105 protein-coding genes, 2 tRNA genes, 1 pseudogene and 1 other annotated feature (2 of these 109 only partly in view) are annotated in these 115,343 nt (G+C 53.6%); of the genes and pseudogenes, 54 read left to right on the top strand and 54 right to left on the bottom strand.

Annotation, left to right across the window (positions count from 1 at the left end):
* The 6 genes in view from P2R09_RS11735 to pspA are tightly spaced (at most 54 nt apart) and all read right to left on the bottom strand, a layout consistent with a single transcriptional unit that may run on beyond the window.
* On the bottom strand, window positions 1–623 hold the 5' portion of the coding sequence (locus P2R09_RS11735) for a YcjF family protein (RefSeq protein WP_275769878.1). 439 nt of this gene lie to the left of the window's left edge; the window shows 623 of its 1,062 coding nt (coding positions 1–623); it begins with the start codon at window positions 621–623; the stop codon falls past the left edge of the window.
* Window positions 620–2,017, bottom strand: a complete 1,398-nt coding sequence (locus tag P2R09_RS11730; RefSeq protein WP_008925258.1) for a YcjX family protein — start codon at window positions 2,015–2,017, stop codon at window positions 620–622. Before P2R09_RS11730 ends, P2R09_RS11735 begins: the two co-directional genes overlap by 4 nt.
* Entirely contained in the window at window positions 1,998–2,246 is a 249-nt protein-coding gene (pspD, locus tag P2R09_RS11725) for a phage shock protein PspD (protein WP_003853796.1), read from the bottom strand. Before pspD ends, P2R09_RS11730 begins: the two co-directional genes overlap by 20 nt.
* 54 nt (window positions 2,247–2,300) lie before the next feature.
* On the bottom strand, window positions 2,301–2,651 hold the full coding sequence (gene pspC / locus P2R09_RS11720) for an envelope stress response membrane protein PspC (protein ID WP_275769873.1): 351 nt from the start codon (window positions 2,649–2,651) through the stop codon (window positions 2,301–2,303).
* On the bottom strand, window positions 2,648–2,875 hold the full coding sequence (gene pspB / locus P2R09_RS11715; RefSeq protein ID WP_003853799.1) for an envelope stress response membrane protein PspB: 228 nt from the start codon (window positions 2,873–2,875) through the stop codon (window positions 2,648–2,650). Before pspB ends, pspC begins: the two co-directional genes overlap by 4 nt.
* Window positions 2,876–2,910: 35 nt before the next feature.
* Entirely contained in the window at window positions 2,911–3,576 is a 666-nt protein-coding gene (pspA, locus tag P2R09_RS11710; RefSeq protein WP_008925259.1) for a phage shock protein PspA, read from the bottom strand.
* A gap of 163 nt (window positions 3,577–3,739) precedes the next feature.
* Between pspA and pspF the strand changes: the two genes are divergently transcribed.
* Window positions 3,740–4,741 (top strand): phage shock protein operon transcriptional activator, encoded by a 1,002-nt coding sequence (gene pspF, locus P2R09_RS11705; RefSeq protein WP_275770686.1) that lies wholly within the window; start codon window positions 3,740–3,742, stop codon window positions 4,739–4,741.
* A gap of 106 nt (window positions 4,742–4,847) precedes the next feature.
* Here the strand turns inward: pspF and P2R09_RS11700 are convergent, their stop codons facing one another.
* On the bottom strand, window positions 4,848–6,083 hold the full coding sequence (locus tag P2R09_RS11700) for an MFS transporter (RefSeq protein WP_275769869.1): 1,236 nt from the start codon (window positions 6,081–6,083) through the stop codon (window positions 4,848–4,850).
* A gap of 495 nt (window positions 6,084–6,578) precedes the next feature.
* Between P2R09_RS11700 and sapA the strand changes: the two genes are divergently transcribed.
* The 7 genes from sapA to P2R09_RS11665 all read left to right on the top strand — a co-directional run bounded on the left by sapA (window position 6,579) and on the right by P2R09_RS11665 (window position 14,104).
* On the top strand, window positions 6,579–8,204 hold the full coding sequence (sapA, locus tag P2R09_RS11695) for an ABC transporter substrate-binding protein SapA (RefSeq protein WP_003853805.1): 1,626 nt from the start codon (window positions 6,579–6,581) through the stop codon (window positions 8,202–8,204).
* Window positions 8,201–9,166: a putrescine export ABC transporter permease SapB gene (gene sapB / locus P2R09_RS11690; RefSeq protein WP_003853807.1), complete on the top strand. Its 966-nt coding sequence runs from the start codon at window positions 8,201–8,203 to the stop codon at window positions 9,164–9,166. The genes sapA and sapB overlap by 4 nt, the downstream gene beginning before the upstream one ends.
* Complete coding sequence (sapC, locus tag P2R09_RS11685) at window positions 9,153–10,043, top strand: putrescine export ABC transporter permease SapC (protein ID WP_078804454.1); 891 nt, start codon at window positions 9,153–9,155, stop codon at window positions 10,041–10,043. The genes sapB and sapC overlap by 14 nt, the downstream gene beginning before the upstream one ends.
* Window positions 10,044–11,039, top strand: coding sequence for a putrescine export ABC transporter ATP-binding protein SapD (sapD, locus tag P2R09_RS11680; protein ID WP_003853811.1), 996 nt, complete (start codon window positions 10,044–10,046; stop codon window positions 11,037–11,039).
* A 1-nt stretch (window position 11,040) separates the two neighbouring features.
* The gene (sapF, locus tag P2R09_RS11675) at window positions 11,041–11,844 is read left to right on the top strand and encodes a putrescine export ABC transporter ATP-binding protein SapF (protein ID WP_275769866.1); all 804 of its coding nucleotides are present in this window, start codon (window positions 11,041–11,043) and stop codon (window positions 11,842–11,844) included.
* A gap of 141 nt (window positions 11,845–11,985) precedes the next feature.
* On the top strand, window positions 11,986–12,774 hold the full coding sequence (gene fabI, locus P2R09_RS11670; protein ID WP_003853816.1) for an enoyl-ACP reductase FabI: 789 nt from the start codon (window positions 11,986–11,988) through the stop codon (window positions 12,772–12,774).
* A 217-nt stretch (window positions 12,775–12,991) separates the two neighbouring features.
* Window positions 12,992–14,104 carry an oxidoreductase gene (locus P2R09_RS11665; protein WP_275769864.1) on the top strand — a complete coding sequence of 371 codons (1,113 nt, stop codon included), beginning with the start codon at window positions 12,992–12,994 and terminating at the stop codon, window positions 14,102–14,104.
* A 5-nt stretch (window positions 14,105–14,109) separates the two neighbouring features.
* On the opposite strand, the gene P2R09_RS11660 is transcribed toward P2R09_RS11665, so the two are convergent.
* From P2R09_RS11660 to P2R09_RS11645, 4 genes are all read right to left on the bottom strand, one after another.
* The gene (locus P2R09_RS11660; RefSeq protein ID WP_275770684.1) at window positions 14,110–15,006 is read right to left on the bottom strand and encodes a LysR family transcriptional regulator; all 897 of its coding nucleotides are present in this window, start codon (window positions 15,004–15,006) and stop codon (window positions 14,110–14,112) included.
* A gap of 187 nt (window positions 15,007–15,193) precedes the next feature.
* Window positions 15,194–15,922, bottom strand: a complete 729-nt coding sequence (locus P2R09_RS11655; RefSeq protein ID WP_275769862.1) for a YoaK family protein — start codon at window positions 15,920–15,922, stop codon at window positions 15,194–15,196.
* Between the two features lie 153 nt (window positions 15,923–16,075).
* Complete coding sequence (locus P2R09_RS11650; protein WP_275769860.1) at window positions 16,076–17,620, bottom strand: methyl-accepting chemotaxis protein; 1,545 nt, start codon at window positions 17,618–17,620, stop codon at window positions 16,076–16,078.
* Between the two features lie 183 nt (window positions 17,621–17,803).
* Window positions 17,804–19,390, bottom strand: a complete 1,587-nt coding sequence (locus tag P2R09_RS11645; RefSeq protein ID WP_275769858.1) for a PTS transporter subunit EIIC — start codon at window positions 19,388–19,390, stop codon at window positions 17,804–17,806.
* A 260-nt stretch (window positions 19,391–19,650) separates the two neighbouring features.
* Here P2R09_RS11645 and P2R09_RS11640 point away from each other — a divergent pair, with 260 nt between their 5' ends.
* The 5 genes from P2R09_RS11640 to pdeR all read left to right on the top strand — a co-directional run bounded on the left by P2R09_RS11640 (window position 19,651) and on the right by pdeR (window position 28,700).
* Window positions 19,651–21,954, top strand: a complete 2,304-nt coding sequence (locus P2R09_RS11640; RefSeq protein ID WP_275769856.1) for an FdhF/YdeP family oxidoreductase — start codon at window positions 19,651–19,653, stop codon at window positions 21,952–21,954.
* A 112-nt stretch (window positions 21,955–22,066) separates the two neighbouring features.
* The gene (locus P2R09_RS11635) at window positions 22,067–24,001 is read left to right on the top strand and encodes an exoribonuclease II (RefSeq protein WP_275769854.1); all 1,935 of its coding nucleotides are present in this window, start codon (window positions 22,067–22,069) and stop codon (window positions 23,999–24,001) included.
* Between the two features lie 201 nt (window positions 24,002–24,202).
* Window positions 24,203–26,272, top strand: a complete 2,070-nt coding sequence (locus tag P2R09_RS11630) for a carbon starvation CstA family protein (RefSeq protein ID WP_008925270.1) — start codon at window positions 24,203–24,205, stop codon at window positions 26,270–26,272.
* Window positions 26,265–26,555 (top strand): CstA-like transporter-associated (seleno)protein, encoded by a 291-nt coding sequence (locus P2R09_RS11625; protein WP_275769851.1) that lies wholly within the window; start codon window positions 26,265–26,267, stop codon window positions 26,553–26,555. The genes P2R09_RS11630 and P2R09_RS11625 overlap by 8 nt, the downstream gene beginning before the upstream one ends.
* A 159-nt stretch (window positions 26,556–26,714) precedes the next feature.
* Entirely contained in the window at window positions 26,715–28,700 is a 1,986-nt protein-coding gene (gene pdeR / locus P2R09_RS11620; RefSeq protein WP_275769849.1) for a cyclic di-GMP phosphodiesterase, read from the top strand.
* 12 nt (window positions 28,701–28,712) lie between these two features.
* Here the strand turns inward: pdeR and P2R09_RS11615 are convergent, their stop codons facing one another.
* The 3 genes from P2R09_RS11615 to araD all read right to left on the bottom strand — a co-directional run bounded on the left by P2R09_RS11615 (window position 28,713) and on the right by araD (window position 31,623).
* Complete coding sequence (locus P2R09_RS11615) at window positions 28,713–29,579, bottom strand: crotonase/enoyl-CoA hydratase family protein (RefSeq protein WP_003853843.1); 867 nt, start codon at window positions 29,577–29,579, stop codon at window positions 28,713–28,715.
* Window positions 29,580–29,724: 145 nt separating this feature from the next.
* Window positions 29,725–30,708 carry a 2-keto-3-deoxygluconate transporter gene (gene kdgT, locus P2R09_RS11610; protein WP_003853844.1) on the bottom strand — a complete coding sequence of 328 codons (984 nt, stop codon included), beginning with the start codon at window positions 30,706–30,708 and terminating at the stop codon, window positions 29,725–29,727.
* 216 nt (window positions 30,709–30,924) lie between these two features.
* Window positions 30,925–31,623, bottom strand: coding sequence for an L-ribulose-5-phosphate 4-epimerase (gene araD / locus P2R09_RS11605; protein ID WP_039660139.1), 699 nt, complete (start codon window positions 31,621–31,623; stop codon window positions 30,925–30,927).
* 349 nt (window positions 31,624–31,972) lie between these two features.
* On the opposite strand from araD, the gene osmB reads away from it, so the two are divergent.
* Entirely contained in the window at window positions 31,973–32,188 is a 216-nt protein-coding gene (gene osmB / locus P2R09_RS11600; RefSeq protein WP_003853848.1) for an osmotically-inducible lipoprotein OsmB, read from the top strand.
* Window positions 32,189–32,269: 81 nt separating this feature from the next.
* On the opposite strand, the gene yciH is transcribed toward osmB, so the two are convergent.
* From yciH to pgpB, 5 genes are all read right to left on the bottom strand, one after another.
* On the bottom strand, window positions 32,270–32,593 hold the full coding sequence (gene yciH / locus P2R09_RS11595; RefSeq protein WP_039660138.1) for a stress response translation initiation inhibitor YciH: 324 nt from the start codon (window positions 32,591–32,593) through the stop codon (window positions 32,270–32,272).
* A complete protein-coding gene (gene pyrF, locus P2R09_RS11590; protein ID WP_275769842.1) occupies window positions 32,593–33,312 on the bottom strand; it encodes an orotidine-5'-phosphate decarboxylase in 720 nt (239 codons plus the stop codon). Before pyrF ends, yciH begins: the two co-directional genes overlap by 1 nt.
* A 194-nt stretch (window positions 33,313–33,506) precedes the next feature.
* Window positions 33,507–34,676, bottom strand: a complete 1,170-nt coding sequence (gene lapB / locus P2R09_RS11585; protein WP_275769839.1) for a lipopolysaccharide assembly protein LapB — start codon at window positions 34,674–34,676, stop codon at window positions 33,507–33,509.
* Window positions 34,677–34,682: 6 nt separating this feature from the next.
* Window positions 34,683–34,991, bottom strand: a complete 309-nt coding sequence (locus tag P2R09_RS11580) for a LapA family protein (protein WP_003853856.1) — start codon at window positions 34,989–34,991, stop codon at window positions 34,683–34,685.
* 134 nt (window positions 34,992–35,125) lie between these two features.
* Window positions 35,126–35,884: a phosphatidylglycerophosphatase B gene (gene pgpB / locus P2R09_RS11575; protein ID WP_275769835.1), complete on the bottom strand. Its 759-nt coding sequence runs from the start codon at window positions 35,882–35,884 to the stop codon at window positions 35,126–35,128.
* A gap of 227 nt (window positions 35,885–36,111) precedes the next feature.
* On the opposite strand from pgpB, the gene ribA reads away from it, so the two are divergent.
* The gene (ribA, locus tag P2R09_RS11570) at window positions 36,112–36,705 is read left to right on the top strand and encodes a GTP cyclohydrolase II (protein WP_003853859.1); all 594 of its coding nucleotides are present in this window, start codon (window positions 36,112–36,114) and stop codon (window positions 36,703–36,705) included.
* 233 nt (window positions 36,706–36,938) lie between these two features.
* On the opposite strand, the gene acnA is transcribed toward ribA, so the two are convergent.
* The 4 genes from acnA to topA all read right to left on the bottom strand — a co-directional run bounded on the left by acnA (window position 36,939) and on the right by topA (window position 44,653).
* Window positions 36,939–39,620 carry an aconitate hydratase AcnA gene (gene acnA / locus P2R09_RS11565; RefSeq protein WP_275769831.1) on the bottom strand — a complete coding sequence of 894 codons (2,682 nt, stop codon included), beginning with the start codon at window positions 39,618–39,620 and terminating at the stop codon, window positions 36,939–36,941.
* Window positions 39,621–40,217: 597 nt separating this feature from the next.
* Entirely contained in the window at window positions 40,218–40,376 is a 159-nt protein-coding gene (locus P2R09_RS11560) for a YmiA family putative membrane protein (protein WP_003853864.1), read from the bottom strand.
* Between the two features lie 495 nt (window positions 40,377–40,871).
* On the bottom strand, window positions 40,872–41,846 hold the full coding sequence (gene cysB, locus P2R09_RS11555; protein WP_003853865.1) for an HTH-type transcriptional regulator CysB: 975 nt from the start codon (window positions 41,844–41,846) through the stop codon (window positions 40,872–40,874).
* A gap of 182 nt (window positions 41,847–42,028) precedes the next feature.
* Window positions 42,029–44,653 (bottom strand): type I DNA topoisomerase, encoded by a 2,625-nt coding sequence (gene topA, locus P2R09_RS11550; RefSeq protein ID WP_154926304.1) that lies wholly within the window; start codon window positions 44,651–44,653, stop codon window positions 42,029–42,031.
* Between the two features lie 370 nt (window positions 44,654–45,023).
* Between topA and P2R09_RS11545 the strand changes: the two genes are divergently transcribed.
* Entirely contained in the window at window positions 45,024–45,272 is a 249-nt protein-coding gene (locus P2R09_RS11545; RefSeq protein ID WP_003853871.1) for a YciN family protein, read from the top strand.
* A gap of 47 nt (window positions 45,273–45,319) precedes the next feature.
* Here P2R09_RS11545 and sohB read toward each other — a convergent pair whose 3' ends face one another.
* Window positions 45,320–46,366 carry a protease SohB gene (gene sohB / locus P2R09_RS11540; protein ID WP_275769824.1) on the bottom strand — a complete coding sequence of 349 codons (1,047 nt, stop codon included), beginning with the start codon at window positions 46,364–46,366 and terminating at the stop codon, window positions 45,320–45,322.
* A gap of 173 nt (window positions 46,367–46,539) precedes the next feature.
* On the opposite strand from sohB, the gene P2R09_RS11535 reads away from it, so the two are divergent.
* Together P2R09_RS11535 and cobO are read left to right on the top strand one after the other, a co-directional pair.
* Entirely contained in the window at window positions 46,540–47,301 is a 762-nt protein-coding gene (locus tag P2R09_RS11535) for a YciK family oxidoreductase (protein ID WP_275769821.1), read from the top strand.
* Window positions 47,301–47,891, top strand: a complete 591-nt coding sequence (gene cobO / locus P2R09_RS11530; RefSeq protein WP_275769819.1) for a cob(I)yrinic acid a,c-diamide adenosyltransferase — start codon at window positions 47,301–47,303, stop codon at window positions 47,889–47,891. Before P2R09_RS11535 ends, cobO begins: the two co-directional genes overlap by 1 nt.
* Before the next feature lie 54 nt (window positions 47,892–47,945).
* Here cobO and rluB read toward each other — a convergent pair whose 3' ends face one another.
* Window positions 47,946–48,836, bottom strand: coding sequence for a 23S rRNA pseudouridine(2605) synthase RluB (gene rluB / locus P2R09_RS11525; protein WP_003853880.1), 891 nt, complete (start codon window positions 48,834–48,836; stop codon window positions 47,946–47,948).
* Window positions 48,837–49,616: 780 nt separating this feature from the next.
* Here rluB and P2R09_RS11520 point away from each other — a divergent pair.
* Window positions 49,617–50,264: a hypothetical protein gene (locus P2R09_RS11520; RefSeq protein WP_008925283.1), complete on the top strand. Its 648-nt coding sequence runs from the start codon at window positions 49,617–49,619 to the stop codon at window positions 50,262–50,264.
* A 12-nt stretch (window positions 50,265–50,276) separates the two neighbouring features.
* On the opposite strand, the gene P2R09_RS11515 is transcribed toward P2R09_RS11520, so the two are convergent.
* Entirely contained in the window at window positions 50,277–50,897 is a 621-nt protein-coding gene (locus P2R09_RS11515) for an L-threonylcarbamoyladenylate synthase (RefSeq protein WP_003853883.1), read from the bottom strand.
* A 12-nt stretch (window positions 50,898–50,909) separates the two neighbouring features.
* Window positions 50,910–51,827 carry a PHP domain-containing protein gene (locus tag P2R09_RS11510; protein ID WP_275769812.1) on the bottom strand — a complete coding sequence of 306 codons (918 nt, stop codon included), beginning with the start codon at window positions 51,825–51,827 and terminating at the stop codon, window positions 50,910–50,912.
* Window positions 51,828–51,947: 120 nt separating this feature from the next.
* Window positions 51,948–52,049, top strand: a sequence feature (Trp leader region).
* Window positions 52,050–52,072: 23 nt separating this feature from the next.
* Here P2R09_RS11510 and P2R09_RS11505 point away from each other — a divergent pair.
* From P2R09_RS11505 to P2R09_RS11480, 6 genes and pseudogenes are all read left to right on the top strand, one after another.
* A complete protein-coding gene (locus P2R09_RS11505; RefSeq protein WP_275769810.1) occupies window positions 52,073–53,638 on the top strand; it encodes an anthranilate synthase component 1 in 1,566 nt (521 codons plus the stop codon).
* A pseudogene (trpD, locus tag P2R09_RS11500) lies at window positions 53,638–55,232 on the top strand (bifunctional anthranilate synthase glutamate amidotransferase component TrpG/anthranilate phosphoribosyltransferase TrpD). Before P2R09_RS11505 ends, trpD begins: the two are co-directional and overlap by 1 nt.
* 2 nt (window positions 55,233–55,234) lie before the next feature.
* A complete protein-coding gene (gene trpCF, locus P2R09_RS11495) occupies window positions 55,235–56,596 on the top strand; it encodes a bifunctional indole-3-glycerol-phosphate synthase TrpC/phosphoribosylanthranilate isomerase TrpF (protein WP_275769807.1) in 1,362 nt (453 codons plus the stop codon).
* 45 nt (window positions 56,597–56,641) lie between these two features.
* Window positions 56,642–57,832, top strand: a complete 1,191-nt coding sequence (gene trpB / locus P2R09_RS11490; protein WP_003853891.1) for a tryptophan synthase subunit beta — start codon at window positions 56,642–56,644, stop codon at window positions 57,830–57,832.
* Entirely contained in the window at window positions 57,832–58,635 is an 804-nt protein-coding gene (gene trpA / locus P2R09_RS11485; protein WP_275769803.1) for a tryptophan synthase subunit alpha, read from the top strand. Before trpB ends, trpA begins: the two co-directional genes overlap by 1 nt.
* Before the next feature lie 149 nt (window positions 58,636–58,784).
* A complete protein-coding gene (locus P2R09_RS11480; protein WP_003853895.1) occupies window positions 58,785–59,099 on the top strand; it encodes a BON domain-containing protein in 315 nt (104 codons plus the stop codon).
* A gap of 48 nt (window positions 59,100–59,147) precedes the next feature.
* Here P2R09_RS11480 and ompW read toward each other — a convergent pair whose 3' ends face one another.
* On the bottom strand, window positions 59,148–59,783 hold the full coding sequence (ompW, locus tag P2R09_RS11475; protein WP_275769799.1) for an outer membrane protein OmpW: 636 nt from the start codon (window positions 59,781–59,783) through the stop codon (window positions 59,148–59,150).
* 250 nt (window positions 59,784–60,033) lie between these two features.
* On the opposite strand from ompW, the gene P2R09_RS11470 reads away from it, so the two are divergent.
* Genes P2R09_RS11470 through yciA form a run of 4 tightly spaced genes read left to right on the top strand, consistent with a single transcriptional unit; the run spans window position 60,034 to window position 62,285 of the window.
* A complete protein-coding gene (locus tag P2R09_RS11470) occupies window positions 60,034–60,450 on the top strand; it encodes a YkgJ family cysteine cluster protein (RefSeq protein ID WP_275769796.1) in 417 nt (138 codons plus the stop codon).
* Between the two features lie 27 nt (window positions 60,451–60,477).
* The gene (locus P2R09_RS11465; RefSeq protein ID WP_275769794.1) at window positions 60,478–61,212 is read left to right on the top strand and encodes a YciC family protein; all 735 of its coding nucleotides are present in this window, start codon (window positions 60,478–60,480) and stop codon (window positions 61,210–61,212) included.
* Between the two features lie 51 nt (window positions 61,213–61,263).
* Window positions 61,264–61,803: a septation protein A gene (locus P2R09_RS11460; RefSeq protein ID WP_003853904.1), complete on the top strand. Its 540-nt coding sequence runs from the start codon at window positions 61,264–61,266 to the stop codon at window positions 61,801–61,803.
* Between the two features lie 59 nt (window positions 61,804–61,862).
* The gene (gene yciA / locus P2R09_RS11455; protein WP_003853906.1) at window positions 61,863–62,285 is read left to right on the top strand and encodes an acyl-CoA thioester hydrolase YciA; all 423 of its coding nucleotides are present in this window, start codon (window positions 61,863–61,865) and stop codon (window positions 62,283–62,285) included.
* Window positions 62,286–62,321: 36 nt separating this feature from the next.
* Here the strand turns inward: yciA and tonB are convergent, their stop codons facing one another.
* Window positions 62,322–63,065 carry a TonB system transport protein TonB gene (tonB, locus tag P2R09_RS11450; protein WP_275769788.1) on the bottom strand — a complete coding sequence of 248 codons (744 nt, stop codon included), beginning with the start codon at window positions 63,063–63,065 and terminating at the stop codon, window positions 62,322–62,324.
* 197 nt (window positions 63,066–63,262) lie between these two features.
* Here tonB and P2R09_RS11445 point away from each other — a divergent pair, with 197 nt between their 5' ends.
* On the top strand, window positions 63,263–63,559 hold the full coding sequence (locus P2R09_RS11445; protein WP_003853909.1) for a YciI family protein: 297 nt from the start codon (window positions 63,263–63,265) through the stop codon (window positions 63,557–63,559).
* Window positions 63,560–63,641: 82 nt separating this feature from the next.
* The gene (locus P2R09_RS11440) at window positions 63,642–63,821 is read left to right on the top strand and encodes a hypothetical protein (RefSeq protein WP_275770682.1); all 180 of its coding nucleotides are present in this window, start codon (window positions 63,642–63,644) and stop codon (window positions 63,819–63,821) included.
* Window positions 63,822–64,044: 223 nt separating this feature from the next.
* On the opposite strand, the gene ycgZ is transcribed toward P2R09_RS11440, so the two are convergent.
* Entirely contained in the window at window positions 64,045–64,287 is a 243-nt protein-coding gene (gene ycgZ, locus P2R09_RS11435; RefSeq protein ID WP_275769784.1) for a regulatory protein YcgZ, read from the bottom strand.
* Window positions 64,288–64,639: 352 nt separating this feature from the next.
* On the opposite strand from ycgZ, the gene P2R09_RS11430 reads away from it, so the two are divergent.
* Entirely contained in the window at window positions 64,640–64,957 is a 318-nt protein-coding gene (locus P2R09_RS11430; protein ID WP_275769781.1) for a hypothetical protein, read from the top strand.
* On the opposite strand, the gene P2R09_RS11425 is transcribed toward P2R09_RS11430, so the two are convergent.
* Complete coding sequence (locus tag P2R09_RS11425; protein WP_003853917.1) at window positions 64,958–65,131, bottom strand: YciY family protein; 174 nt, start codon at window positions 65,129–65,131, stop codon at window positions 64,958–64,960. It lies immediately after the preceding gene.
* A gap of 159 nt (window positions 65,132–65,290) precedes the next feature.
* Here P2R09_RS11425 and cls point away from each other — a divergent pair, with 159 nt between their 5' ends.
* Window positions 65,291–66,751, top strand: coding sequence for a cardiolipin synthase (gene cls, locus P2R09_RS11420; protein WP_003853919.1), 1,461 nt, complete (start codon window positions 65,291–65,293; stop codon window positions 66,749–66,751).
* Between the two features lie 45 nt (window positions 66,752–66,796).
* Window positions 66,797–67,120, top strand: a complete 324-nt coding sequence (locus tag P2R09_RS11415; RefSeq protein ID WP_003853921.1) for an HI1450 family dsDNA-mimic protein — start codon at window positions 66,797–66,799, stop codon at window positions 67,118–67,120.
* Window positions 67,121–67,168: 48 nt separating this feature from the next.
* On the opposite strand, the gene oppF is transcribed toward P2R09_RS11415, so the two are convergent.
* From oppF to P2R09_RS11380, 7 genes are all read right to left on the bottom strand, one after another.
* A complete protein-coding gene (gene oppF / locus P2R09_RS11410; RefSeq protein WP_003853922.1) occupies window positions 67,169–68,170 on the bottom strand; it encodes a murein tripeptide/oligopeptide ABC transporter ATP binding protein OppF in 1,002 nt (333 codons plus the stop codon).
* Window positions 68,167–69,183, bottom strand: a complete 1,017-nt coding sequence (locus tag P2R09_RS11405) for an ABC transporter ATP-binding protein (protein WP_275769770.1) — start codon at window positions 69,181–69,183, stop codon at window positions 68,167–68,169. Before P2R09_RS11405 ends, oppF begins: the two co-directional genes overlap by 4 nt.
* A gap of 11 nt (window positions 69,184–69,194) precedes the next feature.
* Window positions 69,195–70,103, bottom strand: coding sequence for an oligopeptide ABC transporter permease OppC (gene oppC, locus P2R09_RS11400; RefSeq protein ID WP_003853926.1), 909 nt, complete (start codon window positions 70,101–70,103; stop codon window positions 69,195–69,197).
* A gap of 14 nt (window positions 70,104–70,117) precedes the next feature.
* Window positions 70,118–71,038 (bottom strand): oligopeptide ABC transporter permease OppB, encoded by a 921-nt coding sequence (gene oppB / locus P2R09_RS11395; RefSeq protein ID WP_003853929.1) that lies wholly within the window; start codon window positions 71,036–71,038, stop codon window positions 70,118–70,120.
* 92 nt (window positions 71,039–71,130) lie between these two features.
* Entirely contained in the window at window positions 71,131–72,771 is a 1,641-nt protein-coding gene (gene oppA, locus P2R09_RS11390; protein WP_275769767.1) for an oligopeptide ABC transporter substrate-binding protein OppA, read from the bottom strand.
* A 153-nt stretch (window positions 72,772–72,924) separates the two neighbouring features.
* A complete protein-coding gene (locus tag P2R09_RS11385; RefSeq protein WP_275769765.1) occupies window positions 72,925–74,559 on the bottom strand; it encodes an ABC transporter substrate-binding protein in 1,635 nt (544 codons plus the stop codon).
* Between the two features lie 570 nt (window positions 74,560–75,129).
* Window positions 75,130–75,777, bottom strand: coding sequence for a YchE family NAAT transporter (locus P2R09_RS11380; protein ID WP_003853931.1), 648 nt, complete (start codon window positions 75,775–75,777; stop codon window positions 75,130–75,132).
* A gap of 461 nt (window positions 75,778–76,238) precedes the next feature.
* Between P2R09_RS11380 and adhE the strand changes: the two genes are divergently transcribed.
* A complete protein-coding gene (gene adhE, locus P2R09_RS11375; protein WP_008925293.1) occupies window positions 76,239–78,926 on the top strand; it encodes a bifunctional acetaldehyde-CoA/alcohol dehydrogenase in 2,688 nt (895 codons plus the stop codon).
* 67 nt (window positions 78,927–78,993) lie between these two features.
* On the opposite strand, the gene tdk is transcribed toward adhE, so the two are convergent.
* Window positions 78,994–79,614 carry a thymidine kinase gene (gene tdk / locus P2R09_RS11370; protein WP_275769761.1) on the bottom strand — a complete coding sequence of 207 codons (621 nt, stop codon included), beginning with the start codon at window positions 79,612–79,614 and terminating at the stop codon, window positions 78,994–78,996.
* A 409-nt stretch (window positions 79,615–80,023) separates the two neighbouring features.
* Between tdk and hns the strand changes: the two genes are divergently transcribed.
* The gene (hns, locus tag P2R09_RS11365) at window positions 80,024–80,440 is read left to right on the top strand and encodes a histone-like nucleoid-structuring protein H-NS (protein ID WP_275769759.1); all 417 of its coding nucleotides are present in this window, start codon (window positions 80,024–80,026) and stop codon (window positions 80,438–80,440) included.
* 71 nt (window positions 80,441–80,511) lie between these two features.
* Here the strand turns inward: hns and P2R09_RS11360 are convergent, their stop codons facing one another.
* From P2R09_RS11360 to rssA, 5 genes are all read right to left on the bottom strand, one after another.
* Entirely contained in the window at window positions 80,512–81,519 is a 1,008-nt protein-coding gene (locus P2R09_RS11360) for an NAD-dependent epimerase (RefSeq protein ID WP_275769756.1), read from the bottom strand.
* Window positions 81,520–81,533: 14 nt separating this feature from the next.
* A complete protein-coding gene (locus tag P2R09_RS11355) occupies window positions 81,534–82,874 on the bottom strand; it encodes a UDP-glucose/GDP-mannose dehydrogenase family protein (protein ID WP_003852248.1) in 1,341 nt (446 codons plus the stop codon).
* Between the two features lie 22 nt (window positions 82,875–82,896).
* Window positions 82,897–83,805, bottom strand: a complete 909-nt coding sequence (galU, locus tag P2R09_RS11350) for a UTP--glucose-1-phosphate uridylyltransferase GalU (protein WP_008925296.1) — start codon at window positions 83,803–83,805, stop codon at window positions 82,897–82,899.
* 193 nt (window positions 83,806–83,998) lie between these two features.
* A complete protein-coding gene (gene rssB / locus P2R09_RS11345) occupies window positions 83,999–85,015 on the bottom strand; it encodes a two-component system response regulator RssB (RefSeq protein ID WP_275769753.1) in 1,017 nt (338 codons plus the stop codon).
* Between the two features lie 99 nt (window positions 85,016–85,114).
* On the bottom strand, window positions 85,115–86,020 hold the full coding sequence (gene rssA / locus P2R09_RS11340) for a patatin-like phospholipase RssA (protein WP_003852252.1): 906 nt from the start codon (window positions 86,018–86,020) through the stop codon (window positions 85,115–85,117).
* 96 nt (window positions 86,021–86,116) lie between these two features.
* Here rssA and P2R09_RS11335 point away from each other — a divergent pair, with 96 nt between their 5' ends.
* From P2R09_RS11335 to xthA, 5 genes are all read left to right on the top strand, one after another.
* The gene (locus tag P2R09_RS11335; protein ID WP_275769750.1) at window positions 86,117–86,572 is read left to right on the top strand and encodes a YchJ family protein; all 456 of its coding nucleotides are present in this window, start codon (window positions 86,117–86,119) and stop codon (window positions 86,570–86,572) included.
* 54 nt (window positions 86,573–86,626) lie between these two features.
* On the top strand, window positions 86,627–87,475 hold the full coding sequence (gene purU / locus P2R09_RS11330) for a formyltetrahydrofolate deformylase (RefSeq protein WP_003852258.1): 849 nt from the start codon (window positions 86,627–86,629) through the stop codon (window positions 87,473–87,475).
* Window positions 87,476–87,619: 144 nt separating this feature from the next.
* Window positions 87,620–87,704, top strand: a tRNA-Tyr gene (locus P2R09_RS11325).
* Between the two features lie 40 nt (window positions 87,705–87,744).
* Window positions 87,745–87,829 (top strand) — tRNA-Tyr (locus P2R09_RS11320).
* A gap of 222 nt (window positions 87,830–88,051) precedes the next feature.
* Entirely contained in the window at window positions 88,052–88,858 is an 807-nt protein-coding gene (gene xthA / locus P2R09_RS11315) for an exodeoxyribonuclease III (protein ID WP_033762790.1), read from the top strand.
* 33 nt (window positions 88,859–88,891) lie between these two features.
* Here xthA and P2R09_RS11310 read toward each other — a convergent pair whose 3' ends face one another.
* The 3 genes from P2R09_RS11310 to P2R09_RS11300 form a co-directional block, all read right to left on the bottom strand.
* Window positions 88,892–89,203 (bottom strand): DUF1496 domain-containing protein, encoded by a 312-nt coding sequence (locus P2R09_RS11310; RefSeq protein WP_154926320.1) that lies wholly within the window; start codon window positions 89,201–89,203, stop codon window positions 88,892–88,894.
* Window positions 89,200–91,116 (bottom strand): DNA topoisomerase III, encoded by a 1,917-nt coding sequence (locus P2R09_RS11305; RefSeq protein ID WP_275769739.1) that lies wholly within the window; start codon window positions 91,114–91,116, stop codon window positions 89,200–89,202. Before P2R09_RS11305 ends, P2R09_RS11310 begins: the two co-directional genes overlap by 4 nt.
* A gap of 191 nt (window positions 91,117–91,307) precedes the next feature.
* Window positions 91,308–91,859 (bottom strand): NAD(P)H nitroreductase, encoded by a 552-nt coding sequence (locus tag P2R09_RS11300; RefSeq protein WP_039660095.1) that lies wholly within the window; start codon window positions 91,857–91,859, stop codon window positions 91,308–91,310.
* A 173-nt stretch (window positions 91,860–92,032) separates the two neighbouring features.
* Between P2R09_RS11300 and sppA the strand changes: the two genes are divergently transcribed.
* The 3 genes from sppA (at window position 92,033) to pncA (ending at window position 95,619) form a co-directional block, all read left to right on the top strand.
* Entirely contained in the window at window positions 92,033–93,895 is a 1,863-nt protein-coding gene (gene sppA, locus P2R09_RS11295) for a signal peptide peptidase SppA (protein ID WP_275769734.1), read from the top strand.
* An 85-nt stretch (window positions 93,896–93,980) separates the two neighbouring features.
* Window positions 93,981–94,994 (top strand): asparaginase, encoded by a 1,014-nt coding sequence (ansA, locus tag P2R09_RS11290; RefSeq protein ID WP_008925303.1) that lies wholly within the window; start codon window positions 93,981–93,983, stop codon window positions 94,992–94,994.
* A 16-nt stretch (window positions 94,995–95,010) separates the two neighbouring features.
* A complete protein-coding gene (pncA, locus tag P2R09_RS11285; RefSeq protein WP_275769732.1) occupies window positions 95,011–95,619 on the top strand; it encodes a bifunctional nicotinamidase/pyrazinamidase in 609 nt (202 codons plus the stop codon).
* A gap of 39 nt (window positions 95,620–95,658) precedes the next feature.
* Here pncA and P2R09_RS11280 read toward each other — a convergent pair whose 3' ends face one another.
* Together P2R09_RS11280 and msrB are read right to left on the bottom strand one after the other, a co-directional pair.
* Entirely contained in the window at window positions 95,659–95,940 is a 282-nt protein-coding gene (locus P2R09_RS11280) for a DUF1315 family protein (RefSeq protein ID WP_003852750.1), read from the bottom strand.
* A 5-nt stretch (window positions 95,941–95,945) separates the two neighbouring features.
* On the bottom strand, window positions 95,946–96,356 hold the full coding sequence (gene msrB, locus P2R09_RS11275) for a peptide-methionine (R)-S-oxide reductase MsrB (RefSeq protein WP_003852748.1): 411 nt from the start codon (window positions 96,354–96,356) through the stop codon (window positions 95,946–95,948).
* A gap of 341 nt (window positions 96,357–96,697) precedes the next feature.
* Here msrB and gapA point away from each other — a divergent pair, with 341 nt between their 5' ends.
* Window positions 96,698–97,696, top strand: coding sequence for a glyceraldehyde-3-phosphate dehydrogenase (gene gapA / locus P2R09_RS11270; RefSeq protein WP_003852747.1), 999 nt, complete (start codon window positions 96,698–96,700; stop codon window positions 97,694–97,696).
* 73 nt (window positions 97,697–97,769) lie between these two features.
* Window positions 97,770–98,669 (top strand): D-hexose-6-phosphate mutarotase, encoded by a 900-nt coding sequence (locus P2R09_RS11265; protein ID WP_275769725.1) that lies wholly within the window; start codon window positions 97,770–97,772, stop codon window positions 98,667–98,669.
* On the opposite strand, the gene P2R09_RS11260 is transcribed toward P2R09_RS11265, so the two are convergent.
* Both P2R09_RS11260 and P2R09_RS11255 read right to left on the bottom strand, forming a co-directional pair.
* On the bottom strand, window positions 98,666–99,517 hold the full coding sequence (locus P2R09_RS11260) for an aldo/keto reductase (protein ID WP_008925304.1): 852 nt from the start codon (window positions 99,515–99,517) through the stop codon (window positions 98,666–98,668). The genes P2R09_RS11265 and P2R09_RS11260 overlap by 4 nt on opposite strands.
* 81 nt (window positions 99,518–99,598) lie before the next feature.
* Window positions 99,599–100,348 carry a MipA/OmpV family protein gene (locus P2R09_RS11255; RefSeq protein ID WP_003852740.1) on the bottom strand — a complete coding sequence of 250 codons (750 nt, stop codon included), beginning with the start codon at window positions 100,346–100,348 and terminating at the stop codon, window positions 99,599–99,601.
* A 420-nt stretch (window positions 100,349–100,768) separates the two neighbouring features.
* Here P2R09_RS11255 and yeaG point away from each other — a divergent pair, with 420 nt between their 5' ends.
* From yeaG to P2R09_RS11225, 6 genes are all read left to right on the top strand, one after another.
* Window positions 100,769–102,703: a protein kinase YeaG gene (gene yeaG / locus P2R09_RS11250; protein WP_003852739.1), complete on the top strand. Its 1,935-nt coding sequence runs from the start codon at window positions 100,769–100,771 to the stop codon at window positions 102,701–102,703.
* Between the two features lie 85 nt (window positions 102,704–102,788).
* Window positions 102,789–104,063 (top strand): YeaH/YhbH family protein, encoded by a 1,275-nt coding sequence (locus tag P2R09_RS11245; RefSeq protein WP_090960440.1) that lies wholly within the window; start codon window positions 102,789–102,791, stop codon window positions 104,061–104,063.
* Between the two features lie 248 nt (window positions 104,064–104,311).
* Window positions 104,312–106,039: a potassium/proton antiporter gene (locus tag P2R09_RS11240; RefSeq protein ID WP_003852737.1), complete on the top strand. Its 1,728-nt coding sequence runs from the start codon at window positions 104,312–104,314 to the stop codon at window positions 106,037–106,039.
* A 78-nt stretch (window positions 106,040–106,117) separates the two neighbouring features.
* Window positions 106,118–106,351, top strand: a complete 234-nt coding sequence (locus P2R09_RS11235; RefSeq protein WP_003852736.1) for a DUF1480 family protein — start codon at window positions 106,118–106,120, stop codon at window positions 106,349–106,351.
* A 376-nt stretch (window positions 106,352–106,727) separates the two neighbouring features.
* Window positions 106,728–108,194, top strand: coding sequence for an undecaprenyl-phosphate galactose phosphotransferase WbaP (wbaP, locus tag P2R09_RS11230; RefSeq protein WP_008925307.1), 1,467 nt, complete (start codon window positions 106,728–106,730; stop codon window positions 108,192–108,194).
* Between the two features lie 125 nt (window positions 108,195–108,319).
* Complete coding sequence (locus tag P2R09_RS11225; protein ID WP_275769716.1) at window positions 108,320–109,513, top strand: multidrug effflux MFS transporter; 1,194 nt, start codon at window positions 108,320–108,322, stop codon at window positions 109,511–109,513.
* Here P2R09_RS11225 and dadX read toward each other — a convergent pair.
* Both dadX and P2R09_RS11215 read right to left on the bottom strand, forming a co-directional pair.
* A complete protein-coding gene (gene dadX / locus P2R09_RS11220; RefSeq protein WP_275769714.1) occupies window positions 109,506–110,576 on the bottom strand; it encodes a catabolic alanine racemase DadX in 1,071 nt (356 codons plus the stop codon). The genes P2R09_RS11225 and dadX overlap by 8 nt on opposite strands.
* 19 nt (window positions 110,577–110,595) lie before the next feature.
* A complete protein-coding gene (locus P2R09_RS11215; RefSeq protein ID WP_275769712.1) occupies window positions 110,596–111,897 on the bottom strand; it encodes a D-amino acid dehydrogenase in 1,302 nt (433 codons plus the stop codon).
* A gap of 504 nt (window positions 111,898–112,401) precedes the next feature.
* On the opposite strand from P2R09_RS11215, the gene P2R09_RS11210 reads away from it, so the two are divergent.
* Window positions 112,402–113,937, top strand: a complete 1,536-nt coding sequence (locus P2R09_RS11210) for a SpoVR family protein (protein WP_003852729.1) — start codon at window positions 112,402–112,404, stop codon at window positions 113,935–113,937.
* A gap of 60 nt (window positions 113,938–113,997) precedes the next feature.
* Here the strand turns inward: P2R09_RS11210 and fadR are convergent, their stop codons facing one another.
* Window positions 113,998–114,717: a fatty acid metabolism transcriptional regulator FadR gene (gene fadR / locus P2R09_RS11205; protein WP_003852726.1), complete on the bottom strand. Its 720-nt coding sequence runs from the start codon at window positions 114,715–114,717 to the stop codon at window positions 113,998–114,000.
* Window positions 114,718–115,187: 470 nt separating this feature from the next.
* Between fadR and dsbB the strand changes: the two genes are divergently transcribed.
* Window positions 115,188–115,343, top strand: partial view of a disulfide bond formation protein DsbB gene (gene dsbB, locus P2R09_RS11200; RefSeq protein WP_033762785.1) — the start only. The gene runs 375 nt beyond the window's last position; 156 of the gene's 531 nt are visible here — the first part of the coding sequence; the start codon lies at window positions 115,188–115,190; its stop codon lies off the right edge, out of view.

Raw genomic sequence — 115,343 nt, 5'->3', positions numbered from 1 at the left:
ATTTCACGCCGCGCCTGCCTGTCCAGAACGGGCTGCACCAGCTGCGCATACAAGCGCACGATTTCGCTGTCATTGTGGGTTTCGTGCAACGAGGCATGCCAGCGCTGCAGGGCCGGATGCGCCTGATCCAGTTCAGCCTGCTGGGCCAGCTTTTCGCAGAAGGCCCGACCTTTACCGATACCATGACTGTGTAATAGCTCACGGCCCACATCCCGCACTTCGGCACGCTGACGCAGCTGGTAGAGCCGACGCCACTCAGTGGTCAGTGCGCCGACACCCGCCAGCACAATAAGTCCGCCTGCTACGCCGCTCCCCAGTGAAAACCAGTCGCGTGCCAGCCAGGCGTCATGCGTCCACTGCACTCCCTGCGCAATCACGCTGACGCCAAACAGCAGTGCGCCTGCAGTCACCATTTTGCGCCACAGACTGCGTTTAGGTTTCAGAGCCGCTTCCACTGCGCGCTCCCCTGCACCTTCTTCTTCTACGGCAACATCTTCATCCTGCACTGCCAGAAACGCAGCCTGCGCGTCCGCTTCAAAGGTCTGCGCCGGACGCAGCGGCGTGGTGGTGCTCTCATCCAGCGGGCGAGCAAAATCGATACGCGGCTTCAGCGGATCACTCATCGCAATTTATCTCCCAATAAAAATTCCAGCGCGGCATCCATGCGGATATGCGGCAGTGGACGGTCGACGTCGAGCTGCTGCGGCCGGAACTGTTCAAACTGAAAACCCTGCTGCTGCCAGAAGGCATTGCCGGGCAGGCGTGGCGGGACTTCACCCGGATAGACGGTAAGCGGTTCACCATCATCCAGCCGGTGACCGCGCAGGGCCGGGATCTTCTCGCCACGGTGGTCGACCAGGCCACTCTGCGTCGCCTGCACCGATGCCAGCCCGATGCAGTCCATACTAATCCCCTCAAACGCAGCGTTCTGCCAGGCATCCTGCACCAGCTGCTGCAACAGCGAGACCATGTTGCCGTGCTGATCGCTGGTGATGTGATCCGCTTTAGTCGCAGCAAACAGTAATTTGTCGATCACCGGTGAGAAGAGCCGGCGAAACAGAGTGCGCTGGCCGTAATGAAAGCTCTGCATCAGCTGAGTCAGCGCCAGCCGCATATCATTAAACGCCTGAGGACCACTATTCAGAGGCTGGAGGCAGTCAACAAGCACGATCTGGCGGTCAAAACGCAGGAAGTGATTTTTATAGAAGCCCTTCACCACATGCTGGCAGTAGTAGTTAAAGCGCTGCTGCAGCATGCTGAAGTTACTCCCCTTATCCGCCTGCGCCAGCTTAGTGAGTTGCGCCTCATCAGCGGTCGGCCAGGGGAAAAACTGCAGCGCAGGTGCGCCTGCCATATCGCCAGGCAGCACGAACCGGCCAGGCTGAATAAAGTGCAGGCCTTCAGATTTACAGCGATGCAGGTAGTCAGTCCAGGCCGCAGCAATCTCTGCCAGCTGGGTTTCATCGGCGGGAGCAAGCGGATCGAGTTTTTCGCAGAGCGTGCGCCAGGGTTTGGCCCACTCCGCACGATCGCCCTGCAGCAGTCCGTTCATCTGCCGTGACCAGGCGAGGTAATCCTGCGCCAGCATCGGCAGATCCAGCAGCCATTCTCCGGGATAGTCGACAATTTCCAGATAAAGTGTCGCCGTCTCTTTCAGATGACGCAGCAGCGAATCATTGGGACGGTAACGCAGCGCCAGACGCATTTCGCTGACGCCACGGGTAGGCGTCGGCCAGGCGGGCGGCGTGCTGTAGAGTTGTGCCAGGCCTTCGTCGTAGGTAAAGCGCGCGGTTCCCATGTCTCGCTGCGGCACCCGTTTGACGCCCAACAGTCGCTCATCCCGCACAACGGAAAACAGCGGCAAACGTGCGCCGCTGTGAACCGTTAAAAGCTGATTAACCAGTGAGGTAATAAAAGCAGTTTTACCGCTGCGGCTTAATCCGGTGACCGCCAGCCGAAGGTGGCGATCAACGCCACGGTTCATTAACGCCATTAATTCAGTTTGCAGTCTTTTCATCGTTCTCCCTGATGAAGCGCGATGCCACCCGATTCATCACGCGTTTCAGCAATGGCTCAAGTGCCACAGCCAGCAGAAGACGTAACGGGCGTCGCGCTACCGATTTCACCGCCCAGCCTGTGACACCGGCGGGACCGTAGGTAACAGCATTGATAATGATAAATTTAGCCGCCGACTTCAATGCAGGTGCCGCGCGGTGGCGAAAAGCAGTGGATCGCGAAAAAGACATCAACACCTCCATTGAGAGAGCGGACGGGCCCGTAAAAGCCCGGCAATAATATAATCAAATCTGGCGGAAGCGGCTGCGTACGCTGAAAGTTTCAGACGTCACATAACGCTCCACGTCGCGCACGCTGCGCTCATCGCGCTGCAGCGCACTCTCCAGCTGGTCCAGCAGCTCGCTGGCGCTGGGCTGACGTTCGTCCTCCGTGAGATTGGCGGGTTTAACATCCAGCACAAAACCCAGCACGAAATAGGCGACCACCGTAAACATAAACAAGCCAAAGAACAGGGATAAGACCACAATGACCCGAAGCAGACGCACCGGAATGTCGAGATACTCCGCCAGACCTGCACAGACGCCCATCAACTTTCCTTCGTCAGGCTTGCGCCACAACTTACGGCCTTTCATCATGGCTGCCTCCAGTTAGGGTGTTCGGCATCCAGAATCGCTTCCAGCGCGTCAATGCGTTCACGCATCCGCTGTGCATCCTGTGTAACACGCTGCAGGCGCTGGATTTCGCTTTGCGACAGTTCCGAACCGCCGTTGCGTTTGTTGTTGTAATGCAACCATAACCAGATCGGTGCGACAAACAGCACGAAGATCGTTAAGGGTATGGCGAGAAAAAGTGCGCTCATTGACTCTCCTTAATCACTTATTGCAACGTCGATGATTACTCACTGCGGTTCATTTTGGCTTTCAGCGCATTAAGCTGCTGGCTGATTTCATCATCCGCTTTCAGGTCAGTAAACTGCTGGTCCAGGGTTTTTGGCTTACCGAAACCGTGGCTTTCTGCTTCCGCTTCCATGTGGTCAATGCGACGTTCAAAAGATTCAAACCGGGCCATCGCTTCGTCGATTTTACCGCTGTCCAGCTGACGACGAACATCGCGTGATGAAGAGGCCGCCTGGTGACGCAGCGTTAACGCCTGCTGGCGGGCACGTGTTTCAGTCAGCTTTTTCTCCAGCTCACTGATTTCGCCTTTCATACGTTCCAGCGTCTCTTCCACCTGGCCCACTTCCTGTTTCAGAGAAGCGATAAGATCAGTGAGTTTCTGTTTTTCGATCAGTGCTGACCGCGCCAGATCATCTTTATCCTTGCGTAGCGCCAGTTCCGCTTTTTCCTGCCATTCGGCCTGCTGGATCTCTGCCTGCTCAATACGGCGTGACAGCTGTTTCTTTTCAGCCAGCGCCCGCGCAGAGGTGGAACGCACTTCGACTAAGGTGTCTTCCATTTCCTGAATCATCAGACGGACCAGTTTCTGCGGATCTTCAGCACGCTCCAGCAGGGAATTAATGTTGGCATTTACGATGTCAGCGAAACGAGAAAAAATACCCATAATGATGTTCCTCTTTTAATGTTTTAAAACGTGTTGCCCTGCTTAGTTAATACAAGATGCGTGCCAATTTTTATCGCATTGATTTTGAAGGAATTTGATATTTTACAGCCCCGTCCGCATGTTTTAAGATAGTCAAAATGATTAAGGGATGGCGAAATTCATCATGACAGGCACTAACGATAATCTTTTAGGTGAGTCGAACAATTTTCTGGAGGTTCTTGAGCAGGTCTCCAGACTGGCTCCGCTGGAAAAGCCGGTTCTGGTGATTGGCGAGCGCGGAACGGGTAAAGAGCTGATCGCCAGCCGTCTGCACTATCTCTCTGACCGCTGGCAGGGACCGTTTATCTCGCTGAACTGCGCCGCACTGAATGAGAACCTGCTCGATTCTGAACTCTTTGGTCATGAGGCCGGTGCCTTTACCGGTGCGCAGAAGCGCCATCTCGGACGTTTTGAGCGTGCTGATGGTGGCACGCTGTTTCTGGATGAGCTGGCAACCGCGCCGATGCTGGTGCAGGAAAAGCTGCTCAGGGTAATTGAATATGGGCAGCTGGAGCGTGTCGGCGGCAATCACTCCCTGCAGGTGAATGTGAGGCTGGTTTGCGCCACTAACGAGGATCTCCCTGCGCTGGCGGCAGAGGGGAAATTCCGTGCCGACCTGCTGGATCGTCTGGCCTTTGATGTGGTGCAGTTACCGCCCCTGCGCGAACGCCGCAGCGATATTCTGGTGATGGCCGATCATTTTGCCATCCAGATGTGCCGCGAACTCGGCCTGTTACTTTTTCCTGGTTTTACCGCTCAGGCGCAGCAGGCTCTGCTTGATTACCACTGGCCCGGCAACGTCCGTGAGCTTAAGAACGTAGTAGAACGCTCAGTCTATCGCCATAACAGCAGCGAGCAGTTGCTGGATAACGTCATTATCAACCCATTTGCTTCACGTCCTGAACCGGTTGCGCTCATCCGTGCCAGTCAGAACGCGGAGAGTAACGACCTGCCCGCCCTGCCGCTGGATCTGCGCCAGTGGCAGAATCAACACGAGCGGGATCTGGTTGAAGCCAGCCTGCAACAGGCACGCTATAACCAGCGTCGCGCCGCCGGGTTGTTAGGTGTTACCTATCATCAGCTGCGCGCGATGATGAAAAAGCACGACATAAAAGCCGAAAACTAAACAGGGCGACGATGACATCTTTGTCTCTTCGTTTTGTTTTCTGGTTAATCGCTGTCATAACTGCCTGGTAACGTCCTGGCTGCTTTAGCAGGAACAAAAACAGCAATTACATTTTTTGCGGCTTAGTGCCCATTTTGTCAGGTTGCCTGAGGGTCGGAACCAGCAGGACGGCTGCTGTCACAATGACCACGGCCAGTGCTGACATCAGCAAAACATTGTCTGTGCCATATTGTGCCGCCAGCGGCCCCGCAACCAGTTGACCAAAGGGAATGGAGATAAAGGAACCCATCGCATCATACGCGTACACGCGAGCCAGTTTATCGGCTGGGATATGAGTCTGTAATGAATGCGCCCAGGTTACGCCAAACAGGCCTAATGAAACGCCAGCGATAAAGAACCCCGCAATCAGCCATGCTGCTGATGCATTCAGGCTCAGCATCATTATCGGGAGTGCACAGAGACCTGCCAGCATAGCGCCAATCAGAAGATCACGACGTGGATGCCATTTCATAGCCAGAAATGATCCAGCAATTAAACCTGCGCTATGGGCGGCCACAATTATCCCCCACTGCGCCCGCCCGAAAGAGGCGTCGGCAATTATCGGGCCATAGACTTCTACAATGCCATTAAACGCGACGTTGATAATGGCGAACTGAAGAACTATCGACCAAATCCAGCTTCGCCCTGCAAATTCTGCCCAGCCTTCTTTAATATCGCCCAGGATATTGCCTTGCACCGTCCCGCCATTATTCGGGCTCACACGCATAAGGAAATAAAGCGGCGCGGAGACCGCAAATCCCAGTGCATCTATCGCCAGCCCCCAGCCCGGCCCGACAGCACTGGTCATCACGCCTCCCAGCGACGCTCCCAGTACCGTGCCGCCATAAACACTGAGCTGAATGAAAGCATTGGCCTGACGCAGGTGCTGTGCAGGCACGACCTGTGGAACCAGCGCAGAGGAAGCTGGCAGAGCAATCCCCGATGCCGCGCCATTCAGCGCGCCCAGCAAGGAGAGGCTTATTACTGTGGCTGAACCCTCAAGCACAGTCCACGCAACGAAAGCCTGAGAAACAGCAGCTATCAGCGCCGATACAACTAATACCCGACTACGTGAGTAGCGGTCGGCAACCACACCGCCCACAAGCAGAAACAGCACGTTGAACAGGGAGCGGGACGCCACCACGACCCCTAAATCAGAGGCAGACCCATCCATATCAAGAACCGCAAAGCCCAGCGCGATGGGCGCGATTCCATTGCCCAGCACGGTAAACAAACGTCCGAAAAACAGATAACGAAAGGAGGGATAATGGAACGCCTGAGCGCTTTTCTGGAATTTAGTCATTGTACGGCGTTGGTTGGGCAGAGGTTGAGCTTATAGTAACGGCGTTTCTGTAATAGTTAAGTCCGGTTTTAAGCCGGTCTTGCTCAGGTAAATGCCAGGCCATTACAGATCGCATGCTGTTTTACTCTTTTTTCCATCCCCATGCCTTCATGCAAAACCGCAATCAGTGCACCTGTTCATTCAGCGGTGATCCTGATCTTCAGAACTATGCACCCGCCAAAAAAAAGCCCGCCATGAGGCGGGCAACAATACTGGAAGCAATGTGAGCAATGTCGTGCTCTTCTTCGGCAGAGCCACCGTCGAAGCGCATATGAATAATAATCATTCCTATTATCATTTGTAAAGCACCCGTTGAGAATTTTTCTCATTACCACACCTTCTGTGCGCTCTTTTTCCTGATGCAGGATGAAAAACAGCCTGGTAGCCGCTGCAGGTTTTGGGACAATGCCCGCTTTGAGATACACTCTGCCTAATGCCTCAAAATCGTTGAGTTCTATGTCAAAACTACTATGTTCGCTGTTGCTCAGCCTCAGCGTGTTGAGTGCCCCTGCGTGGTCAGCGCCTGCGGGTGATATCCGCCAGACCGGCTTTGTCTATTGCGTCAGCGGCACGCTGAATACTTTTAACCCGCAGATGGCCAGCAGCGGGCTGACTGTCGATACCCTGGCGGCACAACTTTATGACCGCCTGCTGGATGTTGATCCCTACACCTATCGTCTCAAACCCGATCTTGCGTCCAGCTGGGAAGTGCGCGACAACGGCGCAACGTATCGTTTTCATCTGCGTGGCGGCGTGCAGTTTCAGCAGACCAATCAGTTCCACCCTACCCGACCGCTGAACGCAGACGACGTTGTTTTCAGCTTCGAACGGATGTTTGACCGTAATCACCCCTGGCATAACGTCAACGGCGGTAACTATCCCTATTTTGATAGCCTGCAATTTTCCGACTCAGTGCAGAGCGTGAAGAAAATCGACAGCAGGACGGTTGAGTTCAGACTCAACAGCCCGGATGCGTCGTTCCTGTGGCACATGGCGACCCACTATGCGCCGGTGCTGTCGAAGGAGTATGCCGACCAACTGACCGCTCAGGGACACCAGGAAGAGATGGACAGGCAACCCGTTGGCACCGGTCCTTATCAGCTCAGCGAATATCGCACCGGCCAGTACATCCGTCTGGCGCGCAATCCTCACTACTGGAAGGGTGTTCCGCGTCTGCAACAGGCGGTAATCGATCTGGGGTCTGGCGGTACCGGACGGCTCTCCAAACTGTTAACCGGCGAATGCGATGTATTGGCCTATCCAGCGGCCAGCCAGCTCAGCATTCTGCGCGATGATCCGCGCCTGAGGATGACCCTGCGTCCTGGCATGAACATCGCCTATCTGGCTTTTAATACCCGCAAGCCGCCGCTCGACCGTCCTGAAGTGCGTCACGCGCTGGCGCTGGCAATCAACAATGAGCGGCTGATGGAGTCGATTTATTACGGCACCGCCGAAACGGCTGCCTCCATATTACCGCGCGCGTCCTGGGCCTATGACAATGATGCGCGTATTACCAGCTATGATCCGGACAAATCCCGGGCCGCGCTGGCGGCATTGGGCATCAGCGATTTGCATCTGCGACTGGTGGTGCCAGTGGCATCGCAGTCCTGGAATCCCAGCCCGCTGAAAACCGCCGAATTGTTACAGGCGGATCTGGCACAGGTTGGTGTGCGGCTGACGATTGTACCGGTAGAAGGCCGTTTCCAGGAGGCGCAGCTGATGGCGATGAACCATGATCTGACGCTGTCAGGCTGGGCCACTGACAGTAACGATCCTGACAGCTTCTTCCGTCCTCTGCTCAGTTGTGCGGCGATTCGCTCACAGACCAATTACGCGCACTGGTGCTCGCCGGCCTTTGACGAAACACTGCAGAACGCCCTGTTATCACAACAACTTTCGGGGCGCATCGACAGCTATGACAAAGCGCAACAGATTCTGGCACAGGAGCTACCGGTACTGCCGCTGGCATCCTCTCTGCGGCTCCAGGCGTTTCGTCATGATATCAAGGGGCTGGTGCTGAGTCCGTTTGGCAACGCCTCGTTTGCCGGGGTTTATCGTGAAGCTGATGAGGGGAGTAAATGATTATCTATATTTTGCGGCGCCTGCTACTGCTGCTCATCACCCTGTTTCTGCTGTCGCTGGTCAGCTTCAGCCTGAGCTATTTTACCCCCAATGCGCCGCTGGAAGGCGCTGCCCTCTCCGACGCCTGGTGGTTCTGGTTTAAAGGGATGCTGCAGTTTGATTTCGGCGTCTCCAGCACTAACGGTCAGGAGATTGGTTTACAGCTTCGCGAGGTGTTCCCGGCCACCATGGAGCTCTGTATCCTGGCGTTTCTGTTTGCGCTGCTGGTGGGCATTCCGCTGGGAATCTGTGCCGGTGTGATGCGCAACAAATGGCAGGATAAAACTATCAGTGCGCTGGCGCTGATTGGCTTTTCTGCGCCGATCTTCTGGCTGGCGCTGATTCTGACGCTCTTCTTCTCGCTGACGCTGGGCTGGCTGCCAGTGTCAGGTCGTCACGATCTGCTTTATCCGGTTCAGAACGTCTCTGGTTTTGCGCTGATTGACGCCTGGCTGAGTCGTTCTCCGTGGCGACATGAGATGATTATTAGTGTCCTGTCGCACCTTATCTTGCCGGTGCTGGTGCTGGCGATGGCACCGACAACAGAGGTGATACGTCTGCTGCGCAACAGCACCAGCGACGTGATGGACAAAAATTATGTCAAAGCGGCCGCCACGCGCGGTCTTTCACGCTTTACCGTCATCCGCCGCCACGTGCTGCATAATGCCCTGCCGCCGGTGATTCCACGTCTTGGCTTGCAATTTTCCACCATGCTGACGCTGGCGATGATTACGGAGATGGTCTTTAACTGGCCTGGTCTGGGACGCTGGCTGATTAACGCGATTCGCCAGCAGGATTATGCGGCGATCTCAGCCGGTGTCATGGTTATTGGCGGACTGGTGATCCTGGTGAATGTGATTTCTGACGTCATTGGCGCGGCCATGAATCCGCTGAAACATAAGGAATGGTATGCCGTCCGATAATATCTACGCCGAAAAACGCCTGCCCAGCGCATTTCGTCAAAGCTGGCATCATTTCTACGGCAACCCGATTTCAATGGTCGGACTATATGGCTTTGGCGCACTATTACTGCTCTGCCTGTTTGGCGGTCTGATAGCGCCCTACGGTATTGACCAGCAGTTTCTGGGCTATCAGCTGCTGCCCCCCTCCTGGTCACGCTACGGCGATGTCTCGTTCTTTCTCGGGACTGACGATCTGGGTCGCGATGTACTGAGCCGCCTGCTGAGTGGCGCAGGCCCCACAGTGGGTTCTGCGATTCTTGTGACGATCTCCGCCACCCTCGGTGCGCTGGTATTGGGCGTGCTGGCGGGCATGACGCACGGTATCCGCTCGGCCGTCATGAACCATGTCCTGGACACCCTGCTCTCGATTCCGTCGCTGTTACTGGCAATTATCGTGGTGGCGTTTCTCGGGCCACGACTCGAACATGCGCTGCTGGCCGTCTGGCTGGCATTGATGCCACGTCTGGTCCGCGAAATATACAGCGCCGTGCATGATGAGCTGGAAAAGGAGTATGTGGTGGCTGCTCGCCTTGATGGCGCTCGCGGTCGCAACATTCTGCGCTATGCCATATTGCCCAATATACTGCCGCTGCTGATTACCGAAATAACCCGCGCGCTGTCGATGGCCATTCTGGACATTGCCGCACTCGGCTTTCTCGACCTTGGCGCGCAGTTGCCTTCGCCGGAATGGGGCGCGATGCTCGGCGATTCACTGGAGCTGATCTACGTCGCACCCTGGACCGTTATGCTGCCCGGCGTGGCGCTGATGGTGAGTGTATTAATTGTTAACCTGCTCGGTGACGGCATCCGTCGCGCCGTCGAAGCGGGAGTGGAATAAATGCCGTTACTCGATATCCGTAATCTCACCATTGAATTTATGACCGCTGACGGGCCGGTCAAAGCCGTTGACCGCGTTAATCTGACGCTGGGCGAAGGCGAAGTCCGGGGACTGGTCGGGGAATCCGGCTCCGGTAAGAGTCTGGTCGCCAAAGCTATCTGTGGCGTCACCAACGATAACTGGCGTGTCACCGCTGACCGCATGGTGTTTGATGATGTGGACCTGCTGCGCTTATCACCGCGCGAGCGTCGTCGCATTATCGGACACAACGTCTCAATGATTTTTCAGGAGCCGCAATCCTGTCTGGATCCCTCAGAGAGCATTGGTCGCCAGCTGATGCAGGTGATCCCGCGCTGGACATACAAAGGGCCATGGCTGAAACGCTTCTGGTTCTGGCGCAAAACCCGCGCTATCGAACTGCTGCATCGCGTCGGCATTAAAGATCACAAAGATATTATGCGCAGCTTCCCTTATGAGCTGACTGAAGGTGAGTGCCAGAAAGTGATGATCGCCATTGCGCTGGCTAACCAGCCGCGCCTGCTGATTGCGGATGAACCAACAAATGCCATGGAACCGACCACGCAGGCGCAGATTTTCCGCCTGCTGAGCCGTCTCAACCAGAATAACAACACCACTATTCTGCTGATCAGCCATGACCTGCGCACAATGAGTCAGTGGGCAGATCGAATCAACGTGATGTACTGCGGTCAGACGGTGGAAACCGCCCAGAGCGAAGATTTGATGAGTACGCCGCATCACCCTTATACCCAGGCGCTGATTCGGGCCATGCCCGATTTTGGGCGTGCCCTGCCGCATAAAAGCCGTCTTAATACCCTGTCGGGCGCGATTCCGTCGCTGGAGAGTTTACCGATTGGCTGTCGTCTGGGGCCTCGCTGTCCCTATGCCCAGCGAAAATGTATCGAAACGCCACGGCTCACCGGCAGCAAAACACATCTCTACGCCTGTCATTTCCCGCTGAATATGGAGGGCCAGTAGCATGGAGACCCTGCTGGAAGTGCGCAACCTGAGTAAAACCTTTCGCTACCGTACGGGCCTGTTTCGCCGTCAGCACGTTGAAGCAGTGAAATCAGTAAGCTTTACCCTGCGTGAGAAACAGACGCTGGCGATTATCGGCGAAAACGGCTCGGGTAAATCCACCCTGGCGAAGATGCTGAGCGGCATGGTCGCCCCCACTGAAGGTGAGATTCTGATTGACGATCATCCACTGACCTTCGGGGATTATGGCTATCGCAGTCAGCGCATCCGGATGATTTTTCAGGATCCCTCAACCTCACTGAATCCGCGACAGCGCATCAGTCAGATCCTGGAGTTTCCATTGCGGCTCAATACCGAGCTCAATGCGGAAGAGCGTGAGAAACGCATCATTACTACGCTTCGTCAGGTTGGCTTACTGCGCGATCATGCCGGGTACTATCCTCACATGCTGGCCCCCGGTCAGAAACAGCGTCTGGGTCTGGCGCGTGCATTGATCCTCCAGCCTAAAGTCATTGTGGCCGACGAAGCGCTGGCCTCGCTGGATATGACTATGCGGTCCCAGCTGGTGAATCTGATGCTGGAGCTGCAGGAGAAGCACGGGATCGCCTACATTTATGTCACGCAGCATCTGGGCATGATGAAGCACATCAGCGATAAAGTGCTGGTGATGCATCAGGGCGAAGTGGTCGAGCGCGGCGGCACGGCGGACGTGCTGGCCTCCCCGCTGCATGATCTGACCCGACGGCTGATCAGCAGCCACTTTGGCGAAGCACTGAGTGCGGAAGCCTGGCGGCGTGAGCGCTGATTTTTGCTGCATATCGCGGAAATTGCGGGGCGATTTACCTGATTTATGAGAGACGTGCTAGAATCCGCACGTCGATTAACGTCGGTCGCTTACTTTTTAACCATGCGGCCGCCAACTACAATGACCATAAGGATTACAGCTATGGGTTTTCTTTCCGGTAAGCGCATTCTGATTACTGGCGTTGCCAGTAAACTTTCCATCGCCTACGGTATTGCACAGGCGATGCACAAACAGGGCGCAGAACTGGCTTTCACCTACCAGAACGACAAGTTAAAAGGTCGTGTGGAAGAGTTTGCCAAAGAGTTGGGTTCAGACATCGTGCTGCCATGTGACGTAGCTGAAGATGAGAGCATCAAATCTCTGTTCACTGAACTGGCAAAAACCTGGCCAAAATTTGACGGTTTCGTTCACTCTATCGGTTTCGCGCCTGGCGACCAGCTGGTAGGCGACTACGTGAACGCCGTGACTCGTGAAGGCTTTAAAATCGCGCATGATATCAGTGCTTACAGCTTCGTCGCGATGGCCAAAGAGTGCCGCGAGATGCTGAATCCACAGTCTGCGCTGCTGACCCTCTCATACCTGGGTGCTGAGCGCGCAATCCCGAACTACAACGTGATGGGTCTGGCGAAAGCGTCGCTGGAAGCTAACGTGCGTTATATGGCGAACGCCATGGGGCCGGAAGGCGTGCGTGTTAACGCCGTTTCTGCGGGTCCAATCCGCACCCTGGCAGCTTCAGGCATCAAAGATTTCCGTAAGATGCTGGCGCATTGCGAAGCGGTCACCCCGATTCGCCGTACTGTCACCATTGAAGATGTCGGCAACTCAGCAGCCTTCCTCTGCTCTGATCTGGCTGGCGGCATCACCGGTGAAGTGGTACACGTTGATGGCGGCTTTAGCATCGCTGCAATGAACGAGCTGGAACTGAAATAAGTTCTGCAAGGGCGAGCCTGGCTCGCCCTTCTCTTTATCCCCGCCTCGCTCTTCCTGCCTGATTTCGTTCCCGTTATACCGTAACGCTATTAATTATCACCGATCATTCTTTTGCCCCGGCCTGCCCATCAGCGACGATAAGCCTGACCTTCGGTTTATGCACATTTTCAGATTTTGCCGCCTGCATGCCGAACCCGATTTTGCAAAAGGATTGATCATGGAACAACGCCGCTATCCGGGCCATAACCACTGGTTTTATGAAAGCCAGACCAGTCCACGTATTGCTCAGGCCGCACCGCTGGTGCCAGAGGCTGCCCATATTGATGACCGTTTCCTGCTGGGATGCTACGCCGATAATACCGTAGTGCAGTCACTGCTGCGCACGCATCAGCCGGCCCTGCTGGCCGCGCGCGATCTGGCACAATTGCTTTTTCCTGATCGCGTCAACAACTCACTCACCCACACCTTAACGCTTTACGATCGCCTCAGCACTGCGCTAACCGTCGCGCAGGTCGCGGGCGTGCAGCGGTTGTGTAATCACTACTCTGCCCGATTAAATCCGTTGCCCGGGCCCGACTCCTCACGCGAGAGTAATAATCGCCTGACCCAGATCACACAGTATGCCCGCCAGCTGGCGATGCAGCCTGAGCTCATCAACGCGAGCGCGATCACCGCCCTCGATGCGGTCGGCCTGACTGAACCCGATATTGTCACGCTGAATCAGGTGATCGGATTTGTCAGTTACCAGGCACGCGTGGTTGCCGGATTGCAGGCGCTGCAGGGTCAGCCGGTACGCTGGCTGCCGGGCAGCACCCTGCCCCCTGATGCTGATTCCACCGGTTTTGACCAGCCTGCCCGCTGGCAGCCCGTGCTGAAACCGCTGGAGTTGCGCTATGCCAGTGCTGAGCAGCTCGCTGCCGTTACCCGCTGTCAGTCGCTGCCCGGCATGCAGGAGGCGGTATGGCTGCTGGCCCATGATCCCTCGGCGCTCTATGGCTGGGCGCAGCTGTGTCAGCATCTTTCTCAGGAGGATACGCTGGCCGAGGCAACCGCCGCGCGTATTCTGGGCAGTCGCTGGGCGTTCCGGCTGCTGGACGGGAACGACATCCTGATTGAGGGTGTTGAGGAGACGGCATCAAAAGGTGAAGAACAGCTGATTATTGCGCTGTCGGTACAGCTGACCCGGTCACCTGAGCGATTCAGCGCCGCCCACCTGCAACCGCTGATGGAGGCTGGCTGGGAGGCTGAAGCGTTGTTCGCGCTAATACAGCGTGTTGCGCTAGGCAACTGGAACAGCCGCCTGTTTTACGCGCTGGGCGAGGCGGAGTAACTGCGTTATACCGGCAGCAGACCACGGGCTTCGTCGAAAAAGTGCTGTGCCAGCGGTGTGGCACGGCCAGGTTCGGCTATCACCAGTGCCGCCTGACGTGCCATCGGCGGCAGCGTAATGCCGCGCTGCTGCAGTCCCTGCAGTGAAGCGGGCAGCAGGTGACCAACCGGCGACACCAGCAACCCCAGCCCGACCTGTGCACACTGCATCAGTTGCATAATAGAGGCACTCTCTACGATCACTCGCGGCACCAGTGCCGCTTCGCGAAACGCCATATCAATGTAGCGCCGGAAATAGCGCGTGGGCTCCGCCAGACAAAGTGGCTGTTGAGCCAGTTCATCCAGCGTCAGCGGGGTTTCCCCCACCAGCTCGGGGAAATGGTCGGGATGGAATACAGCTTCAGCGCCCCGGTCTGCCAGCATCTCGGTCTGAAAATGGAGTTCCCGTAGCGTCGCCATCTCGAAAAAACCGATACCGACATCCACGGTGTGGCTATTGAGCGCTTCAAGCAGCTGATCCGCACTCAGTACCGCAATGCGGTAGTCGAGCTGAGGATAACGCGCCTGCACCGCTTTCAGCAGCAACGGCAGCGCCATGCTGCACTGCGGCACCACGCCAACCCGCAGCGTGCCGTTCACCCCATGTTTCAGTGATTCAACTTCCAGCTTCAGCCCCTGATATACCGAAACAATTTCCCGCGCCCAGGCCAGCACGCGATCGCCCTCTGGCGTAAATCCGGCAAAGTTATTGCTGCGGTTAATCAGCGGCAGTCCCAGCTCGCGCTCCAGGTTTTTCAGGCGCATCGAGAGCGTTGGCTGTGTAACAAAACTGGCTTCTGCGGCCCGCCCGAAATGGCGCTCACGCTCCAGATTACACAAGTAAATCAATTGTTTAATGTCGATATTAATTATCCATCTGCAGGTTAAAGCGTGTTTTCTTCACTGTCTCGCTGTCAGAGTCAATCCAAGTTAAGAGTGGAATGTTACCCTGCTTACTCATGGCGGTTTTAACCGCACGGTTCATTGGCGCAAGGGGAACGATGAATCAGCAACCGATGTGCCCTGAAAAAGCGGCAGAGCGTATGCCCCTCTACATCTTCACGACCGCTGTTTTCGCGGGTTTAATGAATATGGCATTCAGCGCCAGACAGATTAAGCCGAACCCCACTGGTAGCAAAAAATCGTAGCCTAGCACCCGGTAAAGCCCGATTCCGGCTATTCCTCCTGCGAGGAAAGCCAGCAATGTCAGCGTGTGCAGTCGCAGCCGGTCCAGATAAAGCGGCGCATCTTTCGGCGAGGTTTTACGCCGCAGCACCTCAAACAGCATCGCCATTTCAATGCCGATGTCGGTCGCCGTGCCAGAAATATGGGTTGTACGAACACGGGCATTAGAGATCCGCGTAACAACCGCATTTTGCAACCCCATCAGGAAGCTCAGGCTCATGATTAACACCACGCCAGGTGACAGTGGCGGAAAGTGATTCTCGATCACTCCCAGCGCAATCAGCGCGGTGCCCTCCAGCAGGATGACAAACGCATAGATAGTGCGGATGTTTCTGCGGTGTCCGGCATTAATGACGAGGGTCGAAAACAGGGAACCCACAATAAACAACAGGACGATCGACAGAAAAAACAGGCCGGGCCCCAGATTCGCTTTTGCCAGATGATCGGACAGCAGCGAGACATTCCCTGTCATATTGGCTGAAAAAAAACCGACGATCTCAAAGGCTGCGGTATTCAGCGCGCCCGCAGCAGCGGCAAGCGTGCAGGCGAGTCGGGTATCGGCGCTATTACTGCGGGCATGGGTGCTGGTTAGCATGACGACCCTGTGTTCAATGGAAAGCCTTATAATCCGCCGAATCTCTGCCCGCGACAAGGCGCTGCGTCAAACTCGCCCCTCTCTGCCATGCTTTGCTTAGCAGCCAGCTACTCAGCACGCTGCGCTGCATACACTCAGCGCAGAGTGGGCTGATTAATGCGTTGCCAGCCGGAAGGTGGAGACCGACTGCGTCAGATACTGCACCTGCTCTTCCAGCGAAGCAGAGGCCGCCGCAGACTCCTGCACCAGCGCCGAGTTCTGCTGAGTAACGCTATCCATCTCGGTAACGGCCTGCTCAATCTGACCGATGCCGCGACTCTGCTCATCAGAGGCCGTGGAGATATGCTCCATTAGCAGATTGACGCGGCTGACCGAGGAGATAATCGCGCTCATTGCATCACCGGTCCGGCTGACCTGATCAGAACCGGCATGAATGATCGAAACCGATTCTGCAATCAGCCCTTCAATCTCTTTGGCTGCGGTGGCGCTGCGCTGGGCAAGATTACGCACTTCCCCTGCCACTACCGCAAAGCCACGTCCCTGCTCACCTGCACGGGCGGCTTCAACGGCTGCGTTCAGCGCCAGAATATTGGTCTGGAAGGCGATGCTGTCGATGACGGTCGTGATCTCTTCAATCTTCTTCGAGCTGGCATTGATCAAAGACATTGATGTCACCACTTCCTGCGAGACTTTTTCACCGCTCTCCGCATTCTTCACCGCTTCACTGGTCAGACGGCAGGCTTCAAAGACGTTTTCGGTATTCTGTTTCACCGTCGCACCCAGTTGCTCCATGCTGGCCGCCGTTTCGGTCAGTGCGGCGGCCTGCTGTTCGGTACGCGAGGCAAGATCGATGTTACCCGCTGCAATCTCCTGCGAGGCGGTGGAAACGGAGCGGGTTGAATCACGCACCTGAAGAATAATGGTGGTCAGCGCACTGCGCATCTGCTCCAGCGAGCCCATCAGCAGCTGAATTTCACTGCGTGAACCTGACCTGACCGGTACCGTGGTATCCAGAATGCCTGCCGAAATCAGTTTGCAGTGTTCCTGCGCTTCATTAAGCGGTGAAAGTACGTAGCGCTTCATAAAGATGTAAATGGCAATAATAATGGCAAAAAACAGGACGCCAAACAGCCCAAGCAGCGTAATGCCGGTGTTGAAGTGACTCTGGGCATCGCTGTTCAGCTTTTTAGCATACGTTTCATGCTGGGCCAGCACCCGATCCAGAATGATTTCGTACTGGCGATCAAGGCGAACCACGTTAGGGATCTGACTTTTAAAGCGCGCCTGATCATGCGCCTCAGCGGCATCAATTAAGGGTTGCAGTCCCTGCTGACGATAGGCCAGATAAGCCTGACTATAGGCGTAAGCTTCCGCTTCTTCGCCCGGCAGACGCGGCGCATTCATGTAGGCCTGAAATGCGGCATCCGCTTTACCGGCTACGGTCCGCACACTGTCCAGCGTGGCGGGATTGTTTGCGTCGCTGCCCTCAATCTCCTTCATATATTCCATCAGACGGACACGCAGCGTTCGGCTGTGGTTGATCGGGTCAATCACTGAGAGCACCACACGTATCTCTTTGTTAACCGCATTCAGGGAGTGATTGCTCTGGATCAGGAGCCAGGTACTGATTGCCACGCTGGTCAGAAACAAGGCCAGCAGGAAGGAAAATATAATCAGGGAGGATTTTTTTAACGACATTGCGGTGTTCCAGTAATGAAGGGATTAATCGCTATATCGGCAGAAAGAGGTGCCCCATTAGGGTAAGGTTTTTTTTAGTTACAATAGGCGGGTGGGCAGTGGTCAGCGTCTCCACCAGGAATGGTGCAAACCGCCCGCTGCACCGGGCGGTTGACGTGATGATCACGCCTGAAATGGGCTGGGTTACGCAACACCCAACGCCATTTTTACCTCATTCGCGATCTTCTCAACCTGCGGGCCATAGATCACCTGAATGTCGTGCTCGCTGACACGATTAACACCGTTCGCACCGGTGCTCATCAGCGTCTGATCGACCACCTGATTCATCTCTTTAACCCGAACCCGCAGACGGGTAAAGCAGCAATCGACATCCTCAATGTTGGCCTGCCCACCCAGTCCGCTAATAATCACCTGAGTGCGTTCATCCGCGGTGACCTGTTGCGGTTTCTCATCCTCTGACTCCCGGCCCGGTGTTTCCACATTCATTCGGGTAATCACCAGCCGGAAAGCGTAGTAGTAGATCGGCGCATAGATTACGCCCAGCGCAAGCGTCCACCACCAGTGGGTTTTCGCCCCACCCAGCATGCCGAACACCACCAGGTCGATGACGCCGCCCTGCACGTTGCCGATCATCAGATGCAGCATCGACATCAGCATAAACGACAGGCCGGTCAGGAAAGCATGCAGCAGATAGAGCACTGGCGAGACAAAGATAAAGCAGAACTCAAGCGGTTCCGTAATGCCGGTGGTAAATGAGGTCAGTGCGCCCGCCATCACCAGCGCTTTGACCCGCTGTTTGTGTTCAGGCCGCGCGGTGTGATGGATCGCCAGCGCCGCCGCGGGCAGGCCAAACATCATGACCGGAATCTTGCCCTGCGCCAGAAACTGCGTGGCGGTGCGCAAAGTCTCATCGGGGATCGACCCCGGATGGGTCAGGGAGGCGTTGAAGATGTTCAGCGCGCCGACAACCGTCTGGCCATCGACCACGGCCATGCCGCCGATAGGTGTAAAGCGCACGGTTTCATTGAGAATATGATGCAGGCCGGTGGGGATCAGGATGCGCTCAAAAGCTCCCAACAGAAAAGCACCATACTGGCCGCTTTTGCCAATCATCTGACCAATCCAGGCGATGCCATTGCCAATGGTCGGCCAGATCAGCGCCAGTAACACGCCAATCAGCGGCAGACACACCACGGTAATGATCGGCACAAAACGCCGTCCGCCAAAAAAGCTGATCGCCGTGGGCAGTTGCTGCGTGTAAAAACGATTGTGCAGCGCCACCGTGATCAGTCCGGCAATGACCCCACCCAGCACGCTCATGTTGTAGGTGAAGACACCCAGCATGTTGATGTACTCCGCCGAGGTCATCATGGCGGTGGTCTGATCCATTCCCGCCTGCTGCAGGGCTGCCGGTGTGGTCGTCGCCGCCGTAATCCCTTTCGCCGCCAGCGTGGCGCTGATGCCGACGTTCATCACAATGTAGCCAATCACTGCGGCAAAGGCGGCCGTGGGTTTTTCTGCTTTTGCCAGGCCAATGGCACTCGCTACCGCAAAGAAGACAGGCAGATTAGCAAAGAGCGCGCCCGCCACTTTGCGAATAAAGCCAATGATTATCTGGGGAACCTGCATCTGCGCAAAGGCATCGCCGGTCACCGCCGGGTTCTGCATCGCCGCCGCCAGTCCGAGAAAAATACCGGCGGCCGCGATGACTGAGATGGGCATCATCAATGCTTTGCCAAACGCATGGATCTGGCTGGTCAGCTGTTTCATGGCGTCACGCTCTCTCTGATAGTGAACAGCAAGTATTAGCCTGTTGTCAGTAGAACTCCCGTTATCGGCCGGTTTAAGGCGGGTAAAATCTGAGCACCATCACATTTCAGGCCTGTGCACGATAAACGCCAGCTATCGCACCATTATGTCAATCAATTAGACAAGGTATAACGATAGCTGCAGACTTCCTTTCACCATCAGGCTATAACCTGATAACAAACACCAAACAATAATGCCTACTATAAAAGCCTGCACTCACTATGAAATTTAAACGCCAAATCAAACCCTATCGCGCGGCTGCGGGCGGCTGGGGTTCTCTGGAAGCCACCACGCGTTTCGTGCTTGACAGCAAAGCGGCCCTGAAAAACATGCGCAACCTGATGCGCATGAATAAAGCACGCGGTTTTGACTGTCCGGGCTGCGCCTGGGGTGATGACAACAAAAGTACCTTCAGCTTCTGCGAAAACGGGGCCAAAGCGGTCACCTGGGAAGCGACACGCCGCATGGTCGACACCGACTTTTTTGCTAAACACAGCGTAACCACGCTCTATACCCAGAGTGATTACTTCCTGGAGTATCAGGGACGTCTGACCCATCCGCTGCGCTACAACGCGGAAACTGACCACTATGAGCCGATCAGCTGGGAAGATGCGTTTGCGCTGATCGCGCAGCACATCAAGGCGATGGATCATCCGAATCAGATGGAGCTTTACACCTCCGGTCGCGCCAGCAACGAAGCCTCCTGGCTCTATCAGCTGTTTGGTCGCCTGATGGGCACCAATAACTTTCCTGACTGCTCGAATATGTGCCATGAAGCCAGCGGCACCGGTCTGAAGCGCAGTATTGGCGTCGGTAAAGGCACGATTCGTCTGGATGATTTCGATCACGCCGATGCAATTTTCGTCTTCGGTCAGAATCCCGGCACCAACCATCCGCGTATGCTGCACAGCCTGCGTCATGCTGCCGATCATGGTGCGAAGATCGTCACCTTTAATACCCTGCGCGAGCGCGGTCTGGAACGTTTTGCGGATCCGCAGAAACCGCTGGAAGTTGTCACCTCAAAAGCGGGTAACATCAGCTCGTCTTATTACCAGCCCAATCTGGGTGGTGATATGGCGGCGGTGCGCGGCATGGTGAAATCCCTGCTGGAGACCCATCGCGCGCGTCTGGCAGCCGGTGAAAGTGGCCTGTTTGACCAGACCTTTATCAATGCTAAAACCAACGGCATTGAGGCCTATCTGGATGCGGTGGATAACACCAGCTGGATGCAGATTGTGGCGCAGTCTGGCCTGACGCAGGCGCAGATCCGTGAAGCGGCGGCGATTTACCAGAGTGCTGACCGGGTGATTTGTACCTGGGCAATGGGCATCACCCAGCACAAACACTCGGTAGACACAGTTCGCGAAATCACTAACCTGCAGTTGCTGTTTGGTCAGCTGGGCAAAAAAGGCGCAGGCCTCTGCCCGGTTCGCGGTCACAGCAACGTGCAGGGTAACCGCACCATGGGGATTGATGAGAAACCGGCTAAAGCCTTCCTGGACGCGCTGGGTAATCATTTCAATTTCGAGCCACCGCGTGCCGCGGGCCATAACACCGTTGAAGCGCTGAACGCGATGCTGCGTGATGAAGTCAAAGTGCTGATCGCGCTGGGTGGCAACCTGGCTGCCGCTGCACCAGATTCACCGCGCACCGAAGAAGCGATGTCACGCTGTGGTCTGACTGTGCATATCAGTACCAAACTGAATCGCAGCCATCTGGTGCCGGGTCATGAAGGGCTGATTCTGCCGACGCTGGGCCGCACCGAACGCGATCTGCAGGCGACCGGCAATCAGTTTATTACCGTGGAAGACTCCTTTAGCATGGTGCACGCCTCAGAAGGGATTGGTATTCCGCTGGCGGAAACACAGCGTTCTGAGACCTGGATTGTTGCCGGTATCGCGCAGGCGGTGCTGGGTGATGAAAAAGTGAAATGGCGCGAGCTGGCCGGTGATTACAACCTGATTCGTGAGCATATCGCTGCAACGATTCCGGGCTTTGCCGACTTCAATGCGAAATGTGATATCCCCGGCGGTTTCTACCTGGGTAATGCCGCTGCCGAGTTGCGCTTCAATACGCCGAGCCAGAAAGCAGAGTTCAATGCCGCGGCGCTGCCGAACTCGCTGTTCCCGAATCTGGATCAAGAGGTCCCTTTCACTCTTCAGACGCTGCGTTCACATGACCAGTACAACACCACGATTTATGGCCTTGATGACCGTTACCGTGGCGTGTTTGGTCAGCGCGAAGTGGTGTTTATCAACCCGGACGATATGACAGACCTTGGCTTCACCGAAGGTCAGAATGTCGATATCGAGACACTCTGGAATGATGGCATTACCCGTCGCGTCAGCGGCTTCAAACTGGTTCCCTATAATATTCCGCGCGGTAACCTGGCGGCCTATTACCCGGAAACCAACCCGCTGGTGCCGCTGAACAGCTTTGGTGATGACAGTGGCACACCGACCTCTAAGTCGGTGCCGGTGAAGCTGGAACTGTCAGCGGCACTGCCTGAACAGCGCATTGCCTGACCTCCCTTTCACTCCTCTCTGAAAAGCCGGTTCGTCCGGCTTTTTGCCTTGCCGCGCGCCGCCGAATCGCGTAAAACTGTCAGCCGCAATCAGGCCACGAAACGTAAAAATTATGTTCCAGGATAACCCGCTGCTCGCGCAGCTGAAACAGAAGCTCCATTCGCAAACGCCTCGAGCTGAAGGCGTCGTTAAAGGCACCGAAAAAGGCTTCGGCTTTCTGGAAGTCGATGCGCAGAAAAGTTACTTCATTCCGCCCCCGCAGATGAAGAAAGTGATGCATGGCGACCGTATTACCGCTGTGATCCATAGCGATAAAGATCGCGAAAGCGCTGAGCCGGAAACCCTGGTTGAGCCGTTCCTGACCCGCTTTGTTGGCCGGGTGCAGAAGAAAGACGATCGCCTGTCGATTGTGCCGGACCATCCCCTGCTGAAAGATGCAATCCCGTGTCGCCCCGCACGCGATGTCAGCCATGAGTTTGAAAATGGCGACTGGGCAGTGGCAGAAATGCGTCGCCATCCGTTAAAAGGCGATCGCGGCTTCTATGCCGAACTTACCGATTTTATTGTCAAAGCTGATGATCATCTTGCTCCGTGGTGGGTGACGCTGTCGCGTCACAACCTTGAGCGTGAAGCACCTGATGTCAGCTTTGGCGAGATGATGGATGAAAACCTGACGCGTGAAGATCTGACCGCGCTGGATTTCGTCACCATCGACAGCGCCAGCACCCAGGATATGGATGATGCGCTCTATGCAGAAGCACAGGACGACGGCACCCTGCGTCTGACTATCGCTATCGCCGATCCGACCGCCTATGTGGCGGAGGGCAGTCAGCTTGATAAGCTGGCGGCACAACGTGCGTTTACCAACTACCTGCCGGGCTTTAATATCCCGATGCTGCCGCGCGAACTCTCTGATGATGTCTGCTCGCTGCGTCCGAATGTGCGTCGTCCGGCACTGGCCTGCCGCGTGTCAGTGGCAGCCGATGGCACCCTGGGTGATGACGTCGAGTTCTTTGCTGCCTGGATCGAATCTAAAGCCAAGCTGGCTTATGACGATGTCTCTGACTGGCTGGAAAACAGCGGCACCTGGCAGCCAGAAAGCGAGGCGATTGCTGAACAGATTCGTTTGTTGCATCGCCTTTGCCTGGCGCGCAGCGAGTGGCGTCAGACCCACGCGCTGGTCTTTAAGGACCGCCCGGATTACCGCTTCCTGCTCGGTGATAAAGGCGAAGTGCTGGAAATTGTGGCTGAACCTCGCCGCATCGCTAACCGTATCGTTGAAGAGTCCATGATTCTGGCCAACGTCTGCGCGGCAAAAGTGCTGCGTGATCGTCTGGGCTTTGGTATTTACAATGTGCATGCCGGTTTCGATGCCACCAATGCTGAACAGGCTGCGGCGGTACTGGCGAATCACGGTATTACCGTGGATGCGCAGGCGATCACCACTCTGGAAGGTTTCCGTGTGCTGCGTCGTGAACTGGACGCCCTGCCGACCCAGTTCCTTGATAGCCGGATCCGTCGTTTCCAGACTTTCGCTGAGATCAGCACCGAGCCCGGCCCGCACTTCGGTCTGGGTCTGGAGGCTTACGCCACCTGGACCTCACCGATTCGTAAGTTCGGCGACATGATCAACCATCGTCTGCTTAAAGCAATTATTCGCGGTGAGTCGATCGCACGTCCGGATGATGCGGTGACGGTAACGATGAGTGAACGCCGTCGCCTGAACCGGATGGCGGAACGTGACGTTGGTGACTGGCTCTACGCCCGTTATCTGGCGCCCTTTGCGGCTACCGATCGTCGTTTCAGCGCCGAGATTATCGACGTGTCGCGTGGCGGCATGCGTGTTCGCCTGGTCGAGTTTGGTGCCGTTGCCTTTATCCCGGCACCGTTCATTCACGCGGTGCGTGATGAGCTGGTCTTAAGTCAGGAGAATGGCAGCGTACAGATCAAAGGTGACGTGGTTTACCGTGTGACTGACGTGATTGATGTCACCATCGCCGAAGTCCGCATGGAAACTCGCAGCGTCGTGGCCCGGCCCGCCGTCTGAATGTCGCGTGTATAAGCGCTGACACAAGCGGGATAACGCTGGTTATCCCGCCCTTTCCCGCCCCGTTCTGATTGCAAAAAAGTTAAATTTGTACCCCGCTTCACACTTCTCCACTGATTAACTTTCACTTACATTCCATTACATTAAGTTTAACTCGTTGTTTTCGATCGCTTTCCTCTCGGTCCTCACAAGGAGTTAGTCATGAAAAACGTCAAAACCAGTGTGATCTGGTTAGTGGTGGCGTTAATCGGCGCGGGCGCTTTCGCCATGCTGGCCCTCAGCCGCGGCGAACACGTCAATGCAGTCTGGCTGGTGATAGCCGCTGTCGCCTGTTACAGCATCGCTTACCGCTTCTACAGCCTGTTTATCGCCCGCAATATTTTTGAACTGGACGACCGCCGGATGACACCTGCCGAGCGGCTGAGCGACGGGCTGGATTATGTTCCCACCAATAAATGGGTGCTGTTTGGCCACCATTTCGCGGCCATTGCGGGCGCCGGTCCTCTGGTCGGTCCGATTCTGGCCGCGCAGATGGGGTTTCTGCCCGGTACTATCTGGATTCTGGTCGGGGTGATGCTGGCAGGCGCGGTCCAGGATTTCCTGATCCTGTTTATTTCAACACGCCGTGATGGCCGTTCGCTGGGTGAAATGGCGCGGCAGGAGCTGGGCGCATTTGCCGGTGTCGTGACGATGCTCGGCGCGCTGGGCGTGATGATCATCATCCTGTCGGCGCTGGCGCTGGTCGTCGTGAAGGCACTGGCGAACAGCCCGTGGGGGTTGTTCACTATCGCGGCCACCATTCCGATTGCGCTGTTTATGGGCGTCTACATGCGCTTTATCCGCCCCGGTAAAATCGCCGAAGTGTCATTGATTGGCTTTGTGCTGATGATGGCGGCGATTATTTATGGCGGCGACGTCGCACAACATCCGTACTGGGGCCCCTTCTTTACCCTGAAAGGCACCTCGCTGACCTGGGTTCTCGTCATCTATGGCTTTATTGCTTCTGTGCTGCCGGTCTGGCTACTGCTGGCACCGCGCGACTACCTCTCCACTTTCCTTAAAATTGGCGTGATTGTCGGCCTGGCGGTGGGCATCGTCTTTGCCATGCCAGAGATGAAAATGCCAGCAGTGACCAAATTTATCGACGGTACCGGTCCGGTATTCTCCGGCGCGATGTTCCCGTTCCTGTTCATTACCATTGCCTGCGGGGCAATCTCAGGCTTCCATGCGCTGGTCTCCAGCGGCACTACGCCAAAACTGGTGGAGAGGGAGAGTCATATCCGCTTTATTGGCTATGGCGCGATGCTGATGGAGTCTTTTGTGGCGATCATGGCGCTGATTTGTGCCTCAGTGCTGGATCCCGGCGTCTATTTTGCTATGAACTCACCTGCCGCACTGATTGGTACCACCGTTGAGAGCGCCTCTCAGGTCATCAATGGCTGGGGCTTTGTGGTCACGCCAGAAATGCTGAGCGGCATCGCCCGCGATGTCGGTGAAGGTTCCATTCTTTCTCGCGCAGGCGGCGCGCCTACCTTCGCCGTGGGAATGGCCCATATTATTACCGAGATCTTCAACAGTCGGGCGATGATGGCATTCTGGTATCACTTCGCCATTCTGTTTGAAGCGCTGTTTATCCTGACCGCGGTTGATGCCGGTACCCGCGCCTGCCGCTTTATGGTGCAGGATCTGGTGGGAACAGTGGTGCCTTCTATGGCGAACAACCGTTCCTGGCTGGGTAATATGGCGGGCACGACTGTCGCAGTTGCAGGCTGGGGTTTCTTTGTTTATCAGGGCGTGGTCGACCCGCTGGGCGGCATTAATACACTGTGGCCACTTTTTGGTATCGGCAACCAGATGCTGGCCTCGATGGCGCTGATTCTCGGGACTGTGGTGCTCTTCAAAATGAAAAAGCAGCGTTACGCCTGGGTGACGATTCTGCCGACCGTCTGGTTGTTTATCACCTCAATGACCGCGGGCTGGCAGAAAATCTTCCATGAGAAACCTTCTATCGGCTTCCTGGCGCAGGCGAATAAATTCCGCAAAGGGCTGGATGAAGGCGTGATCATCGCGCCAGCAAAAAGCGTGGCGGATATGCAGACTATCGTGTTCAGCAATCAGATTAACGCCGCGCTGTGTGCCTTCTTTATGCTGGTGGCGGTCACCATGCTGATCTCGGCATTCTTTGTCATTCGTCGTGCGCTGAACAGTTCGGTGCCGACCACCCGCGAGACGCCGGTAGCAATGCGCAACAAGGAGGTGCGCCATGTCTGATGCCATCCATCAGGTCCACCGGCCGCACGGTGACTGGCAGATTCTGCACTGTAACGTGATTGCTGCTTCTCCGCCGCAGAGGTTTAGCTGGCGGGGATTCTGGCGCGGCCTGCAACAATGTTTTCGCTTAATGGTCGGGGTGCAGGATTATCAAAAATATCTGCAGCATATGCGACAGCATCATCCCGGACAGGCGCCGATGAGCGAGCGCGATTTTCACCGTTATTGCCTGGATGCCCGCTTCCCCAGTCAGGCCGGTAAACTGGGCAAATGTCCCTGCTGAACGCACTGAACAGCCCCGCACCGTCGGGGCTTTTTTGTGCCATTCTTATCTGGATGGGAAAATATATTTGGTTTGCATCTTGTGCTTGCCTCAGATGATGAATACTGTTGCTAAAATAATGAGATAACGCCTGCAGAGCACTTCCCGGAGGAAGTTTCCATGACCGATGAACAAGGGCAAACGTTGTTGTACACCCTTTTTGGTACAACCAGCCCTCATTGGCGTCTGACCGCGGACAGCGATGCGTTGCATTTTGCCGAAGATGAGTCGTCACAAACTAATATCGCCCTGCCGCTGACACCCGGCCAGGCTGCAATGATCCGCGCAATGCCCGTCATCACTTCAAGTATCAATCTGACTATGTCCCTGCAAGGCATTGATGTGCCAATGCATTTTGTCGGACGTAAAGTGAACCAGGCCTCCTGGGCCGGAACCGCTTCTGCCTGGGGAGATACGTCGGCGGTCGCCCGTGACCTGACCCTGGGCCTTTCATTCGCCGAACAGGTGGTTTCTGAAGCTAATTCAGTGATAGTTATCCTCGATCAACGGGGCAATATTCAGCGTTTTAACCGCCTGAGTGAAGAATATACCGGTCTGAATGAACATGAAGTTATAGGCCGAAATGTCTTTCAGTTGTTTATGACCCGGCAGGAAGCCTCACAGTCGCGGCGCAACATTGCAGGCTTCTTCCGTGACGGTAACTCGTACGAGGTGGAGCGCTGGGTTAAAACCAAAAAGGGCCAGCGACTGTTTCTGTTTCGTAATAAGTTTGTTCACAGCGGCAGCGGCAAAAATGAAATTTTCCTCATCTGTTCTGGTACAGACATTACTGAGGAGCGACGTGCCCAGGAACGCCTCCGGGTGCTGGCAAACACCGATACGGTCACCGGTTTACCTAATCGCAACGCCATTCATCAGCAGATTAGCCTGGCGCTGGAGCGCGCCGAGCATGATGAGACTGGTGTCGTCTATCTCGATCTCGATAATTTCAAAAAAGTGAACGACGCCTACGGTCATATGTTCGGCGATCAATTACTGCAGGCGGTTTCTCTCGCGATTCTTAGCTGTCTGGGTAAGGACCAGACGCTGGGTCGTCTGGGTGGCGATGAGTTTGTGGTGCTGGCTGAACACACCAGCCAGGCTGCGCTGGAGGCGATGTCCTCCCGCATTCTTGAGCGCCTGCGACAGCCTTTCCGTATCGGACTGATTGAAGTTTACAGTGGCTGTTCCATCGGTATCGCTTTCGCACCGCTGCATGGCGAAGATAGAGAGAGCCTGATTCGTAACGCGGACACCGCGATGTATCACGCTAAAGAGAATGGTCGCGGCAAGTTCTGTGTCTTTGCCGCCGAGATGAACCAGCGGGTCTTTGAGTATCTGTGGCTGGACACCAACCTGCGCAAGGCGCTTGAACTCGATCATCTGCTGGTACATTACCAGCCTAAGATTGATAGCGATGGACAGGTTCGCAGCGCCGAGGCATTAGTACGCTGGAACTCACCAGAGCGTGGTATGGTTTCGCCCGCAGATTTTATTCCCTATGCCGAAGAGTCAGGGCTGATTGTGCCGCTGGGACGCTGGGTAATGCTCAACGTGCTTCAGCAGATTATCGTCTGGCGTCAGCAGGGTATTTTCCTGCGCGTCGCTGTCAATGTGTCTGCCCGTCAGCTGCTCGACCAAAGTATCTACACCGATCTGAAACAGGCACTGCATGAGGCGAATATCACTGATTGTCCGATTGATATTGAGCTCACAGAAAGTTGTCTGATTGAGAATGAAACTGAAGCGCTGAAGCTGATGAAACAGTTTCAGGAGCTGGGCGCACAGGTTCATCTGGATGATTTTGGCACCGGTTACTCTTCGCTTTCTCAGCTCGCACGTGTGCCGATCAATGCGATTAAGCTCGATCAAAGCTTTATCCGCGACATCAATAAACAGCCGGTATCACAATCGCTGGTGCGTGCAATCGTCGCCGTCGCGAAGGCGCTTGATTTGCAGGTGATTGCAGAAGGTATTGAGACGCCGGATGAAGAGAAGTTCGTGCTTAAAAGTGGTGTTGATGGGCGTCAGGGTTACTATTACGCAAAACCAATGCCCGCGGAACAATTTGGGCATTGGCTGGCTAAGCATCCTGCCCGCGTTTAATGCTGGTCCGGATTAACCCGCTTTACGCAGTGATGCGCTGTGGCGGTTTTGTAACTGTACCAGGCGTTCCATGTAAGCAATATCTTTAGGTTCGATAGTAAACGCGTAATCGACCCAATCTTCTGTGATATCCATGAGCTCAGCGCGTGACAATTGCAGCACGCGCTGGCGCGCTTTCAGCATCGCCCGCACGCCATTGAGTTTAGGCCGTAACGTGTCGATAAAGGTGCGAGTGGCACGATAGCTGTCGCCTGGCTGGAAGACCTTATCGACCAGTCCACGCGTCTCATACCACTCAGCGCTGTGAGACTCCCCTTCACAAATCAGCTCTTCGGCCAGTTTCATGCCGGAACGACGTGCCACCAGTGAGTAGCCGCCCATACCAGGGAACAGGTTAAAAGCAATTTCCGGGAAGCCCATCCGTGCATTGTTTTGCGCCAGGATGAAGTGATGCGCCAGCGCCGCTTCGAATCCGCCGCCTAACGCACTGCCCTCGATCATCGCCAGCGTCACCGCGCCTGTATCAAAACCGCGTGCTGCAGAATGGATGCAGTCCACGCAGGCACGCGCATAAGCCCGGAGCGCCTCGCGGCGGTTGTTGCGAATGCACTCAACAAAGAAGCGCAGATCGCCACCGGCGTTGAACATTTGCGGAACCAGTGACCCGGTGACCCAGAAGTCGATTGGCAGGCCCGAACGCTGAGCGGCATAGCTCAGGTTCATGATCTCCTCAATCAGTTCATGGTTGAAACTCGGACGGGGCTGTGCACGCAACATCATCCACATGGTACGACGCCCTTCTTCGTAATAGGCGACTAACTGCGTGGTATTGCCGACTTCGGTAAATAATCTGCACGTTGCTTGGTTAATAACTGTCATTGTCTCATCCTCTGTTTATATTTTGATGCGTTAAATACGCCACATCAGCGTAATGCAGAGTGAGGCCAGACCAAATGAGAGATTGATTTACAACACAAAATCCAGAGTGATCCCCGACTGGCGCGCCGGGGATTGATTAGGCAGGTTACTTAATAGCGGCACGCTGCCCGACGGCAACATGGAGACGCTTAAGGCGTTTTGAATAGATAGCGGTGATAATGGGCACCAGCACTGAGGTCACAATGACAGATGTGGCAACCAGCGCCGTTGCGGCAGGCGCAACCGGTTTAAACTGCGGCAACATCTCGGCAATCAGTACGGGTGTCGCCACTGCGGCGCCTGCCGTACTGGATGCGGCTATACCGGCCGTGCCATCCCCGCCGCCAATCAGCCGGTCGGCCAGAATCAGCGGGATACCTGTAATGATGATCACGGCGATGCCCAGCATGATGCCCAGCAGTCCGGTTTCCGCAATCACGCCCAGGTTAATGGTGTTACCCAGCGCAAAAGCAAAAAAAGGAATCAGCGTATGTACCGCTTTTCCGAAGAAGTCACGTAACTCCGGATCAAGATTTCCTAATGCAAATCCGACCACAAACGGCAGGACAGCGCCTACAAACACGTGTGGCTCGAATGAGGCGATACCCGCAGTACCCAGAATAACCATGGTCATTAATGGCCCGGACTCCAGTGACATCAGCACAAACGCGCCAGCCTCCTCTTTGGAACCGTATTGCTGCATGATCGAGGCATACAAGCCGCCATTCGTCATGTCCATTGCAGCTACCAGCGCCAGCGTGGATAAGCCCGCGAACATCCCCACTTCTACCCCATTCTCCGGCATCACGCGTGAGGCGATAGCCGCCACAACCCAGGCAACGGCAATTTTCGTTAACACCAACGTGCCTGATTTACGCAGTACCGTGCCGGTAGCACTGAGCTTTATCGATGCTCCCATACAGAAGAACCAGACGGCCAGAATCGGCACCGTCCCCGTCATCAGACCGTTGGTGAAAGAGCCGAAGTATTTCCCGGCGTCGGGAGAGAATGTATGGCAGAGTGCGCCGATAAACAGCGGAATAAGCATCATGCCGCCCGGAATTTTGTCTATTGCCCGTTTGATGTGCATACAGGTTTCACCTTTGCTTTGCCAGTGTTGGAGCAGGAAGTGCCCGAAGGCGATGAAAGCAAAGTAGTGATTTGAGGTTATTAAAACAGTGATCGCCTCGATATAAATGAAACACTGTTTTATTTTTTCAGGATGGATGTTTTGATAACTATGATGGGGATCGCCATACCAGCGGCCATTGCGACAAAAAAAAGGGACGCCGTCGCGTCCCGTTCGTTATTTTTGCCCGTACCAGGCATTCTCACCGTGCTTCCGCAGGTAGTGCAGATCGAGCAGCGTCTGATTAATGGGCGGCAGGTTAGCAGTAAGCTGCTGGCTAAAGAGCCCCATATAGGCCACCTCCTCCAGGACAACCGCGCTGTGTACAGCGGCATGGGCGTCTTTACCCCAGGCAAATGGGCCGTGGGAGTTGACCAGTACCCCCGGGATCGCCGAAGGCGATAATCCGCGCTGCGCGAACGTCTCAATAATCACTTCGCCCGTGTTCCACTCGTACTCGTGCTGAATCTCTTCGTTACGCATCGCGCGGGTGCAGGGGATCTCGCCATAGAAATCGTCGGCGTGGGTTGTTCCCCAGGCCGGAATGGGTCGTCCTGCCTGCGCCCAGATGGTCGCATGACGCGAATGCGTATGGACAATGCCACCGACTTCCGGCCAGGCGAGATAGAGCGCACGATGCGTCGCCGTGTCCGATGAAGGGCGTTTATCCCCTTCTACTACATTGCCACTCGCCAGATCGACCACAACCATGTCGTCGCGCTTCATCACTTCATAGCGCACGCCGGAAGGTTTAATCACCAGCAAACCCTGCTCGCGATCAATCGCGCTGACATTCCCCCAGGTAAAGGTCACCAGGTTGTATTTGGGTAGATCCAGATTCGCTTCCAGAACCTGTTGTTTAAGGTGTTCCAGCATCTCTTTTCTCCTGCTGACAATCGTCCCTGAATTTTGCGGAGTCGGACGCGAAAGAGTTATGGAGCAAATGGCTATAAACGCAGAAGGAATGGCTGTGAATGAAAAAATGTGTCGTGATTTCAGAATTTTCCATCTTCGGAATTATTGCAGAACGCTTAGAATCCTCTCAGACAATGCGTGGACCTGTTGGCCTGTCGCATTGTGACTCACCCGCTACAAACGGTTTGTCCATGGTGATCACATTTCTATGCCGTCAGGGATGAGGCAATAATGCGACACAAGCGGGCTGAGGAAATATCGGAGCTATACTAAGAGTGTTGCCTCTGTGAGCACATCAAAGGAGAAGTGTATGACTACAACAATGAAACGAATCACTGCCGTTGTACTGGCTACCACGTTAGCTGTTGCCCTGAGCGGCTGTTCTAACTGGTCTAAGCGTGACCGCAACACCGCCATTGGCGCGGGCGCGGGTGCGATTGGGGGTTCAGTATTGACCAATGGTAGCGCGCTCGGCACAGTCGGTGGCGCCGCAGTTGGTGGTATTATCGGTCATCAGGTCCACTAAGGACCTTATTAAAAGAATAAACGGCTACGCTAAGCATCTACATGACCATCGGGCTACTTCGGTAGCCCATTTTTTTTTAATTCAGCCGCCCGCCAGTTTGACTTTCATCCCTTTAGCTTCCAGCAGGCTTTTCAGTAAATCGCGTTTGTCACCCTGAATCTCGATAACACCCTCTTTTACCGATCCACCACAGCCACACTTCTTTTTCAGTTCAGCGGCCAGCAACGTCAGTGCTGCATCATCCAGATCAATGCCGGTGATCAGACAGACGCCTTTGCCTTTGCGTCCGCTGGTCTGGCGCTGGATGCGTACAATGCCATCCCCTTTTGGCCGCTCCGCTTTAGTCTCAGGCTGGGTAATGCGCCCGCTGTCGGTGGAGTAAACCAGTCGATTATCATCTGCCATTATAGTGTCTCCAGACTGTGCAGGATCGCCTGCAGGGTGGCGGCGGGATCGGCAGATTGGGTGATCGGACGCCCTATCACCATGTAGTCTACGCCCGCCTGCTTCGCCTGCTGGGGTGTCATGATGCGACGCTGATCGCCTGCATCGCTGCCTGCCGGGCGAATTCCCGGCGTGACCAGCGCAAAATCCTGACCCAGAACCTGTTTGAAGCGAACCGCTTCATGCGCAGAACAGACCACACCATCCAGTCCGCATGATTGCGTCAGCTTCGCCAGTCGCTCTGCCTGTTCGGCAGGCGAAAGTGTAATGCCCAGCTCTCTGAGATCGTCTGCATCCATGCTGGTCAGTACGGTCACCGCAATTAGCAGAGGCGCATCTTTGCCAAAAGGAAGCAGCGCCTCGCGCGCTGCGTTCATCATCCGCGCCCCACCGCTGGCATGGACGTTGACCATCCAGACGCCGAGATCGGCAGCAGCAGCCACGGCATGGGCAGTGGTGTTAGGAATATCGTGGAATTTCAGATCGAGAAAGAGCTCAAAACCGCGCTGCTGCAGGGTTTTAACCAGCGAGGGTCCGAACAGCGTGAACATCTCTTTGCCCACTTTGAGTCGGCAACTGCGAGGATCAATCTGGTCTACGAAACGCAGCGCGCTGTCGAGGTCATGGTAATCCAGCGCGACCAGAATCGGCGAAGCGGTCACTTTGTGGGGTGAAGGCATGGCATTTCCTCTGCAACAGGCGCCCGCAGGCGCATTAGACAAACGGCAAGCATTCTACCTGCGGTATCTGACCATCACAATCGCCTTTGCCCTTCTGTCCGGCGTTTTATGCACGATGGCGGAGGTCAGGGAAGTTACAATCCGTTAGTATGTTGTAACTATAAAAAGGAGTATGCAGTGTACGTCGGCCAGTTTTACTGGCCGTCGAGCCCACGAATAGGTTTAACGGAAGACCAGGTACGGCAGGATGGGCAGTGCCAGTAAAGTGCATGCGCGGTGAAACCACACTTCTGGCAGCGATAGCGCGGCTTGGTGCGAATCTGTTCGCCTACCATGTCACGCAGCACCATCAGGCTTTCTTTGGCACGGCCATCTTCCGCCTCATGCAGGTTCAAATCCATCAGGCGATGGAACACACGCATTGTTGGATGGCGTTGCAGCTGTCGACTAATGTAGTTTTGCGCCGCTTCAGCGCCCTGCTGCTGCTCCAGGATATCCGAGAGATAGAGTTCCGCTGCGGCTCCCGTATTCTCTTCCACACAACGCTGCAGGAAATCAGCCCAGGCTTCGGGCTGATTAAGCCGCTGGAAACAGGTCTCCAGCATCCCCAGCGTTTCACTGACCAGCTCTTTGTCCTGATCCAGCACCCGCTGCAGATGACCCACCGCTTTGGTGAAATCCTCTTTCTCCATGAAAATACGGCCCATCATGATAGAGATGCGCGCGCTGTTGCGATCGGCCGCCTCCCCTTTCTTCAGCAGGCTCATTGCGCGTTCCAGGTCGTCGCTGCTCATGGCCTGTAACGCCAGTTCACAGTAGAAGTGGGCAATTTCGCCCTTCTGCTTATCTTTACCGAGTTTAACCAGACGTTCTGCAACCTCAATCGCCTGCTGCCAGTCGCTGGTTGCCTGATGGATCAGCAGCAGCTGCTGCAGCGCGCCCACCCGGAAGTCCGTTTCATCGGTGAGCTGCTTAAACATATCTTCAGCGCGGTCATAAAAGCCCGCCGCCATATAGTCGCGCCCCAGCTGCTGAACGGCGAGCAGACGCTGCTCGTAGCTCAGGGAAGCACTTTCCATGAGAGCCTGATGAATACGGATAGCGCGATCAACTTCGCCACGCGATCGGAAGAGATTACCCAGCGTCAGGTGGGCTTCTACCGTGCCGCTGTCCTCTTTGAGCATATCAAGGAACAGATCGACCGCTTTGTCCTGCTGATTTGAGAGCAGGAAGTTTACGCCAGCGACATATTCACGCGACAGTCGGTTGGCTTCCTGTTGCTTGTCCTGATGTGCACTGCGGCGGCCCATATACCAGCCATACGCAGCCGCCACCGGCAGTAACAGAAACAGCAATTCATGCATCGGGGATTATTCCCGGCCAGCCGGTGAAGCTGGCGTGGTCGCCAGAGCGGTACTCTGCTCGATTTGTGTCTGCATACGCTTGATTTTCCGGTTGGCGTTCGCCAGCGCGACGCGGGTCCGTAACCAGAACAGACCACAGATAATCCAGCCAAGCACGAAACCTGCGCCAAACAGCGATGCCAGTAAGGTCGAGATGCTGAACTCACCCTGCGCCAGCAGATAGTTAAAAGTAATGACCTGATCGTTATGCGCACCCAAAGTGACGGAAATAATAAAAATGACCAGTACCACTAAAAAAATCAGCAAATATTTCACAGTGCATCCTGTTGTGAGGTTGTCGGGTAGAATTATGCCAAAAATCCAGCAAAAATGCTGCTCCCAGCAGCATCGGCCAGGTCACTTTTGCGCAGGCCTGCCTAATAATATGGGGTCTTAAGGGTGAATTACAATCAGGGCTCCCGCTGCGCCACCTCTTTTTGCTCTTCCGGCGGCAGCGTCAGTGGTCCACAGAATCGCTGTGCCAGCCAGGTAGCAACGGTGACCAGTATCCAGGAAAGTACCGTTGCCATTGCCAGATCGCGCGGCCAGTGCATGCCCAGCAGCAGACGGCTCGCCATCACGCCCGTGGCCCACAGGAAGATCACCACCACGGTTTTATAGTGACGACGCGGCCAGAGCAGGCCCAATGCCAGCAGCGCCCAGCTGGCGGCGAACATAGTGTGGCCAGAGGGAAAAGCGAAACCGGTTTCAAATGCCCAGTGCCGTTTCAGCCAGCCAGGGATTTGCGTCTCATCGGCTATCAGCGAGGTCACCATCTCCCCACGCTGTTTACGTTTGAGTTCGTAAAAGGTCTTTTCATCCAGTCCATGATGCTGTTCCAGCCAGATCACATAGGGACGCGGCTCCTGCATCTGCTCTTTAATAAAGGATTTGGTGTATTGCCCGGCCAGAATCGTCGCGTTCATGATCAGCAGAAGCAGAATGGCGGGCTTCATGCGAAAGCGCAGGCACCAGAGCATCCATGCACTCAGCAGCACGCTGGTGACAATGCCCCACGGATTGGTGACGGTTTCGGTCATCCAGAAGAGACCTTTCAGCACCGCATTGCTTTCACCTGGCTGCCAGCGCCAGCCAGTAAGCCAGACGGCAACGGGCATGATCAGCAGCAGCAGCATTCCGAAGGTGGTTCGACGCGAAATCTTAAACATCCTCTTCCCTTATCCCGGTGTTAAAAGACAACAATTGCATAACTTTAGCTTAAAAAAGAATAACATAACCGTTGCCGATTGGATAATTGTGCTTTATCACTGCAATTGGTATCAGAGATTACCAGCCCGCTTGCGGGTTGTGGCACAATATTGCACGTTTGTCGGGCCACACTGGCCTGTGCACTATCATGATGATAGTGCATCCTCTGAAGGTTCTGGAGAGTCACATGCAGCTTAAACGGGTGGCAGAAGCCAAACTGCCCACGCCATGGGGAGATTTCCTGATGGTTGGTTTTGAAGAACTGGCAACCGGACATGACCACGTTGCACTGGTCTTTGGCGATATTAATGATAACGAGCCGGTACTGGCGCGCGTTCACTCCGAATGCCTGACCGGCGATGCGCTCTTCAGCCTGCGTTGCGACTGCGGCTTTCAGCTTGAAGCCGCCCTTAATGCCATCGCAGAAGAAGGTCGTGGCGTGCTGCTGTATCACCGCCAGGAAGGCCGTAATATCGGTCTGCTGAATAAGATCCGCGCCTATGCGTTGCAGGACAAAGGCTATGACACCGTAGAAGCGAACCATCAGCTAGGCTTTGCCGCTGATGAACGCGACTTCACCCTGTGCGCCGATATGTTCAAACTGCTGGGCGTAAATGAAGTGCGCCTGCTGACCAATAACCCGCGTAAAGTTGAGATCCTCAGCGAAGCCGGGATCAACATCGTTGAGCGTGTGCCGCTGGTCGTGGGGCGTAACCCGAAGAATGCGCACTATCTGGATACCAAAGCGGCGAAGATGGGGCATCTGCTGCCGAAATCCTGAATGAAAAAGCCGGGTCTCCCCGGCTTTTTTTGTATGTAATTCTGATCCTGTTTGCTGTCCGTTCGATACTGCGAAGGGAATACGGTCAGATCAGAAAGAGGCAAAAACCGCCGTCCCTGCCGCGGGACGCTTTCCTCCCCTGAACGTCTTCCCTGCGCATCAGGCTAATCTGATGCTGTAAGATTTACCCATTTTAAATTTTGTACGAAGCCGGGTCTCCCCGGCTTTTTTTGTCAGTCCAGCATATTGCGGATAACGTAGTGCAGGATGCCGTCGTTACGGTAATAGGTCAGCTCATTACCGGTATCAATGCGACAGCGGGTATCCAGCTCCTCTTTACTGCCGTCAGCACGGGTCAGCGTCACTTTCACGCTGCAGCCTGGCGTCAGTGCCTGAAGATTCTCCACGTCAATACGCTCCTCACCGGTCAGGCCCAGGGTTTTGCGGGTCACACCCTGTGGGAATTCCAGCGGCAGAATGCCCATGCCGATCAGGTTTGAGCGGTGAATACGCTCAAAAGATTCAGCAATGACAACCCTCACACCCTGCAAACGTGGCCCTTTCGCTGCCCAGTCGCGGCTTGAACCGGAGCCATACTCAAGACCGGCAATCACTGCCAGCGGTATACCTTCCGCCTGATATTTCATCGCCGCGTCATAGATAGCCAGCTGCTCGCCACTCGGATAATGACGGGTATAACCGCCCTCCACGCCTGGCACCATTTCATTGCGGATTCGGATGTTGGCGAACGTGCCGCGCATCATCACTTCATGGTTACCGCGACGGGAACCGTAGGAATTAAAGTCGGTTCGCTCAACGCCGTGCGACAGCAGATAACGTCCGGCCGGACTTTCTGCTTTGATGCTACCCGCCGGTGAGATATGGTCCGTGGTAACGGAGTCGCCCAGCATAGCAAGGACCCGCGCACCGCGAATATCCTGCACCGGCTTAGGCTCTTTCTCCATATCATCAAAGAACGGCGACAGCCGGATATAGGTTGAACCTTCATCCCAGTCGTACGTCGCCGCTTCACTGACCTTGATCTCCTGCCACTCGGGCGTGCCGTCGAAGACTTCAGCGTACTCTTTATGGAACATGTCGCTGGTAACCTGCTGCACGGCAGTGACGATCTCTTCCGGCGTTGGCCAGATATCTTTCAGATAGACCGGCTGGCCCTGACGATCGTGGCCCAGTGGCTCAGTCTGCAGGTTGATTTTCATATTACCCGCCAGCGCATAGGCTACCACCAGCGGTGGCGACGCGAGCCAGTTGGTTTTAATCAGCGGATGAATACGACCTTCAAAATTGCGGTTGCCGGACAGCACTGCACCGACCGTCAGATCGCCCGCTTTAATGGCAGACTCAATCTCATCTTTTAGCGGACCAGAGTTACCGATACAGGTGGTGCAGCCATAACCGACCAGATTAAAGCCCAGCTCATCAAGATAAGGGGTGAGTTGCGCGACGGCGAGATAGTCTGAAACCACTTTAGAACCGGGTGCCAGTGAAGCTTTAACCCACGGCTGACGTTTCAGGCCACGCTCGACCGCTTTCTTCGCCAGTAAGCCAGCCGCCATCAGCACGCTGGGATTAGAGGTGTTAGTACAGGAGGTAATCGCACTGATTACAACAGCACCGTCGGTCAGTGTATGCGTCAGGCCAGTGTCACTGTCGGTGTATTCGACATTTTTATGCGGTTTCTGCGCCTGATTCACTTCCAGCTCGTTGCTGGCGTCAAACGCGGCAGGCACATCACCCAGCGAAACCCGATCCTGCGGACGTTTTGGTCCGGCAAGGCTCGATTCCACTTCATTCATGTCCAGTGACAGGGTGCTGGTAAAGCGCGGCTCATCGCCGGCGTTGCGCCACAGTCCCTGTGCTTTGGCATAAGCTTCCACCAGAGCGACCTGGTCGGCATCGCGTCCGGTCAGCGTCATGTAGCTCAGCGTGACATCATCGACCGGGAAGAAACCGCAGGTCGCGCCATATTCCGGGGCCATGTTGGCGATGGTCGCACGGTCTGCCAGCGGCAGATCGGCCAGACCATCACCATAAAACTCGACGAACTTGCCCACGACGCCATGCTTACGCAGCATCTGGGTAACGGTAAGCACCAGGTCAGTCGCGGTGATGCCTGGCTTGAGTTTGCCGGTGAGTTTGAAACCCACTACATCCGGAATCAGCATGGAGACGGGCTGACCGAGCATCGCAGCTTCAGCCTCTATTCCCCCTACTCCCCATCCCAGCACGCCCAGCGCGTTGATCATGGTGGTGTGGGAGTCAGTGCCGACCAGTGTATCGGGCCAGGCATACTCTTCGCCGTTGAGCGTTTCATGCCAGATCGCCTTACCCAGATACTCCAGGTTCACCTGATGGCAGATACCCGTGCCTGGCGGAACAACCCGGAACTTATCAAATGCTTTCTGTCCCCAGCGCAGGAAGACATAACGCTCATGGTTGCGCTCCATCTCCAGCCGGACGTTCTCTTCGAAAGCGTCATCATCGCCAAAGTGATCAACGGTAACTGAGTGGTCAATGACCAGATCCACTGGCGATAACGGATTTACTTTCGCCACATCGCCACCCAGGCGATTTACCGCTTCGCGCATCGCCGCCAGGTCAACTACGGCAGGTACGCCGGTAAAGTCCTGCATTAATACACGGGCGGGACGATAGGCGATTTCACGATCGGCGTGGGCATCTTTTTGCCAGTCAACCAGCGCCTGAATATCTTCTGCCGTAACAGAATCACCATCCTGCCAGCGCAGTAAATTTTCCAGCAGGACCTTCAGAGATTTGGGCAGACTGTCTATATTGCCGAGATGTTGAGCAGCGCGGGGAAGACTGAAGATGTGATATTTTTTGGTGTCGACCTGCAGTATTTCCTGACTCTGCTCGCGTAGGGTAGACGACATAGCTCCTCCTTTTTCGTTCATGGTCTTAAACCTTAGAGAGACAAAGGTTTATGTTAAAGATAGACCAAAATTCGTTAACGATTTGATTACAACACAAATTGCCACAATCGCTCACAAACGAAAATGCCCCGTGAGATCACGAGGCATCATAAAAAAGGTGATTTAATTCAAATTACAGCGTTATCCACACCGCCGCAGACCAGAACGCAAAGGAGAAGGCATACGCACTGAGCCAGGACATTTTAATCATATTCATTTGGTTCACTCCTTCGCCGGAATCTGGCGTAAAAGTTTTTGCGGTCACCTCATCAAGGCGACACCCTTTGGTCGTACGCAATGTGGTAAGGGGCAATTAACTAGCCCGCCGGAAACTCCGGTAATAAAAACTGCGACTAACAGGTGGTCTGAGAACGTTATTTACTTTTAGGGTCCAGAAATGACTCAATAAAAAGTCTCTGGTTATCACTCAAATCCCACGATTCGGGGATAGACACTTTCTCGTCCTTTGCAAGTGGTTCTTTTCCTTTGCAGGCAACCGGCTTGTGCTGACGTGAAGTCAGGGAACGTTTATGGCTGAGTGTGTTTGCCCACATGGCTTTAGCCCCAGATACGCCAAATCATTAACGCTACTACCACCCAGAACAGCGCAGAGGCAGCGAATACGGTTAACCAGGCGTTGCGACGGGTGTTGCCGGTACGCTCAACCTTGGTGCTTTTTGCCGGGAAACCCGGTTGTACAGTCAGTCGTGTATTCATAGTTTTTGATAATCACTCTCAACAAAATGATTGATAACATCGATTAAGATTTAGGAGGAATCCTAAACGCGTTAAGGCCAAAAATCCAGTTATTTTTATTGAGTAAAACGATTAACGGTATTAATCAATAGGTGCCAGTAACGTAAGAAACCATTAACTCCGGAACAAATATTTAATTAAACAGACAGCTAATAAATTTGAGTTAATTTAAAAACAGATCCACTTAAAACTAAAGAGCTCACTAAAGACCCTTATGTTTACTGGCTTCCTGCATTAACTCTTAACTGGAGTATGGGAATAATCCTGGCGAGTCGCAAAGTAACATAGTTAAAAATGTGTGGTAATTCGCATTTAAGAAAACCCAATGGGAAAACATGTGATCAATGTTTCATTTACAAAAAAATCATAAAACTTTTGATTCTCATTTGGCGCTAAAGCCTGGAAACAAAAAAGGCTGCACCAGGCAGCCTTAAGTTTAAGTGAGGAGCGTAAACTCTATTTAAACGGCAGTTTGATATCTTTAAACATCGCCTCAATGTCCTCGTTTGAGCGTAAGGCTACCGCTGTATCCACCACGTCGCGCGTCAAATGTGGCGCAAAACGTTGTATAAAATCATACATATAACTACGCAGGAAGGTACTTCGGCGGAAGCCAATTTTTGTGGTGCTGTTGGTAAAGATGTCAGCGGCTTCAATACGAATAAGGTCAGGATCGGCCACTGGGTCCACCGCCATGCTGGCAATAACCCCTACGCCCAGGCCTAAGCGAACATATGTTTTGATGACGTCTGCGTCAGTGGCGGTGAAAACAATGCGTGGCGTTAATCCCGCGCGGTTAAAGGCCGTATCCAGTTCAGAACGCCCGGTAAAGCCGAAGGTGTAAGTGACCAGAGGATACTCAGCCAGCTCCTCAATGGTCACCTGGCCTTTCCCCGCCAGCGGATGGTCAGCGGTGACGACAATCGCCCGGTTCCAGTGGTAGCAAGGCAGCATGATTAAATCGTCATAGAGATGGAGTGCCTCGGTGGCAATCGCAAAATCCGCATTGCCCTTGGAGACCGCTTCGGCAATCTGAGTTGGGGAACCCTGATGCATGTGGAGTGAGACACGCGGATAACGCTCAATAAAGCCTTTGATTACGCCAGGCAGCGCATAGCGAGCCTGAGTGTGCGTGGTCGCCACATAGAGCGAGCCTTTATCCGGCCAGGTATGCTCACCGGCCACCGATTTGATCGCATCCACTTTTGAGAGCACTTCACGCGCTATACGAATGATCTCTTCACCTGCCGGCGTGACCTGGGTGAGATGTTTTCCGCTACGGGCAAATATCTGCACGCCCAGTTCATCTTCCAGCATGCGAACCTGTTTGCTGATGCCAGGCTGAGAGGTGTAGAGGCCTTCCGCTGTCGAAGAGACATTGAGATTATGGTTTACCACTTCGACGATATAGCGCAACTGCTGTAATTTCATATCTGTTCCATCCGGTAAGTTACAGAGTCGCATCCCCGGTTGACGTATAGTCGCTAGGGTAGAAAATGCTATGCATCAGGAAAGGTCGGAAATGCTATAACAACTATATCAGTTTACGTTAAAGAGTAGAACGGATTGATATAAGGCTCAGAAAAAGGCCAGCGAGCGCTGGCCTGAGTGGATTACTTCTTCGCGACCTGCCATTTACCGTCTATATAGAAAGCGGACCAGCCTGTTGCTTTGCCCTCTTTTTCAGAGGAAACATACTGCTGTTTGGTTTTACGGCTAAAGCGCACCATCGCTTTGTTACCTTCCGGATCGGCTGCTGGCGCGTCGGCCAGATATTTCAGCTTTTCAGGCAGACGATCTTTAAAGCGCTGAAGCTCTTCCACCAGCGGCGCACGCGTTTCGCGAGATTTCGGGAAGGTGTTGGCTGCAAGGAAAACGCCCGCTGCGCCGTCACGCAACACGAAGTAAGCATCGGACTTCTCACACGCCAGCTCTGGCAGTGGAACCGGATCTTCTTTCGGTGGAGCAACCTCACCACTACGCAAAATCTTACGGGTGTTTTTGCACTCTTCATTGGTACACGCCATGTACTTCCCGAAGCGTCCCATCTTCAGGTGCATCTCAGAACCACACTTCTCACACTCCACTATCGGGCCGTCATAGCCTTTGATGCGGAACTCACCCTTCTCGATTTCGTAACCATCACACTCCGGGTTATTACCACAGACATGCAGTTTACGTTCGTTATCGATCAGATAGCTGTCCATGGCTGTGCCACACTTCTGGCAGCGGCGGCGGGCACGCAGTGCGTTGGTTTCAGCATCATCCCCTTCCAGAATATTGAGAACTTCATTTTCCGGAATCAGGTTGATGGTCTGTTTGCAGCGTTCTTTAGGTGGCAGCGCGTAGCCAGAACAGCCCAGGAAGACGCCGGTACTGGCGGTGCGAATTCCCATCTGACGGCTACAGGTCGGACACTCGATTGAGGTCAGCACCATCTGGTTTGGCTGCATGCCACCCTCTTCGGGATCTTTCTCAGCCAGTTCAAGCTGCTGAGTAAAGTCACTGAAGAAGTGGTCGAGCACCGCTTTCCATTGCGCCTCGTTATTGGCAACCTGGTCAAGGTTACTCTCCATGCGGGCGGTGAAATCGTAATTCATCAGTTCGCGGAAGTTCTCTTCCAGACGATCGGTAACGATTTCACCCATTTTTTCCGCATAGAAACGGCGATTTTCCACCCTCACATAGCCACGATCCTGAATGGTCGAGGTAATGGCTGCGTAGGTTGATGGACGGCCAATTCCGCGTTTCTCAAGCTCACGCACCAGGGATGCTTCGCTGAAGCGCGCCGGTGGCTTGGTGAAGTGTTGACCAGGCTGCAGTGCTTTAAGGTCCAGAACATCCCCTACACTGACCGCAGGCAACGTACGATCTTCATCATTCTTGCGCAGCGCTGGCATTACTTTGGTCCAGCCGTCGAAACGCAGAATACGCCCTTTTGCTTTGAGTCTGAACTCACCCGCGGCGGCGGTGATGGTGCTGGAATCATATTTAGCCGGTGTCATCTGACAGGCAACAAACTGACGCCAGATAAGCTGATAGAGTTTCTGAGCATCCGCTTCCATATCTTTCAGCTGTTCCGCCAACACGTCCACATCAGAAGGACGAATCGCTTCATGCGCTTCCTGGGAGTTTTCTTTGCTGGCGTAAGTCACAGGATTGTCAGGCAGATACTTTTTACCGAAATTGCTTTCGATATAACCCCGTGCCATAGCGACAGCATCCTGACTCAGGTTGGTTGAATCGGTACGCATGTAAGTAATGTGACCCGCTTCGTACAGGCGCTGGGCCATCATCATGGTTTTCTTAACACCAAAGCCAAGACGGGTACTGGCAGCCTGCTGCAGCGTTGAGGTGATATAGGGCGCGCCCGGCTTACTGCTGGTCGGCTTATCTTCACGATCAACGATCTCATAGCGCGCTTTTTCGAGCAGCGCGACGGCGGCATAGGTTTCATCGCGATTGACCGGACGGAAGGCTTTATCGCCTTTGTGCGTCACATCCATCGACAACTCATCACCTTTCGGCGTGCTTAGCGCGGCATTAACTTCCCAGTACTCTTCGGGCACAAAGGCTTTAATTTCTCGCTCACGCTCCACGACCAGACGCACGGCAACGGATTGAACACGTCCGGCAGAAAGACCACGGGCGATCTTTTTCCACAGCAGTGGTGAAACCATATAACCCACAACGCGGTCCATGAAACGACGCGCCTGTTGAGCATTAACCCTGTCAATATTCAGTTCGCCCGGCTTTTCAAACGCCTGACGAATCGCATTCTTCGTAATTTCGTTAAATACCACGCGGCTAAAGCGTGAGTCATCACCCCCGATCACTTCCCGCAGGTGCCAGGCAATGGCTTCCCCTTCGCGGTCAAGGTCGGTTGCGAGATAGATGTGGTCAGCATTGGCGGCTAACGCCTTCAGTTCCGCAACCACTTTCTCTTTGCCGGGCAGAATCTGATAATCCGCTTCCCAGCCGTGATAAGGGTCAACACCCATGCGGCTGACGAGTGCGGCTTTCTCATCTTTTTTTACTTTTTTGACTTTCTTGTCAGTCGCAGCGTCTTTGGCTTTCTTTTCAGTCGAGGCGTCAGCACTCTTCTTCGCGGTTGAACCACTGGTCGGCAGATCCCGGATATGACCGACGCTGGATTTAACCACGTAGTCATTGCCCAGATATTTATTGATTGTTTTAGCCTTTGCCGGGGACTCAACAATAACGAGTGCTTTACCCATATTTACCTTTACCTAATGAAAACATCCTGCTTAACGGGAGAGGATTGGATGCCCAAAAACCCATCGGGTTCAATATTGCTGCGCCTGTTTAACATTTCAAGGCGGAGGGGTCAATCTCAGAACAGATGATGCGGTGTAATGCAACTGCATGATAAGGCATACTTTTTCCATCTGAACTCTTCACACATCCCGGTGCAAAATCCCTGAAATCGGAATCGCCCACACTCTACCTGATAAAATCTGTTACGCAACCTAATTAGCACTCAGCCTGAACTTACGCCAGATTTCATCGTTCAGACCGATTTGTCATACCGTCTGGCACGCCAGTAATATAGAAAGGATTTGGGTGCTGTCAAAAAGGAACGAATAAATGGAGAGAACGACACAGGCTATTTCCCGCCAGGCGTTGCTGGAAAAGGCCAATACGCTAATCAAAGAGCATGACGATTATTTAGCAGGCATGCAGGCGGACGAGGTGACTCAGCAGGCCGATGTACTGGTCTTTCGCGGACCGTTTTTTCTCGACGCGGACGGACTGCCGACCGCGAAAACCACCGCAGTGTTTAACGTCTTCAAACACCTTGCAGTGGTGCTGTCGCCGCGCTATCACCTGGAATAAAACACCCGCACCTGAAATAAAAAACCCGGCACAGGCCGGGTTTCGCATCAGAGCAGTGGCTTTTCACCACGCTGCCAGAGTTTCAGCAACAGCCGCTCGGCCACCGAACCGGCGCTCTGGGTAAAGCGGTCCATCATTTTACGGCGACGGGCATAATGCACGCCTAGGACGTTGAACTGATCCATCTGACGAATGATCAAATCATCGCTGGTGCCAATTTCGTCAATCAGCCCAAGATTCAGCGCCTGACGGCCATACCAGTGTTCACCGGTTGCAACCTTATCGATATCGAGTGACGGGCGCATCTGGTGAACGAACTGTTTAAATAACAGGTGTGTTTCGTCAAGATCTTCCTGGAACTTCTCACGCCCTTCTTCGGTGTTTTCACCGAAAAGCGTTAGCGTACGCTTATATTGTCCGGCGGTATGCAGCTCAACATCGATATCGTTACGTTTCAGCAGGCGGTTGAAGTTAGGAATTTGCGCAACCACACCAATTGAGCCAATGATTGAGAACGGTGCTGCCACGATGCGGTCAGCTACGCAGGCCATCATGTATCCGCCGGAGGCCGCCACTTTATCCACTGCTGCCGTAATACGCAGTCCCTGATCGCGCAGACGCTGCAGCTGCGAGGCCGCCAGGCCATAGCCATGTACCACGCCGCCCGGACTTTCAAGACGCAACAGCACTTCATCGCCGGGCTGTTTTACGGCCAGTACTGCTGATATCTCTTCACGCAGTGAGGTCACCTCACCGGCATCCATGCTGCCTTTAAAATCGAGCACATAGAGGGTGGGTTTAACGCTGTCAGTCTGCCCCTGCTTCGCCGCCTGTTTTTCCGCTTTCGCTTTCAGCTTTTCGCTTTTTTTATGGTTTTTCAGCCAGACTTTTTGCGCCTGGGGTTTCATTTTTGCCAGCAGCAAATCCTCTTTCATCTGTTGATAGTCATCACCCAGATGCGTCAGGCGAAGCTGACCATTTTGTGCCCGCTTGCGCAGCGCAGCATTCATAATAATCATGACGATCGCGGCGACGGCAACCACCAGGGTCACCGCTTTCGCTAAAAACAGTCCATACGTTGAAATAAAATCCATCAGGTCGCCTTAGTTACAGAGAATCAAAAACAGTTCGCCAGTTTAGCCGTTTTGCCCTGCTCCGTCGCCTGAAATGCCAGCAGCCGGCACAGAATGCGTAGGTTGGCGATTGCGCCCATTCGTAAATTCAGGCATAAAGCGGAATCATGCTGTTTTCGCTGGAGGATCCCGCTGTGCACTATCAACCGAAAAGCGACCTGCTCAATCACCGTATTATCCTGGTCACGGGTGCTTCCGATGGTATTGGCCGGGAGGCGGCGCTGACTTACGCCCGTTATGGCGCTGAAGTGATCCTGATGGGCCGTAACGCTGATAAGCTTCAGCAGGTCGCACAGGCTATCAATCAACTTAATCAATGCCCTGCTCACACTGTGGTGTTCGATCTGGCCGATGCGACGCCGGAACGTTGCCATCAGGTTGGAGAGCAACTGGCTCAGCAGTTTCCGCGTCTTGACGGCGTGCTGCACAACGCCGGTATCCTGGGTGAGATTGTGCCGCTGGCGGAACTGGACCCACAGATCTGGCAGGAGGTGATGAATATCAATCTGGATGCGACCTTTTTCCTGACCCAGGCACTGTTACCGCTGCTGTTAAAATCGGATGCCGGTTCACTGGTCTTTACCACCTCCAGCGTTGGCCGTACGGGTCGCGCGGGCTGGGGCGCTTATGCCGTCTCTAAATTTGCTACCGAAGGGATGATGCAGGTACTGGCTGATGAATATAAGACGCACTCGCTGCGGGTAAACTGTATCAACCCGGGCGGCACGCGCACCAAAATGCGCGCCAGTGCTTTCCCGCAGGAAGATGCTAATAAGCTGAAAACCCCTGCCGATCTGATGCCGCTCTACCTTTATCTGATGGGTGATGACAGCCGACGCAAAACCGGTATCAGCTTTGATGCACAGCCGGGCAGAAAACCGGGAGCCGCGGAATAATGGCTGACGATCGTCATCAACAGCGTCAGCAACGTTTAAAAGAGCAGGTCAATGCGCGCATTGCAGCGGCCACCGAGGTTCGTGGCATCCTGATGGTGTTCACCGGCAATGGCAAAGGCAAAACCACGGCAGCCTTTGGCACGGCGCTTCGCGCCACCGGACATGGCAAGCGAGCAGCAGCGATCCAGTTTATTAAAGGTGACTGGCCGAATGGCGAGCGAAACCTGCTGGAACAGCACGGTGTGGAGTTTCAGGTGATGGCAACCGGGTTTACGTGGGACACGCAGAACCGCGAAACGGATACCGCCGCCTGTCTGGCTGTGTGGCAGCATGCAAAGCGGATGCTGGCCGATGAGCAGATCGATCTGGTGGTGCTCGATGAAATCACCTATATGGTCAGCATGGATTATCTGCCGCTGGACGATCTGATCACCGCCCTGCAACAGCGCCCGGCGCATCAGAGCGTGATTATTACCGGACGAGGCTGTCATCGCAGCCTGACGGAGATGGCGGATACGGTAACGGAAATGCGGCCAGTGAAACACGCATTTGATGCCGGTATACAGGCTCAGCAGGGAATTGACTGGTAACAGAAAAAGAAAACGCAGCCCCGGGGCTGCGTTTTTAGCATTCAGGCAACGATATTAACCGGAGTTACGTTTGCTGCCCGGATTGCGGCGTGGCGCACGAGGTGTGCTGCTCACTTTAGTGTGACGTTTCACGGCACGACGAATCTGGTTCGCCTTGGTACGACGACGATCTTTTTCGACCACCAGCTTAGTGACGGTTTCATCATCCAGCTCAACCAGGTTACGCAGGTAGTTTACGGCTGGCAGATCCAGTTCAGTCCAGCCACCACGTGGCAGGCCTTTTGGTAAGGTGATATCGCCGTAGCGGACACGCATCAGACGACTGACCTGCACGCCGACCGCTTCCCACAAACGACGAACTTCACGATTACGTCCTTCGGTGAGGGTGACGTTATACCACTGGTTGATCCCTTCCCCGCCGCCAAACTTAAGCGTTTTAAACGCAGCCGGGCCATCTTCCAGCTGAACACCTTTACTCAGCTGACGAATTTTATCATCATCGACCTGACCAAAGACGCGCACTGCATATTCACGTTCCACTTCACGGCTCGGATGCATCAGGCGGTTCGCCAGTTCACCGTCGGTGGTGAAGAGCATCAGACCACAGGTGTTCACATCCAGACGGCCAACGGCAATCCAGCGTGAACCACGCAGACGAGGCAGGCGGTCAAACACCGTTGGGCGGCCTTCAGGATCGCTGCGGGTACAGAGTTCGCCTTCCGGTTTGTAGTAAGCCAGCACACGGCAAACTTCGGTTGCGGATTCAGCAATCGATACCAGATGGCCATCAATACGGATTTTCAGGGATTTGCTGCTTTCGACGCGGTCGCCCAGTGTGGCGATCTTGCCGTCAACGCTGACACGGCCAGCAGCTATCATTGATTCGATTTCACGACGCGAGCCATGACCGGCACGCGCTAAGACTTTCTGTAACTTTTCGCTCATTGAGCTTCCTCTTTGTCGCCTTCCCAGGCGTCATGATTGGGTGATAATCCTTTCTAAATCAACGGGTTAACTTAGTAAGTTTGCCCCATTATACAGGCATTTAACGCTGATGTAACGTGCTTTATGAGCAGAGCAATGGCTTAATAATAGTTTGGTTTCTGATTGTTTTATATCTGATAATCTTTAATTCACATTTAAATAACATCACCCTTTATCATAAGAAAATATGTTTAATAAAACGCAGACATCAAAAACTTTATAGCTGAGCGTAATTAAATTTCTTAAGCATTCATTTCCAGGCAAAACAATATTCTGATGATAAAAACCTTAACACTACCTTAAGCTTCTTTTGCTGGACTCGTGCTTTTGATGCTCTGTAAAAAGCGCCAGTGCCAGTGTAAAAAACTGCCTGTTTGGTTTTATCCATGATAAGCGATCGGTCGATATAAAAAAAGCAGTTGATTCCTAAGGGAGATTTATTTAAAACCTTATTTTCCGTGATATTTGTTTTTTATTAGCTTTAATAAATTGTACGATACTATTAAGCTGGTACACTTAATCTCAGCAGTACAATAAAAAAGCATAAAAACGCGATAAAGCGTTTTTGCAACATCAGCGTGTGGTTATGCCATACGTTAATAAAAATAGCGTTTTTTAATTAATCCAATAAACCGGCGCATCCGGAGTTGTTGCGTTAATACGGTTCAGTGATGAACCTTGCTTGCATGTCACAAATCTTCACCAGGGATTTTCCGACATGCCTGAATAAAGAAAACCATTATGAGAAACCTGTTTCTGTGCCCGGTGCTTGCTGCACTGGTCCTGAGCGGTTGCTCTGTGGGCCATACTGAGTACAGTCGCACGGCGATGCAGCACGTAGATATGAGCGTGACGGGCATTCCGACGATCCTCGGTCTGGGCACACTGGGCACCAGCATACCTCTGACGCCTGAATATAGCCTTACCGCTGCACACGTTGCTAAAACTGCCGTGCAGCGCGTGAAGTCATATCACCCTTATTGCGACCTTGCGATTATTTATCACAAGAATGATGCTAACACGCTGGCTAAATTCCGCAGCGGTGACATCGGCGATCCCGTTAAAATGTATGGCTACAGCTTTATTTCCGCGATGCCGGTTGAATCAACAGGGGTTAATTTAGCCCGCACGGCTATCAGGAATAACTGGAATAAAAGCCCCTGTATCGCAATGGCGTCCAACGCAGGCGTGGTTCAGGGAATGTCGGGCGGCGGCGTTTACAACCGTGATGATACGCTAAGCGGCGTTATTGTTGGCTATTCTGATTCGATTAAGAATGGTCGTAATAACAAAGTGATCCTGAAAGATGTGTCACTTTATATTCCTTACGGCCAGTTTAAGAGCTGGCTAGAGTCGAATCTGGCTCAGACACCGACCCGCGGTGTCTGAAGCCCGACTTAATTACAGGAACGGGCGTGTATCGCCCACCCCTTCACGCACAATTTCCGGCGCATCGGTGGTCAGATCGACCACCGTGGTTGGCTGCTGACCCAGCGTGCCGCCGTCAATGATCAGATCGACCAGCTTACCAATGCTGTGCTGGATTTCTTCCGGGTCGGACTCGGTGAAATCGTTGCCCGGCAGGATCAATGAGGTCGACATCATCGGCTGATTCAGGGCTTCCAGCAGCGCCAGTGCGACTGGATTCGACGGTACGCGCAGACCAATGGTCTTACGCTTCTCATTCATCAGACGACGCGGCACTTCTTTGGTCGCCTTGAGAATAAAGGTGTAGTTACCCGGCGTGTTGTTTTTCAGCAGACGAAAGGCGGAGTTGCCCACCTGCGAATAAACCGACAGTTCTGAGAGGTCCCGGCACATCAGGGTGAAGTTGTGGTGCCCGTCGAGCTGACGGATACGGCAAATGCGCTCCATCGCGCCCTTCTCTTCCAGCCGACAGCCCAGCGCATAGCCGGAATCGGTAGGATAGACGATGACGCTGCCTTTGTTCAGGTAGTCGACCGCCTGATTAATCAGGCGCGGCTGTGGGTTATCCGGATGAATGTGAAACAATTGACTCATAAAAACCTCGTGTCACCTTTCCGTGATTGCCAGGCTGGGAGCGAGATCCGGGAAGCGTTCCCAGACCGGCTCAACCGCCGCGGGCAGCCAGAGTTTGCGGCCCAATTCAATCCACGGGCAGGGTTGATGAAAATCAGAACCTTGTGATGCGGCCAGTTCATTATCTCTGGCGTATTGCGCCAGTGTCGTGCGCTCATTAGGTGGCTGCTGGCACTGTGCGACTTCCATCGCATCGCCGCCCGCTTCGCGGAAATGGGCGACCAGTCGTTTAAGCCACTTTGCCGATAAACCGTAACGGCCAGGATGCGCCAGCACGGCACAACCACCAGAATGATGAATCGCATCAATAGCTTGTTTAATTGTACACCATTGTGGCGGCACGTAGCCGGTTTTGCCACGCGCCAGATAATTTTTGAACACCTGCACCATGTTCTCAGCTTTGCCCTGCTCAATCAGGAAGCGGGCAAAGTGACCACGGGTAATGATGCCGCCATCTGCCAGTCGCATCGCTCCCGCCAGCGCATCCGGAATACGCGCCCTCGCCAGTCGTTCACCGATCTCTTCGGCCCGTATCCGACGGCACGCATGTTGTCCGGCCAGAAAGGTCACCATCGCCGGATGGTGGATATCAATGTTCAGGCCCACGATGTGAATCTCATGGTTCTCCCACAGTGTGGAGATCTCTGCACCTGCCAGCACTTTTATCGGTAAATCCTGATCGAGTGCCGTTTGCTGCGCTTCTTCTACACCTGCAACGCTGTCGTGATCGGTGATCCCCAGTACGCCGACGCGCATCTCAACAGCTCGCTGCACCAGCGCAGCTGGCGTCAGAAAGCCATCGGAGGCACGCGTGTGGCTGTGTAAATCGTAAACCGGGAAACGGGCGATATCGCTCAAGAGAACTCCTGCTAAAACTAAACCGGCCAGCATGATAACGATTTTAATGCTCAGTGAAAAAGGCTATTGACTTTTCCGCGCTGAACCCGTTAACTAGTACACAAGTTCACACGTAACGGGTATTGAATCATGGCTGTTGTAATCACGCATTTAAACGGTTGGCGCGATGTTCCCGAATACGGGCGACTGGGTCGTGCACACTTTGCGTAAACGCTGTGCTAATACCTGAGCCCGCCACCGAGCGGGCTTTTTTTTGAGCGAAATTCAGAGAAATCATCATGCCAAATGCGAAACCTACAGTGAAGTTGATTACCGGCAACGCGCCCTACCGCGAAGATCCGGCCGCAGTGTTTCATCAGCTGTGCGGCGCACGTCCGGCAACCCTGCTGCTCGAATCTGCTGACATCGACAGCAAGCGCAATTTGAAAAGCCTGCTGATTGTCGACAGCGCGCTGCGTATCAGCGCCATGGGTAATACGGTTACCGTTCAGGCGCTGTCAGAAAATGGTCGCGCCGTGCTGCCACTGCTGGATGAGGCGCTGCCCGCCTCCGTCAGCAATCAGGTCCGTCCCGATGGACGCGAGCTGACTTTACCGCAGAGCACCGATCATCAGCAGGACGAAGATTCCCGCCTCAAGGCCCTGTCGGTGTTTGATGCACTGCGTCTGATTCCCCAACTGGTTAACTCCTCTGCCGACGAACGTGAAGCCGTGCTGCTGGGAGGCTTGTTTGCTTACGACCTGGTCGCAGGGTTTGAAACCCTGCCGGAACTGGATAATCAGCAACGCTGTCCCGACTACTGTTTTTACCTGGCAGAGACCTTACTGGTGATCGATCACCAGACCCGCAGCGCGCGTCTGCAGGCCAGCCTGTTCTGCCCGTCCACCAGCGAGTTCCAGCGCCTGCAACGCCGCATTGAGCAACTTCATGGTCAGATGCTGCAGCCTGCTCCGGCCCTGCCGGTTCAGACGGTAGAGCAGATGACGCTGACGACCAGCCAGAGTGATGAAGAGTACTGCGACGTGGTTCGCACCATGCAGCAGGCGATTCGCATCGGCGAAATTTTCCAGGTCGTGCCGTCGCGCCGCTTCTCGCTGCCGTGCCCGTCACCGCTGGCCGCCTACGACACGCTGAAAAACAGCAACCCAAGCCCGTACATGTTTTTCATGCAGGATCAGGATTTCTCCCTGTTTGGCGCGTCGCCTGAAAGCTCGCTGAAGTATGACGCCACCTCGCGTCAGATTGAGATCTACCCGATTGCCGGTACCCGTCCACGTGGCCGCCATGCAGACGGTTCACTGGACCGCGATCTCGACAGCCGCATTGAACTGGAGATGCGCACCGACCATAAAGAGCTGGCTGAACATCTGATGCTGGTGGATCTGGCGCGTAACGATCTGGCGCGTATCTGCGTGCCCGGCAGCCGTTATGTCGCTGACCTGACCAAAGTCGACCGCTACTCGTTTGTGATGCATCTGGTTTCCCGCGTCGTGGGCACGCTGCGCGCCGACCTCGACGTCCTGCACGCCTATCGCGCCTGTATGAACATGGGCACGTTAAGTGGTGCACCGAAGGTTCGTGCCATGCAGCTGATTGCCGGTGCTGAACGCACGCGTCGCGGCAGCTATGGCGGCGCGGTGGGTTACTTCACGGCCCAGGGCGATCTCGATACCTGTATCGTTATTCGTTCGGCCTATGTCGAAGACGGCGTTGCCACCGTGCAGGCGGGCGCCGGTGTGGTGCTGGACTCGAATCCGCAGGCTGAAGCGGATGAAAGCCGCAATAAAGCCCGCGCCGTACTGCGCGCTATTGCAACTGCCCATCACTGCAAGGAGATCTTCTGATGGCCGATATTCTGCTGCTCGATAACATCGACTCATTTACCTATAACCTGGTTGATCAGCTGCGGACCTTTGGTCACAACGTGGTGATTTATCGCAACAATCTTCCCGCTGAACTGTTAATTGAACAGCTGCAGCGGATGGAAAATCCGGTGCTGATGCTCTCCCCCGGCCCTGGCGCACCAAAAGATGCCGGCTGTATGCCGGAGCTGCTGCGGGTGCTGCGCGGCCGTCTGCCAATTATCGGCATCTGTCTGGGACATCAGGCAATTGTCGAAGCCTATGGCGGCCATGTGGGTCAGGCAGGCGAGATCCTGCACGGCAAAGCCTCTTCCATCGTGCATGACGGCGAAGCCATGTTTAACGGCCTGAGTAATCCGCTGCCGGTGGCGCGCTATCACTCGCTGGTGGGCAGCAACACGCCGGATGAGCTGACGGTCAACGCCAGTTACAACGGGATGGTCATGGCCGTTCGCCATGAAACCGATCGCGTCTGCGGTTTCCAGTTCCATCCAGAATCGATTTTGACTTCTCAGGGCGCACGGCTGCTTGAACAGACGCTGGCCTGGGCGCTGGCGAAGTAACAGGGAGAATAACGATGCAACAGACACTGGAAAAACTTTACCAGGCGCAGACGCTGGATCAGGCTGAAAGTCATGCGCTGTTCAGCGCCATTATTACCGGACAGCTGGAGCCCACGCAGCTTGCTGCCGCGCTGGTTGCCATGAAAGTACGCGGTGAAACGCCGGAAGAGATCGCCGGAGCCGCCACGGCGCTGCTGGAAGATGCCAAACCGTTTCCCCGCCCGGATTACGCGTTTGCCGATATCGTGGGCACCGGTGGAGATGGCAGTAACAGCATTAATATCTCGACGGCCAGCGCCTTTGTGGCCGCGACCTGCGGTCTGAAAGTCGCGAAGCACGGCAACCGCAGCGTCTCCAGTAAATCGGGTTCGTCGGATCTGCTGGCCGCTTTTGGTATTAATCTTGATATGCCCGCTGACCGTGCGCGCCAGGCGCTGGACGATCTGAACGTCTGCTTCCTGTTTGCGCCCCAGTACCACACCGGCTTTCGCCACGCGATGCCGGTCCGTCAGCAGCTGAAGACCCGGACGCTATTTAATGTGTTAGGCCCGCTGATCAACCCGGCGCGCCCTCCACTGGCAGTAATCGGTGTTTATAGCCCGGACCTGGTGATGCCGATTGCCCAGACGCTGAAAGTGCTGGGTTATCAGCGCGCCGCAGTCGTTCACGGTGGCGGCATGGATGAAGTGGCGCTGCACGATGTGACACACGTGGCTGAACTCCGTGAAGGGGAAATCACCCGCTATCAGCTTTCGCCAGAAGACTTTGGTTTTGGCTTCCATCCCAAAGAGGCGCTGGCGGGCGGCACGCCGGAAGAAAATCGTGACATTCTGACGGCTTTACTCCAGGGTAATGGCCAGCAGGCCCATGAGGAGGCGGTCGCCGTTAACGTGGCGATGTTGCTTAAAGTATTTGGTCAGGAAGATCTGCGTGAAAACGCACAGCAGGCGCTTAACGCCATCCGCAGCGGACAGGCTTATGAGCGTGTAGTCGCACTGGCAGCAAGAGGATAATCATGAAAGGCACCGTGTTAGAAAAAATTGTTCAGGACAAAGCGATTTGGGTTGAAGCCCGCCAGCAGCAGCAGCCTCTTTCCACCTTTCAGAACAGCATTGAACCTGCCAGCCGTCATTTCTACGACGCGCTGCAGGGCGCAAGAACCGCGTTTATCCTGGAGTGTAAAAAAGCGTCACCCTCAAAAGGCGTGATTCGCGAGGATTTCGATCCGGCCGCCATTGCCGGGGTTTACCGCCATTACGCTTCTGCGGTGTCCGTGCTGACTGATGAGAAATATTTTCAGGGCGACTTCGCCTTTCTGCCGATTGTCAGCGCCGCCATCACCCAGCCTGTGCTGTGCAAAGATTTTATCATCGACCCTTATCAGATCTATCTTGCCCGCTACTACCAGGCGGATGCGATCCTGCTGATGCTGTCGGTGCTGGACGATGAGCAGTATCGTCAGCTGGCCGCCGTGGCGCACAGCCTGAAGATGGGCATTCTGACGGAAGTGAGTAATGAAGAGGAGCTTGAGCGGGCTATCGCGCTGCAGGCTAAAGTCGTGGGCATTAACAACCGCGATCTGCGTGACCTCTCTATTGATCTCAACCGTACCCGCCAACTGGCGCCACGCCTGTCGCACGGCGTTACGGTCATCAGCGAATCGGGTATTAACAGCTACGCTGATATTCGCGAGCTGAGCCACTTTGCGAATGGCTTCCTGATTGGCTCAGCCCTGATGGAAGAAGCTGACCTGACGGGCGCGGTGCGTCGCGTCACGCTGGGCAGCAATAAAGTGTGCGGCTTAACCCGTGACGAAGATGCACGTGCTGCGTATGAAGCTGGCGCGATCTATGGTGGTCTGATTTTCGCTGAAGGTTCACCGCGCCAGATCGACACCGCCACTGCACACACCGTGATTGCTGCCGCGCCGCTGCGCTATGTCGGCGTATTCCGAAACAACTCATTTAGTGACATTGTCACGTATGCCACCGAACTTTCACTGTCCGCAGTGCAGCTACATGGCAATGAGACACCGGAATTTGTGACCGAACTGCGTGCGGTACTGCCCTCAGAGATTCAGATCTGGAAGGCGCTGCGCATTGAAGGCACGTTACCGGCGCGCGACTGGCCCCATGTTGACCGCTATGTCTTTGATAATGGCGATGGCGGCACCGGACAGCGTTTCGACTGGTCGCTGTTGCAGGGTCAGACGCTGAACGATGTGCTGCTGGCCGGAGGCCTGAGCGCAGATAACTGTGTTGAAGCCGCGCAGCTGGGCTGTGCCGGACTGGACTTCAACTCTGGCGTGGAAAGTGCGCCTGGCATCAAAGATGCCCGTAAAATTGCCGCTGTGTTTCAGACACTGCGTGCCTACTGATTTGCCTGGCCTGCTCCACAGCGGGCCCGAGAAAGGAAGATAAAAATGACGTTACTGAATCCCTATTTTGGCGAGTTTGGCGGAATGTATGTTCCGCAGATCCTGATGCCCGCTCTGCAGCAGCTGGAACAGGCGTTTGTCGACGCCCAGAAAGATCCTGAGTTTCAGGCCGAATTTACCGACCTGCTGAAGAACTATGCGGGTCGTCCGACTGCCCTGACGCTGTGCAAAAACCTGACAAAAGGCACGAAAACCCGCCTCTACCTGAAGCGTGAAGATCTGCTGCATGGTGGCGCGCACAAAACCAACCAGGTGCTGGGTCAGGCGCTGTTAGCCAAACGCATGGGCAAAAACGAAATCATTGCCGAAACCGGTGCCGGTCAGCACGGCGTGGCTTCCGCGCTAGCCTGTGCGCTGCTGGGCATGAAATGCCGCATCTATATGGGTGCGAAAGATGTCGAGCGTCAGTCACCTAACGTGTTCCGTATGCGTCTGATGGGCGCAGAAGTGATCCCGGTTCACAGCGGCTCCGCCACGCTCAAAGATGCCTGTAACGAGGCGCTGCGCGACTGGTCTGGCAGCTACGAGACCTCACACTACATGCTCGGCACCGCGGCGGGTCCGCATCCCTTCCCGACCATTGTGCGTGAGTTCCAGCGGATGATCGGCGAAGAGACTAAAAAGCAGATTCTGGAAAGAGAGGGCCGTCTGCCAGATGCCATCCTCGCCTGTGTGGGTGGCGGCTCCAACGCCATCGGAATGTTTGCCGACTTTATTGACGAGCCCGGCGTGAAGCTGATTGGCGTTGAGCCTGCCGGCCACGGCATTGAGACCGGCGAGCATGGCGCACCGCTTAAGCACGGCCGCGTTGGTATCTACTTCGGAATGAAATCGCCGATGATGCAAACGCATGATGGCCAGATTGAAGAGTCTTACTCGATTTCTGCCGGTCTCGACTTCCCGTCAGTCGGTCCGCAGCATGCGCACCTGAACAGCATCGGTCGTGCAGAATATGTCTCCATTACCGATAACGAAGCGATGGACGCGTTTAAACAGCTGTGTCGTGCGGAAGGTATCATTCCGGCGCTGGAATCCTCCCACGCCCTGGCGCACGCTATGAAGATGATTCACGCCGAACCGGAAAAAGAGCAGTTGATTGTCGTTAACCTCTCTGGCCGTGGCGACAAAGATATTTTCACCGTTCATGATATTTTGACAGCGCAGGGAGAAATCTGATGGAACGTTACAATCAACTTTTTACCCGTCTGTCAGCGAACAACGAAGGGGCTTTCGTTCCTTTTGTGACGCTGGGCGATCCTTCCCCTGAGCTTTCACTGCGCGTGATTGACGCCCTAGTTGAAGGTGGCGCGGATGCGCTGGAGCTGGGCATTCCCTTCTCCGATCCGCTGGCGGATGGGCCGACCATTCAGAACGCAACATTGCGCGCCTTTGCGGCGGGCACCAATACCAGCCAGTGTTTTGAAATGCTGGCGACTATCCGCCGGAAATACCCGGATTTGCCGATTGGCTTACTGATGTATGCCAATCTGGTCTTCACTAACGGCGTGGATGCGTTTTATGCCCGTTGCGCCGAAGCGGGTGTCGATTCGGTTCTGGTGGCGGATGTCCCGGTTGAAGAGTCAGCGCCTTTCCGCCAGGCGGCTCTGCGTCACGGCGTTGCCCCTATCTTTATTTGTCCGCCTAACGCCAGCGATGACCTGCTGCGCGAGATTGCGTCGCACGGTCGGGGTTATACCTACCTGTTGTCACGCGCCGGTGTCACGGGTGCGGAAAATCGCGCCAGCCTGCCGCTGAAGCATCTGATCGACAAGCTGCGCGAATACCACGCGGCGCAACCGCTGCAGGGCTTTGGCATTTCAGAGCCTGAACAGGTGAAAGAAGCGATTGCTTCCGGCGCCGCAGGTGCGATCTCCGGTTCTGCGATTGTCAAAATCATTGAAAAGCATCATGCAGAACCTGAAGTGATGCTGAGCGAACTGAAAAATTTCGTCAGCCGCCTCAAAGCCGCCAGCCGTTAATCCTGCCAGCATGCCTTATCCCACGATAAGGCATGATTTGTTTCCTTTTTTTTCATTTCGCTATTTGCCCTTTTTGCAAAATCTGCACCACAATGACAATGCGCCGTTACGGTAACGTCGCATCCATTTTGTGACAGGGAGAGAAGGCAATGAAATTCGTTAAACTGCTGACAGGTGCTGTACTGGCGGGCGTGGTTGCGCTGACACTGAGCGCCTGTGCGCCAACCGCAACCAAAGAGGGAACCGGTGGCTATATTGATGACACCGTGGTGACCACGAAAGTTAAAGGTGAGCTGCTGAAAGATGAGTCGCTGAAATCAACTGAAATCAACGTAGAAACCTTTAAAGGTAAAGTTCAGCTGAGCGGCTTTGTTTCATCACCACAGATGGCTAATCGTGCCGTACAGGTCACGCGCAGCGTGCCGGGCGTGAAGTCAGTCGTCAACAACATGCAGATCAAATAACGTCTTAACTGACACAAAAAGGCCGCTGATTCAGCGGCCTTTTTCTCATCAGAAACGGTAACCCGCTCCGAAGAAGAAAACCCAGGGATCGATGCGCATATTGATGTTCTGCTGTTCGCCACCGGCTTTAAACTTCACTTCCGTGTCAATATCCATGTACCACAACGACGCGTTCAGCATCCAGTCACGGTTAATCTGATAATCCAGACCAACCTGACCTGCCATACCCCAGGAATCTTTTACGCTGAGATCGGTCAGTCCCGCATCGCGGCCCGTCTGATTGAAATCGGCATCGTAGAAGGTGGTGTAGTTGATACCTACGCCGATATAAGGACGCACTTTACTTTTGCTGTCAAAAAAGTAGTACTGCGCCATCAGCGTAGGAGGTAACTGGCGCACGGTAGCCAGCGTGCCGGTCGGCCCAAGACCCACTTTATGGCGGAATGGCGTGGCCGCCAGTAGCTCGACGCCAATGTTATCCGTTGCCATATAGGTAAAGGTCAGACCCAGTTGCGTGTCGTTGGAAGCGCTGAATGACCCCATCCCCAACACATTATCGGAACCTTCGGTAGGACGGACGGTGGCAGTGCCGGCCCGCATAAAGAAGTCGCCCGCTTCGTGGGCCATTGCCAGCTGGGGAAGAGCCAGCGCCAGCAGCATCGCGCATTTTGCCAGTTTCATCATCACTCCTTTGCTTAATGTGAATGTAGCGACTGTCATCGCTTTTTAGCTGGCAATTATTTAACGTGATTCAGAGAAAATTGCACTCTGTAACATTCAGATAAAGTTTTTAAAAAACAATGGATTGATTTAGATCAATTTCAACTGCGGCGGCCACAGCCAAATTCCCCTTGCTGAATAATTTTGCCCGCTCTATGTTGCTTATCTTCATTGTTGATTTTGGTTCGATGCCCTGGGAGGGGCGGATGATCAAATGAGTGAGCTCTCTAACCCTTGCGTCAGCTGTGGCGCCTGCTGCGCCCATTTCCGCGTCTCATTTTACTGGGCTGAAGCCGATGATGCGGGCGGCCTGGTGCCGACCGAATTAACCGAACCGCTTAACCTGTTCATGCGTAATATGCGTGGCACTAACCGTGCAGCACCCCGCTGCGTTGCCTTACAGGGCGAAATTGGCGGCTGTGTCTCTTGCGGCATCTATGAACAGCGCCCTACGCCCTGTCGGGAGTTCACTTTGTCCGGTGAGGGAGGTATTCATAATGAAGCCTGCGATCGTGCCCGCGCCCGTTATGGTCTTCCTGCCCTTTTTTCGCCATCTTTACCTGTTATGACAGAAAGTTATGCCCTGCCGGGTGCCCCGGAGCTGCCAGAACATGTACAATCGCCGGGTTAATTAACCCGGTTCCTTCAAGGAGTGTACATGTCTATCACGGCAAGCTCGTTATACCGTGACACAGGAAATTTTACGCGGCATCAACTCTCTACAGTGTTGTTGATGTCGCTGCTGGCCGCTTTTGTCACTGTCATGCTGGTGCATGTGCTGACACCCGGTGCCGATCAGATGGCCATCCTGCAACAGGGCGATGACAGTGCCAGTTCGTTGTTTGAGATGGTGCAGAATATGTCACCGGAACAGCAGCAGGTACTGCTGCGTGCCTCGGCGGCCAGCACCTTTGCGGCGCTGATGGGGAATACGCTGCTGCTTGGCGGCATGCTCTATCTGATCCCGATGGTCTCCTCAGGCCAGCGTGTCAGTGCACTGCGGGCGATTGGTGCGTCAGCGCCGCTGTTGCCAAAGCTGCTGCTCCTGACCTTCCTGATGACGCTGGTGGCGCAACTGGGCTTTATGGTGCTGGTGGTGCCAGGCATTCTGCTGACGATTCTGCTGTCGCTGGCACCCGTGATGGTCGCCAGTGAGAAGATGGGTGTCTTTGACGCGATGCGCGCAAGTATGCGGATGGCCTGGAAGAATGTGAAGCTGATTGCCCCCGCCATACTGCTCTGGCTGCTGGCCAAAGTGATAGTGATGCTGTTTTTCTCTTCGCTGACGGTACTCCCGCTGAATGTTTCCTCGGTGATTTTCACTGCAGCAGGCAATGTGGTTTCAGCAATGTTGATTATCTACCTCTATCGGCTCTATATGCTGTTACGTTGATTGACGGTGTGCCTTCGGGCGCATTTGAAGCCAACTCTGAATGGAAAAACTATGAAGCAGCTACTCGACTTTCTCCCCCTGGTGGTCTTTTTCATCTTTTATAAGCTTTATGACATTTTTGTCGCCTCGGGCGCCCTGATTGTGGCGACCGGTCTGGCCCTGGTGGTCAGCTGGGTGCTTTATCGCAAGCTGGAAAAGATGACGATTTTCACCTTTGTGCTGGTGGCCGTTTTTGGCACCCTGACGCTGGTGTTCCACAACGATGAGTTCATTAAGTGGAAAGTCACGGTGATCTACAGCCTGTTTGCCGCCGCCCTGCTCTACAGCCAGTGGTTTATGGAGCAGACGCTGATTCAGCGCATGCTGGGTAAAGAGCTGCAACTGCCTGATGCGGTCTGGCGCAGGCTCAATGTCGCCTGGGCGCTGTTCTTTCTGATCTGCGGCCTGGTCAACATCTATGTTGCCTTTTGGTTATCTCAGGCGTTTTGGGTTAACTTTAAAGTATTCGGTCTTTCCGGTCTGACCTTACTGTTTACCCTGCTTAGCGGGCTTTACATCTGGCGACAGATGCCGCAGCAGGAACAAAAATAATCATCTGCCCGGCTCGCCGGGCATTTTTTTAGCATTTACCTGCATAAAAAGTGGAAGCAATGGGCGAAAAACATAAATTACCGCAAGGCGAAATGGTGCTGCGAACGCTCGCCATGCCGGCAGACACCAACGCCAACGGCGATATTTTTGGTGGCTGGCTAATGTCACAGATGGATATGGGCGGCGCTATTCTGGCAAAAGAGATTGCTGAAGGACGCGTGGTTACCGTGCGCGTTGACGGTATGTCATTCATGAAGCCTGTCGCGGTGGGCGATGTGGTGAGTTGCCATGCGAGCTGTCTCCGTACCGGTAACAGTTCCATGACGATTAACGTGGAAGTGTGGATCAAAAAAGTGTCATCTGAGCCGATTGGTCAAACCTACTGTGCAACGGAAGCGGTATTTATCTATGTGGCAGTCGACAATGAGGGGAATTCACGTCCTCTGCCAGCCGGCCGCGCCAATCAGCAGCCTGCAGGATAACTGACGGGTCAGGCAATCTGAGCCTGACCCGGCGCCTTACTCTATACTGGCACCGCCATTGATTTTGAAAACGATATTCATCGTCAGTCCCTGTCCTGGCTTCTCTTTCTCGTAGCGCCAGTTTTTCATCGCCTGTTTGACGGTTCGCTCAAACATATTGCCCGGCTGTGCAGAGAGAATCTGGATATTATCCACCCGTCCGTCGCTGTCCACATCGAATTTCACCCGAACGCGCCCTTCTATCCGCAGTGCCAGAGCACGCGGCGGATAACCTGGCTTGGTAACGGCCAGGGCTTTGGGACCGGTTGAGGCCGAGGCCGTGGGTGACGGCGTTGCTTTTGGCGCTGCAGCAGGTTTGTTCTGGGTCGCCGGAACATCCTGCTTAAAGGGGTCAGCCTGCGGTTTGGTCTCCCGACGCGGCTTCACCTCGCGTTTGGGCTGCTCCCGCTTGTGCTCCGGTTTGGGTTTAGGTTTGGGCTTTGGTTCAGGTTTAGGGATCGGCACCGGCTCTGCTTTCGGCGGTTCCGGTACAGGCTGCGGTTCGGGTTCTGGCTGGGGTTCTGGCTGCGGCGCAGGCGGCTGCACGATGGCCGGTGCAGGCTCGGGCTGGACCTCAGGCGCAACCATCGTCACGCTGATAGGCTGCGACGCCTTAGGCACCTCACTCACCTGCTGGAATGACATATACAGAATGCCGGCAATCACAGCGCCATGCAAAGCTACAGACAACAACATGGAGACAGGCGTGCGTTTAGGTAATGGCATAGTCAGCGTAGTCATAACAGTCGCGGCGATTGAGTGAAGCAGCGATTTTAAATGCAAATAGCAATCAGTTTCAATAACTCCCGCCATCCTCTCTGAAGAAAAGCGCTTTTTAGCCCTTTATGCTGAGCGATTCACCCTCTACAGGTTTCGTTTGCACTCTAATCGTCAATCCCTTAACGTGTTGCAAAATTCGGATAACCAGGAGTTCCTTAGTGCTTTACGTCATTTATGCAGAAGATACTGCAGAGTCACTGGAAAAACGTAACGCCGTTCGCCCCGCCCATCTGGCGCGGCTTAAACTGCTGCAGGAAGAGGGACGCCTGATCATTGCAGGGCCGATGCCTGCAGTTGACAGTAACGATCCGGGCGTGGCGGGCTTTACCGGCTCAACGGTGATTGCTGAGTTTCCATCATTAGAAGCCGCACAATCCTGGGCGCAGGATGACCCTTATTTTGCCGCAGGCGTCTACAAACAGGTCTCGGTTAAACCATTCAAACGCGTCTTCTGATAGAGAACATGCAGTCAAAATGGCTTCTGTGCCAGGCACAGAAGCCATTTTTGTTTTTGTCGTTGAAGGAGGAAAGAAGCAGATGATCATGATGGGACTGCTGGCAATCATCACGCTGCTAATTGGCGGTGCGGTTTATCTCTGGCGCACCCAGGGGTGGCGTAATAAAAAACAGTGGATTGTGATGCTAATCGTGCTGGCGGCCGCCCTGCAACTGGTCAACGTTACGCTGATGATGACGGCGCAGCGTCTTCCGGGATAATGTTCACTTAGCCATGCATCTGGTTCACAGAATAATTGATTAACGCTTTAACCGTAACTGTGTTGCCTGATAATCATAAGGCAACACAATTTAATACCGTGGCGTTCATGCAGGACAACCGTTAATTAAGGCGTTGCACCTGACTGACCGAATTCGATCGCGTAGTGAGATTCGCCTGCACTCTGCTTTTCACATCTCTTGCTGACACGCTATCGGCGCGCGATTAACCCCGGTCCAGGATCAGGCTAATTAAAGCATGGTAGTGCTGCTCTTCTTCCGGATTATCGACATGTTGTAAGCGGCTGATAAGTTTTGAGCAGATAGCTTTACGATTCAGGCTACGGCCAGAACTGATAATTTCTGTCACAACAGATCCCAGGATGGCCTGCTGGGAAGGCTGCGCAGCACTGTGCAAATAAGCTGAGATATCAGATACTGAAGCGGGAATACGAACGTTAGTCTGCATGGTTGACCCTCATAGGATTCATTAAACGTTATTAAGCGATGCAGTAAAGCTATACAACCAGGCCTTGGTTGTACAGGTATTTAGCTTAAAAAATCGCTGATTTGTACATTTAAAAAAATATAACCATAAATTTCAGTATGTTGACAAAATGTAAAGTTGTACAGGTTTCCAGTCTTTCATCACCTCTTGTTCTGGCACCCTCACCGCTACGCGCTCTATTTCGGGTAATCATGATCTGACCATCATTTTTTTAGCTTTAAAGAGGAATTATTCAGAAGGGCTGTCTACATTTATTACTGATTAATTACACCTCTGACCTCGAAGGGATGCGCAGTATCGTCGCGGGCTCATTATGAATAAAACCTACACTCGCCAGACTATTACGCTGTTTGACCCGCTGTTATCACGGATTCAGGCTATTGCCGATCCCAAAATTGAAGTTCTGAGTGGTTATCCGGCCAACTGCTCAGCGTGGCTGACCGTTTATTATCAGCGTAAGTCTGATAAATGGTCTTTTGAATGGTATGACCGTGCGGGTTATCGCAGACCTACATCGCTGGGCAGCGCAGTGGATTGTCTGATGCGTGAAGTCACCGATCGGGGAGCGTCACGACAGGAACATTCCATGGCGCGACGAGTGATGGATGGATTAGGGTTTCTGGAAGCCTGATTATATTATCTGCGTAATAAACAGAATCGAGCGACGCTGCTGCTGGGCCAGTTGATGGCGGATGCAGTGGATGCGTTTATAGCGTCGCGACTGCCCTTCCAGCCAGCGTGAACGGCGGCGATGCACCTGACGTAACATTCTCCAGCGCGCCACTTCATTTCTGCTTCGTTTCATCACTTCCTCTCTGACGTCATCTATGCCGGGGCATTATAGAGATCTTTGCGGCGATGCCAAATCGGATCCTTCATCGATGATGTCCTGGATTAAGGGTTTCGTTAACCGGTTTCTGCACGTAAACTTGCCGGACGAAAGCGCGAACGGGACGTCCACTTTATGACCACTTTTTACACCCTGATCAGCTGGTTACTGGTATTTGGTTACTGGCTACTCATAGCCGGGGTGACGCTGCGTGTATTAATGAAAAGACGGGCGGTAACATCCGCCATGGCATGGCTTCTGGTTATCTATATTCTGCCACTGGTCGGCATTATCGCTTATCTTTCGTTTGGCGAACTGCATCTGGGTAAACGTCGCGCGGAGCGTGCACGCACCATGTGGCCGTCTACCGCCCGCTGGCTCAGTGACCTGAAACAGTGCCGTGAAATTTTTGCCACTGAACACAGTGACGTTGCTCGCTCGCTCTTCGAGCTTTGTTACCATCGCCAGGGCATTGCCGGGGTCAAGGGAAACCAGCTTCAGCTGCTTACCAGCTCTGACGATGTTATGCAGGCGCTGATTCGTGATATTCAATTGGCACGCCACAACATAGAGATGGTTTTTTATATCTGGCATCCCGGTGGGCTGGCAGATGAAGTCGCAGAATCGCTGATGGCGGCCTCGCGCCGTGGCGTTCATTGTCGACTGCTGCTCGACTCAGCGGGCAGCGTCGACTTTTTCCGCAGTCCCTGGGTGGGCATGATGCGCAATGCCGGGATCGATGTCGTAGAGGCGTTGCAGGTTAGCCTGCTGCGCGTGTTCCTGCGACGAATGGATCTCCGCCAGCATCGCAAAATCGTTCTGATTGATAATTACATCGCCTATACCGGCAGCATGAACCTGGTCGATCCGCGCTTCTTTAAACAAAGCGCGGGCGTAGGCCAGTGGATTGACCTGATGGCGCGTATGGAAGGTCCGGTAGCGACCGCGATGGGCATTGTTTTCAGCTGTGACTGGGAGATTGAGACCGGTAAGCGCATTCTGCCCCCGCCGCCCGATCGCAACATCATGCCGTTTGAACAGGAGAGCGGCCACACGGTGCAGGTCATCGCCTCCGGTCCTGGCTTCCCGGAAGATATGATTCATCAGGCGCTGCTGACCGCGGTCTATTCAGCGCGTGAGCAGCTAATTATGACGACACCCTACTTAGTGCCGAGCGACGACCTGTTGCATGCTATCTGTACGGCCGCGCAGCGTGGCGTTAATGTCAGCGTGATTGTGCCGCGTCACAACGACTCGCTGCTGGTCGGCTGGGCCAGCCGCTCCTTCTTCAGCGAGATGCTGGAAGCGGGCGTGAAAATCTATCAGTTTGAAGATGGTCTGTTGCACACTAAAAGTGTGCTGGTCGATGGGCAGCTGAGTCTGGTGGGCACTGTGAACCTCGATATGCGCAGTTTATGGCTCAATTTTGAAGTGACGCTGGTGGTCGATGATGCCGGTTTTGGCAGCGATCTCGCCTGCGTGCAGGATGATTATATCGCCCGTTCCCGCCTGCTGGATGGCAAGCGCTGGGCAAAACGTGCGTGGTGGCAGCGCATCGTCGAACGACTGTTTTACTTCTTCAGCCCTTTACTGTAAAACGAGCCAGATTGTGTAAATGGCCGCAGGCCGACAGGACAGACTATGGATTTAAATAATCGCCTTACCGAAGATGAAACGCTGGAACAAGCCTACGATATCTTTCTCGAACTGGCTGTCGACAATCTTGATCCGGCAGACGTCATTCTCTTCAATCTGCAGTTCGAAGAGCGCGGTGGCGCAGAGCTGTTTGATCCGTCAGAAGACTGGAAAGATCATGTCGATTTCGATCTGAACCCTGACTTTTTCGCCGAGGTGGTGATTGGGTTGGGTGAAGCGGACGGTGAACCGATTACCGACGTCTTTGCGCGCGTATTGTTGTGTCGCGAAAAAGACCACAAGCTCTGTCATATCCTGTGGCGTGAATAAGCGTCAAAGCAGATAAGAAAACGCCGGGCAAGTGCCCGGCGTTTTGCATTATAGCGGGTCAACTTTCAGACAGGATACCGCATGGTGGAAACTGCCTTCCAGAAGCGGACGGGTTTTTGCACACTCCGGACCGGCAATCGGACAACGGGTGCGGAATACGCAGCCTGATGGCGGATTGATCGGCGACGGCAGCTCCCCTTCCAGCAACTGAATTTCCTTGTTCTTCTCTTTATCCGGATCGGGAATCGGTACAGCAGACATCAGCGCACGGGTGTAAGGATGCTGCGGATTGGTGTAGACCTCTTTGTAAGTCCCCAGCTCTACCGCATGCCCCAGATACATCACCAGCACCCGGTCAGAGATGTGTTTGACCACCGCCAGATCATGCGCAATGAAAATCAGTGACAAGCCCATTTCCCGCTGTAACTGCTGAAGCAGGTTAACCACCTGCGCCTGAATCGAGACGTCCAGTGCAGACACCGGCTCGTCACAGATAATGAGCTTCGGCTCCAGAATCAGCGCACGTGCGATGCCGATACGCTGACACTGCCCACCCGAGAACTCATGCGGGTAGCGGTTAATCAGGTTTGGCAGAAGCCCGACTTTCATCATCATATTTTTGACACGGTCTTTGACTTCCTGACGCGCCATTTTTGGATGATAAGTACGAAGCGGCTCTGCGATGATATCGCCGATGGTCATGCGCGGGTTCAGGGACGCCAGGGGATCCTGGAATATCATCTGAATATCGCTGCGGGCTTTGCGCCACTCCTCTTCGCTCTGACCCAGCAGATCGCGGCCTAACCAGGCGACACGACCTTCGGTGGCCTTAACCAGACCGATAATGGCGCGCGCCAGCGTTGATTTACCGCAGCCCGACTCGCCCACCACGCCCAGGGTTTCACCTTCATACAGACGCAGGCTGACACCATCCACCGCTTTCAAGGTTTTTGATGGCTGCCAGAACCACTGTTTGCCATCTTTAATGTCGAAATGCACCTTGAGATCGGCGATTTCCAGTAACACTCTTTTTTCAGCTACGGTGCTCATACTAACTCCTCCACCGGCTTAAAGCAGGCACGCAGGCGGCCATTGCCAAACGGTTCCAGCGGCGGTGCCTGAGTGCAGATATCCATCGCGTGCGGACAACGCGGCTGGAACGGGCAGCCCTGCGGCAGACGCAGCAGGTTCGGTGGATTGCCCGGAATGGTGGCCAGGGTTTCGCCTTCAATCGCATCCAGACGTGGCACCGCATTAAGCAGGCCAATTGAGTATGGATGGGCTGGCTGATAGAAGACATCACGGGCGCTGCCATACTCCATGGTGCGTCCGGCATACATCACCAGCACTTTGTCGCAGATCCCTGCCACCACGCCGAGATCATGGGTGATCATGATAATGGCGGTGTTGAACTCGCGCTTCAGGTCGTTGAGCAGCGTCATAATCTGCGCCTGCACCGTCACATCCAGCGCGGTAGTTGGCTCATCGGCAATCAGCAATTTTGGGCGGCACAGCAGCGCCATGGCGATCATCACACGCTGACGCATTCCGCCAGAAAATTCATGCGGGTACATTTTCATGCGTTTGCGTGCTTCCGGCATTTTCACCGCGTCCAGCATCCTTACGGATTCTTCGAATGCCTGGGCGCTGTTCATCCCTTTGTGCAGCTTAAGCACTTCCATCAGTTGCTCGCCTACCCGCATATAAGGATTCAGCGAGGTCATCGGATCCTGGAAGATCATCGCAATCTGTTCGGCGCGGAGTTTATTGAGCTGGCTCTCAGGCAGATTCAGGATCTCTTTGCCATTGAACATCGCTGAGCCGCCAATGCGGCCATTTTTTGCCAGCAGTCCCATCAGTGCAAAGGCGGTTTGTGACTTGCCAGAACCAGACTCGCCGACAATGCCCAGCGTTTCACCGGCGCGCAGCGAGAAGTTCAGGTCGTTGACGGCGGTAACATCCCCATCGTGCGTGCCAAAGGTCACGCGTAAATCTTTGACCGTTAGTAGCTGTTCGCTTCCCGCGCGGGCCGCCATCACTGGCTGGAATTCATGAATAGTCATCGGGAAACTCCTTAACGATCTTTCGGGTCGAGGGCATCACGCAGGCCATCGCCAATAAAGTTGAAACAGAACAGCGTGACCACCAGGAAGCCCGCCGGATAGAGCAACAGCCATGGCGACACTTCCATTGAGTTAGCCCCATCGCTCAGCAGCGCGCCCCAGCTACTCAGCGGCTCCTGTGTACCCAGACCCAGGAAGCTCAGGAAGGATTCAAACAGGATCATGCTCGGTACCAGCAACGAGGCGTAAACCACCACCACGCCCAGCACGTTCGGCACGATGTGACGTACCACGATTTTCCAGGTTGATACCCCACCGACGTGCGCCGCTTCGATGAACTCTTTGCGCTTCAGGCTCAGGGTCTGCCCGCGCACAATACGCGCCATATCCAGCCATGAAACCATGCCGATAGCGGCAAAAATCAGCAGGATATTACGGCCAAAGAAGGTCACCAGCAGGATCACGAAGAACATAAACGGAAAGGAGTTGAGAATTTCCAGAATACGCATCATTACCGAGTCGGTTTTGCCGCCCAGGTAACCGGCTATAGAGCCATAGAGCGTGCCGACGATCACCGCAATCAGCGCAGACGCCACGCCCACCATCAGTGAGATACGACCACCGATGGCCACACGGACCAGTATGTCACGTCCCGATGAATCGGTGCCAAACCAGTGACCGGATGTGGTATCGGGCGGTGAGGACATCATGGACCAGTCGGTATCGTCGTAGGTGAAATGCGCCAGCATCGGCGCAAAAATCACGAACAGCGTGATCACTAACAACACCAGCAGACTGATTAAAGCTGCCCGGTTATGGATAAAACGACGACGCGCGTCCTGCCAGAGACTGCGCCCTTCTACTTCCAGCTTTTCACTGAACGCATCAAGAGCTTCGCTGTTTTTCTTACTTAACATCATGGCGAACTCCGCAATCAGTAACGAATTTTGGGATCGATAACGGCATAGAGCACGTCAACAATCGCGTTAAACAGAATGGTCAGCAAACCGACCAGGATGGTCAGGCTCATCACCAGTGAGTAGTCACGGTTCAGCGCGCCGTTCACAAACAGCTGACCAATACCCGGCAGACCGTAGATCGACTCAATCACCATTGAACCGGTGATGATGCCGACAAACGCCGGTCCCATGTAGGAAATCACGGGCAGCAATGCGGGCTTGAGCGCATGACGCAGCACAATGCGGCGCAGCGGCAAGCCTTTGGCGCGCGCGGTGCGGATAAAGTTGGAGTGCATCACTTCAATCATTGAACCACGGGTAATACGCGCAATACTGGCGATATACGCCAGCGACAGCGCCACCATCGGCAACAGCATGTAGTTCCACTGACCACCGTTCCAGCCACCGCCGGGCAGCCATTTCAGGGTGATGGCGAAGAGCAGAACCAGCAGCGGCGCGACCACGAAGCTGGGTATCACCACGCCGGTCATTGCCACCCCCATCACCACGAAGTCCCATATACTGTTCTGTTTAAGCGCGGCGATTACACCCGCGGTGACGCCCAGTATCACTGCCAGCAGGAACGCGGCCAGGCCGAGTTTGGCTGAGACCGGGAACGCGTGCGCGACCAGATAGTTGACCGAATAATCTTTGTATTTAAACGAAGGGCCGAAATCGCCGTGCGCCAGCTGCAGCAGGTAATCAACATACTGCTTACCGATGGGATCGTTGAGGTGATATTTCGCCTCAATGTTGGCCATCACTTCCGGGGCCAGGGTGCGCTCGCCGGTAAACGGGCTGCCGGGTGCCAGGCGCATCATAAAGAAGGAGATGGTGATCAGGACGAACAGCGTCGGAAGCGCTTCAAGCAAGCGACGCAGGATGAATTTTAACATTGCCGTACCTACCAGGCTGTTGCATCACAACATATAAATAAGTAAAAAAGGCGGCGCCAGACGCGCCGCCACTGCTGATAGCCTGAATGCTATTAGTGTTTGATAATGTAGAAGTCTTTATCCAGGGTTTTATCCAGTGGATCTTTACCGGTATAACCGCCGACATAAGGCTTCACCAGACGCGTATTTACGTAGTAGTAAACCGGTACGATGGTGCTGTCTTTATCCAGGATCTGCTCCGCTTTCTGATAATCCACTGCGCGGGCTTTCGCATCCGGCGCCTTAATCGCGTCACGGATCACACTGTCAAACGCCTCGCTCTTATAGTGCGAGGTGTTACTGCTGCTGTTAGACAGCATGGTGTTCAGGAATGAGGTGGGTTCGTTGTAGTCCGCACACCAGGCCGCACGCGACACATCGAAGTTACCCTGATGACGGGTATCCAGGAAAGTTTTCCACTCCTGGTTTTCCAGCTTGATGTTCACACCGATGTTTTTCTTCCAGATCGACGAGGCGGCAATCGCCAGCTTCTTATGCAGATCGGAGGTGTTATACAGCAGGTTAAAGGTCAGCGGTTTCTCGGCGGTATAGCCGGCTTCAGCCAGCAGCTTTTTCGCTTCGGCATTACGTTTGTCCTGTGACCATTTGAACCAGTCTGGCGGCAGAATGTCCATGCCGTCGGTTGATGGCGGCGTGTAGCTGTAGGCCGGCTTCTGGCCCTGCGCCAGCACTTTGTTAACCATGATGTCACGATCCAGACCCAGCTTCAGGGCGGCGCGAACGCGTGGATCGGTGAATGGCGCTTTCTGGTTGTTGATTTCGTAGTAATAGGTGCAGAGATAAGGATCGACGTGCAGCTCTTTGCCGTTGTCACGCTGCAGCTTCTTAAACAGCTCGATCGGCAGATTGTTGTAAGTCATGTCGCTGCCGTTCTCGGAGAAGTAACGGTTAACGTCGCTGACTTCGGAACTGATTGGCAGGAAGGTGACTTTGTTCAGCACGGTGTGTTCGTTGTCCCAGTAATTCGGGTTACGCACCAGGGTGATACGCTCGTTGATCACGTGCGCGTCGAGTTTAAAGGCACCGTTGCCGACCCAGTTCTGTGGCTGAGTCCACTGATCGCCAAACTTCTCAATCGCCGGTTTGTAAACCGGTGACATTACGGAGTTGATCAGCAGTTTATCAAAATAGGGAACCGGCTCACTCAGCGTGACTTCCAGCGTGTGATCGTCCAGGGCTTTCACGCCCAGATCGGTAATCGGTTTTTTACCGGCAATGATGTCATCGACGTTCAGGATATGACCATACTGCGGATAACTGGCGTACGGTGAAGCGGTTTTAGGATCGACCAGACGCTCCCAGCTGTAGACGAAGTCCTGCGCGGTCACCGGCTCGCCGTTGGACCATTTAGCATTTTTACGCAGGTGGAACGTCCACACTTTGAAGTCTTTATTTTCGTAACTTTCCGCTACAGCCGGAATCGGTTTACCGTTGCTGTCATTGACCAGCAGACCTTCGTAAAGATCGCGCGCCACGTTGTCTTCCGGCACGCCTTCGATTTTGTGCGGATCCAGCGACTGCACTTCATCGCCATTGCCGCGAATCAGCTCCTGTTTAGCGGCCAGCTCAACGCCTGCGGGCACATTTGCTGCGAAAGCCGCATTCCCTGCCAAAGCACTCACTGCGGCGAAAACACCCGCTGCTATCAGGCTTTTTTTCGTGATGTTGTTCATTATTACACTCCAGTTTTATTATCGTCACCGTGGCGATGCACTGCCCCGGCGTCCCCCGTCTCCGGGCTCCCTGGCCTGTTACCAGGGAGATTGACCCCAAAATGGTCTGTACGTTGATGCGTTCCCGACTGTCTCGCCGTACGGGCGATCAGATCAGTGTTGTTTGATGAAATAGTACTTCAGGTCTGTCATGTCCTGCGGGTCTTTGCCCGTAAAGCCGCCAACCCAGGGCTTTACCAGGCGCACACTTACGCGGTAGTAAACTGGCACAATTGGTGAGTCTTTGTCGAGTTGTGTTTCAGCCTGCTGATACAGGTCGGCGCGCTGCGCCTCACTGCCCGCCGTCAGCGTTTCCTTCATCAGACGATCGAAGGTCGCGCTGCTGTAAAACGCGGTGTTGATCGAGGCGTTGCTGATCAGCATATTCAGGAAGGTTGAGGGTTCGTTGTAATCGGCACACCAGGTAGCACGGACCACGTCATACTGCGCCTGATGGCGGGTCTCCAGCATGGTTTTCCATTCCTGATTCTGCAGTGCCACTTTCGCGCCAAGGTTTTTCTGCCACATCGAGGCGGCTGCAATCGCCTGCCGTTTGTTCTGATCAGAGGTGTTATAGAGCAGCGTAAAGGTCAGCGGATGGGCAGCATCGAAGCCTGCCTCGGTCAGCAGCTTCTTCGCGGCTTCATTACGCTGTGCCTGCGTCCAGGTGAACCAGGCAGGCGGCGTGAGTTTGATACCGGCGGTGAAAGGCGGAGTCAGGCTATACGCGGGAATTTGTCCCTGGGCCATGATCTTATTGGCAATCACTTCGCGATCGAGGGTCATTTTCAGCGCGGCACGAACCCGTGCATCGGTGAACGGCGCCTTTTTATTGTTAATTTCGTAGTAGAACGTACAGAGCAATGGACTGACTTTCACTTCGTCGCCCAGCTCTTTGCGCAGTTTGCCAAACATCTCCGGTGGCACCGCACTGTTGGTCATATCCGTGCCGCCGCTGCGGTAGCGATTGATATCACTGTTTTCAGAGGCGATAGGCAGGAATGTCCCCTGCTCAATGACCGTATGGGCATTGTCCCAGTATTGTGGATTGCGTTTCAGGACGATTTTTTCATTGACGATCCAGTCGTCCAGCGTATAAGCGCCGTTACCAATGTAATGACCCGGACGCGTCCAGGCTTCACCCCACTGCTTAATGGCCGGTTCATAAACCGGCTTCATCGCGGTATGTGCCAGCATCGCGACCAGGTAAGGCACCGGTTCACTCAGGGTAATCTGCAGACGATGGGCATCCAGCGCTTTCACGCCCAGTTGATCAGGTGACGCTTTACCGGCAAGGATGGCATCGATATTGGCAAAATGGGCTGCCTGCGGATAGCTTGAATAAGGCGACGCCGTTTTCGGGTCCACCAGGCGACGCCAGCTGTAGACGAAATCATTCGCGGTTACCGGCTCACCATTGCTCCACTTTGCATCATCCCGCAGATTAAAAATCCAGACGGTGGGTTGCGGATTCTCCCAGCTTTTGGCGACGCCTGGCACCACCTGACCGCTGTTGTCAGTATTGACCAGACCATCCAGCAGGTTGTGAATAATATTGGATTCCGGCACGCCTTCAGTTTTATGCGGATCCAGTGAAGAGACTTCGCTTCCGTTATTAATCACCATCTGCTGTTGCGCAGCCAGGGCCGTTCCCGGCGGAACGGTGGCGGCATAGGCCGGTGAAAACGCCAGTAACAGAACACCTGCGAGTGTGGACCGCTTTTGCTGCAAGTTCTTTATCCCAATCATCCGAAACGCCAACCTTATTTAAGTATCCTGATAGGCTTAAGCAAAAAGCGTTCTCACTTTGGGCTTTCAGAGAAAAAATTCACGTTAAGCCAAAAATTATCAGAAGGCGTTAAGGGGCGCCAAAGCAAAATAACGAAAATGTTAACTAATTCTCTTTTATCATGAGATGTCACGAAGCGGAAGTGTTAATTTTCGTTCTGAAAATATCATATCAATATGAAAAATAGGCGTTTTAGCCGGAAAGCTCTTTGCGAAGCAGGATCAGGTGACAAATTGTGCCAGTTTTGGCATTCATACTGATAAATCCGGCTTCAGCATGATGAAATTCAGGCTTAGCGTAATATTGTGGGGGATTATGAGGCAGAGTTAAAAGTGCAGAGGAGAATATCGTGTGAAAATAGTGACATTATTTCCCATGAAAAAGTCTGTGAGCAAACACGCAGTAATGAAATTTATAATCGTGCCACTCTCTTAAGTATCGCGAATAATTGCATCGTAATGGTGCAATGAAAGGCCATTTTGCACCATTACGGATCATTACTTCATTTCATTGCCTGAAATAAGTGAGGTCTAATTCAGCAGACCGGGAAAAATAGACTTCATACCGGTTACAACAAATTCAATGCCCAGTGCCATCAGTAACAAACCCATGATACGGGTAATGACGTTAATGCCGGTCTGGCCGAGAATACGCACCATTAATGGCGCAGCCCTGAACAGTAACCAGCAACAGAAGGCAAAGATAGCGATTGCCAGGGTAAACCCCATCAGGTTCAGCCAGCTGTGATAACGGGTACTCCAGACGATTGTCGAGCTGATAGCACCTGGCCCCGCCATCAGTGGCAGCGCCAGAGGCACAACGCCCACGCTTTCACGAATCGCCGTTTCTGACTTTTCCTGCTTGTTCTGCTTATCCTCACCCAGCTTGCCGCTGATCATCGACATCGCAATGGTAACGACCAGAATCCCACCCGCAATGCGGAAAGAGTCAATCGAAATACCGAACACATGCAGAATCGCATCGCCCAGAAAAAGTGACGTCCAGAGAATGATGGCCACCGCAAGATTAGCTGTAAGGTTAGTTTTATTACGCTCAGCCACGCCCTGATATCGGGTCATGCTGATGAACACCGGAATAATGCCCACTGGATTGACCAGCGCAAAGAGCCCGACAAAAAATTTTATATAGCCTGATAAATCTAACAGCGCAGGGTTCACGACTTTAACTCCGTACCACAGGGGGGGAAACGCGCCTAATGTATGTGAAAACAGACCCGTACGCCAGATGCTGAGCCAGCTATTTATATAGATGAATGAACGCTCCTTTAGCGCTTTACACCAGAGATTAAAAAGTGACTGGATTTAGACGCTACCAGGCTGACTGCCCGCATGTGAAAGTTCATTTGAGCTGATAAGGGATCAGCGCCGTGCTGAAAGGTGTCAGCCTGCGGTTAAATTGATCTGCATCAAAATTGCCCTACCCCAAACCAGGTAATATTTTCACAACGGAAGCATTAGCGGCATCAATGAAAACGTCTTCACAGACAACGCAAGACTTATTCAGTAAGCAGTTGAAAATCCTGTCATTACATCGTGAAATAGCGCATTTTTTGAGCGTGGCTATACTCAGGGCGCAGGATTGTTTACTAAAAAAGTTTAACTTCCTTCAGGAGAACACCATGGCCGTAACCAATGTCGCTGAACTCAATGCACTGGTTGAACGTGTAAAAAAAGCCCAGCGTGAATATGCCAATTTTTCTCAGGAACAGGTCGACGCCATATTTCGTGCCGCCGCCCTCGCTGCCGCAGATGCCCGCATCCCCCTTGCTAAGATGGCCGTTGCCGAATCCGGTATGGGCATCGTCGAAGACAAAGTCATTAAAAACCATTTTGCTTCAGAATATATCTACAACGCCTATAAAGATGAAAAGACCTGCGGTGTGTTAGCCACCGACGATACTTTCGGCACCATCACCATCGCCGAGCCGATTGGCCTGATTTGCGGTATCGTCCCGACCACCAATCCAACCTCAACCGCCATCTTCAAAGCGCTAATCAGCCTCAAAACCCGAAACGGTATCATTTTCTCGCCACATCCACGTGCCAAAGACGCGACGAATAAAGCGGCAGATATCGTCCTGCAGGCCGCGATTGCCGCCGGTGCGCCTAAAGACATTATCGGCTGGATCGACGCCCCGTCTGTTGAGCTGTCAAACCAGCTGATGCATCACCCCGATATCAATCTGATTCTCGCCACCGGTGGACCGGGAATGGTGAAAGCGGCTTACAGCTCCGGCAAACCGGCAATTGGTGTGGGTGCCGGTAATACGCCGGTGGTGATTGATGAAACCGCCGATGTGAAACGTGCCGTTGCGTCAATTCTGATGTCGAAAACGTTTGATAACGGCGTGATCTGCGCCTCTGAACAATCGGTAATCGTGGTTGATTCTGTCTATGACGCAGTGCGTGAACGTTTTGCCAGCCATGGTGGTTACATGCTGCAGGGCGCCGAGCTGAGCGCAGTTCAGAATATCATCCTTAAAAACGGCGGCCTGAATGCGGCCATCGTGGGTCAACCGGCATTTAAAATTGCGGAGATGGCCGGGCTAACCGTACCAGCAGACACGAAAATTTTGATTGGTGAAGTGAAACTCGTGGATGAATCTGAACCTTTCGCCCATGAAAAACTCTCCCCAACGCTGGCGATGTATCGTGCGAAAGATTTCCAGGATGCGGTTAATAAAGCGGAGAAACTGGTCGCGATGGGCGGTATCGGTCACACCTCCTGCCTTTATACCGACCAGGACAACCAGACTGAGCGCGTGCACTACTTCGGCGACAAAATGAAAACTGCGCGTATTCTGATCAACACGCCGGCTTCACAGGGCGGTATCGGTGACCTCTACAACTTTAAACTGGCCCCCTCTCTGACGCTGGGTTGTGGTTCATGGGGCGGTAACTCTATTTCAGAGAACGTCGGTCCAAAACACCTGATTAATACCAAAACTGTCGCCAAGCGAGCTGAGAATATGTTGTGGCATAAACTTCCTAAATCCATCTACTTCCGTCGGGGTTCACTGCCTATTGCGCTGGAAGAAGTGGCAACGGATGGCGCGAAACGTGCCTTTATTGTCACTGACCGTTTCCTGTTCAACAACGGCTATGCCGACCAGGTCACCCGCGTGCTGAAATCACACGGCATCGAAACCGAAGTCTTCTTCGAAGTTGAAGCTGACCCGACGCTGAGCATCGTGCGTAAAGGTGCCGAGCAGATGAACAGCTTCAAGCCTGATGTCATCATCGCACTGGGTGGCGGTTCACCGATGGATGCCGCGAAAATCATGTGGGTGATGTACGAACATCCGGAAACCCACTTCGAAGAGCTGGCGTTACGTTTCATGGATATCCGTAAACGTATCTACAAATTCCCGAAAATGGGCGTAAAAGCACGGATGGTGGCCATCACCACGACCTCCGGGACCGGTTCAGAAGTCACACCGTTCGCCGTGGTGACCGATGATGCAACAGGTCAGAAATATCCACTCGCTGACTATGCGTTAACTCCGGACATGGCAATTGTCGATGCTAACCTGGTGATGGATATGCCGCGTTCACTCTGCGCCTTTGGTGGTCTGGATGCAGTGACCCACGCGCTGGAAGCCTACGTTTCTGTGCTGGCAAATGAGTACTCTGATGGACAGGCACTGCAGGCACTCAAACTGCTAAAAGAGAACCTGCCAGCCAGTTATGCTGAAGGCGCGAAAAATCCGGTTGCGCGTGAGCGTGTGCACAATGCTGCCACTATCGCCGGCATTGCGTTCGCCAACGCCTTCCTTGGGGTCTGTCACTCAATGGCGCACAAACTGGGTTCAGAATTCCATATCCCTCACGGCCTGGCTAATGCGCTGTTAATCTCGAACGTTATTCGCTACAACGCCAATGACAACCCGACTAAACAGACCGCTTTCAGCCAGTATGATCGTCCGCAGGCCCGTCGTCGCTACGCTGAAATTGCGGACCATTTAGGTCTGAGCGCACCGGGCGACCGCACTGCGCAAAAAATCGAGAAGTTACTGGCATGGCTGGATGAGATTAAAACTGAACTGGGTATCCCGACCTCCATCCGTGAAGCGGGTGTGCAGGAAGCGGACTTCCTGGCAAAAGTCGACAAACTGGCCGATGATGCCTTTGATGACCAGTGTACCGGTGCTAACCCACGTTATCCGCTGATTGCTGAGCTGAAACAGATTATGCTCGACACTTTCTACGGTCGTGAATTTGTTGAACCGTTCTCAAGCGTCGCTCAGGCGGTTGCTGAGCAGCCGGTTAAAGGAATCAAGGCTGATAAGAAGGCGAAAAAGGTCTGATAATGACCCGCTAACGCTCCGAGAAGAAAACCCGCCACGGCGGGTTTTTTATTACCTGAAAAGAGGGTCACGGCAGCGGAGTCTGTGCACCATGAATCGCCTGTAACGAGCCCTGCTCTATCGCCTGTTTATAGTGCTTACGACAGACGGAGATATAACTTTCGTTACCGCCAATCACGACCTGCTCACCTTCACTGAACGGTTTACCTTCACTATCCAGTCGCAGCACCATGCTGGCCTTGCGGCCGCAGTGACAGATAGTTTTAAGCTCAACCAGCTTATCAGCCCATGCCAGCAGATACTGACTGCCCACAAACAGTTCACCCCGGAAATCAGTTCGCAAGCCATAACAGAGCACAGGGATGTCCAGATCGTCCACGACATCAGAGAGCGCTTTGACCTGTTCCCGGGTCAGGAACTGACTCTCATCTACTAACACGCAGTGAATTGGCTGCAAAGCATGTTCAGCAGCAATTTCACTGTAGAGTGCAGTCTCTGCATTGTAGAGCACAGCGGGAGACGAAAGTCCGATGCGGGAACTCACCTGCCCGGCACCAAAGCGATTATCGATCTCAGCTGTGTAGACCAGTGAACGCATGCCGCGCTCCTGATAGTTATAGGAAGATTGCAGCAGTGCAGTTGATTTCCCTGCATTCATGGCAGAGTAATAGAAATAGAGTTGGGCCATAGGAACGTATCTTCATCGGGACTGAACAGAATGGCGCGCATATTAACACAAAGCGCAGGGAATACGTTGACGCCGATGGAGGAATAGAGCGTAATGCCCGCCCGCTTACCGTTAAACAGGCAGTTTATGGCGACCGTCAGGTGCGCCAGGAAAGAGAATAAGTTTTGCTTATTTTAACTGCAATGCAAGCAATGACATTTTTGTTACTGCCTTAAATACATTAAATTTATTTCATATCACACTAAGCGAAAATATTTTTTATTCGGCATAATTGTGAATTATTCCCCCTCAGGTTATTTTAATTTCCAGCGTTATTAGCCGTGATCATTTTTTTATGATTGAAGTTATTTAACGTCACCACTACTATTAGCGGGCAACACAACTTTCCCCTTATTCAGAGACCAGGACAATGAGCGAAGCACTAAAAGTTCTTAATAATATCCGTACGCTGCGAGCCCAGGCCAGAGAGTATTCCGTAGAAACACTGGAAGAGATGCTGGAAAAACTGGACGTGGTGGTAAAAGAACGCCGCGAAGAAGAGTCGCATTTTCAGGCAGAAAATGAAGAACGCACGCGTAAACTTAATCATTATCGTGAAATGTTGCTGGCCGATGGAATCGACCCGAATGAACTGATTAACACCCAGGCCGCGACTCCCCGAACTGCGGCAAAAGCTAAACGCTCAGTGCGCCCGGCTAAATATGCTTATACCGATGAAAAAGGTGAGTCCAGAACATGGACCGGTCAGGGACGTACACCTGCGGTGATCAAAATAGCACTGGAAGAACAGGGTAAAACGCTGGAAGATTTTTTACTGAAACAGTAAACAGTGCCGCGACATTAGTATCAGCCTGATGCGCAAAAAAAAGGAAGCAGACGCTTCCTTTTTTCTTTAAATCAGACGCTGTAAAAATCCCGATACCAGTCAACGAATTTTTTAACGCCCTCTTCAACGCCGGTCTGCGGTTTAAAACCAATGGCCTCAAACAACGCGCTGGTATCCGCACTGGTTTCCAGTACATCACCAGGTTGCATCGGCATCAGATTTTTATTCGCAGTAATACCCAGTGCTTTCTCAATCGCTTCGATATAGCTAATCAACGTAACAGGCTGACTATTACCAATGTTATAAACACGATATGGGGCTGAACTGGTTGCGGGTGAACCGGTTTCAACGGTCCAGTTATCATCCTTCTGAGGAATAACATCCTGCAGACGAACAATCGCTTCAGCAATATCGTCAATATAGGTAAAGTCGCGTTTCATCTGGCCCTGGTTATAAACATCTATCGCTTCACCGGCAATCATTGCACGCGTGAATTTGAATAATGCCATATCCGGGCGGCCCCACGGCCCATAGACGGTAAAGAAGCGCAATCCGGTTGTTGGCAACTGATAAAGATGCGAGTAAGTATGCGACATGAGCTCATTGGCTTTTTTGGTCGCCGCATATAATGATACCGGATGATCAACGCTGTCTTCCGTTGAGAACGGCATCTTGCGGTTCAGACCATAAACTGAACTGGATGAAGCATAGAGCAGATGTTCAATCTTATGATGACGGCAACCTTCAAGGATATTGAGGTGACCGATCAGATTAGCGTCTGCGTAGGCATGAGGGTTTTCGATGGAATACCTGACACCAGCCTGAGCGCCAAGGTGAATAACGCGCTGGAACCTGTTCTGGTCGAACAGTGATGCCATTGCATCACGGTCCGCCAGGTCCATCTCAATAAAGGTAAAACCTGGGTTGGCTTTAATTAAATTGAGACGGGCATGCTTGAAATTTACGTCATAATAATCATTCAGGTTGTCGATACCGACAACCTGGTGACCGGCGGCCAGCAGACGCTGACTAACATGAAAACCAATAAAGCCTGCTGCGCCGGTGACCAGAAAGTTCATAAATCCCTCGTTAATTATGCAGTTTGAATAGACGCTCCGCGGCCGATTGCATAATAAACGAAACCGCGTTTGCTGATACGCTCTGGATCATACAGGTTACGACCATCAAAAATCACGGCTTCTTTCAGCGCATTTTTGATAATGTCGAAGTCAGGCGCACGGAAGTTTTGCCACTCCGTACAGATGACCAGACCGTCTGCACCCTGCAGGGCTGCTTCTTTGGTCCCCATCAGCTTCAGATCGCTGCGGTGACCGTAGATGCGCTGCGCTTCGTCCATTGCTTCAGGGTCAAACGCCTGAACAGAAGCGCCCGCTTCCCACAGAGTTTCCATCAGCACACGGCTTGAGGCTTCACGCATGTCGTCCGTATTAGGCTTGAATGACAGACCCCAGAGTGCAAACGTTTTACCTTTCAGATCGTCGCCAAAATGACGCTTAATGAAGGTAGGCAGTTTATTTTTCTGGTTGTCATTCACATCTTCCACGGCCTGTAACAGACGTGGCTGATAGCCAATAGACTCAGCGGTACGGATTAACGCCTGCACATCTTTCGGGAAGCAGGAGCCGCCGTAGCCACAGCCAGGGTAGATAAAGTGGTAGCCAATGCGGGGATCTGAACCGATGCCCTGGCGTACTTTTTCAATATCCGCGCCTAAACGTTCAGCCAGATTAGACATCTCGTTCATAAAGCTGATTTTGGTTGCCAGCATGCAATTAGCGGCATACTTAGTCAGCTCTGCGCTGCGGATATCCATCATGATCATGCGATCGTGGTTACGGTTAAACGGCTCATAAAGCTCACGTAACAGCTCTACCACGTCGTCGTTGTCAGTACCGACAACGATACGCTCCGGACGCATGCAGTCATTAACTGCAGCACCCTCTTTCAGGAATTCCGGGTTTGAAACCACATCAAATGTGATGTTGGCATCACGCGCTTTCAGCGCTTCCGTCATTACCGCACGAACTTTGTCTGCTGTGCCAACCGGAACGGTTGATTTGTCGATAACCACTTTGTGATCGTTCATATGCTGCGCAATGGTGCGCGCTACGGCGGTCACATATTTCAGATCGGCAGAGCCATCTTCATCTGGTGGAGTACCGACTGCAATAAACTGCATAACACCATGGTTTACGCCCAGCTCAGCATCAGTGCTGAACTTCAGACGACCCGCTTCGTAATTGGACATTACCAGCGGCGTTAAACCTGGTTCGAAAATAGGAATGATGCCTTTTTTCAGATTTTCGACTTTGTTTTCGTCGACATCAATGCAGAGAACGTCATGTCCGACTTCGGCTAACACCGCAGCCTGAACCAGACCGACATAGCCGATACCAAATACAGTGACTTTCATCGAGTTATCCTGTGTTTATGAATTACTTTTTGTTGCCAACTGCGCCATCGAGCCATTCAGAAAAATCTTTGCCCAATACCGGATGACGAACACCGTACTCAACGAAAGCCTGCATATAGCCCAGCTTGTTACCGCAATCATGGCTCACGCCTTTCAGGTGGTAAGCTTCGACAGTCTCTTTTTCCATCAGCATGGCAATGGAGTCAGTGAGCTGAACTTCACCGCCTGCACCTGGAGGGGTTTTCGCCAGCAGTGGCCAGATCTCTGAAGAGAGAACATAACGACCGACTACAGCCAGGTTAGAAGGTGATTCTGACGCTTTAGGCTTCTCAACCACACCGACCATCGGCGCGCTGTCGCCTGGGTTCAGTTCTGCGCCCTGGCAATCAACAACACCATAAGCGGTCACATCGGCAACCGGCTCAACCATGATCTGGCTGCGGCCAGACTCTTCATAACGGCTCAGCATTTCTGCCAGGTTATCTTTGGTTGGGTTGGATTCGTATTCGTCGATGATGACGTCTGGCAGGATAACGGCAAATGGCTCATCACCGATCAGTGGGTGTGCACACATCACTGCGTGACCCAGACCTTTGGCAATGCCCTGACGAACCTGCATGATGGTAACGTGTGGCGGGCAGATTGACTGGATTTCGTCCAGCAGCTGACGCTTAACACGTTTTTCCAGCATGGATTCCAGTTCGAAGCTGGTATCAAAGTGGTTTTCGATGGCATTTTTTGATGAATGCGTTACCAGCACAATTTCGTTGATGCCGGCAGCGATACACTCGTTAACGACATACTGGATTAACGGCTTATCAACCAGCGGTAACATCTCTTTTGGAATCGCTTTGGTAGCCGGGAGCATACGCGTGCCCAAACCCGCTACCGGGATTACCGCTTTTTTTACTTTGGTATTATTGGCAGACATTAAGATACCTCTCTCATAGGCCGTTCAAGTTAATACTTGATATGTCGGTTTAAATTCGGAAATGAGTATATCAGCTAGTATCGAACGGATTTATCCTGGAAGGCATGAAACCGTCGAAATTAAGACTATTACCCAACTGTAAAGCTAAACTCTGGCCCTGTCCTCAGCCCCAGAATCTTTCGTTTTTTAGCCCTTATTCTTCTGTCGACAGCATCAGCCGGATGCGCCCGCCCGCGCCCCACACGTGGCATTGCCAGTTATCAGCACGCTGACTGATTTGGTTTAGATGGGTGCTGCCCATAGTGCCAAGAGGGACGCCATTGCTGAGCTGAATCTGATGGGTATGAACATGAAGTGTGGCGTTTAATCCGGCGGAAACCAGGATTAAGTTTTTTAAACCGCGGTGATAGTAACCAACCAGCAACGGGAACTGACCGCTGAGGTTTGCCTGACGCAGTAACAGATTAACCTGTCTGAGCAATCCATTAAGCTCTGGCAGGCGCTGTTTTTGTCCGCTTAGCTGCTCCTGTAACAGGCCATTGAAGAGAGCACGCAACAGCAACGCCGCCAGCACGCCATTGTCACCGGCGCGCGTGACGTCCAGACAGTAAAATGCCAGATCTTTATCGGAGAGCGCCGCGATATCAAGCACCAGTCCGGGCTGCTCAGCCATTGTCAGCTGGCGGTAGTTAACCCGACAGTTAGCAATCGTCTGTTGTACCGGGGGCTGGAGTTGCTTAAGCAGCTTGGCAGCCGCTTTGGGATCGCGAACCAGCGCATCCCAGTCCTGAAACAGTTGCTCATCCTCTTCCACTTTCGAGGTGAACATAGAGGGATAGAGACACTCATAGACCGCTTCACGGAAGCGTTCAAAATTCTTCAGCGGTTTCAGCAGTACATCCTGCACCCCAAGACGCAATACATGGGCGATATCAGACATGTTCTCGGTAGCTGAGATGATCAATATCGGTACCACATTGCCACGGGTGCGAATGTGCTCAACAAACTGGATGCCGCTCATGCGAGGCATTTCCAGATCGCAGATAATCAGGTCGACAGTATGCTGTTGTAGTTGTGTAATTGCTTCCAGACCGTCTTCCGCTTGTAACGTCACAGCACCCATCGATAACAAAAATTGGTCCAGCAACGAACGGAAAACAGCCTCATCTTCGACAATGAGTATCTTTTTGCCGAGTAGTGGTTTTTCCATTCTTTCCCCCTGCGTACCAGATATTTCAATAGTGGTTCATAAAACGCAGTTGCGCCTTTCAGAATTGCCCGAAGTCACCGCTTTGAATGAACAACTTCATTATCTGCCACGGACCAGTGGTAATAGTTCATCCATTTTCTTCTCTACGGCCGCCCTGCCTGCCTCGATAGCCTCTTCAGCACGATGAAAGTCCAGCGTCGAAATTTGCGGACAGACCGGCTGTATTAAAACGTCGGGTGGATCGCCTGCCATACGGTTCATTTTCAGGCGATTCTCCAGCACCTGGATTGAGGTGGACATAATCTCCATCGCGCCAGGCGACTGAGATGCACGGCGCTGGGTGAAATTCACCAGGCGCTGTCGCAGCTTCCCACCCCAACTCAATGCCGCTGCGGCGGCTTCTTCTTCGCTGTTCTGAGGCGTAACGGAAAAGAGATCCTGCTGCATTAAATGCGCGTCATGCTGTAAATCAACGGCAATAACAATGTCTGCGCCCAGGGCACGCGTCAGTGAGACGGGCACCGGATTGACCACGGCACCATCTACCAGCCAATACCCATTGTAGCCCACTGGCGGTAATAAACCTGGCATACTACAGGATGCACGCACGGCCTGATGTAAATCGCCCTCAGTGAGCCAGAGTTCACGACCGGTACTGAGGTTGGTGGCCACCACGCCAAAAGGTTTATGGCACTGCTCAATCGCATCATTAGGGATAAGCTGACGAACATGGTTGAAAACCCGCTCGCCGCGTAAAAGTCCGCCACGCTGCCACGAGACATCCATAAGACGAATAACATCCCAGTAGCGGAATGCACTGACCCATTTCTGCATCAACGGCAAACGATTATTCACATAGGCAGACCCAACCAGTGCGCCGACTGAGCAACCTGCAACAACGTCGATCTCAATGCCAGCACGCTCCAGGGCGTTGATTACACCAATGTGTGCCCATCCTTTTGCCGCTCCAGACCCCAGAGCCAATCCAATTTTTACTTTTCTCATTTGTATCTGGTCCTGCCGTCAATACGTAGCGTCACAACGTGGGGTCAGCTAACATAGCGCGCCTGTGAAATCGACTCATCATTCTCTGGAGATAATGTGTCAGAAACCTGCCCATGTTGTAGCGGAGAGCAGTATAGCGTATGTTGCGAGCCCTTTCTGCAGGGCAACCAAATTCCTTTTACAGCTGAACAACTTATGCGATCCCGTTATTGCGCCTATGTTCAGCATAATGCGGAGTATCTGGTTGCGACCTGGCATCCTTATAAACGCCATCCCGGCATGTCAGGGCTTTTATCTGAAAGTTTCCCGGGTACCGTTTGGCTTAGCCTGAATGTAACCCGTTGTAATCATGGAAGCCATGAGAACGAAACTTTCGTCACCTTTTTTGCGCGATACCGCGAGAACGACAACATTCATGCCATTCATGAGTGTTCACGCTTTCTTCGTGAGGATCAACGCTGGTACTATGTTGACGGTACAGCACCGCCCGTGGGGCGTAACGATCCCTGCCCATGTGGCAGTGGCAAAAAATACAAAAAATGTTGTGGTTAAGCTGATGGCTGCCCAGCGGTTTACCCCTAATGCTTTGACAGGACTCTGATTGAGATGCAAGCGCAAACCATGCAAAGAAAAGTTTTACGAACCATTTGTCCCGATGCAAAAGGTCTGATCGCCAAAATCACCAATATTTGTTACAAGCACGAACTCAATATCGTGCAGAACAATGAGTTTGTTGATCATCGCACCGGGCGTTTTTTCATGCGCACCGAGCTGGAAGGGATTTTCAACGATAACACCCTGCTCGCCGATCTCGACAGCGCTCTGCCACAGGGTTCAGTGCGTGAACTGCACAGCGCCGGTCGTCGTCGCGTGGTGATTCTGGTCACCAAAGAAGCGCACTGCCTGGGCGATCTGTTGATGAAGAGCGCCTTTGGCGGCCTGGATATGGAGATCGCGGCAGTCGTCGGTAATCATGATACGCTGCGTTCGCTGGTTGAGCGTTTCGATATTCCCTTTGTTCTGGTGAGTCACGAGGGGCTGACGCGGGAAGAGCACGATAACCGCATGGTGGAAGAGATTGATCGCTATCAGCCCGACTACGTGGTGCTGGCAAAATATATGCGTGTCCTGACGCCTGCTTTCGTGCAGCGTTATCCGAACCAGATCATTAATATTCACCACTCGTTCCTGCCCGCCTTTATCGGTGCCCGTCCTTACCATCAGGCTTATGAGCGCGGCGTGAAGATCATCGGTGCCACCGCGCACTATGTGAATGACAATCTCGATGAAGGCCCCATCATCATGCAGGATGTGATCAACGTCGATCACAGCTACACCGCTGATGAGATGATGCGCGCCGGTCGCGACGTAGAAAAGAATGTTCTGAGCAATGCACTCTACAAAGTTCTGGGGCAGCGCGTCTTCGTTTATGGCAACCGCACGATTATTCTTTAATCAGCCAGCGCGCTGAATTGTCTGCAGATTCAGCGCTACGCGTAAAAAGTGGGCAAACAGATGTTGTTTTGCCAGTGGGCGCTTTACACCTTTATCGCATTTGGTATGATGCGCCCCGCTTTAAGAGAGAAAGATTCAGGCCATGGTGGGATTCCCGAGCGGCCAAAGGGAGCAGACTGTAAATCTGCCGTCACAGACTTCGAAGGTTCGAATCCTTCTCCCACCACCATCTGAATCTGAAACATCTTAAGCCACGTCAATATATCCCTGGTGGGATTCCCGAGCGGCCAAAGGGAGCAGACTGTAAATCTGCCGTCACAGACTTCGAAGGTTCGAATCCTTCTCCCACCACCATCCTGCATGTCGTACGAAACTCCCAAACCTTTATTTAAGCTTCCTGATCTGCGGGGAGAGGGATGAGAACCTTCGATCAAGGTTCGTGTGCAGCATCGCCCTTCTGCCCTACCCGATAATTCCTTACCCGCTTTCGACCAATCTTCCCCTGTTCTGCCATGACTTTATGCATAAAAATCGTTACCATCTTCGGCTATCACTTGCTGAACAATGGTCGATCTCATGAAATTTGTTTCATTTAACATCAATGGGTTGCGCGCCCGCCCGCACCAGCTTCAGGCGCTTGTCGAACAGCATCAGCCCGATGTGATCGGTCTGCAGGAAACCAAAGTTCATGATGACATGTTCCCGCTGGAAGAGGTGTCAAAGCTCGGTTATCACGTCTTCTATCATGGGCAGAAAGGCCATTATGGCGTGGCATTGCTCACCAAAGCTCAGCCCGTGTCGGTCAGTCGGGGATTTCCGGATGATGACGAAGAATCCCAGCGCCGTCTTATCGTCGCGGAAATCCCCAGCCCGATTGGCGATATCACCGTAATTAACGGCTATTTCCCGCAGGGAGAAAGTCGTGACCATCCCACAAAATTTCCGGCTAAAGAGAAATTCTACCGCGATCTGCAACGTCTGCTGACCGACGATCTGCCTGCTGATAAGCCGGTTCTGATTATGGGCGACATGAATATCAGCAGCACCGATTTGGATATTGGTATTGGTGAGGATAACCGTAAGCGCTGGCTGCGCACCGGCAAATGCTCATTCCTGCCGGAAGAGCGCGAATGGATGGATCGCCTGCTGAGCTGGGGACTGGTTGATACCTGGCGTGAGCACAATCCGGAAGTTGCGGACCGTTTCTCATGGTTCGATTACCGTTCGAAAGGGTTTGATGATAATCGCGGGTTACGTATTGATCTGGTGCTGGCAAGTAAAAACCTGGCGTCACACTGCGTCGAGACCGGCATTGATTATGCTATCCGGAGCATGGAGAAACCTTCTGACCATGCACCCATCTGGTCAACCTTCCGCTTTTAACTGACGGTCGCGTGGCAGAGCGCCACGCGACGGCTATTTGACGATCTTCCAGATCAGGTTGTTGGTGCCAATGGAGTGTTCATCACGGGTGCATTGCAGTAACACACCCTCTGATTTCACCACCGCGCCTTCCGTATAGTTACGGTTCTCAAAGATACAGCAGCGAAGACAATCTGGCTGACGTCGCTCAGCCTGCGTCCAGGCTTCGGGAGGGATATCTACTACCACATCAGTATTCCCACCGCTGTTACCCTGCGGTGGCATCGACTGATAACGACTGTTCGCCTGCGCTGCGCTGGTCGCCAGCGTCAGGGCGATGACCAGTAATACTGAATAACGCCTCATTCCGTCTCCTTCACTTTACGCCTGGTTTTGCGCACCGGACGTTTCTGTCCGGTGGACGGTAATCCCCGAAATGCATGCGCCGCAGGCTGCTGTCGCGCCTGCTGGATAAGCGTCGTTAAGGTCTGCACCAGCGGCTGCATGAACTCATCATAGCGGCAGGCCTTTTCACTGATACGCGTCAGTGTCGATTCCCACTGCGCGGTCATATCCGGGCGGGCAGCCAGATCGGGCAACGAGTGAATCAGGGCACGTCCGGCATCAGTCGAATTGATGTAACGGCCCTTCTTCACCAGGAAGCCACGACGAAACAGTAATTCGATAATGCCGGCGCGTGTGGCTTCCGTTCCTAAACCATCGGTCACACGCAGCACTTTCTTTAATTCTTTATCCTGGACAAAACGGGCAATACCGGTCATCGCGGAAAGAATGGTGGCATCGGTAAACGGGCGCGGCGGTTGTGTCTGCTTCGCCAGCACCTCGCCCCGCTCGCACAGAAGCTCATCCCCTTTTGCCACCACCGGCAGCGGCATACCATCATTCTCTTCATCCCGCTCTTTACTGCCCAGCAGCGCGCGCCAGCCTGCTTCTGCAAGAAAACGCGCTTTCGCCACGAATTTTCCGCCCGCAATATCAAGGTCGATGACGCATTTGCGGAACACGGAATCGGGGCAGAACTGCATCAGATACTGGCGCGCCACCAGCTCATAAATATTCTGCTCGTTTTCACTGAGCTTAACCGCGCTGGAACGCGCCGTGGGGATAATGGCGTGGTGGGCATCCACTTTTTTATCGTCCCAGCAGCGGTTTCTGCGATCGGCATCGAAGTCTCCGGGCGGGATCAGCTGCGACTGATGGGCTTGTATCGCCTTTAATACCGCATGTCTACCGGCAAAATGCTCTTCCGGCAGGTAGCGGCTGTCTGAACGGGGATAGGTAATCAGTTTATGCGTTTCATAGAGCCGCTGGCAGGTATCCAGCACCGTCTGCGCACTCAGCCCGTAGCGTTTAGCCGCCTCGATTTGCAGGCTGGAGAGGGAGAATGGCAGCGGAGCCACTTCATTTTCACGCTTATCACTGTAAGCGGTGACCGTTGCAGGCTGGCCGGTAATGCGCGCCACCACATGATCGGCCAGCGCACGCTTGAGCAGACGGCCCTCTTCATCCTGCCACGGCTCACAGGCTTCGCTGGGGATCCAGCTGGCGATAAACTGAGTGCCATCAGGCGTTATAATATGGGCCTTCACTTCGAAGTAATCTTTCGGCACGAAGTTTTCGATCTCTTCATCGCGCCGGACGACCAGCCCCAGCACCGGCGTCTGTACGCGGCCAACCGACAGCACACCGTCATAGCCCGCATTACGCCCAAGAAGTGTCCAGGCACGGGTCATGTTAATACCATAGAGCCAGTCAGCACGCGCGCGGGCCAGCGCGGAAATGCATAACGGGATAAACTCGCGATTCTCACGCAGGCGGTTTACCGCCCGGTCCACCGCCTGAGGATTGAGATCGTTGATCAGGCAGCGCTGCACGTTTTTACGTTTTTCTGGTGGCAGATTCAGGTAATCGAGTACCTCATCCACCAGCAACTGCCCTTCCCGATCCGGGTCACCGGCATGCACCACTTCGCTCGCCTGCGCCAGCAATCCCTCAACCACTTTCAGCTGCTTCGCGACCGAGGGACGAGGTTTAAGCTGCCACTTATCCGGAATGATCGGCAGATCGGCCAGCGACCAGCGCGCATAACGGCTGTCATAACTGTCGGGTTGTGCCTGCTCCAGAAGATGGCCTACGCACCAGGTGACGATCTGATCGTTGCCGCAGGCAATGAAGCCATCACCGCGTCGATGCGGTTTCGGTAATACATCCGCGATAGCACGCCCAAGGCTCGGTTTTTCCGCAATAAACAAACGCATTGAATCAGGTAATCCTTAACATCAGGGGAACACGTTGATAACCGGTTATTCGCTGTCGGTTTGCATCTCGCGGGCTATGTTAGCCTGGCTGCTCTTCTGGCGTAAGCGTGATACGCGGTGTTAGCGATCGTTCGCACAGGAACCGTGCAAAAGGCAGGGCTGAACAGCACCCTGCCCGAACCCGCAGACAATCAGAAGTAACGGACGAAAGGGGCAGTGTCTGGCGGGAGCACAGTAGTGCTGGATTTCAGTTGCGGGGTGCCCAGATAGAGGAAGCCGACGATAGCATCCTGCTCGCGGCAGCCAAAGGCATGGCGTACCTGCTCGTCATCGGTCCAGGCACCACTGCGCCAGATACCGTTGAAGCCCTGGGCCACGGCCGCCATCTGCATCGCCATCACGGCACAGCTTGCTGAGGCGATCTGTTCCCAGCGCGGCACTTTATGGTGCTCTTCGCAATGCGCCACTACCGTGATGATCATCGGCGCGCGAAACGGTGCCTGGCTCGCTTTGTTAATCGCCTTTTCATCCAGCTGATTATCGCGTGCTGCTTTCTCCAGCAGCTGGCTCATCCGGTCGCGGCCCTCATTTTCTACAATAATAAAACGCCAGGGCTGCAGCGTCCCATGATCCGGTGCGCGCATGCCAGCCCGCAGAATGTTTTCCAGCGCGTCACCTGCCGGTGCCGGCTCGGTCAGGCGTGAGGCCGAACGTCGGTTGACCAGTAATTCAAGTGCGTCCATGTTTCTCTCCCGATCTCTGTAATGTGGCCGTTATCCTGGCACAGGCAGATTTTTTGTAACAGTGCACAGTGATTTCCTGCTGACTTTTAACACGCCGCTCTTTAGGATGAGCTCGTCGGGGAAGTCTGGTCCGCGCGGCGGCCACTTCCTGCTACATATTTATGGAGAGTCTGATGCGCACATTGTGGCGAATAATTGCAGGTCTGTTCCGCTGGAGCTGGCGGGTATTGAATTTTATCAGGGAATTTATTCTGAATATTTTCCTGATTTTGTTGATTGTGGTGTGTGCAGGGATCTGGCTGCAGGTCAGCGGATCGGGCAGCAGTTCAGCGCCGGTTCAGCAAGGCGCACTGAAAGTCGATCTCAGCGGCGTACTGGTGGATAAACCCTCGGTGAGCAATCGTCTGAGTAAAATCGGCCGCCAGCTGCTGGGTGCCAGCAGTGACCGCCTACAGGAAAATTCGTTGTTTGATGTGGTCGACGCGATTCGCCAGGCAAAAGGCGACAGCAACATTAAAGGCATCGTGCTGGATTTACGCGAATTTGCCGGCGGTGATCAGCCTTCGCTGCAATATGTCGGAAAAGCATTACGGGAATTCCGTGACAGCGGTAAGCCGATTTATGCACTGGGTGACAGCTACAGCCAGGCGCAATACTACCTTGCCAGCTACGCCACTAAAATCTACCTGTCGCCGCAGGGCAGCGTGGATCTGCATGGTTTCGCCACCAACGGGCTTTATTACAAAACGCTGCTGGATAAGCTGAAAGTCACCTCACACGTTTTCCGTGTCGGGACTTATAAATCCGCGGTAGAACCGTTCCTGCGTGACGATATGTCCACTGCTGCACGGGATGCTGACAGCCGCTGGGTCGGTCAGCTGTGGCAGAATTACCTGAACACCGTGGCGGCCAATCGTCAGATTACGCCTGAGCAACTTTTCCCGGGCGCGGCGGCAATCATTGCCGGATTGAACGCGGTGAAAGGCGATACCGCGCAATATGCACTGGATAATAAGCTGGTTGATACGCTGGGTTCCCGAGCAGCAGCCGATGAAGAACTGATAAAAACCTTTGGTCTGGATAAGCAGAGCAATGATTATCGCAGCGTCAGCATTTATGACTACAGCGTGAAACCGGCAGGCTCTCAGCAGGATGGCAACATCGCCGTCGTCATGGCCAGCGGAGCCATCATGGATGGCGAAGAGACGCCGGGCAACGTCGGTGGCGACACCACGGCAGCTCAGATTCGCGATGCGCGTCTTGATCCGAAAATTAAAGCGATCATTTTACGGGTGAACAGCCCGGGCGGCAGCGTCACGGCTTCTGAAGCCATTCGTGAAGAGCTGGCAGCGGCGCAGACCGCGGGCAAGCCGATCGTGGTTTCTATGGGCGGTATGGCGGCATCCGGTGGTTACTGGATCTCAACACCCGCCAGCTACATCGTGGCGAACCCGAGCACGCTAACCGGCTCGATTGGCATCTTTGGCGTGATCAATACGCTGGAGAACAGTCTGGACAGCATTGGCGTGCACACAGATGGTGTCGCGACCTCCCCGCTGGCGGATATCTCTACCACCAAAGCGTTGCCAGCCGAAGTTCAGCAGATGATGCAGCTGACCATCGAAAATGGCTACCGCAACTTTGTGGGTCTGGTGGCGAAGTCGCGTCACAAAACGCCAGAGCAGATTGATGCCATTGCCCAGGGCCACGTCTGGACCGGCAGCGATGCAAAAGCCAATGGTCTGGTTGATGCGCTGGGTGACTTTGATGATGCCGTGAAGAAAGCAGGCGAGCTGGCGAAAGTCGATAAACCTATGCTGAGCTGGTATCAGGATGACCCGAGCTTCCTGGATATGATGCTGAGCCAGATGAACGCGTCTGTGCAGGCAGTATTGCCGGATACGCTGAAAGCCTGGCTGCCAGCGCCGATGCTGGATGTGATGAGTGCCATGAAAGCCCAGCCGGGTCTGTTTGACAAGCAAAACGATCCTCAGAACCGTTACGCCTTCTGCCTGAACTGCGGCGAAGTGCGATAAACCTCTCAGCCCGGCCGCTGGTCGGGCTGCTTTTCCCCGCTATTCCCCTTATACTGCGCGTTTTATGGCGAGTCTGAGTTCTCTGATGCAAAAGAAAAATATCTATGTAGCCTACACTGGCGGGACAATCGGTATGCAACGCTCGGCGCAGGGCTATATTCCGGTCTCCGGACACCTCCAGCAGCAGCTGGCAAACATGCCCGAGTTCCACCGCCCTGAGATGCCTGATTTCACTATTCACGAATATCAGCCGCTGATCGACTCTTCCGACATGACACCGGAAGACTGGCAGTCTATTGCCGAAGATATTCGCCAGAACTACGATCGTTACGATGGTTTTGTGATTTTGCATGGCACGGACACCATGGCGTTTACCGCTTCAGCCCTCTCTTTTATGCTGGAAAATCTGGCTAAGCCGGTGATTGTGACCGGGTCGCAGATTCCACTGGCTGAGCTGCGCTCAGATGGCCAGCAAAATCTGTTAAATTCGCTTTATGTCGCGGCTAACTATCCGATCAGCGAAGTATCACTGTTTTTTAATAATACCCTTTATCGCGGCAACCGTACGACCAAGGCCCACGCTGACGGCTTTAATGCCTTTGCTTCGCCAAACCTTTCTGCGCTGCTGGAAGCGGGCATTCATATTCGCCGCCTGAATACACCACCCGCCCCGTCCGGTCAGGGCGAGCTCAGGGTCCACACGATTACGCCTCAGCCTATTGGTGTGGTTACCATCTATCCTGGGATTTCAGCAGACGTCGTGCGTAACTTCCTGCGTCAGCCCGTGAAAGCGTTGATCCTGCGTTCTTACGGCGTGGGTAACGCACCGCAGAACAAAGAATTCCTTGCCGAACTGCAGCAGGCCAGCGAGCGCGGCATCGTGGTGGTGAACCTCACTCAATGTATTTCTGGCAAAGTGAATATGGGCGGATACGCTACCGGCAATGCACTGGAACATGCTGGCGTAATCAGCGGATTCGACCTCACTGTAGAAGCAGCATTGACCAAACTACACTTTTTACTCAGCCAGGATCTGTCGGCCGATCAAATCCGTGCAAGAATGCAGCAGAATCTGCGCGGCGAACTGACTGAAGACTGAAACGGAGCGACAAATAATGAAGCGGGCACTCATCATTATTGATATCCAGAACGATTTTTGCCCAGGCGGCCCCATGGCCGTTCATGAGGGTGACCATACTGTTGAGGTGGCAAATCGTTACGCGCGCATGTTCCGTGAAAACGGTGAGTGCGTTCTGGCCCTGCAGGACTGGCACCCGGCCGATCACGGCAGTTTTGCCTCAGTTTCAGGCGAGCCGGTTTACACCCTGGGCGAATTAAATGGTCTGGCGCAGATCTGGTGGCCCGATCACGGTATTCAGGGCTCAGCGGGCGCAGATTTTCATCCCGGTCTGGATCGCTCGCTGTTTGATGCGACATTCCACAAAGGCGAAGATCATGATGTCGACAGCTACAGCGCCTTTTTTGACAACGGTCATCGCCGTAAAACCGAACTGGACAGCTGGCTGCGTGAGCGTGGCATTACCCACCTGGTGATGCTGGGGCTGGCGACGGACTACTGCGTGAAATACAGCGTACTGGATGCGCTGGAGCTGGGGTATCACGTTGAGGTGGTTAAAGAGGGTTGCCGCGGAGTGAATCTGAATCCAGAGGACAGTGAGATCGCCTTTGCACAGATGACCGCTCAGGGCGCTATTTTGATTTAAAGATAGAGCTGGCTCGACGCCAGCTCTATTTCGTGCAGATTAGTGCAGATGAATCCGTGTTACATCCGGGTCGATGCCGAACTCCTCTTTCAGTTCTTTTTTCGACTTCATCACCATCTCGCCACCTTTACCGATGGTCATATGCTGTGGCGCGTCGTTGTGCCTTGCCTGCCACATCATTACCAGTTGCAGGCAGTTGTCACGCTGCTCCTGAGTCAGCGCCACACCATCCGGCCACTTACCAATCTCAACCGCAGTCGCCAGCCGCTGATAAACTTCAGGTGTCATTGACGCAAGCATTGCTTCAAGTTGTTCCTTCATTGCCGTTACCCTTTGGTCTGTTCGCCCTGCTCGTCGGTAAAATTCAATGAGGCGGAGTTAACACAGTAGCGTTCGCCAGTCGGTTGCGGGCCATCGGGGAAGACGTGCCCCAGATGCGCATCACAACTGCCACAGCGGATCTCAACACGCTGCATGCCATGTGAATTATCTTCGATGTAACGAATCGCATCATCACTCACTGGCTGATAAAAACTGGGCCAGCCACAGCCAGAATCATATTTGGTCTCAGAGAGAAAGAGTGGCGCCTCACAGACCAGGCAGTGGTAGATCCCTTCCTGCTTGTTGTGGAGCAGTGCGCCGCTGTAGGGCGGTTCCGTTCCGCGCTGCTGTGTCACATAACGCTGCATCTCTGTCAGCTCGGCGATTTTTGCGTCGGTTGCGGTGTCTTTAGCCATTTTAGGATTCCGGGGAAGTGCCATTCTGAAAAATTCGACTATTATTCTAACAAATGATCAACATAACCCGGGTCTTTTTTTGTGCTCACCCTTTCAGCCCGTCTGCTGCTAAGCGGATTTGTGACTTCGATCACCTTTTGTTTCGGGCATCCCTATATATTCGGCGATTGAAACGACGAAGCGCGATATGATGAGCGGCGCGCAAGCGGTTGCGCATCGAATAATTCCTTTCAGGCGAATTGACCTGTCGCAACAATTGACACGATTCCGCTTGACGCCTGGTAAGGTTTTTGTAATTTTACAGGCAACTTTTATTCACTAACCAATAGCTGGTGGAATATATGACTATCAAAGTAGGTATCAATGGTTTCGGCCGTATCGGTCGCATCGTTTTCCGTGCTGCTCAAAAGCGTTCTGACATCGAAATCGTTGCTATCAACGACCTGCTGGACGCGGATTACATGGCGTACATGCTGAAGTATGACTCTACACACGGTCGTTTCGACGGCACCGTAGAAGTTCAGGATGGCGCACTGGTGGTTAACGGTAAAAAAATCCGTGTTACTGCTGAACGTGATCCAGCGAACCTGAAGTGGGATGAAGTGGGCGTTGACGTTGTTGCTGAAGCAACCGGTATCTTCCTGACTGACGAAACCGCACGTAAACACATCACCGCTGGTGCTAAGAAAGTCGTTCTGACCGGTCCATCTAAAGATGACACCCCAATGTTTGTTCGTGGTGCAAACTTCGACAAATATGATGGCCAGGATATCGTTTCTAACGCTTCCTGTACCACCAACTGCCTGGCACCACTTGCCAAAGTGATCAACGACAAGTTCGGCATCGTTGAAGGTCTGATGACCACTGTTCACGCGACCACTGCAACCCAGAAAACCGTTGATGGTCCGTCTCACAAAGACTGGCGCGGCGGCCGCGGCGCATCGCAGAACATCATCCCTTCATCAACTGGCGCAGCGAAAGCCGTTGGTAAAGTTCTGCCAGAGCTGAACGGCAAACTGACCGGTATGGCATTCCGCGTACCTACCCCTAACGTTTCCGTTGTTGACCTGACCGTGCGTCTGGAAAAAGCGGCGTCTTACAAAGAAATCTGTGCTGCAATCAAAGCAGCTGCAGAAGGCGAGATGAAAGACGTTCTGGGCTATGTTGAAGATGACGTGGTTTCTACCGACTTCAACGGCGAAATCCTGACTTCAGTGTTTGACGCTAAAGCCGGTATCGCGCTGAACGACAACTTTGTGAAACTGGTTTCCTGGTACGACAACGAAACTGGCTACTCAAACAAAGTTCTCGACCTGATTGCACTGGTTTCTGCTAAATAAGGCAGCCAGACAGCATTGAGAATAAGGGCGACTTCGGTCGCCCTTTTTTTATCCGTACAGGAAGGAATCGAACATGCAAGATAAGCTGTTTACTCTGCCGGTGGTTAATCAGATTTCCCCTTACCTCACCCAGCGTCAGGTAGGTGAACTCCCGGCGATTGTCATCAGTCACCCAAAAGTTCGGGCTGCGATCACCCTGCAGGGCGCGCATCTGATCGCCTGGCAGCCAAGCGGCGAAAAGCCGGTGCTCTGGCTGAGCGATAAGAGTCTCTTCTCACCGGGCAAAGCAATTCGTGGCGGTGTCCCCATCTGCTGGCCGTGGTTCGGCCCTGCAGGCGAACCGGCACACGGTTTTGCCCGTATTCAACCGTGGAAGCTGACTGCGCATGATGAGAATGAAGATGGCGTGATGCTGACGCTGGTGCTGGAGAGCAACGCACAGACGCTGAAGCTCTGGCCGCATGAGTTTACCCTGATTGCCCGCTTCCGCCTGGGCCAGCATTGTGAGATCGAACTTGAAGCCTACGGTGACTTCGAAGCCACAGCAGCGCTGCACAGCTACTTTACCGTCAGCGACATCAACGGCGTTGAGGTTTCCGGTCTGGGCAATAGTTTTATCGACAAGGTGAATAACGGTGAAGCTGGCCGCAGCGACGGCAAGCAACGTTATCCGGGACGCATCGACCGTATCTTTACCGCCGCAGAAGATTGCTCGGTGATCAATGATACGGTGGGTGAACGGCAGATTGAGGTTTATCACCACCACCACAGTGACGTTGTCACGTGGAATCCGGGTGTGGAACTCTCCTGCAGCATGTCGGATATGGCGAATGAGGGTTATAAAACCATGGTCTGCGTGGAGACGGCGCGCATCAGCAAACCGTTACGCAGCGCAGGTGAGAAGCCAGCACGCCTGGCCACGACTTTCCGCCTGAAGAAGAAAGCCGCAGCGGGCGACAAGGTCAGCGGCTAAACGATATCAAGCGGTAACTTATGCTGTGGTGCTGGCCAGGCACGATCGATGAGCTGCAACTCTTCATCGGTCAGGACGACCTCCAGTGCCGCAGCATTTTCCTGAACGTGAACGACTGAGCTGGCTTTGGGAATGGCAATCACCCCAGGCTGACGAATGACCCAGGCCAGCAGAAGCTGCGCGACGCTAATGCCCTTCTGTTGTGCAATCTGCGTCAGTACCGGGTCGGTAAAGAGTGAGTCCCGCAGCCGTCCTGCCTGTGCCAGCGGACAGTAGGCCATTATCGGCATCTCACGCTGCTGACATGCCGGCAGCAGATCAAATTCAATACCGCGTGACGCCAGATGATAGAGCACCTGATTGGTCGTACACTGACTTCCTTCCGGTTCATCCCACAGTTCTGCCATATCGTCTGTGTCAAAATTCGAGACGCCCCAGTGACGGATCTTGCCCTGCTGCTGCAGGCGTTCCATGGCGCGCAGGGTCTCTTCCAGTGGAACATTACCGCGCCAGTGCAACAGGTAAAGGTCAAGATAATCGGTCTGCAGACGGCGCAGGCTGCGCTCACAGGCTTCAATAGCATCCACTTCGCCTGCATTCCACGGATAGACTTTTGATACCAGCAGCGCCTTGTCGCGACGCCCCAGCATGGCCTGCCCGACCACCTCTTCGGCTCCGCCGTCGGCGTACATTTCGGCGGTATCAATCAATTGCAAACCACATTCAAGACCTGCCTGCAGTGCAGCGATTTCAGCGGAACGCTGCGCCGGATTTTCGCCCATGTACCAGGTGCCCTGGCCAATGACCGGCAGATTGTTGAAGTCAGCAAAGTTAATCGTGTTGCGCATTCTGCTCTCCCGCCCCCTTTCGGGGCCCTGTAAAAGAACAGAGGGCAATAAATGCCCTCTTTTGGTGCGAATGAAGCGTTATCAGAAGGTGTAGCTGATACCTGTCCAGATTAACGCCTGCCCGCTTTTATCAATCATCGGGCTGTCTTTGATTTCGCTGTCAAAGCGCGTGTAGCGTCCTGTGAGGCTGGCATTCCACTGCGGAGAAATCTGATAGCTGGCATTCAGCTCAACGTAAGGGGACCAGCTGTCATCAGGCGTATAGCGACTGATGCCGGTCCGGGCGCTTTCATGGCCGGAGACACCGTAGTAGTAACGGTTTTGATTGGCGCTGTTCCAGATAGCACCGATGCCCGGAGTAAGACTGAAGTCGCCCATCTCAAAGCGATAAAGGTAGGTTAAATCCCACATCATCCCGTTGCTGTTGTTCAGCACATCGCCCAGTAATGAAGTACGGACAATACCCCAGTCAGCAACGTGACGATACGTTGCGCCACCCATCAGCGTCATACGGCGTTTATCCAGCCCTTTCATGTCGCCCAGGTCATTCTCGCTGGGTTTGTACTCCTGCGGTGAACCCAGCAGCGTCAGCGAAAGCTGGTTCTGGGGATCTTTCCACAGATAGTAGCCACCCTGCAGGCTGCGGAACCAGAAGTCTTCACCCTCATAGTTGATCACCGGAAGGGGGATATAGCGATCCTGACCGCCGCGATAAGGTGACTGGGCATAGAGTACCGACGCACCAAGAGAAAGCGGTGCGGCAAAGGCCTGCGAGCTCAGTAAATAACAAGGCAGAAGTGCAACAAGCGTCTTAAATTTGAATTGGTTCACAATTTATTCATTCCATAAATATAACAATCAAACAGGAAGTCTAACGTTTTTTTACGGCTGCATTAACTTATATCGAATTCCTTTAAGTTACTCACCAATCAAAGTGGCATTTAAGGTTAAAAACACGTTAAGTTAAAGCATCACCCATATGAACTCATCTCACGACAAACCTGAATTACTCTTGATCTTCCCCTCATTCACCTAAACCCGTGGAGGAAATTTCCTAGAAGCCATCTACAGTTAGAAGTAACAGCATAGAATTTGACCGAGCAGAGTAACCACAAACGTTGTGTATCCCGATAAAAAAGATCAGGTTGGCATAAGGGTTGCTGTACTCAACAGAGAATATCTTCCGGGAGCTGCTACAAGCCATTAATTGTGCTCCTTACCTGTGCTAAAAACGAAAGGACGGGCATCGCTATGAATATATTCGATCACTATCGTCAGCGTTATGAAGCTGCCAAGGACGAAGAGTTCACACTGCAGGAATTTCTTGCTATCTGTAAGCAGGATCGCAGTGCATACGCCAACGCTGCAGAGCGACTGTTAATGGCTATCGGAGAGCCGGTAATGGTCGACACTGCTCAGGAGCCACGCCTTTCCAGAATATTCTCCAACCGTGTGATGGGACGCTATCCAGCGTTCGAGGAGTTTTACGGCATGGAGGAAGCGATTGAACAGATCGTCTCCTACCTGAAACATGCCGCTCAGGGACTGGAAGAGAAGAAACAGATCCTCTATTTGCTGGGGCCGGTCGGTGGCGGTAAATCCTCACTGGCGGAACGGCTTAAGTCGCTGATGCAGCGAGTGCCTATTTATGTGCTCAGTGCCGACGGCGAACGCAGCCCGGTAAATGACCACCCTCTTTGCCTGTTTAACCCGCAGGAAGATGCGCACATTCTTGAAAAAGAGTATGGCGTACCGCGCCGCTACCTCGGCACGATTATGTCGCCATGGGCCGCTAAACGTCTGCACGATTTTGGTGGTGATATTTCACGTTTCAAAGTCGTTAAAGTCTGGCCGTCGATTCTGGAACAGCTGGCGATCGCCAAAACTGAACCCGGCGATGAGAACAACCAGGATATCTCTGCGCTGGTGGGTAAAGTGGATATCCGTAAACTGGAAAACCATGCGCAAAACGATCCCGATGCCTACGGCTACTCCGGTGCTCTCTGCCGCGCGAACCAGGGCATCATGGAGTTCGTCGAGATGTTTAAAGCGCCGATTAAAGTGCTGCATCCGTTACTGACGGCGACGCAGGAAGGGAACTATAACGGTACCGAAGGCATTTCGGCCCTGCCGTTTAACGGCATTATTCTGGCGCACTCCAACGAATCTGAATGGGTGACGTTCCGTAACAACAAGAATAATGAGGCGTTCCTTGACCGTGTCTATATCGTCAAGGTGCCCTACTGCCTGCGGGTCTCTGAAGAGATCAAAATCTACGACAAGTTGCTTAACCACAGTGAGCTGGCGACTTCGCCCTGCGCACCCGGCACGCTGGAAACGCTGGCACGCTTCTCTATCCTGTCGCGCCTGAAAGATCCTGAGAACTCCAGTATCTATTCCAAAATGCGGGTGTACGATGGTGAAAGCCTCAAAGATACCGATCCTAAAGCGAAGTCCTGGCAGGAGTATCACGACTACGCCGGTGTGGATGAGGGGATGAACGGTCTCTCGACCCGCTTTGCCTTTAAAATCCTGTCACGGGTGTTTAACTTCGACCACGCTGAAGTGGCCGCCAACCCGGTTCATCTGTTCTATGTGCTGGAGCAGCAGATTGAACGTGAGCAGTTTCCACAGGATCAGGCAGAGAAATACCTTGAACATCTTAAAGGTTATCTGATTCCTAAATACGCTGAGTTTATCGGCAAAGAGATTCAGACTGCTTATCTGGAGTCCTACTCAGAGTATGGTCAGAACATCTTTGACCGCTATGTCACTTATGCTGACTTCTGGATTCAGGATCAGGAGTATCGCGATCCCGATACCGGACAGCTGTTTGATCGTGAATCGCTCAATGCGGAACTGGAGAAAATTGAGAAACCCGCTGGTATCAGTAACCCGAAAGACTTCCGTAATGAGATCGTCAATTTTGTGCTGCGCGCCAGAGCACACAATAATGGTCGCAATCCAAACTGGACCAGTTACGAGAAGTTACGCACAGTAATTGAGAAGAAAATGTTCTCGAATACCGAGGAGTTACTGCCGGTGATTTCGTTCAATACCAAGACCTCTACCGATGAGCAGAAAAAACATGATGATTTTGTCGATCGCATGATGGAAAAAGGCTATACCCGCAAACAGGTTCGCCTGCTGTGTGAATGGTATCTGCGTGTACGTAAATCGTCCTGATAGAGGTAAGCTTGCCGGTAAGTGATACCGGTCTGACAGGGTCGGGTGCGCCCGACCTGCTTACAATGTAGTTTGGGGGAATACCATGGCCTATTTCATCGATCGCCGGCTTAACGGTAAGAACAAGAGCGCGGTTAACCGCCAGCGCTTTCTTCGCCGTTATAAGTCGCAAATTAAGCAGTCGATCTCCGAGGCCATCAATAAACGCTCGGTGACCGACGTCAGCAGCGGTGAGTCCGTCTCTATACCTATTGACGACATCAATGAGCCGATTTTCCATCAGGGACGCGGCGGGAATCGTCATCGGGTCCATCCGGGTAACGACCATTTTGTGCAGAATGACCGTGTTGAGCGTCCACAGGGCGGCGGCGGTGGTGGCAGCGGACAGGGTAATGCCAGTCAGGATGGTGAAGGACAGGATGAGTTTGTCTTTCAGATCTCGAAAGATGAGTACCTTGACCTGCTGTTTGAAGATCTTGCCCTGCCTAACCTGCGCCGCAACCAGCATCGTCAGCTTAATGAATATAAGACTCACCGTGCCGGTTTCACCTCTAACGGCGTACCAGCCAATATCAGCGTCGTGCGTTCGCTGCAGAACTCACTGGCGCGTCGTACCGCAATGACGGCAGGGAAACGCCGTATGCTGCATGAACTGGAAGAGACGCTGCAGGAGATTGAGAAATCTGAACCGGCTCAGTTGCTGGAGGAGGAGCGGCTACGCAAAGAGATCGCTGAATTGCGGGCGCGCATCGAACGGGTGCCCTTTATCGACACCTTCGATCTGCGCTACAAAAACTTCGAGAAACGCCCGGAGCCTTCCAGCCAGGCGGTCATGTTCTGTCTGATGGATGTCTCAGGTTCGATGGATCAGGCCACCAAGGATATGGCGAAACGCTTCTATATCCTGCTTTACCTGTTCCTGAGCCGCACCTACAAGAACGTTGATGTGGTTTATATCCGTCATCACACGCAGGCCAAAGAGGTGGACGAACAGGAGTTCTTCTATTCTCAGGAGACGGGCGGCACCATCGTGTCCAGTGCACTGAAACTGATGGATGAAGTCGTGAAAGAACGCTATGACCCGGCGCAGTGGAATATCTACGCAGCGCAGGCATCGGACGGTGACAACTGGGCGGACGATTCACCGCTCTGTCATGAGATTCTGGCCAAGCATATTCTGCCGGTCGTGCGTTATTACAGCTATATCGAAATTACCCGCCGTGCGCATCAGACGCTGTGGCGTGAGTATGAGCATCTGCAGGCAACATTCGATAACTTTGCCATTGAACATATCCGCGAGCCGGAAGATATCTATCCGGTGTTCCGATCGCTGTTTCATAAACAGGCAACGGAAGCCTGACCCACCAAGCCGGTTAATCACCGGCTTTTTTTATCTGCCGAATAACCTGCTAAAACAGTCTGTTTTCTCCCGCTTGCCTGCCAACCCCCTCATTCTTCACATTAATCTGATTCCATACCCTCTTAAGCAATTCGTATAATGATCATTTTCACAATGACAACTCCTTGATAAAACATTATCTTTCAGAGATAGCATGGATATTTGTCAGCAGTTGCTGCAGCGCACTGTCATATCTCAGGAGACCGGGTTTGAACCACACTATTGTCTACAGTCTTTTTATCATCGGTTCCGTGCTGGTAGCATCGAGCATTCTGCTCAGCTCTTTCTCATCCCGACTGGGCATCCCTATTCTGGTTATCTTCCTCGCACTGGGTATGCTCACCGGTGTTGATGGTATCGGCGGCATCGCTTTCGATAACTATCCCGCGGCTTACTTAATTTCTAACCTGGCGCTGGCAATCATCCTGCTGGATGGCGGTATGCGAACCAAAGCCAGCTCGTTTAAAGTCGCGCTCGGGCCTGCGCTGTCGCTGGCCACCGTCGGCGTGATGATCACCGCAGGTTTAACGGGCGTCGTGGCCGCATGGCTCTTTAACCTCGACATGATGCAGGGCTTCCTGATTGGCGCCATTATTGGCTCTACGGATGCTGCCGCAGTCTTCTCACTGCTGGGTGACAAAGGCCTGAATGAGCGCGTCAGCTCCACGCTGGAGATTGAATCGGGCAGCAACGACCCGATGGCCGTGTTTCTCACCATTACACTGATTGAAATGATTGAACAGGGCCGCAGCGGTCTTGACTGGATGTTCCTGGTGCATCTGGTACAGCAGTTCGGTCTGGGTATCGTATTAGGCCTGGGCGGCGGCTGGGCGCTGCAGCAACTGATAAACCGTATCAGTCTGGCTCCTGGCCTTTACCCGTTGCTGGCGTTGAGTGGCGGCATTCTGGTGTTCGCTCTGACCACGGTATTAGAGGGCAGCGGCATTCTGGCGGTCTATCTCTGTGGCTTCTTACTAGGCAACCGCCCGATTCGTAACCGCCACGGCATTCTGCAGACCTTTGACGGTATGGCCTGGCTCAGTCAGATTGGCATGTTCATTGTGCTGGGGCTGCTGGTCACACCCTCTGATTTGTGGCACATCGCGGTGCCAGCCATGCTCCTCTCGCTGTGGCTGATTCTGGTGGCACGTCCGCTGTCGGTCTTTATTGGCCTGCTGCCATTTCGCAACTTCACTACCCGTGAACGGGTCTTTATTAGCTGGGTCGGCTTACGTGGTGCGGTACCGATTATTCTTGCGGTCTTCCCGATGATGGCAGGCCTAGAGAACGCTTCGCTCTATTTTAATATCGCTTTCTTTGTGGTGCTGGTCTCCCTGATGCTGCAGGGCACCTCACTGGGCTTTGCCGCCAAAAAAGCCAAAGTGGTGGTGCCGCCAACCGCTTCACCTATCAGCCGTGTGGGTCTGGATATTCATCCGGAAAATCCCTGGGAGCAGTTCGTCTACCAGCTCAGCGCCGACAAGTGGTGTGTCGGTGCCGCACTGCGTGATCTGCAGATGCCACGCGAGACGCGTATCGCTGCCCTTTTTCGTGACAATGTGCTGATGCATCCCAATGGCGGGACGCGTCTGAAAGAGAACGACGTTATCTGCGTCATTGGCCGCGAGCGCGATCTTCCCGCGCTGGGCAAGATGTTCAGTCAGTCACCGCCGGTTTCGCTCGACCAGCGCTTCTTCGGTGACTTTATTCTGGATGCAGAAGCTCGCCTGCGCGATGTTGCGCAGATTTACGGACTGGAACTGGATGAGAGCACTAATGATCAGCAGTCACTGGGACAGCTGGTTCTGGCTATGCTCGGCGGTTCACCGGTGGTCGGCGATCAGGTGGAGTGGAATCAACTGACATGGACTGTCGCTGAGAAAGAGGATAATCGTATTGTGAAAATTGGTGTCCGGCCAGCGGAAGAGAAGGAATAATCCTAATGATTCAGCCACGTTATTTTCTCTCAATACGCTAAGCTTAACGTTCTATGCCAGTAAAAACGGGAGAAATGAATGGGACACGTGGTTAAAATTGGTCGTTATGAGATTGTTGATGCCGATCTTGGCGGTGAGAATCCGGACACTGTCAGTATCCCCTGTCACACTAATCCCGGTTTAATTACGCAACTTGATGGCTGGGATCGTGATACCAGCGTCCCGGCCTGGATTGATGGGGAACCTGTGAATCTGCAGATCGGCCATTACGATAAACAGCAGGACCGCTGGATTTTAAAGAAACCTGCCTGATGCGCGATCATTACCGCCAGTCGTCAGATTCGGCGGTAATTCCTAAAAAGCGTCTTAAACAGTTTGGTTATAACTGACCCCTTCCTTATTTTATCTAATAAAATCAGCAATCTAGCTATTTAAAACTTTAATCAGTTTTGATGTTTTCAGATTTTTTCCGTATTAACTCTGTCAAATAACTCCTGCATACTCATTCTCAATGCTGCAACATTCCGTGATTATCATCACGCTTTAATCGTTATCTTTTTTGCAGCTGTACTGGCTTTACTGACTGCAACAGACTGAAAATTATTTTTTAATTTTTCAGAGGCCCACTCCTGAGCGCGCACCTGATTCTGGTCAGGCCATCTTTTACTTGAGAAAGAGAGCAGGTTTTATGGCAAGTACATTGATAATGAATAGCCCGAGCCGCTCATGGAGCGGCACGCGTAAAAATATCATCGTGAAATTCGCCCTGAGCTTTTCCGATCTGATTGCACTTAATCTGGCACTGTTTTTATCTGCCGCGACGATACAAGGTATTTGGGGCGAACTGGATACCTTTATTCCACCGCACCAGATCGAATATCGTTTCGTGGCACAGTTTATTATGTCAGTAATGTGTACCGGCTGGTTCTGGGTACGTCTGCGTCACTATACTTATCGCAAACCGTTCTGGTTTGAGCTGAAAGAGATCGTTAAAACATTATTTGTTTTTTCACTGCTCGACCTCGCACTGATCGCTTTTTCTAAATGGGACTTCTCCCGCATGGTGTGGGTCTTCAGCTGGACATATGCCCTGCTGCTGCTCCCACTGATGCGTGCTCTGGTGAAACGCGCCATCAATAAAGCGGGCCAGTGGCAGAAAGAGACCATCATTATCGGTTCCGGCCGCAATGCCACCGAAGCTTATGCGGCGCTGCAGAGTGAAGAGATCCTGGGCTACAACGTGCAGGCCTTTATCTCGGTTGATGATGTTCCTGCCCAGCAGAGCGTGAATGGCGTGCCCGTTATCACCTGGAAAGACATTAACTGGCAGACCATTGACCGTGATAACGTGCAGTTTATTGTTGCCATGGAGTATGAGCAGCAGCCAATGCGCGATCGCTGGCTGAAATTCCTGTCGAAGATGAACTGCCGTTCAGTCTCAGTGATCCCAACGCTGCGCGGTGTACCGCTTTATGGTACGGACATGTCCTTTATCTTTAGCCATGAAGTGATGATCCTGCGCGTCAGCAACAACCTGGCGAAACACTCCTCCCGTTTCATGAAGCGTGCCTTTGACATCGTTGTGGCGTCAATGCTGCTGCTGTTCCTTGGCCCGATCTTCGCTCTGCTCTGCTACATGGTGAAACGCGATGGCGGCAATGCAATTTATGGTCACGAACGTGTGGGCCAGAATGGCAAAAAATTCAAATGCCTGAAATTCCGTTCCATGGTGACCAATTCAAAAGAGGTGCTGGAGAAATTACTGGCAACCAGTGAAGAGGCGCGGATTGAGTGGGACAAAGATTTCAAACTGAAAAACGACCCGCGCGTGACCCGTATTGGTAGCTTCCTGCGAAAAACCAGTCTGGATGAGTTACCGCAGCTATGGAACGTGATCCGCGGCGAGATGAGCCTGGTGGGTCCGCGTCCGGTTATCGAAGCGGAGCTGGAGCGTTACGCGGGTGATGTCGACTATTACCTGATGGCTAAACCCGGCATGACAGGTCTTTGGCAGGTCAGCGGACGTAACGATATCGACTATGACACCCGCGTCTACTTTGACTCCTGGTATGTCAAAAACTGGGCGCTCTGGACCGATATCGCGATCCTGTTTAAAACCGCAGGGGTGGTATTACGCCGCGACGGCGCCTACTAGGCCTTTAATGCGATGCCTGTTTACAGCAGGCATCGCACTTTCCGCACGACTTCCTCTATCTTTTTTACCTCTGAATCATTACCCTCTTCGATCGTTTTTCAACAGAACGTTACCCTCTGGTTGTTATGCAAAAATTTACGCTGCTGTTATTAAGCCTGGTGCTGCTGGCACCCTTAGGCATTGATCTCTATTTGCCCACGCTGCCACAAATCGCAGAAGGGCTGGATACGCCGGTTAATCTGGTTCAGACCACGATTCCACTGTTTCTGCTGGTCATGGGGCTGGGACAACTGGTCACGGGTCCGCTGGTGGACAACTATGGCCGCAAGCCAATTGCCCTGCTTGGACTTGCGCTTTACATCGCCGGCAGTGCTATCGCTGCCACGGCAACGTCATTCCCGCTGTTCGTCCTTGCTCGTCTGGTGCAGGGCTGTGGCGTCTGTTGTAGCGCCGTTGTCGCCTTTAGCGGCGTGCGCGACCGCCTGAGTGGCGATGATGCCGCACGTGCCTATGGATTCCTGAACGGCGCACTGAATATCGTTCCGGCACTCGCTCCGTTACTGGGTGGCCTGCTGGCCAGCGCCTTTGACTGGCGCGCGCCCTTCTGGTTCCTCTGCGCCTACGGTCTGCTGATTACGCTGCTGGTGATTATCTGGCTGCCCGAGACGCGCCCGGCAGATACCCTGCGGGTGAAAGGATTACCGGTTAAGCAGTACGCTGAAATTCTGCGTCAGCCGCGTTTTCTGGCGTTCGCTTTTGCCAATGCCGGTGCGCTTGGCATGGTGCTGACCTATGTGTCGCTGGCACCACAGGTATTAATGACCGAAGGCGGCCTGACGCCGATCCAGTTCTCGTTTGCTTTCGGGGCCAACGGTTTCTGGATTATGTTTGTCAGCATGTTTGTGAATAAAGCGATTCGCAAAGCGGGTCGCCCTTTCTGTCTGGCAATGGGGTTTTTAACGATGCTGCTGGGCGCGGTGCTACTGATGGCGGGAACGCAGATATTTCCGGCGGAAATGCAAACACACTGGGCGCTCTACATGTTCCCGGTGGCGGTATCGGTTGCCGGACTGGCCTTTACGGTAGGACCCGCCACCAGCTATGCGCTGGAGCCGTATCAGCAACAGGCAGGCGTGGCGTCCGCCCTGCAGGGATTTATTCAGATGGCCGGTGGTGCAGCAGGCAGCCTGGTAATCGTTGCGCTGCCGGTGGCGGAGAAGCTCTCGCTGAGCCTAATGATGCTGCTGGGTGCAGCGCTGGCGTTTATCGCCTGGCGCTGCAGCAGAAAGATGCGCGGCAGCCTGAACGCGCTTAAATAACGGTGACCGGAACGCGGGGTGCCAGGGCGCACATCAGCTCATACCCTACCGTTCCGGCTGCTTTTGCTACCTGATCGATTTTCACCTGCTCACCCCAAAGCTCAACGGCTGAGCCAATGCCAGCCTGAGGGCAAGGCGTTAAGTCCACGGTAATCATATCCATGGAGACGGCTCCCACCACCTGCGTCATCACACCATCGACGCAGACCGGGGTGCCGGTTGGGGCATGACGCGGATAGCCATCAGCGTAACCGCAGGCCACCACGCCAATCCGCTGCGCCGTGCTGGCATGATAGCGATAGCCGTAACCCACGCCATCGCCAGCCTGTAATTGCTGAACCGCGATAATCTCACTGCTTAAGGTCATCACCGGCTGCAGGCCACTGCCTGCAATGTCCTGCCAGTCACCGCTGGGCGATGCGCCATAGAGAATAATGCCAGGACGAACCCAGTCAAAATGCGCTTCAGGATGCCATAAGGTGCAGGCGGAGTTAGAGAGCGATCGCGGGCAGCTCAACCCTTCTGCCGCCTGCTCAATGCGCTGCAGCGGTGCAACTAAACCCTGCGGATTTTCAGCATCGGCGAAATGCGCCATCAGCGTCATCTCACCCACATTGCTCAGCGCCCGCAGTTTCTGCCACGCGCCGTTGACCTGCTCCGGGCGAAAGCCCAGACGGTTCATCCCGCTGTTCATTTTGAGATAAATATCAACCGGGGCAGAGAGTTGGGCACTGGCCAGTGCTTTGATTTGCCAGTTGCTGTGCACACTCGTAGTCAGACGATAGCGATCGATTAACTGCAAATCTTCTGGCTGGAAAAATCCCTCCAGTAACAGAATCGGTTTTTTCCAGCCCTGCTCACGCAGCTGGATCGCCTCCTCCATATTAAGCAGTGCGAAGCCGTCAGTGGCAGATAACGCCTCGCGGACGCGTTCAATTCCATGGCCGTAAGCATTCGCTTTCACCACTGACCAGACGCGGGATGCAGGTGCCGCCTGGCGAACGACCGCCAGGTTCTGACGTAACGCCTGCTGATTGATGGTAGCGATAATCGGACGTGACATCCTCTCTCTCCCTGAAGACTTAACGAGTTGCGTTGGCGTTACGCAGCGGCGATGACGTCGCCGCGAAACCGGGTAAGTAGCGGAACACCGCTAAGTCATCCGCCGCAATGGCAGGCTTTTTACCGGAGATGAGATCGGCCAGCAGCTGACCAGAACCACACGCCATCGTCCAGCCCAGCGTACCGTGACCGGTGTTGAGCCAGAGATTGGAGATTGGCGTGGCACCCACAATCGGCGTACCGTCTGGCGTCATCGGACGCAGCCCGGTCCAGAAACTCGCCTGCGCGACATGACCGCCTTCAGGATAGAGATCACTGACGACCATCTCCAGCGTTTCCCGACGTGCTTCAGTGAGTTTGGTGTTAAAACCAACAATCTCTGCCATGCCACCCACACGAATACGATCGTCAAAACGGGTCACCGCCACTTTGTAAGTCTCATCCAGAATGGTCGAAACCGGCGCAGCGTCAGGATTTTTAATCGGAATGGTCAGAGAGTAGCCTTTTAGCGGATAGACCGGGATATCAATGACATTTTTTAACAGCGCGGTGGAGTAGGAACCAAAGGCCACCACATAACTATCCGCCTTGATGATCTCCTCACCACACTTCACACCATAAATACGATTGCCATCGCGCAGCAGATGATCGACCGGAGTATTAAAACGGAAAACGACGCCCGCCTCTTCGGCCATTTTTGCCAGACGCTGGGTGAAAAGCTGACAGTCGCCGGTTTCATCGTTGGGCAGCCGTAATCCGCCAGTGAGTTTATGCTGCGTTGCCGCCAGGGCTGGCTCAACGCGTGACAGTTCATGCGCCTCTAACAGCTCATAGGGCACGCCCGCGTCGCGCAGCACGGCAATATCTTTGCTGGCGCTCTCAAACTGCTGTTGAGTGCGGAACAATTGTAATGTTCCACCCTGACGACCTTCATAGGCGATGCCGGTCTCTGAACGCAGCGCTTTCATGCAGTCGCGACTGTATTCCGCAATCCGTACCATGCGGCTTTTGTTCTGCTGATAGTGGTTGATGTCGCAGTTACGCAGCATGCGCCACATCCACTCCAGCTGAAAACTGCTGCCATCCAGCCGGATAGCCAGCGGCGCGTGGCGCTGAAACATCCACTTCACTGCTTTCAATGGCACGCCTGGCGCGGCCCAGGGTGCGGCATAACCGGGTGAGATCTGACCGGCATTACCCGCGCTGGTCTCCATCGCCGCCGCGGGTTGACGATCGATGACGGTTACCTGATGTCCGGCGCGCGCCAGATACCAGGCGCTTGCCACTCCCACCACACCACTTCCAAGAATTACAACGTGCATAGCTCCCCCACCCGGCATGTAAAAGCATAATTCACTGTTAAGAAGATGATAGTCAGCGGATTTACACAGCGGACACCACCCCATAAATTCAGCATCCATTTCACATCTTTTTCACTTTTCAGGTAACTAAAATCTTGCCGTCCGGCTAATTTCAGCGCTTTATGCGCCTTAATCACGAAAGACAGAAATAAATGACAATAGAGGCAGTTAAATCTGCACATTGCAGGAGAATCCTTCAACCCCATACATTCCGCTTATAAACAGGATGATATTCCGCGTTTCAAATTAATGGTCGCATTAAAGGCTGTTAAATTTTCTGCTGCAACACTCTTAATGATTTTGTGCCAAAGAATTCATTTGAGTTCGCATTTCGGATAAGCGACAGTGGGCTATCATTGTTGTGTTCGCTCAGTTTTTTTCGGGTTCCCTTTTTCAGGACGAAGCCTTAAATAACCAGAACGGGTTGTCTTTCGGGTCAGCCGGTTTGCAAAAAAGAGGTGCGCTATGACGACAATCTTTGACGAAGCCATCAGAGACAGCAAACGACTCAATGACGGACCAGACTGGACATTCGAACTGCTTGATGTCTATTTAGCAGAGATCGACCGGGTGGCTAAACTCTACCGGCTTGATACCTACCCGCACCAAATCGAAGTGATCACCTCTGAACAAATGATGGATGCCTATTCCAGCGTCGGCATGCCCATCAACTATTCACACTGGTCATTCGGTAAAAAGTTTATCGAGACCGAGCAGCGTTATAAGCACGGTCAGCAGGGGCTGGCCTATGAGATTGTCATCAACTCGAATCCCTGCATCGCCTACCTGATGGAAGAGAACACCATGACCATGCAGGCGCTGGTGATGGCGCATGCCTGCTATGGCCACAACTCATTCTTCAAAAATAACTATCTGTTCCGCAGCTGGACCGATGCCGGCTCAATTGTCGATTATCTGCTGTTTGCCAAAAACTATATCAGTGACTGCGAAGAGCGCTATGGCGTCGAAGAGGTCGAGCGACTACTCGATTCCTGCCATGCCTTAATGAATTATGGCGTCGATCGCTATAAACGCCCGCAGAAGATCTCCCTGCAGGAGGAGAAGGCGCGCCAGAAAAGTCGTGAAGAGTATCTGCAAAGTCAGGTAAACACCTTGTGGCGCACGCTGCCACGACGTGAGACCGAGGCGGTGGCTTTTGAAGCCGCACGCTACCCTTCTGAGCCGCAGGAAAACCTGCTCTATTTTATGGAAAAAAACGCCCCGCTGCTGGAGTCCTGGCAGCGTGAGATCCTGCGCATCGTGCGCAAGGTGAGCCAGTATTTCTATCCGCAGAAACAGACCCAGGTGATGAATGAAGGCTGGGCAACCTTCTGGCACTACACCATCCTGAATCACCTGTATGACGAAGGCAAAGTGTCGGAACGCTTTATGATGGAGTTCCTGCACAGCCACACCAATGTGGTGTTTCAGCCGCCTTATAACAGTCAGTGGTACAACGGTATCAACCCTTACGCCTTAGGGTTTGCGATGATGCAGGATATTAAGCGTATCTGTCAGTCGCCAACGGAAGAGGACCGCTACTGGTTCCCGGATATCGCCGGTTCCGACTGGCTGGAAACACTGCATTTTGCGATGCGTGAGTTTAAGGATGAGAGTTTTATCAGCCAGTTCCTGTCGCCGAAAGTGATGCGCGATTTCCGGCTGTTCACTGTGCTGGATGATGACCGCAATAACTATCTCGAAATCGCGGCGATCCACGATGAGGCGGGTTACCGGGCGATTCGTCAGCAACTTTCCGCACAGTACAACCTGAGTAACCTTGAGCCTAACATTCAGGTTTACAACGTTGATGTGCGCGGTGACCGTTCGCTGACCCTGCGCTATGTGCCGCAGAGCCGCACGCCGCTGGATAAGAGCCGTCGCGAGGTGCTGAAGCATGTGCACCGCCTGTGGGGGTTCGATGTAATTCTGGAACAGCAGAACGAGGATGGCAGTGTGGAGCTGCTGGACCGCAATCCTCCACGCGGTTCTTCACTTTGAGGGGTCAGTTGAAGGTGACGGTTTAGAAACAAAAAACCGGACGCGATGTCCGGTTTTTTTTTAACGTTTGTTGCCGAGATCGTCAGGCAAATTTTTCTGCATGCTGTGCCAGATTTCACCGCTGCGGCGACCATAGTTGCGCACCACATCCACAATCTCATCCTGTCCTGGTTCTTTATCGCACAGCGCCAGAAGCTTTAGATAGAAATCGCGCGCGACCTGGCGAGCTTCCGGGTTAGAGAAGTAGTGACGACCAACGCGAGTATAGAGGCCTTTCAGGCCATTCAGAATTAAACCATAAATTGGGTTACCTGACGCAAATGCCAGGCCACGGAACACGCGATAATCAAGTTCGGTATAGGCATCAGCCTGATCGGCTGCGGCGCTGACTGTCTCCAGCACTTCACGTGCTTTGTCCGGATGATGGCGCAGCGCACGGCTGATAAAAATCGATGAAATGTTGCTGCGGACTGACAGCAGGTTGTCGATTAACACCGGAACGCTGTCGTGATCGAGACGAGCCAGGGTTTCCAGAATATTGAGGCCGGAGGTCTCCCAGAAATCGTTTACCCGTGTCGGTTTGCCATGCTGAATCGTCAGCCAGCCATCGCGTGCCAGTCGCTGCAGCACCTCACGCAAGGTAGTGCGCGTTACCCCAATCAGTTCAGAAAGCTCACGCTCAGCAGGAAGAATCGATCCTGGCGGAAAGCGACTGTTCCAGATGCTTTCAATAATATACTCTTCAGCAAATCCCGCGGGACTCTGAGCCTTTATAACCATAGCAATGTGTTCTCGTTGCTTTTCTCATCATGATGGGGACTCATCATACCAGACGCCCTATAGCGGATATAGCCTGCGTACTCATTAAACCGGGCGTAGTCGCATATTTCAGACTGGCTGACAATCTATTCTGCTGCCCAGAGACAACTGTCGCTAGAACAGTTTTATGCGCTTAAACAGCCTGTGTCCGCAAACAGCATAATGGCGTCCTGAATGCGTGGACTGTTCTCGCCGGATAGTTGCTGCCAGCCGTTTCACTGACTGCCTTATGCGACCCACTCTCTCCGCCTGACTGATTTCAATCGCCGTGCTGATGCGACCTCCGCGGCGATAGCCTCTGCAGATCTTCATTTAAGCTGTTCTGGATCAGAATCAGGTCATGTTTGCACACGATTTTTCCTTGCGACTGGCTGGTTTGCAAACGCTTTTGGTTTACACTGCGTGGCATTAACGTTTACAGGGAATGCAATATGTTGCGATATCTGAATCAATGTTCACGGGGGCGTGGAGCCTGGTTATTACTGGCACTGACGGCGCTTGCACTGGAATTGACGGCACTCTTTTTTCAGCATGTGATGGGCCTGAAGCCCTGCGTAATGTGTATCTATGAGCGTAATGCACTGTTT

Source organism: Pantoea sp. Cr_R13 (genome assembly GCF_029222565.1).
In the GTDB taxonomy this organism is placed as follows: Bacteria; Pseudomonadota; Gammaproteobacteria; order Enterobacterales; family Enterobacteriaceae; genus Pantoea; species Pantoea eucalypti.
The sequence above is the reverse complement of the archived record's forward strand: the minus strand, read 5'-3'. Positions and strand labels throughout refer to the sequence as shown.

Excerpts from the sequence above, each read along its gene's own strand:
- P2R09_RS11730 (WP_008925258.1), bottom strand. The coding sequence starts at position 2,017 with ATGAAAAGACTGCAAACTGAATTAATGGCGTTAATGAACCGTGGCGTT.
- pspD (WP_003853796.1), bottom strand. The coding sequence starts at position 2,246 with ATGTCTTTTTCGCGATCCACTGCTTTTCGCCACCGCGCGGCACCTGCA.
- pspC (WP_275769873.1), bottom strand. The coding sequence starts at position 2,651 with ATGATGAAAGGCCGTAAGTTGTGGCGCAAGCCTGACGAAGGAAAGTTG.
- pspB (WP_003853799.1), bottom strand. The coding sequence starts at position 2,875 with ATGAGCGCACTTTTTCTCGCCATACCCTTAACGATCTTCGTGCTGTTT.
- pspA (WP_008925259.1), bottom strand. The coding sequence starts at position 3,576 with ATGGGTATTTTTTCTCGTTTCGCTGACATCGTAAATGCCAACATTAAT.
- pspF (WP_275770686.1), top strand. The coding sequence starts at position 3,740 with ATGACAGGCACTAACGATAATCTTTTAGGTGAGTCGAACAATTTTCTG.
- P2R09_RS11700 (WP_275769869.1), bottom strand. The coding sequence starts at position 6,083 with ATGACTAAATTCCAGAAAAGCGCTCAGGCGTTCCATTATCCCTCCTTT.
- sapA (WP_003853805.1), top strand. The coding sequence starts at position 6,579 with ATGTCAAAACTACTATGTTCGCTGTTGCTCAGCCTCAGCGTGTTGAGT.
- sapB (WP_003853807.1), top strand. The coding sequence starts at position 8,201 with ATGATTATCTATATTTTGCGGCGCCTGCTACTGCTGCTCATCACCCTG.
- sapC (WP_078804454.1), top strand. The coding sequence starts at position 9,153 with ATGCCGTCCGATAATATCTACGCCGAAAAACGCCTGCCCAGCGCATTT.
- sapD (WP_003853811.1), top strand. The coding sequence starts at position 10,044 with ATGCCGTTACTCGATATCCGTAATCTCACCATTGAATTTATGACCGCT.
- sapF (WP_275769866.1), top strand. The coding sequence starts at position 11,041 with ATGGAGACCCTGCTGGAAGTGCGCAACCTGAGTAAAACCTTTCGCTAC.
- fabI (WP_003853816.1), top strand. The coding sequence starts at position 11,986 with ATGGGTTTTCTTTCCGGTAAGCGCATTCTGATTACTGGCGTTGCCAGT.
- P2R09_RS11665 (WP_275769864.1), top strand. The coding sequence starts at position 12,992 with ATGGAACAACGCCGCTATCCGGGCCATAACCACTGGTTTTATGAAAGC.
- P2R09_RS11655 (WP_275769862.1), bottom strand. The coding sequence starts at position 15,922 with ATGCTAACCAGCACCCATGCCCGCAGTAATAGCGCCGATACCCGACTC.
- P2R09_RS11650 (WP_275769860.1), bottom strand. The coding sequence starts at position 17,620 with ATGTCGTTAAAAAAATCCTCCCTGATTATATTTTCCTTCCTGCTGGCC.
- P2R09_RS11645 (WP_275769858.1), bottom strand. The coding sequence starts at position 19,390 with ATGAAACAGCTGACCAGCCAGATCCATGCGTTTGGCAAAGCATTGATG.
- P2R09_RS11640 (WP_275769856.1), top strand. The coding sequence starts at position 19,651 with ATGAAATTTAAACGCCAAATCAAACCCTATCGCGCGGCTGCGGGCGGC.
- P2R09_RS11635 (WP_275769854.1), top strand. The coding sequence starts at position 22,067 with ATGTTCCAGGATAACCCGCTGCTCGCGCAGCTGAAACAGAAGCTCCAT.
- P2R09_RS11630 (WP_008925270.1), top strand. The coding sequence starts at position 24,203 with ATGAAAAACGTCAAAACCAGTGTGATCTGGTTAGTGGTGGCGTTAATC.
- P2R09_RS11625 (WP_275769851.1), top strand. The coding sequence starts at position 26,265 with ATGTCTGATGCCATCCATCAGGTCCACCGGCCGCACGGTGACTGGCAG.
- pdeR (WP_275769849.1), top strand. The coding sequence starts at position 26,715 with ATGACCGATGAACAAGGGCAAACGTTGTTGTACACCCTTTTTGGTACA.
- P2R09_RS11615 (WP_003853843.1), bottom strand. The coding sequence starts at position 29,579 with ATGACAGTTATTAACCAAGCAACGTGCAGATTATTTACCGAAGTCGGC.
- kdgT (WP_003853844.1), bottom strand. The coding sequence starts at position 30,708 with ATGCACATCAAACGGGCAATAGACAAAATTCCGGGCGGCATGATGCTT.
- araD (WP_039660139.1), bottom strand. The coding sequence starts at position 31,623 with ATGCTGGAACACCTTAAACAACAGGTTCTGGAAGCGAATCTGGATCTA.
- osmB (WP_003853848.1), top strand. The coding sequence starts at position 31,973 with ATGACTACAACAATGAAACGAATCACTGCCGTTGTACTGGCTACCACG.
- yciH (WP_039660138.1), bottom strand. The coding sequence starts at position 32,593 with ATGGCAGATGATAATCGACTGGTTTACTCCACCGACAGCGGGCGCATT.
- pyrF (WP_275769842.1), bottom strand. The coding sequence starts at position 33,312 with ATGCCTTCACCCCACAAAGTGACCGCTTCGCCGATTCTGGTCGCGCTG.
- lapB (WP_275769839.1), bottom strand. The coding sequence starts at position 34,676 with ATGCATGAATTGCTGTTTCTGTTACTGCCGGTGGCGGCTGCGTATGGC.
- pgpB (WP_275769835.1), bottom strand. The coding sequence starts at position 35,884 with ATGTTTAAGATTTCGCGTCGAACCACCTTCGGAATGCTGCTGCTGCTG.
- ribA (WP_003853859.1), top strand. The coding sequence starts at position 36,112 with ATGCAGCTTAAACGGGTGGCAGAAGCCAAACTGCCCACGCCATGGGGA.
- acnA (WP_275769831.1), bottom strand. The coding sequence starts at position 39,620 with ATGTCGTCTACCCTACGCGAGCAGAGTCAGGAAATACTGCAGGTCGAC.
- P2R09_RS11560 (WP_003853864.1), bottom strand. The coding sequence starts at position 40,376 with ATGAATACACGACTGACTGTACAACCGGGTTTCCCGGCAAAAAGCACC.
- cysB (WP_003853865.1), bottom strand. The coding sequence starts at position 41,846 with ATGAAATTACAGCAGTTGCGCTATATCGTCGAAGTGGTAAACCATAAT.
- topA (WP_154926304.1), bottom strand. The coding sequence starts at position 44,653 with ATGGGTAAAGCACTCGTTATTGTTGAGTCCCCGGCAAAGGCTAAAACA.
- P2R09_RS11545 (WP_003853871.1), top strand. The coding sequence starts at position 45,024 with ATGGAGAGAACGACACAGGCTATTTCCCGCCAGGCGTTGCTGGAAAAG.
- sohB (WP_275769824.1), bottom strand. The coding sequence starts at position 46,366 with ATGGATTTTATTTCAACGTATGGACTGTTTTTAGCGAAAGCGGTGACC.
- cobO (WP_275769819.1), top strand. The coding sequence starts at position 47,301 with ATGGCTGACGATCGTCATCAACAGCGTCAGCAACGTTTAAAAGAGCAG.
- rluB (WP_003853880.1), bottom strand. The coding sequence starts at position 48,836 with ATGAGCGAAAAGTTACAGAAAGTCTTAGCGCGTGCCGGTCATGGCTCG.
- P2R09_RS11520 (WP_008925283.1), top strand. The coding sequence starts at position 49,617 with ATGAGAAACCTGTTTCTGTGCCCGGTGCTTGCTGCACTGGTCCTGAGC.
- P2R09_RS11515 (WP_003853883.1), bottom strand. The coding sequence starts at position 50,897 with ATGAGTCAATTGTTTCACATTCATCCGGATAACCCACAGCCGCGCCTG.
- P2R09_RS11510 (WP_275769812.1), bottom strand. The coding sequence starts at position 51,827 with ATGCTGGCCGGTTTAGTTTTAGCAGGAGTTCTCTTGAGCGATATCGCC.
- P2R09_RS11505 (WP_275769810.1), top strand. The coding sequence starts at position 52,073 with ATGCCAAATGCGAAACCTACAGTGAAGTTGATTACCGGCAACGCGCCC.
- trpCF (WP_275769807.1), top strand. The coding sequence starts at position 55,235 with ATGAAAGGCACCGTGTTAGAAAAAATTGTTCAGGACAAAGCGATTTGG.
- trpB (WP_003853891.1), top strand. The coding sequence starts at position 56,642 with ATGACGTTACTGAATCCCTATTTTGGCGAGTTTGGCGGAATGTATGTT.
- trpA (WP_275769803.1), top strand. The coding sequence starts at position 57,832 with ATGGAACGTTACAATCAACTTTTTACCCGTCTGTCAGCGAACAACGAA.
- P2R09_RS11480 (WP_003853895.1), top strand. The coding sequence starts at position 58,785 with ATGAAATTCGTTAAACTGCTGACAGGTGCTGTACTGGCGGGCGTGGTT.
- ompW (WP_275769799.1), bottom strand. The coding sequence starts at position 59,783 with ATGATGAAACTGGCAAAATGCGCGATGCTGCTGGCGCTGGCTCTTCCC.
- P2R09_RS11470 (WP_275769796.1), top strand. The coding sequence starts at position 60,034 with ATGAGTGAGCTCTCTAACCCTTGCGTCAGCTGTGGCGCCTGCTGCGCC.
- P2R09_RS11465 (WP_275769794.1), top strand. The coding sequence starts at position 60,478 with ATGTCTATCACGGCAAGCTCGTTATACCGTGACACAGGAAATTTTACG.
- P2R09_RS11460 (WP_003853904.1), top strand. The coding sequence starts at position 61,264 with ATGAAGCAGCTACTCGACTTTCTCCCCCTGGTGGTCTTTTTCATCTTT.
- yciA (WP_003853906.1), top strand. The coding sequence starts at position 61,863 with ATGGGCGAAAAACATAAATTACCGCAAGGCGAAATGGTGCTGCGAACG.
- tonB (WP_275769788.1), bottom strand. The coding sequence starts at position 63,065 with ATGACTACGCTGACTATGCCATTACCTAAACGCACGCCTGTCTCCATG.
- P2R09_RS11440 (WP_275770682.1), top strand. The coding sequence starts at position 63,642 with ATGATCATGATGGGACTGCTGGCAATCATCACGCTGCTAATTGGCGGT.
- ycgZ (WP_275769784.1), bottom strand. The coding sequence starts at position 64,287 with ATGCAGACTAACGTTCGTATTCCCGCTTCAGTATCTGATATCTCAGCT.
- P2R09_RS11430 (WP_275769781.1), top strand. The coding sequence starts at position 64,640 with ATGAATAAAACCTACACTCGCCAGACTATTACGCTGTTTGACCCGCTG.
- P2R09_RS11425 (WP_003853917.1), bottom strand. The coding sequence starts at position 65,131 with ATGAAACGAAGCAGAAATGAAGTGGCGCGCTGGAGAATGTTACGTCAG.
- cls (WP_003853919.1), top strand. The coding sequence starts at position 65,291 with ATGACCACTTTTTACACCCTGATCAGCTGGTTACTGGTATTTGGTTAC.
- P2R09_RS11415 (WP_003853921.1), top strand. The coding sequence starts at position 66,797 with ATGGATTTAAATAATCGCCTTACCGAAGATGAAACGCTGGAACAAGCC.
- oppF (WP_003853922.1), bottom strand. The coding sequence starts at position 68,170 with ATGAGCACCGTAGCTGAAAAAAGAGTGTTACTGGAAATCGCCGATCTC.
- P2R09_RS11405 (WP_275769770.1), bottom strand. The coding sequence starts at position 69,183 with ATGACTATTCATGAATTCCAGCCAGTGATGGCGGCCCGCGCGGGAAGC.
- oppC (WP_003853926.1), bottom strand. The coding sequence starts at position 70,103 with ATGATGTTAAGTAAGAAAAACAGCGAAGCTCTTGATGCGTTCAGTGAA.
- oppB (WP_003853929.1), bottom strand. The coding sequence starts at position 71,038 with ATGTTAAAATTCATCCTGCGTCGCTTGCTTGAAGCGCTTCCGACGCTG.
- oppA (WP_275769767.1), bottom strand. The coding sequence starts at position 72,771 with ATGAACAACATCACGAAAAAAAGCCTGATAGCAGCGGGTGTTTTCGCC.
- P2R09_RS11385 (WP_275769765.1), bottom strand. The coding sequence starts at position 74,559 with ATGATTGGGATAAAGAACTTGCAGCAAAAGCGGTCCACACTCGCAGGT.
- adhE (WP_008925293.1), top strand. The coding sequence starts at position 76,239 with ATGGCCGTAACCAATGTCGCTGAACTCAATGCACTGGTTGAACGTGTA.
- tdk (WP_275769761.1), bottom strand. The coding sequence starts at position 79,614 with ATGGCCCAACTCTATTTCTATTACTCTGCCATGAATGCAGGGAAATCA.
- hns (WP_275769759.1), top strand. The coding sequence starts at position 80,024 with ATGAGCGAAGCACTAAAAGTTCTTAATAATATCCGTACGCTGCGAGCC.
- P2R09_RS11360 (WP_275769756.1), bottom strand. The coding sequence starts at position 81,519 with ATGAACTTTCTGGTCACCGGCGCAGCAGGCTTTATTGGTTTTCATGTT.
- P2R09_RS11355 (WP_003852248.1), bottom strand. The coding sequence starts at position 82,874 with ATGAAAGTCACTGTATTTGGTATCGGCTATGTCGGTCTGGTTCAGGCT.
- galU (WP_008925296.1), bottom strand. The coding sequence starts at position 83,805 with ATGTCTGCCAATAATACCAAAGTAAAAAAAGCGGTAATCCCGGTAGCG.
- rssB (WP_275769753.1), bottom strand. The coding sequence starts at position 85,015 with ATGGAAAAACCACTACTCGGCAAAAAGATACTCATTGTCGAAGATGAG.
- rssA (WP_003852252.1), bottom strand. The coding sequence starts at position 86,020 with ATGAGAAAAGTAAAAATTGGATTGGCTCTGGGGTCTGGAGCGGCAAAA.
- purU (WP_003852258.1), top strand. The coding sequence starts at position 86,627 with ATGCAAGCGCAAACCATGCAAAGAAAAGTTTTACGAACCATTTGTCCC.
- xthA (WP_033762790.1), top strand. The coding sequence starts at position 88,052 with ATGAAATTTGTTTCATTTAACATCAATGGGTTGCGCGCCCGCCCGCAC.
- P2R09_RS11310 (WP_154926320.1), bottom strand. The coding sequence starts at position 89,203 with ATGAGGCGTTATTCAGTATTACTGGTCATCGCCCTGACGCTGGCGACC.
- P2R09_RS11305 (WP_275769739.1), bottom strand. The coding sequence starts at position 91,116 with ATGCGTTTGTTTATTGCGGAAAAACCGAGCCTTGGGCGTGCTATCGCG.
- P2R09_RS11300 (WP_039660095.1), bottom strand. The coding sequence starts at position 91,859 with ATGGACGCACTTGAATTACTGGTCAACCGACGTTCGGCCTCACGCCTG.
- sppA (WP_275769734.1), top strand. The coding sequence starts at position 92,033 with ATGCGCACATTGTGGCGAATAATTGCAGGTCTGTTCCGCTGGAGCTGG.
- ansA (WP_008925303.1), top strand. The coding sequence starts at position 93,981 with ATGCAAAAGAAAAATATCTATGTAGCCTACACTGGCGGGACAATCGGT.
- pncA (WP_275769732.1), top strand. The coding sequence starts at position 95,011 with ATGAAGCGGGCACTCATCATTATTGATATCCAGAACGATTTTTGCCCA.
- P2R09_RS11280 (WP_003852750.1), bottom strand. The coding sequence starts at position 95,940 with ATGAAGGAACAACTTGAAGCAATGCTTGCGTCAATGACACCTGAAGTT.
- msrB (WP_003852748.1), bottom strand. The coding sequence starts at position 96,356 with ATGGCTAAAGACACCGCAACCGACGCAAAAATCGCCGAGCTGACAGAG.
- gapA (WP_003852747.1), top strand. The coding sequence starts at position 96,698 with ATGACTATCAAAGTAGGTATCAATGGTTTCGGCCGTATCGGTCGCATC.
- P2R09_RS11265 (WP_275769725.1), top strand. The coding sequence starts at position 97,770 with ATGCAAGATAAGCTGTTTACTCTGCCGGTGGTTAATCAGATTTCCCCT.
- P2R09_RS11260 (WP_008925304.1), bottom strand. The coding sequence starts at position 99,517 with ATGCGCAACACGATTAACTTTGCTGACTTCAACAATCTGCCGGTCATT.
- yeaG (WP_003852739.1), top strand. The coding sequence starts at position 100,769 with ATGAATATATTCGATCACTATCGTCAGCGTTATGAAGCTGCCAAGGAC.
- P2R09_RS11245 (WP_090960440.1), top strand. The coding sequence starts at position 102,789 with ATGGCCTATTTCATCGATCGCCGGCTTAACGGTAAGAACAAGAGCGCG.
- P2R09_RS11235 (WP_003852736.1), top strand. The coding sequence starts at position 106,118 with ATGGGACACGTGGTTAAAATTGGTCGTTATGAGATTGTTGATGCCGAT.
- wbaP (WP_008925307.1), top strand. The coding sequence starts at position 106,728 with ATGGCAAGTACATTGATAATGAATAGCCCGAGCCGCTCATGGAGCGGC.
- P2R09_RS11225 (WP_275769716.1), top strand. The coding sequence starts at position 108,320 with ATGCAAAAATTTACGCTGCTGTTATTAAGCCTGGTGCTGCTGGCACCC.
- dadX (WP_275769714.1), bottom strand. The coding sequence starts at position 110,576 with ATGTCACGTCCGATTATCGCTACCATCAATCAGCAGGCGTTACGTCAG.
- P2R09_RS11215 (WP_275769712.1), bottom strand. The coding sequence starts at position 111,897 with ATGCACGTTGTAATTCTTGGAAGTGGTGTGGTGGGAGTGGCAAGCGCC.
- P2R09_RS11210 (WP_003852729.1), top strand. The coding sequence starts at position 112,402 with ATGACGACAATCTTTGACGAAGCCATCAGAGACAGCAAACGACTCAAT.
- fadR (WP_003852726.1), bottom strand. The coding sequence starts at position 114,717 with ATGGTTATAAAGGCTCAGAGTCCCGCGGGATTTGCTGAAGAGTATATT.